111 protein-coding genes, 1 tRNA gene and 2 pseudogenes (1 of these 114 running past the window's edge) are annotated in these 115,343 nt (G+C 43.8%); 52 read left to right on the top strand and 62 right to left on the bottom strand.

Annotation, left to right across the window (positions count from 1 at the left end):
- The 6 genes from H6F44_RS03710 to H6F44_RS03685 all read right to left on the bottom strand — a co-directional run.
- A protein-coding gene (locus tag H6F44_RS03710) for a CHAT domain-containing protein (protein ID WP_190349586.1) crosses the window boundary here: on the bottom strand, nt 1–11,421 show its 5' portion. The gene continues 690 nt to the left of window position 1, outside the view; 11,421 of the gene's 12,111 nt are visible here — the first part of the coding sequence; it begins with the start codon at nt 11,419–11,421; its stop codon lies off the left edge, out of view.
- Nucleotides 11,422–11,545: 124 nt separating this feature from the next.
- Entirely contained in the window at nt 11,546–12,586 is a 1,041-nt protein-coding gene (gene ruvB, locus H6F44_RS03705; protein WP_456154050.1) for a Holliday junction branch migration DNA helicase RuvB, read from the bottom strand.
- A gap of 169 nt (nt 12,587–12,755) precedes the next feature.
- On the bottom strand, nt 12,756–13,571 hold the full coding sequence (locus H6F44_RS03700; protein WP_190349584.1) for a creatininase family protein: 816 nt from the start codon (nt 13,569–13,571) through the stop codon (nt 12,756–12,758).
- Nucleotides 13,572–13,625: 54 nt separating this feature from the next.
- A complete protein-coding gene (locus tag H6F44_RS03695; protein WP_190349583.1) occupies nt 13,626–13,988 on the bottom strand; it encodes a hypothetical protein in 363 nt (120 codons plus the stop codon).
- 177 nt (nt 13,989–14,165) lie between these two features.
- Nucleotides 14,166–15,554, bottom strand: a complete 1,389-nt coding sequence (locus tag H6F44_RS03690; protein WP_190349605.1) for an aromatic ring-hydroxylating dioxygenase subunit alpha — start codon at nt 15,552–15,554, stop codon at nt 14,166–14,168.
- A 322-nt stretch (nt 15,555–15,876) separates the two neighbouring features.
- Nucleotides 15,877–18,072 (bottom strand): EAL domain-containing protein, encoded by a 2,196-nt coding sequence (locus H6F44_RS03685; protein WP_190349581.1) that lies wholly within the window; start codon nt 18,070–18,072, stop codon nt 15,877–15,879.
- 243 nt (nt 18,073–18,315) lie between these two features.
- On the opposite strand from H6F44_RS03685, the gene H6F44_RS03680 reads away from it, so the two are divergent.
- From H6F44_RS03680 to H6F44_RS03670, 3 genes are all read left to right on the top strand, one after another.
- The gene (locus H6F44_RS03680; protein ID WP_242016424.1) at nt 18,316–19,899 is read left to right on the top strand and encodes a RecQ family ATP-dependent DNA helicase; all 1,584 of its coding nucleotides are present in this window, start codon (nt 18,316–18,318) and stop codon (nt 19,897–19,899) included.
- A 31-nt stretch (nt 19,900–19,930) separates the two neighbouring features.
- Nucleotides 19,931–21,007 carry a fatty acid desaturase gene (locus H6F44_RS03675; protein WP_190349579.1) on the top strand — a complete coding sequence of 359 codons (1,077 nt, stop codon included), beginning with the start codon at nt 19,931–19,933 and terminating at the stop codon, nt 21,005–21,007.
- Nucleotides 21,008–21,237: 230 nt separating this feature from the next.
- Nucleotides 21,238–22,602 (top strand): DUF3084 domain-containing protein, encoded by a 1,365-nt coding sequence (locus H6F44_RS03670; protein WP_190349578.1) that lies wholly within the window; start codon nt 21,238–21,240, stop codon nt 22,600–22,602.
- 118 nt (nt 22,603–22,720) lie between these two features.
- Here H6F44_RS03670 and H6F44_RS03665 read toward each other — a convergent pair whose 3' ends face one another.
- Nucleotides 22,721–22,918, bottom strand: a complete 198-nt coding sequence (locus tag H6F44_RS03665) for a hypothetical protein (RefSeq protein WP_190349577.1) — start codon at nt 22,916–22,918, stop codon at nt 22,721–22,723.
- A gap of 254 nt (nt 22,919–23,172) precedes the next feature.
- On the opposite strand from H6F44_RS03665, the gene H6F44_RS03660 reads away from it, so the two are divergent.
- Together H6F44_RS03660 and H6F44_RS03655 are read left to right on the top strand one after the other, a co-directional pair.
- Complete coding sequence (locus tag H6F44_RS03660) at nt 23,173–23,430, top strand: hypothetical protein (RefSeq protein ID WP_190349576.1); 258 nt, start codon at nt 23,173–23,175, stop codon at nt 23,428–23,430.
- A gap of 193 nt (nt 23,431–23,623) precedes the next feature.
- Nucleotides 23,624–24,316 carry an ABC transporter ATP-binding protein gene (locus H6F44_RS03655; RefSeq protein ID WP_190349575.1) on the top strand — a complete coding sequence of 231 codons (693 nt, stop codon included), beginning with the start codon at nt 23,624–23,626 and terminating at the stop codon, nt 24,314–24,316.
- A gap of 62 nt (nt 24,317–24,378) precedes the next feature.
- Here H6F44_RS03655 and H6F44_RS03650 read toward each other — a convergent pair whose 3' ends face one another.
- Nucleotides 24,379–24,699, bottom strand: a complete 321-nt coding sequence (locus H6F44_RS03650) for a slr1957 family protein (RefSeq protein ID WP_190349574.1) — start codon at nt 24,697–24,699, stop codon at nt 24,379–24,381.
- A gap of 293 nt (nt 24,700–24,992) precedes the next feature.
- On the opposite strand from H6F44_RS03650, the gene H6F44_RS03645 reads away from it, so the two are divergent.
- The 6 genes from H6F44_RS03645 (at nt 24,993) to H6F44_RS03620 (ending at nt 29,891) form a co-directional block, all read left to right on the top strand.
- The gene (locus H6F44_RS03645; protein ID WP_190349573.1) at nt 24,993–25,430 is read left to right on the top strand and encodes an RrF2 family transcriptional regulator; all 438 of its coding nucleotides are present in this window, start codon (nt 24,993–24,995) and stop codon (nt 25,428–25,430) included.
- Between the two features lie 105 nt (nt 25,431–25,535).
- The gene (locus H6F44_RS03640) at nt 25,536–25,817 is read left to right on the top strand and encodes a hypothetical protein (protein WP_190349572.1); all 282 of its coding nucleotides are present in this window, start codon (nt 25,536–25,538) and stop codon (nt 25,815–25,817) included.
- Between the two features lie 311 nt (nt 25,818–26,128).
- Nucleotides 26,129–27,214 carry an ATP-dependent 6-phosphofructokinase gene (locus tag H6F44_RS03635; RefSeq protein WP_190349571.1) on the top strand — a complete coding sequence of 362 codons (1,086 nt, stop codon included), beginning with the start codon at nt 26,129–26,131 and terminating at the stop codon, nt 27,212–27,214.
- A gap of 67 nt (nt 27,215–27,281) precedes the next feature.
- A complete protein-coding gene (gene bioD, locus H6F44_RS03630) occupies nt 27,282–27,998 on the top strand; it encodes a dethiobiotin synthase (RefSeq protein ID WP_190349602.1) in 717 nt (238 codons plus the stop codon).
- A 13-nt stretch (nt 27,999–28,011) separates the two neighbouring features.
- Nucleotides 28,012–29,385: a PrsW family glutamic-type intramembrane protease gene (locus H6F44_RS03625; RefSeq protein WP_190349570.1), complete on the top strand. Its 1,374-nt coding sequence runs from the start codon at nt 28,012–28,014 to the stop codon at nt 29,383–29,385.
- Nucleotides 29,386–29,495: 110 nt separating this feature from the next.
- Nucleotides 29,496–29,891: an allophanate hydrolase-related protein gene (locus H6F44_RS03620; RefSeq protein WP_190349568.1), complete on the top strand. Its 396-nt coding sequence runs from the start codon at nt 29,496–29,498 to the stop codon at nt 29,889–29,891.
- 233 nt (nt 29,892–30,124) lie between these two features.
- Here the strand turns inward: H6F44_RS03620 and H6F44_RS03615 are convergent, their stop codons facing one another.
- Genes H6F44_RS03615 through H6F44_RS03605 form a run of 3 tightly spaced genes read right to left on the bottom strand, consistent with a single transcriptional unit; the run spans nt 30,125 to nt 31,875 of the window.
- Complete coding sequence (locus tag H6F44_RS03615) at nt 30,125–30,769, bottom strand: Spy/CpxP family protein refolding chaperone (protein WP_190349566.1); 645 nt, start codon at nt 30,767–30,769, stop codon at nt 30,125–30,127.
- Nucleotides 30,770–30,781: 12 nt separating this feature from the next.
- Nucleotides 30,782–31,255, bottom strand: coding sequence for a hypothetical protein (locus H6F44_RS03610; RefSeq protein WP_190349564.1), 474 nt, complete (start codon nt 31,253–31,255; stop codon nt 30,782–30,784).
- Nucleotides 31,252–31,875: a sigma-70 family RNA polymerase sigma factor gene (locus tag H6F44_RS03605; RefSeq protein ID WP_190349600.1), complete on the bottom strand. Its 624-nt coding sequence runs from the start codon at nt 31,873–31,875 to the stop codon at nt 31,252–31,254. Before H6F44_RS03605 ends, H6F44_RS03610 begins: the two co-directional genes overlap by 4 nt.
- Before the next feature lie 250 nt (nt 31,876–32,125).
- Between H6F44_RS03605 and H6F44_RS03600 the strand changes: the two genes are divergently transcribed.
- From H6F44_RS03600 to H6F44_RS03590, 3 genes are all read left to right on the top strand, one after another.
- Nucleotides 32,126–32,199: transfer RNA gene (locus H6F44_RS03600), tRNA-Arg, on the top strand.
- 176 nt (nt 32,200–32,375) lie between these two features.
- The gene (locus H6F44_RS03595; RefSeq protein WP_190349562.1) at nt 32,376–32,801 is read left to right on the top strand and encodes a hypothetical protein; all 426 of its coding nucleotides are present in this window, start codon (nt 32,376–32,378) and stop codon (nt 32,799–32,801) included.
- 95 nt (nt 32,802–32,896) lie between these two features.
- Complete coding sequence (locus H6F44_RS03590; RefSeq protein ID WP_190349560.1) at nt 32,897–33,421, top strand: sterol desaturase; 525 nt, start codon at nt 32,897–32,899, stop codon at nt 33,419–33,421.
- Between the two features lie 133 nt (nt 33,422–33,554).
- On the opposite strand, the gene hemW is transcribed toward H6F44_RS03590, so the two are convergent.
- From hemW to H6F44_RS23065, 3 genes are all read right to left on the bottom strand, one after another.
- Entirely contained in the window at nt 33,555–34,835 is a 1,281-nt protein-coding gene (gene hemW / locus H6F44_RS03585) for a radical SAM family heme chaperone HemW (RefSeq protein ID WP_242016422.1), read from the bottom strand.
- A gap of 52 nt (nt 34,836–34,887) precedes the next feature.
- Nucleotides 34,888–35,850 carry a protochlorophyllide reductase gene (locus H6F44_RS03580; RefSeq protein ID WP_190349559.1) on the bottom strand — a complete coding sequence of 321 codons (963 nt, stop codon included), beginning with the start codon at nt 35,848–35,850 and terminating at the stop codon, nt 34,888–34,890.
- 79 nt (nt 35,851–35,929) lie between these two features.
- Nucleotides 35,930–36,073, bottom strand: a complete 144-nt coding sequence (locus H6F44_RS23065; protein WP_242016421.1) for a hypothetical protein — start codon at nt 36,071–36,073, stop codon at nt 35,930–35,932.
- 218 nt (nt 36,074–36,291) lie between these two features.
- Here H6F44_RS23065 and H6F44_RS03570 point away from each other — a divergent pair, with 218 nt between their 5' ends.
- Complete coding sequence (locus H6F44_RS03570) at nt 36,292–36,447, top strand: hypothetical protein (RefSeq protein ID WP_190349557.1); 156 nt, start codon at nt 36,292–36,294, stop codon at nt 36,445–36,447.
- Nucleotides 36,448–36,648: 201 nt separating this feature from the next.
- On the opposite strand, the gene H6F44_RS03565 is transcribed toward H6F44_RS03570, so the two are convergent.
- The 3 genes from H6F44_RS03565 to H6F44_RS03555 form a co-directional block, all read right to left on the bottom strand.
- Nucleotides 36,649–37,038 (bottom strand): type II toxin-antitoxin system VapC family toxin, encoded by a 390-nt coding sequence (locus tag H6F44_RS03565; protein ID WP_190349555.1) that lies wholly within the window; start codon nt 37,036–37,038, stop codon nt 36,649–36,651.
- Complete coding sequence (locus H6F44_RS03560; RefSeq protein ID WP_190349553.1) at nt 37,013–37,261, bottom strand: type II toxin-antitoxin system Phd/YefM family antitoxin; 249 nt, start codon at nt 37,259–37,261, stop codon at nt 37,013–37,015. The genes H6F44_RS03565 and H6F44_RS03560 overlap by 26 nt, the downstream gene beginning before the upstream one ends.
- 92 nt (nt 37,262–37,353) lie before the next feature.
- Nucleotides 37,354–37,521 (bottom strand): hypothetical protein, encoded by a 168-nt coding sequence (locus tag H6F44_RS03555; RefSeq protein ID WP_199301969.1) that lies wholly within the window; start codon nt 37,519–37,521, stop codon nt 37,354–37,356.
- A 202-nt stretch (nt 37,522–37,723) separates the two neighbouring features.
- Between H6F44_RS03555 and H6F44_RS03550 the strand changes: the two genes are divergently transcribed.
- From H6F44_RS03550 to H6F44_RS03520, 7 genes are all read left to right on the top strand, one after another.
- The gene (locus tag H6F44_RS03550) at nt 37,724–37,942 is read left to right on the top strand and encodes a DUF433 domain-containing protein (RefSeq protein ID WP_190349551.1); all 219 of its coding nucleotides are present in this window, start codon (nt 37,724–37,726) and stop codon (nt 37,940–37,942) included.
- A gap of 1 nt (nt 37,943) precedes the next feature.
- Nucleotides 37,944–38,264, top strand: coding sequence for a DUF5615 family PIN-like protein (locus H6F44_RS03545; RefSeq protein WP_190349549.1), 321 nt, complete (start codon nt 37,944–37,946; stop codon nt 38,262–38,264).
- Between the two features lie 27 nt (nt 38,265–38,291).
- Complete coding sequence (locus tag H6F44_RS03540) at nt 38,292–41,987, top strand: UvrD-helicase domain-containing protein (RefSeq protein ID WP_190349547.1); 3,696 nt, start codon at nt 38,292–38,294, stop codon at nt 41,985–41,987.
- 97 nt (nt 41,988–42,084) lie between these two features.
- Nucleotides 42,085–42,342, top strand: coding sequence for a hypothetical protein (locus H6F44_RS03535; protein WP_190349545.1), 258 nt, complete (start codon nt 42,085–42,087; stop codon nt 42,340–42,342).
- Between the two features lie 4 nt (nt 42,343–42,346).
- On the top strand, nt 42,347–42,673 hold the full coding sequence (locus H6F44_RS03530) for a type II toxin-antitoxin system RelE family toxin (RefSeq protein WP_190349543.1): 327 nt from the start codon (nt 42,347–42,349) through the stop codon (nt 42,671–42,673).
- A 402-nt stretch (nt 42,674–43,075) separates the two neighbouring features.
- Nucleotides 43,076–43,498: a type II toxin-antitoxin system VapC family toxin gene (locus tag H6F44_RS03525; RefSeq protein WP_190349596.1), complete on the top strand. Its 423-nt coding sequence runs from the start codon at nt 43,076–43,078 to the stop codon at nt 43,496–43,498.
- A 216-nt stretch (nt 43,499–43,714) separates the two neighbouring features.
- Nucleotides 43,715–45,529: an ABC transporter ATP-binding protein gene (locus H6F44_RS03520; RefSeq protein ID WP_190349541.1), complete on the top strand. Its 1,815-nt coding sequence runs from the start codon at nt 43,715–43,717 to the stop codon at nt 45,527–45,529.
- An 86-nt stretch (nt 45,530–45,615) separates the two neighbouring features.
- Here H6F44_RS03520 and H6F44_RS03515 read toward each other — a convergent pair whose 3' ends face one another.
- Both H6F44_RS03515 and H6F44_RS03510 read right to left on the bottom strand, forming a co-directional pair.
- Nucleotides 45,616–46,584 (bottom strand): aspartate carbamoyltransferase catalytic subunit, encoded by a 969-nt coding sequence (locus H6F44_RS03515; protein ID WP_190349539.1) that lies wholly within the window; start codon nt 46,582–46,584, stop codon nt 45,616–45,618.
- Nucleotides 46,585–46,598: 14 nt separating this feature from the next.
- The gene (locus H6F44_RS03510; protein WP_190349538.1) at nt 46,599–46,739 is read right to left on the bottom strand and encodes a hypothetical protein; all 141 of its coding nucleotides are present in this window, start codon (nt 46,737–46,739) and stop codon (nt 46,599–46,601) included.
- Nucleotides 46,740–46,967: 228 nt separating this feature from the next.
- Here H6F44_RS03510 and H6F44_RS03505 point away from each other — a divergent pair, with 228 nt between their 5' ends.
- The 12 genes and pseudogenes from H6F44_RS03505 to H6F44_RS03450 all read left to right on the top strand — a co-directional run bounded on the left by H6F44_RS03505 (nt 46,968) and on the right by H6F44_RS03450 (nt 56,184).
- The gene (locus tag H6F44_RS03505) at nt 46,968–47,669 is read left to right on the top strand and encodes an ABC transporter ATP-binding protein (protein ID WP_190349537.1); all 702 of its coding nucleotides are present in this window, start codon (nt 46,968–46,970) and stop codon (nt 47,667–47,669) included.
- A gap of 568 nt (nt 47,670–48,237) precedes the next feature.
- Nucleotides 48,238–49,329: an AI-2E family transporter gene (locus tag H6F44_RS03500; RefSeq protein WP_190349535.1), complete on the top strand. Its 1,092-nt coding sequence runs from the start codon at nt 48,238–48,240 to the stop codon at nt 49,327–49,329.
- Nucleotides 49,330–49,485: 156 nt separating this feature from the next.
- Nucleotides 49,486–49,716: an ISAzo13-like element transposase-related protein gene (locus H6F44_RS23895; RefSeq protein ID WP_190349533.1), complete on the top strand. Its 231-nt coding sequence runs from the start codon at nt 49,486–49,488 to the stop codon at nt 49,714–49,716.
- A 137-nt stretch (nt 49,717–49,853) separates the two neighbouring features.
- The gene (locus H6F44_RS03490; RefSeq protein ID WP_190349532.1) at nt 49,854–50,057 is read left to right on the top strand and encodes a hypothetical protein; all 204 of its coding nucleotides are present in this window, start codon (nt 49,854–49,856) and stop codon (nt 50,055–50,057) included.
- A gap of 8 nt (nt 50,058–50,065) precedes the next feature.
- Nucleotides 50,066–50,515 carry a DUF29 domain-containing protein gene (locus H6F44_RS03485; protein WP_190349531.1) on the top strand — a complete coding sequence of 150 codons (450 nt, stop codon included), beginning with the start codon at nt 50,066–50,068 and terminating at the stop codon, nt 50,513–50,515.
- A 20-nt stretch (nt 50,516–50,535) separates the two neighbouring features.
- Nucleotides 50,536–50,874 (top strand): annotated as a pseudogene (locus H6F44_RS03480) (DUF1016 N-terminal domain-containing protein); the annotation flags it as partial.
- 253 nt (nt 50,875–51,127) lie between these two features.
- Entirely contained in the window at nt 51,128–51,412 is a 285-nt protein-coding gene (locus tag H6F44_RS03475) for a hypothetical protein (protein WP_190349529.1), read from the top strand.
- 79 nt (nt 51,413–51,491) lie between these two features.
- A complete protein-coding gene (locus H6F44_RS03470; protein WP_190349528.1) occupies nt 51,492–51,746 on the top strand; it encodes a type II toxin-antitoxin system RelN family antitoxin in 255 nt (84 codons plus the stop codon).
- A 31-nt stretch (nt 51,747–51,777) separates the two neighbouring features.
- Nucleotides 51,778–52,794, top strand: coding sequence for a PDDEXK nuclease domain-containing protein (locus H6F44_RS03465; RefSeq protein ID WP_190349527.1), 1,017 nt, complete (start codon nt 51,778–51,780; stop codon nt 52,792–52,794).
- Nucleotides 52,795–52,960: 166 nt separating this feature from the next.
- A complete protein-coding gene (locus H6F44_RS03460) occupies nt 52,961–55,369 on the top strand; it encodes a DEAD/DEAH box helicase family protein (protein WP_190349526.1) in 2,409 nt (802 codons plus the stop codon).
- A 42-nt stretch (nt 55,370–55,411) separates the two neighbouring features.
- Nucleotides 55,412–55,807: a nucleotidyltransferase substrate binding protein gene (locus H6F44_RS03455; protein ID WP_190349525.1), complete on the top strand. Its 396-nt coding sequence runs from the start codon at nt 55,412–55,414 to the stop codon at nt 55,805–55,807.
- Nucleotides 55,804–56,184 carry a nucleotidyltransferase domain-containing protein gene (locus tag H6F44_RS03450; protein WP_190349523.1) on the top strand — a complete coding sequence of 127 codons (381 nt, stop codon included), beginning with the start codon at nt 55,804–55,806 and terminating at the stop codon, nt 56,182–56,184. The genes H6F44_RS03455 and H6F44_RS03450 overlap by 4 nt, the downstream gene beginning before the upstream one ends.
- 191 nt (nt 56,185–56,375) lie before the next feature.
- Here the strand turns inward: H6F44_RS03450 and H6F44_RS03445 are convergent, their stop codons facing one another.
- From H6F44_RS03445 to H6F44_RS03430, 4 genes and pseudogenes are all read right to left on the bottom strand, one after another.
- Nucleotides 56,376–57,158 carry a PP2C family serine/threonine-protein phosphatase gene (locus H6F44_RS03445; protein ID WP_190349521.1) on the bottom strand — a complete coding sequence of 261 codons (783 nt, stop codon included), beginning with the start codon at nt 57,156–57,158 and terminating at the stop codon, nt 56,376–56,378.
- Nucleotides 57,158–57,817 carry a vWA domain-containing protein gene (locus tag H6F44_RS03440; protein WP_190349519.1) on the bottom strand — a complete coding sequence of 220 codons (660 nt, stop codon included), beginning with the start codon at nt 57,815–57,817 and terminating at the stop codon, nt 57,158–57,160. The genes H6F44_RS03445 and H6F44_RS03440 overlap by 1 nt, the downstream gene beginning before the upstream one ends.
- Nucleotides 57,818–57,998: 181 nt before the next feature.
- A pseudogene (locus H6F44_RS03435) lies at nt 57,999–58,178 on the bottom strand (PIN domain-containing protein); the annotation flags it as partial.
- 42 nt (nt 58,179–58,220) lie between these two features.
- Entirely contained in the window at nt 58,221–58,853 is a 633-nt protein-coding gene (locus H6F44_RS03430; RefSeq protein ID WP_190349516.1) for a response regulator, read from the bottom strand.
- Between the two features lie 202 nt (nt 58,854–59,055).
- On the opposite strand from H6F44_RS03430, the gene H6F44_RS03425 reads away from it, so the two are divergent.
- From H6F44_RS03425 to H6F44_RS03400, 6 genes are all read left to right on the top strand, one after another.
- Nucleotides 59,056–59,421 (top strand): response regulator transcription factor, encoded by a 366-nt coding sequence (locus H6F44_RS03425; protein WP_190349515.1) that lies wholly within the window; start codon nt 59,056–59,058, stop codon nt 59,419–59,421.
- 226 nt (nt 59,422–59,647) lie between these two features.
- A complete protein-coding gene (locus tag H6F44_RS03420; RefSeq protein ID WP_242016419.1) occupies nt 59,648–61,396 on the top strand; it encodes an ATP-binding protein in 1,749 nt (582 codons plus the stop codon).
- 157 nt (nt 61,397–61,553) lie between these two features.
- Nucleotides 61,554–62,888 carry a glutamate-5-semialdehyde dehydrogenase gene (locus H6F44_RS03415; protein ID WP_190349514.1) on the top strand — a complete coding sequence of 445 codons (1,335 nt, stop codon included), beginning with the start codon at nt 61,554–61,556 and terminating at the stop codon, nt 62,886–62,888.
- Between the two features lie 406 nt (nt 62,889–63,294).
- Entirely contained in the window at nt 63,295–64,566 is a 1,272-nt protein-coding gene (locus H6F44_RS23735) for an RNA polymerase sigma factor SigF (RefSeq protein WP_322096157.1), read from the top strand.
- Nucleotides 64,567–64,742: 176 nt separating this feature from the next.
- Entirely contained in the window at nt 64,743–65,942 is a 1,200-nt protein-coding gene (locus H6F44_RS03405) for a DUF3095 domain-containing protein (protein ID WP_190349513.1), read from the top strand.
- A 138-nt stretch (nt 65,943–66,080) separates the two neighbouring features.
- On the top strand, nt 66,081–66,440 hold the full coding sequence (locus H6F44_RS03400; protein ID WP_190349512.1) for a response regulator transcription factor: 360 nt from the start codon (nt 66,081–66,083) through the stop codon (nt 66,438–66,440).
- Between the two features lie 211 nt (nt 66,441–66,651).
- Here the strand turns inward: H6F44_RS03400 and H6F44_RS03395 are convergent, their stop codons facing one another.
- Nucleotides 66,652–71,100 (bottom strand): pentapeptide repeat-containing protein, encoded by a 4,449-nt coding sequence (locus H6F44_RS03395; RefSeq protein WP_190349511.1) that lies wholly within the window; start codon nt 71,098–71,100, stop codon nt 66,652–66,654.
- Nucleotides 71,101–71,375: 275 nt separating this feature from the next.
- The gene (locus H6F44_RS03390) at nt 71,376–72,575 is read right to left on the bottom strand and encodes an LL-diaminopimelate aminotransferase (protein ID WP_190349510.1); all 1,200 of its coding nucleotides are present in this window, start codon (nt 72,573–72,575) and stop codon (nt 71,376–71,378) included.
- Between the two features lie 262 nt (nt 72,576–72,837).
- Here H6F44_RS03390 and H6F44_RS03385 point away from each other — a divergent pair, with 262 nt between their 5' ends.
- Together H6F44_RS03385 and H6F44_RS03380 are read left to right on the top strand one after the other, a co-directional pair.
- Complete coding sequence (locus H6F44_RS03385; RefSeq protein WP_190349509.1) at nt 72,838–74,040, top strand: phosphoglycerate kinase; 1,203 nt, start codon at nt 72,838–72,840, stop codon at nt 74,038–74,040.
- A gap of 181 nt (nt 74,041–74,221) precedes the next feature.
- Nucleotides 74,222–75,064, top strand: coding sequence for an energy-coupling factor transporter transmembrane component T family protein (locus H6F44_RS03380; protein ID WP_190349508.1), 843 nt, complete (start codon nt 74,222–74,224; stop codon nt 75,062–75,064).
- A 115-nt stretch (nt 75,065–75,179) separates the two neighbouring features.
- Here H6F44_RS03380 and H6F44_RS03375 read toward each other — a convergent pair whose 3' ends face one another.
- Nucleotides 75,180–76,163, bottom strand: a complete 984-nt coding sequence (locus H6F44_RS03375) for a permease (protein ID WP_190349507.1) — start codon at nt 76,161–76,163, stop codon at nt 75,180–75,182.
- A 161-nt stretch (nt 76,164–76,324) separates the two neighbouring features.
- Between H6F44_RS03375 and H6F44_RS03370 the strand changes: the two genes are divergently transcribed.
- Nucleotides 76,325–77,527: a HEAT repeat domain-containing protein gene (locus H6F44_RS03370; RefSeq protein ID WP_190349506.1), complete on the top strand. Its 1,203-nt coding sequence runs from the start codon at nt 76,325–76,327 to the stop codon at nt 77,525–77,527.
- Between the two features lie 15 nt (nt 77,528–77,542).
- Here H6F44_RS03370 and H6F44_RS03365 read toward each other — a convergent pair whose 3' ends face one another.
- The 5 genes from H6F44_RS03365 to ureE all read right to left on the bottom strand — a co-directional run bounded on the left by H6F44_RS03365 (nt 77,543) and on the right by ureE (nt 83,037).
- Nucleotides 77,543–79,249 carry a low-complexity tail membrane protein gene (locus tag H6F44_RS03365; RefSeq protein ID WP_190349505.1) on the bottom strand — a complete coding sequence of 569 codons (1,707 nt, stop codon included), beginning with the start codon at nt 79,247–79,249 and terminating at the stop codon, nt 77,543–77,545.
- A 67-nt stretch (nt 79,250–79,316) separates the two neighbouring features.
- Nucleotides 79,317–80,477, bottom strand: a complete 1,161-nt coding sequence (locus H6F44_RS03360) for an ABC transporter substrate-binding protein (RefSeq protein WP_190349504.1) — start codon at nt 80,475–80,477, stop codon at nt 79,317–79,319.
- Nucleotides 80,474–81,628, bottom strand: a complete 1,155-nt coding sequence (locus tag H6F44_RS03355; protein ID WP_190349503.1) for an ABC transporter ATP-binding protein — start codon at nt 81,626–81,628, stop codon at nt 80,474–80,476. Before H6F44_RS03355 ends, H6F44_RS03360 begins: the two co-directional genes overlap by 4 nt.
- Nucleotides 81,629–81,803: 175 nt before the next feature.
- Nucleotides 81,804–82,610, bottom strand: a complete 807-nt coding sequence (locus tag H6F44_RS03350; protein ID WP_322096156.1) for an urease accessory protein UreF — start codon at nt 82,608–82,610, stop codon at nt 81,804–81,806.
- Nucleotides 82,564–83,037 carry an urease accessory protein UreE gene (ureE, locus tag H6F44_RS03345; RefSeq protein ID WP_190349502.1) on the bottom strand — a complete coding sequence of 158 codons (474 nt, stop codon included), beginning with the start codon at nt 83,035–83,037 and terminating at the stop codon, nt 82,564–82,566. The genes H6F44_RS03350 and ureE overlap by 47 nt, the downstream gene beginning before the upstream one ends.
- 159 nt (nt 83,038–83,196) lie before the next feature.
- Between ureE and ureG the strand changes: the two genes are divergently transcribed.
- Nucleotides 83,197–83,790, top strand: a complete 594-nt coding sequence (gene ureG / locus H6F44_RS03340) for an urease accessory protein UreG (protein ID WP_190349501.1) — start codon at nt 83,197–83,199, stop codon at nt 83,788–83,790.
- 119 nt (nt 83,791–83,909) lie between these two features.
- Here the strand turns inward: ureG and H6F44_RS03335 are convergent, their stop codons facing one another.
- A complete protein-coding gene (locus H6F44_RS03335) occupies nt 83,910–84,902 on the bottom strand; it encodes a transaldolase (protein WP_190349500.1) in 993 nt (330 codons plus the stop codon).
- Between the two features lie 165 nt (nt 84,903–85,067).
- Between H6F44_RS03335 and fabG the strand changes: the two genes are divergently transcribed.
- Together fabG and H6F44_RS03325 are read left to right on the top strand one after the other, a co-directional pair.
- Nucleotides 85,068–85,814 (top strand): 3-oxoacyl-[acyl-carrier-protein] reductase, encoded by a 747-nt coding sequence (gene fabG / locus H6F44_RS03330; protein WP_190349499.1) that lies wholly within the window; start codon nt 85,068–85,070, stop codon nt 85,812–85,814.
- Nucleotides 85,815–85,875: 61 nt separating this feature from the next.
- Entirely contained in the window at nt 85,876–86,997 is a 1,122-nt protein-coding gene (locus H6F44_RS03325; RefSeq protein ID WP_190349498.1) for a hypothetical protein, read from the top strand.
- A 40-nt stretch (nt 86,998–87,037) separates the two neighbouring features.
- On the opposite strand, the gene H6F44_RS03320 is transcribed toward H6F44_RS03325, so the two are convergent.
- The 19 genes from H6F44_RS03320 to H6F44_RS03235 all read right to left on the bottom strand — a co-directional run bounded on the left by H6F44_RS03320 (nt 87,038) and on the right by H6F44_RS03235 (nt 96,047).
- Nucleotides 87,038–87,181 carry a type II toxin-antitoxin system HicB family antitoxin gene (locus H6F44_RS03320; RefSeq protein WP_199301968.1) on the bottom strand — a complete coding sequence of 48 codons (144 nt, stop codon included), beginning with the start codon at nt 87,179–87,181 and terminating at the stop codon, nt 87,038–87,040.
- Nucleotides 87,181–87,345: a type II toxin-antitoxin system PemK/MazF family toxin gene (locus tag H6F44_RS03315; protein ID WP_190349497.1), complete on the bottom strand. Its 165-nt coding sequence runs from the start codon at nt 87,343–87,345 to the stop codon at nt 87,181–87,183. The genes H6F44_RS03320 and H6F44_RS03315 overlap by 1 nt, the downstream gene beginning before the upstream one ends.
- Nucleotides 87,320–87,571, bottom strand: coding sequence for a hypothetical protein (locus tag H6F44_RS03310; protein WP_190349496.1), 252 nt, complete (start codon nt 87,569–87,571; stop codon nt 87,320–87,322). Before H6F44_RS03310 ends, H6F44_RS03315 begins: the two co-directional genes overlap by 26 nt.
- Before the next feature lie 121 nt (nt 87,572–87,692).
- Complete coding sequence (locus H6F44_RS03305) at nt 87,693–88,100, bottom strand: putative toxin-antitoxin system toxin component, PIN family (protein ID WP_190349495.1); 408 nt, start codon at nt 88,098–88,100, stop codon at nt 87,693–87,695.
- On the bottom strand, nt 88,100–88,339 hold the full coding sequence (locus H6F44_RS03300) for a hypothetical protein (RefSeq protein WP_190349494.1): 240 nt from the start codon (nt 88,337–88,339) through the stop codon (nt 88,100–88,102). Before H6F44_RS03300 ends, H6F44_RS03305 begins: the two co-directional genes overlap by 1 nt.
- Before the next feature lie 144 nt (nt 88,340–88,483).
- Nucleotides 88,484–88,765 carry a hypothetical protein gene (locus tag H6F44_RS03295; RefSeq protein ID WP_190349493.1) on the bottom strand — a complete coding sequence of 94 codons (282 nt, stop codon included), beginning with the start codon at nt 88,763–88,765 and terminating at the stop codon, nt 88,484–88,486.
- A 238-nt stretch (nt 88,766–89,003) separates the two neighbouring features.
- Nucleotides 89,004–89,375, bottom strand: a complete 372-nt coding sequence (locus H6F44_RS03290) for a hypothetical protein (RefSeq protein ID WP_190349492.1) — start codon at nt 89,373–89,375, stop codon at nt 89,004–89,006.
- A 9-nt stretch (nt 89,376–89,384) separates the two neighbouring features.
- A complete protein-coding gene (locus H6F44_RS03285; protein WP_190349491.1) occupies nt 89,385–90,281 on the bottom strand; it encodes a ParA family protein in 897 nt (298 codons plus the stop codon).
- A gap of 92 nt (nt 90,282–90,373) precedes the next feature.
- Complete coding sequence (locus tag H6F44_RS03280) at nt 90,374–90,721, bottom strand: type II toxin-antitoxin system PemK/MazF family toxin (protein WP_190349490.1); 348 nt, start codon at nt 90,719–90,721, stop codon at nt 90,374–90,376.
- Nucleotides 90,722–90,724: 3 nt separating this feature from the next.
- Complete coding sequence (locus H6F44_RS03275; protein ID WP_199301967.1) at nt 90,725–90,970, bottom strand: hypothetical protein; 246 nt, start codon at nt 90,968–90,970, stop codon at nt 90,725–90,727.
- A 78-nt stretch (nt 90,971–91,048) separates the two neighbouring features.
- Complete coding sequence (locus H6F44_RS03270) at nt 91,049–91,267, bottom strand: DUF2283 domain-containing protein (protein ID WP_190349489.1); 219 nt, start codon at nt 91,265–91,267, stop codon at nt 91,049–91,051.
- Nucleotides 91,264–91,506, bottom strand: a complete 243-nt coding sequence (locus H6F44_RS03265; RefSeq protein ID WP_190349488.1) for a hypothetical protein — start codon at nt 91,504–91,506, stop codon at nt 91,264–91,266. The genes H6F44_RS03270 and H6F44_RS03265 overlap by 4 nt, the downstream gene beginning before the upstream one ends.
- Nucleotides 91,499–91,759 (bottom strand): hypothetical protein, encoded by a 261-nt coding sequence (locus H6F44_RS03260; RefSeq protein ID WP_190349487.1) that lies wholly within the window; start codon nt 91,757–91,759, stop codon nt 91,499–91,501. Before H6F44_RS03260 ends, H6F44_RS03265 begins: the two co-directional genes overlap by 8 nt.
- A gap of 41 nt (nt 91,760–91,800) precedes the next feature.
- Nucleotides 91,801–91,932 carry a hypothetical protein gene (locus H6F44_RS23480; protein WP_277874102.1) on the bottom strand — a complete coding sequence of 44 codons (132 nt, stop codon included), beginning with the start codon at nt 91,930–91,932 and terminating at the stop codon, nt 91,801–91,803.
- 155 nt (nt 91,933–92,087) lie between these two features.
- Entirely contained in the window at nt 92,088–93,269 is a 1,182-nt protein-coding gene (locus tag H6F44_RS03255) for a DNA double-strand break repair nuclease NurA (protein WP_190349486.1), read from the bottom strand.
- Nucleotides 93,270–93,364: 95 nt separating this feature from the next.
- Nucleotides 93,365–94,090, bottom strand: coding sequence for a hypothetical protein (locus H6F44_RS03250; protein ID WP_190349485.1), 726 nt, complete (start codon nt 94,088–94,090; stop codon nt 93,365–93,367).
- 18 nt (nt 94,091–94,108) lie between these two features.
- A complete protein-coding gene (locus H6F44_RS03245; RefSeq protein ID WP_190349484.1) occupies nt 94,109–95,035 on the bottom strand; it encodes a M15 family metallopeptidase in 927 nt (308 codons plus the stop codon).
- Nucleotides 95,036–95,084: 49 nt separating this feature from the next.
- Nucleotides 95,085–95,492, bottom strand: coding sequence for a VOC family protein (locus H6F44_RS03240; protein WP_190349483.1), 408 nt, complete (start codon nt 95,490–95,492; stop codon nt 95,085–95,087).
- Nucleotides 95,493–95,525: 33 nt separating this feature from the next.
- Nucleotides 95,526–96,047, bottom strand: coding sequence for a chemotaxis protein CheW (locus H6F44_RS03235; RefSeq protein ID WP_190349482.1), 522 nt, complete (start codon nt 96,045–96,047; stop codon nt 95,526–95,528).
- A 54-nt stretch (nt 96,048–96,101) separates the two neighbouring features.
- On the opposite strand from H6F44_RS03235, the gene H6F44_RS03230 reads away from it, so the two are divergent.
- Genes H6F44_RS03230 through H6F44_RS03220 form a run of 3 tightly spaced genes read left to right on the top strand, consistent with a single transcriptional unit; the run spans nt 96,102 to nt 97,948 of the window.
- On the top strand, nt 96,102–96,260 hold the full coding sequence (locus tag H6F44_RS03230; protein WP_190349481.1) for a hypothetical protein: 159 nt from the start codon (nt 96,102–96,104) through the stop codon (nt 96,258–96,260).
- Between the two features lie 26 nt (nt 96,261–96,286).
- Nucleotides 96,287–97,117 (top strand): sulfurtransferase, encoded by an 831-nt coding sequence (locus tag H6F44_RS03225; protein WP_190349480.1) that lies wholly within the window; start codon nt 96,287–96,289, stop codon nt 97,115–97,117.
- Between the two features lie 9 nt (nt 97,118–97,126).
- Complete coding sequence (locus H6F44_RS03220; RefSeq protein ID WP_190349479.1) at nt 97,127–97,948, top strand: hypothetical protein; 822 nt, start codon at nt 97,127–97,129, stop codon at nt 97,946–97,948.
- Between the two features lie 48 nt (nt 97,949–97,996).
- Here H6F44_RS03220 and H6F44_RS03215 read toward each other — a convergent pair whose 3' ends face one another.
- Together H6F44_RS03215 and H6F44_RS03210 are read right to left on the bottom strand one after the other, a co-directional pair.
- Nucleotides 97,997–98,830, bottom strand: a complete 834-nt coding sequence (locus tag H6F44_RS03215; protein ID WP_190349478.1) for a TPM domain-containing protein — start codon at nt 98,828–98,830, stop codon at nt 97,997–97,999.
- Nucleotides 98,831–99,128: 298 nt separating this feature from the next.
- Nucleotides 99,129–100,151: a sulfate/molybdate ABC transporter ATP-binding protein gene (locus tag H6F44_RS03210; protein ID WP_190349477.1), complete on the bottom strand. Its 1,023-nt coding sequence runs from the start codon at nt 100,149–100,151 to the stop codon at nt 99,129–99,131.
- A gap of 206 nt (nt 100,152–100,357) precedes the next feature.
- Here H6F44_RS03210 and H6F44_RS03205 point away from each other — a divergent pair, with 206 nt between their 5' ends.
- Nucleotides 100,358–101,395, top strand: coding sequence for an aromatic ring-hydroxylating dioxygenase subunit alpha (locus H6F44_RS03205; RefSeq protein WP_242016418.1), 1,038 nt, complete (start codon nt 100,358–100,360; stop codon nt 101,393–101,395).
- A 92-nt stretch (nt 101,396–101,487) separates the two neighbouring features.
- Nucleotides 101,488–102,837 (top strand): cytosine deaminase, encoded by a 1,350-nt coding sequence (locus H6F44_RS03200; protein ID WP_190349475.1) that lies wholly within the window; start codon nt 101,488–101,490, stop codon nt 102,835–102,837.
- Nucleotides 102,838–102,886: 49 nt separating this feature from the next.
- Here H6F44_RS03200 and H6F44_RS03195 read toward each other — a convergent pair whose 3' ends face one another.
- From H6F44_RS03195 to H6F44_RS03180, 4 genes are all read right to left on the bottom strand, one after another.
- A complete protein-coding gene (locus tag H6F44_RS03195; protein WP_190349474.1) occupies nt 102,887–104,299 on the bottom strand; it encodes a CHAT domain-containing protein in 1,413 nt (470 codons plus the stop codon).
- A gap of 242 nt (nt 104,300–104,541) precedes the next feature.
- Nucleotides 104,542–105,786 carry a tetratricopeptide repeat protein gene (locus H6F44_RS03190; RefSeq protein ID WP_190349473.1) on the bottom strand — a complete coding sequence of 415 codons (1,245 nt, stop codon included), beginning with the start codon at nt 105,784–105,786 and terminating at the stop codon, nt 104,542–104,544.
- A 4-nt stretch (nt 105,787–105,790) separates the two neighbouring features.
- Nucleotides 105,791–108,694: a CHAT domain-containing protein gene (locus H6F44_RS03185; RefSeq protein ID WP_190349472.1), complete on the bottom strand. Its 2,904-nt coding sequence runs from the start codon at nt 108,692–108,694 to the stop codon at nt 105,791–105,793.
- 59 nt (nt 108,695–108,753) lie between these two features.
- On the bottom strand, nt 108,754–110,019 hold the full coding sequence (locus H6F44_RS03180; RefSeq protein WP_190349471.1) for a response regulator: 1,266 nt from the start codon (nt 110,017–110,019) through the stop codon (nt 108,754–108,756).
- Between the two features lie 294 nt (nt 110,020–110,313).
- Between H6F44_RS03180 and H6F44_RS03175 the strand changes: the two genes are divergently transcribed.
- Nucleotides 110,314–112,035 (top strand): DUF3352 domain-containing protein, encoded by a 1,722-nt coding sequence (locus H6F44_RS03175; RefSeq protein ID WP_242016417.1) that lies wholly within the window; start codon nt 110,314–110,316, stop codon nt 112,033–112,035.
- Nucleotides 112,036–112,151: 116 nt separating this feature from the next.
- Here the strand turns inward: H6F44_RS03175 and H6F44_RS03170 are convergent, their stop codons facing one another.
- The 5 genes from H6F44_RS03170 to H6F44_RS03150 form a co-directional block, all read right to left on the bottom strand.
- The gene (locus H6F44_RS03170; RefSeq protein ID WP_190349470.1) at nt 112,152–112,325 is read right to left on the bottom strand and encodes a hypothetical protein; all 174 of its coding nucleotides are present in this window, start codon (nt 112,323–112,325) and stop codon (nt 112,152–112,154) included.
- The gene (locus H6F44_RS03165; RefSeq protein ID WP_190349469.1) at nt 112,300–113,157 is read right to left on the bottom strand and encodes a hypothetical protein; all 858 of its coding nucleotides are present in this window, start codon (nt 113,155–113,157) and stop codon (nt 112,300–112,302) included. Before H6F44_RS03165 ends, H6F44_RS03170 begins: the two co-directional genes overlap by 26 nt.
- Entirely contained in the window at nt 113,154–114,593 is a 1,440-nt protein-coding gene (locus tag H6F44_RS03160) for a hypothetical protein (RefSeq protein WP_190349468.1), read from the bottom strand. The genes H6F44_RS03165 and H6F44_RS03160 overlap by 4 nt, the downstream gene beginning before the upstream one ends.
- Before the next feature lie 101 nt (nt 114,594–114,694).
- The gene (locus H6F44_RS03155; protein WP_190349467.1) at nt 114,695–114,895 is read right to left on the bottom strand and encodes a hypothetical protein; all 201 of its coding nucleotides are present in this window, start codon (nt 114,893–114,895) and stop codon (nt 114,695–114,697) included.
- A 10-nt stretch (nt 114,896–114,905) separates the two neighbouring features.
- The gene (locus tag H6F44_RS03150) at nt 114,906–115,232 is read right to left on the bottom strand and encodes a hypothetical protein (RefSeq protein WP_190349466.1); all 327 of its coding nucleotides are present in this window, start codon (nt 115,230–115,232) and stop codon (nt 114,906–114,908) included.
- Nucleotides 115,233–115,343: the final 111 nt, after the last annotated feature.

The raw sequence follows: 115,343 nt of genomic DNA, 5'->3' as shown, positions 1-115,343 counted from the left end.
GCGAATTGCAGGAATATTAGCGATCGCATAGCGTTGAATGAGAAACTGCTTGCCATCATGGAGTGCCGCAGGGGGCGTTACCCGCAAACCACTATCCATTGCAAATACGAGGGTATCCACCTTGAGATCGCTGAGTTGCTTCTCAATGGGGCGAATGATCCAATCATAAAGCTGTTGAGATTGTTCTAAGAAGTCATTGGAGCCAACATCGCGCAGGTTATTCCGATAGTCGCTAATCACTTCTTGAATCGTTTGTTGATTAGCAGCAACTGTAGATTGGCTGAAGGGCTTGCCCCTATCTTTTGGTGGAACTACTAAGATTTCAATGCGATCGTCTAGAAGTACAGGATAGATCAAAGCGGCAACATCGCCTGTTTGTTGGGCTACTGTTGATAGCAAATCTTGCGTATTTTCAATATTAATGGCTTCTTTACCTAGAGACTGCCCTGTAAAAGTCTCCAATTCAGCGACATAGGCGCGTTCGATCGCATCAAATGCTTTAGCCAGATTGCCCTCACGGAAATAGCGATCGGCTTCCTTTTTTAAAACATCGCGGATGGCTAAAATCCTTTCATCTTCAGGGTTCAGAATTAATGTATCGTCATCTTTGGGATCAATAGGTGGGTCAACGGGAGGAACTCTTAAAAATCCGCCAGGGGTGATAGATATGCCGCCCTGCGTAAAGGTACTTCCTAACAGCACAGGAATTATTGTCCCCACCTCAAGCCTTATCAACCCTGTGGTAAAGAATCCTGCTGAGCCATTGAGCGTGGGATCACCTACAAAAAAGCTGCCCAATCCGCCCGTTTGCAAAGCAATTTGACCACCCGTACCGCCCAGTGTGCAAATACTCGCGCCCACACAGGCAGAATTATTGCTGCTGAGAATGGTGTCCATAATTCGCAGGTTGCCGCCCGTACTCACTAGGGTGACACTTCCGCCCTGTGTTGGGCTGGACGCATCAATCGATCGCACCACCACATCCCCCACAGGGTCAAGGGTGACATTGCCGCCATTGCCAATTCGTCCTGAAGAATTAATCACGCCTGCATTAATGGCGGTACTAGCGTCATAGAAAACCTCGCCGCCAGTACTGCCAGATGTATTGACATCGCCTGTACTAATACGGCCATTGCTGCTGGTCAGTTGCACATTACCACCCGTAGCCGCGATCGCACTGGCATTAATATTGCCCGTGGTGAGATTTTGCAAAGCGTTGACGGTGACGTTGCCAGCATTGCCTATGGTTGCTGCCGTAGTGATATTACCGATGGTAACTGCGCCTTGACCGCTAATCAAAACCTCGCTATCTCGGTCATTAATTACATTGCCAAGGGAAATATCACCAGTGACATTGATGCTAACATTGTCTTTATCGAAAGATGATTCAGAGAAGACGGAATAGGGAGCGAGCGTTGTATTCGGTGCAATGGTGAAACTGCTTAGGGGCGTAATATTTCCCAATTGGGACATGGAAATTTGATTGCCATTGGCATCTAGTTTGAGCGCAAATTCGCCGTTAATGCTGCCAAAGAAACGCATGGCATTAGTGCTGACAATATTTGTATCACCGACGAGATTAACAGGGCGGTTGAAAAATATGGATTTTGCGCTGATATTGCCAGCGATCGCATTGTTGCCAGTGCCAGAATCAAAAAATTCCCCTGCAACATTAATATTAGAAGTAGGGCTAATCTGAAAAGTACCGCTACTATTAACTCCGAGTGAGACACCCAAAAAGCTGCTGTCTGTGGTGGTGAAGTTGCGGGCGATCGTAATATTGTCGCCCCTTAAACTCGCGGAGGTCGCTGAGATATCCTGATCAATTACGATATCTCGCCCCGTCAGTTCTAATTTACCTGTCAGCGATGTATTAGATAGATTGATAGTGCTGTTTTCTAGAGTCAAGATCAAGTTACGGAAGTTAGTCGGTAAGTCTGTAATTGATGAGTTGTCGGCAGCATTATTTAGTTCTAAGTCTCGCATTTTTAAGCTCTGACTACCTGCAAAACTTGCGCCGCCATTAAGAAGATTACCTCGTCTGAGGATAATGTCAGTATCGGGATTATTAATTAGGAACTTAGTAAGTCCATTGACAGTCAGCCTACCCGTACTCTGTCCTACAGTAGTAGGATTTGTGAAGGTTAGGTCGCCGCCAACGGTGGTATTGCCTAATTGAATATTACTAGCGGCAAGACTGAGGTTGCGATCGACATTCAAATTTAGAGTGAAATTGGGAACTGCAATAATGGAACTAGCGGGAGAAGTCGCAGTACCTATTTCTAAGCTCATACCCACAGGGAATGCGCCACTGGCAGAACCGATGCTGACCGCCCCCCCATTGGCGGCGATCGCCACCGTATCGGCTTTGAGAAATTCAAAAGCAAAATCCTCGATTTTAAAGTCTCCTGAAGCAACAGAGCCGATCGCAATACTCCTATTTGCCACAGATGGCGCAAGGGCAATCCGCGCAGCATTAATCTCATTGCGGATATCTGGTATAGCGGCGGTGATATTAACCGAGCGAGTACGCGCCGTATCCGTAATGATGCCGCGATTTAAGAATGTGCCATTGCCATCAATATTGGTGTCGGCATTGAGGTCGAATGTACCTGCTCCTGATGTGGAGAATGTGGAACTCACAGCTATGGTAATGCCATTAGCGGCTTGAACATTAACATTGCCGCCGACATTGAGAGTACCCGCTTCAGCGATTGAGAACTGATTACTGGTGACATTAAAATTACCTGTCAGGTCATGGGTCGCCGCACTGCTAAGCCTTGTTTCGCCTGTGCCTGCGATTTGGGTAAAGGAATTAGCAAAAAGTCCGCTAATAATTGCATCGTTGGCATTGGTAATCGTTATATTGCCGAGGCGATCGGCTAATGAACCTGCGGCATTGAGATTTAGGTTGCCCGTTCCTGTATTGAAGGTAACGTTGCTGGGTGTACCGATCGCAGCATTTTGTAGCCTAGCAAAACTAATTGTGCTGTTGCTGCTATTAAAACTGCTATTGGCTCCCACCAGTACCGCATCTTGGTAGTTCTGGATGCCCGATGTGGTGACATTGCCGAGAATCACGGTTGTACCATTAACATCAGTGGTAAAAGTTGTGGTGTTAATATCTTGGGCAAAGCGCGACTCTGCAAGGGTATTCACGGTCAAGTTACCCACATTCACTAGACCATTGAAAGCGATATTCCCCACATTGGTATTGAGGGTGAGGTTTTGTCCGCCAGTCACATTGCCATTAAAGGTAATTGGCGCACTGGTGGTTTGCAACTGCACAGCCGCAGTAAGGCTAACAGGATCGTTATAGATTTGGGAAACTGTGGTGGTGATGTTGCCATTGAGTTCGGTTGTACCCACAGCATCAGTAAATACGCTCGCGGCATTGACCCCATTAAAACGGGTGATGCCCCCACTTTCAGCAATTAGATTATCTGCATTGACCGTACCCCGAAAATTAATATCTGCTGTACCACTGACTACCCGCAGCGCTTGGTTGCCTGTAATATTGCCATTGAAGGTGATCGTGGCATCCGTAGCTGTGAAAATGGTAGCAGCACTAAGATTTACAGTGTCGCCGTAGGTTTGGGTGGCGGTGGTGTTGATATTGGCATTAACGTTTGTTGTACCTCCTGCATTGGTCTCAACTGTGGTGGCATTGACCACACCGTTAAAGGTGGTTAAGGAGGAGCTATTGGCGATGAGGTTGCCTAAACGGGCGGTATTGCCCATTGTACCAAGGGTAATATTGCCTGAACCTGCATTGAGGGTAAGGGCTTGATTACCGTTGACCGTTCCATTAAAAGTAATATTGCTGTTGAAGGTGCTGAGAATGGTACTTGGTTGGGTGTTGGAAGCAAGAGTAACGGCATCATTATAAACTTGAGCGCCAGTGGTACTGATATCGCCATTGATCGTGGTAGTACCACCTGCATTAGTAGTTAGATTATTAGCGCGTACTGTACTGCTGAAGTTAGTTGCGCCAGTGGTATTAATGGATAGATTGCCAAGGGGAACTGTATTACCGATCGCCCCATTAAAAGACACATCAGCATTCCCCGCGTTGAGGGTGAGGTTATTGGTATTAGCGATCGCGCCATTGAGGGGACTGCCCAAGGTAATCGCGCCACTGTTGCCAGAACTGCTTGCAGTATTGATCGTTAAATTATTACTAGAGATCACCACAGGATTGGGTAAATTGATAATTCCTGCATTGCCTGTCACGCTCAAAAGATTAATTTGCGAACCTGCAAAAGTAACCAGACCACTTGTGCCAAAGGTTAAAGCCCCTGCACTACCTGTAAGCGTACTGGATGTATTGATATTACCCACTGTAATCGGCGCATTGCCCACCGTGGAAAGCAAGTCAATCGCACCACCATTGCCAAAGCTACTGGTATTCAAAGTGCCATTGCTAGTATTGATTGTGCCTGTGTTACTGGTGAGATTAATGGAACTGGCGGTAATGTTGCCAGTGGTGATGTTTTGATTGGCAAGAAGGGTAAGAGAACCACCTGTATTGGTTAAGTCAAAGCCAGAAGTATTGATTGTACCAGAGTTAAGAGGGGATTGAATGATCGTTGGTTGTGCGAAACTAGCATTTCCTGCGAAGCTGATAGAATTTTCGCCAACAGTGTTGCCAATCGTCAGCGAGCTAAATGTACCTCCCGCAAAAGCAGCCAGATCAGTTGCGGTTAGGTTGAGCGTGTTAGTTGTGTCCGTACCACCAAGTGCGATCGCAATAGTAGAACTAAATGGAGCAATAACTACGTTGCCATTCCCACTACCATTCCCTAAGAAGTCAAGTTCATTGGCGGTCAGAGTTACATTACTATTAATGACAAAATCACCAAGAGAAATTCCATTGATGGCACTAATATTATCGTTAACTATAGTAGTTCCAGCGCTAGTGGTAAAAGTTCTTGCAAAAACCTTGTTAGATATTGTCTTAATACCAGAGGAATTGAGGATTAAATCACCAATAGATTGAGTGCTATTGCCGACTACTCCTAAAGAAATATTTCCCGTACCAGCCGTTAAAGTTAAATTTTGATTGCCATTAATGCTGCTATTGAAAGCAATATTACTATTAGTTGTTCTTGCTATTACTGCATTAGTTAAGGTAACAGCATCGTTGTAGGTTTGAGTGCCAGATGTAGTTACATTGCCATTGAGTTCAGTTGTGCCACTAGCATCTGTTGTCAAATTTGCAGCATTGATACTATTCAATTGGGTCGTACCACCACTATTTACAACTAGATTGCCTAAAGCTGTAGTACCACCGACTGTACCAGCAAAAGTGATATTCGCTATGCCACTGTTCAAAGTTAGGTTTTGAGTTCCATTAACTGTGCTGCCAAAGGCGATCGCGCTATTAGTCGTGTCTAGTTGAACCGCATTGGTTAAAGTAACTGCATCATTAAAGGTTTGGGTTCCCGATGTGGTGACATTGCCATTTAGTTCTGTTGCGCCGCCAGCATTAGTTGTCAAGTTCGTTGCGTTGACAATACTATTAAATCTGGTGATACCTGTGGAATTTGCTGTGAGATCACCTAAAGGACTAACGCTAGAGCCAACATTACCCCCAAAAGTGATGTTGCCAGTACCGCTATTTAAGGTTAAAGCTTGATTACCATTCAACGAGCTATTAAAAATAATGTCACTATTCGTGCTAGTCAGTTGTATCGCATTTGTAAAATTAACAGCACCGTTATAAATTTGACTGGTTGTGGTTGTGACATTGCCGCTTAGTTGGGTAGTACCACTAGCATTGGTATTCAAGCTTGCTGCATTGACGGTGCTGTTAAATCTAGTTGCATCAGTACTATTGACAAAAAGTGATCCTAATGGTGTTGTACTAGAGCCAACGGAATTATTAAAGGCGATACTGCCAGAACCACTATTTATTGTCAGGTTATTGACTCCCGCAGTAGTTCCATTAACTGTATTGGAGAATGTTACTGTGCCACTAGTGCCGCTACTGCTGACCGTATTAATCGTTAAGTTGGGGCTACTTAGGGTAACGGGAAATCCAAAGGTTAAGTTTTGGGCATTTCCACTATTGCTAGATACATCTATGCTCGAACCTGCGAACGTAATGTTGCCATTACTAAAGGTGATCGCCCCAGCATTACCAATGATCTTTGATGCAGTATTGAGACTACCAACGGTCAGACCTGTAGCAGAACTAAAACTAATATTGCCGCCATTTCCATCAGCGCTGGTGTCAATAGTGCTTGATGAAGTGTTGATCGCGCCTGTAGTACTTGTGAGCGAAGTGGTATTACCTGATGCGATGATATTACCTGCGGTGATATTCTGATTGGCGAGGAAGGTGACATTGCCTGTAATATTACGGAAGTTAAAGCCTGAAGTATTAATTGCGCCATTTGTAAGCGGCGATCGCAAGGTCACAGGATTATTAAACACAACATTATTCCCAAGGGAAATTAAACCACTGCTGTCACTACGTCCAATGAAAACTTGAGCGAAGCCATTTTGAAGATTATTAATAAACGCATCGCTTAATTCGAGACTGCCATTATTGGCATTAGCGGTTCCGCCAAGGGTAATGTTGCGGGTGGCTGTGAGTGGATGCACAAATAATGATCCCGTACCGCGAATGGTGGTTAATCCCGTTGATTCCATTTCATCGGCATTCAAGGTCAGATTACCACTGGTGTTAGTGGGTTTGATATTAGCGTTGTTAAAGATGATGCCAAAGCTATTGGCGGGAGCCGATCCTGTCATCGTAATATTGCCAGCCGCCGCGATCGCATCGACCACGCCCGAATTAACGGCGATGCCATGATTGGTAATTCCTGAACCATTACCAGTACCCGTGAGATTGAGCGCCCCGCTAGTAACAATCAAGTTAGAAGTTGGTAACTCTATTAAAATCCCCTGATTACTATTAACCCCATTCCCCCCCGTTCCTGTAAGCGTAATATTGCCAGTACTATTGGCTCTCACAGTGGCATTACCGCCCAACAAAATGCCCTGATTATTATCGCCGCCAGTAGCACGGCTAGTTCCTTGAAGAGTGATTGCGCCACTAGTGGTTGAAATCAAGCCCAAATTTGCGCCCAAACCAGTAATACTAATGCCCACATTGCCCGTACTGCCTGTGCCACTTGTGCCATTGAGCAGAATATTTCCCGTTCCCAAAGCCGCAAGAGTGCCGCGATTAATCACAATACCAGAGCCAGTACTGCCAGTGGAGTTGCTTGTGCCTGTCAAATTTAAGCTGCCAGAACCCGTAGTACGAATAACAGCATCATTGGCGATGAAAATGCCATTATTGGCGCTAGTCGTACCATTGCCCGTACCCGTAATGTTGATGTTGCCATTGGCAGTTTCCACCACAGTCCCTATGGTCAAAATTTCTACACCATGATTATTAGAACCGCCGATCCCCCCTGAGCCATTGATTGTAATATTGCCAGTGCCATTGGTCGTGACCTGAGCGCCGCTACTGATATGCACACCGACATTACTACCACTACTACCAGTAAATACGTTGCTGCCATTGATGGTGATGTTACCGCCAGCAGCATTGAGGGAGCCGTTAATAGTCGCGCCATGATTGGCAAAACTGTTGAATACTGCGGGTGTGGTTAAGGGGTTAGCGCCGCCGCCAAGGACAATATCACCGCCATTTGTGTTAATTAATGCGCCCGTGCCAATGGAAATTTTGCCGCTATTATTGGCATCGCGATCGGAATTCAAAACGACATTTAGTGCGCCGCCTGTGGAAGTGATATTGGTACTATTACCCAGACTAATTGAACTACCAGCTTCAATCGTGAGGCTATTAGTGGCAGTAATATTAGCGTTAATGGCAACAGTACCAACACCGAGGGGCGATCGCACTATTGTTGGTTGGGCAAAGGTGACAGGTGCAATAACGCTAACAGCCCCTGTGCCATCTGCATGACCGATAATTAGAGAACTAAATGTGCCGCCGCTAAAGGCATTGAGATCGGTAGAGGTTAACTCTAGAATGCCAAGCACAAAATCGCTAGTACCCCCGATCTCGATGGGGACATTAGTGCTGATAGGCTTGAGGGTAATATTGCCAGTACCTGTTTGCGTACCTGTAAAGTTAATCTCGTTGGCGACTATGGAGAGATTGCCATTGAGTTGCGTATTGCCTAGGGTGACGTTACCTCCCACACTGTCAAGAGCAACAAGGTCGCCGCCAACGATTGTATTACCACCGATCAACGATATGCTACCAGCGATCGCCCCCAAGTTAAAGCGCTTTGTACCAGTGGAATTAATGGAGAGATCACCTAATGGCTGAGCCAAAGTTCCCGCCACGCCAAAGGAAGTAACATCACCATTGCCAGCATTGATAAAGAGAAGGGTATTACTGTTGCTGACCACTCCTGTGGTAAAGGTGACATTACCGCTATTGGTGATCCCTGTAGTGTCAATACTGAAGGCTGATGTATTGAAGATAACGTTATTGGCAAAGTTAATGGAACTGCCGACCCCAGAAAATGCGGGAGTTCCCTTATTGGCACTAAGGTTAATTGTGTTGCCTGTAAAGGTAATCGTGCCATTGTCTGATGTGAAACTAACTAGCCCTGCATTGCCATTGTTATTAGTGGTCGCAAAGGCAATCAGATTACCAACGGAAATGTTACCTGCGGTACTAAGCGTAATATTTCCGCCATTGCCAGTAACTAGTGCAGCGTTGCTATGGGTATCGATCGCCCCTAAAGTAAGGGAACCATTGGGAGCGATAATTCTGACACCTCCCCCACTCTGATTATTAGAATCAGTACGAATAGAACTATTTGGATTTGAGGTGATGCTACCTTGATTAGTGACAATATCGACATTGCCCCCTGCTGCCACAATATTACCAAGATTGCTAATTCCTTGATTGGCATTGATTACTAAAGATGCTGTAGAAGTATTAATGGCAAACTCTGCGGCATCGAAGGTACTCGCGGTTTGAAGCGTAATCGGCGCGAAGTTTAATGTGCCGAAAATGGGCGTGGTGATATTGAGATTATCAACAAGGGCGATCGCATTATTACCCGTACTATTGCCAATAAAAATATTCTGGAATTGGGAACCTGTTGTCGATGCAGCAGCAGCAAGCGTGGTGAGAAAAGATTCACTCACAAAGGTATTGACACCACCAATTTGCAGATTGGCACTATTACTGAAAGGACGCAGGGTAAGTGTGCCTGAACCTCTCAAACCCACTGTGGGAAATTCACTGCGATCGCTAGTAAATGTGAGATTCCCATTACCGCTATTAATGATCAATATGCCACTTGGATCTGGAGGTCGAATATTTAAACCAACTTGGGCAGGATTAGCCGTATCGCCAGTGATGTTGATATTGCCATTGGTTTGAATTGTGGTAGAACTGCCAATAGAAACGGGTGAGAATTGAATTCCATCACCACCTAATACGTTTGTGCTATTGCCAGAAAGATTGATCGTGCCGTTAGTAGAAGTAATGGCAACAGAGTCACCACCTCCTGATACAAATATGCCATTGCCATTAACAGCGCTGCTAGTACCATTGATTGTGATCGCTCCCGAACTGCTAGTAATCTGCGTGAATGTGCCAGAAAGGTTGATGCCATTCGCAGAAGTACTGTTGCCAGTTAACGTAATACTGCCCGTGCCAGAGTCGAGATTTCCACTAACAGATAACGAGCCTGCACCAATAATTTGCAGATTGATCGCGCCGCCATTGGTGGTAATGGGCGCATTGATGGTGAGAGTGCCTGAATTGGTTTGAGCGCCAGAAGCAGGATCGTTGGCAGTAAGTCGGACATCGCCGCCTTGGGTGGTAATATCAGAACTGACGAAGATAGTATTGCCTGCTTGGGCAGTCAGACTAATGCCATTGTTGACGATATTAACGGAAGTGCCGAAAGAAATATTATTCGTGGCTTGGAGAACTACATTGGTCGTAGCGTTGTTAATCAGTAAATTGCTGATCGTGGCATTGGCAGGTGCATTGGCAAAGGCAGAAACACTAGCAAGGGTATCACCACCCGTAACAGCAATGCTAATATTTGTGGGGTCGAGTAATAATGTGCCTGTGTTGCCCTTGGGGGCGCGGGTATCCGTATCACCGCGATAGTCAAGGTTCTCTTTGCCCGATACTTCCACAAAGCCGCCATTGCCTGAAATCTCACCACCCCTTGCGGCGATCGCGCCTAAAAACTGCGTGGAACGATCCGCCCAAACAATGACTTTGCCCCCATCGCCCGTTAGCAATCCATTTGCCAGAATTTGGGAACTAGCATCAACATAGGTCTGCTGAGCGTTAGGTGCAGTTCCCTTGCCCTGCAAATCGCCACCCACTAATACCGTGCCGCCCCCTGTTGCCCCTGACGCATCAATTTTGGCATTCACCAAACCGACTTGAGCGCCAAATATGCCGACATTGCCGCCTTTAACGCTACTAGATGCGACATTAATCTTGCCAGAGGCGATCGCCATACCATCTTTGACCGCAATATCAGAAGCGCTAGGACTTTCTACGAGGGCGATCGTGCCATCGGCTTTGACCACCACCTGATTGGCTTCGGCGGCTTTGCCTGTGAGGGATTCTGCTAGTTTTGGTAAGGCGGTAATTGTGCCATTCCAATTGTCTGGAATAATATCTCGCGTCACCGCCAAGCCTAGTACAGAATCAGGCGATCGCAGTTGCACTTGGGAATTCCCCTTGACGGCGGCAATATCGACATTGCCACTGGGTGCAGCTAGACTGCCCGTATTAATTACAGTGCCTGCGGTGAGGGATATGCTTTTGCCGTCCTTTACCGCGAGGTTGCCTTGATTGATAATGGCGGCAGGTTGGGCAACCGCAAATTGAATAGTTTTGGGGTCGCCATTGGGAAATACAACGGAATTTTTATCAACGCTAAATTTTTGATTGTGGTCAAAGCCTAAGCCAGTGCCAGTGGTGACATGGAAGGAACCGCCGATATCTAAGCGGGCATTTTCACTAAAGACAACACCATTGGCATTGAGTAAGTATAAATTGGCATTGGGAAAAGCTTGGCGGCTTTCAATGGTTCCCAAAATACTGGAAGGGCTATCACCCGTAACCCGATTAATGATGTTATTAACGCTGCTGCCATTAACGGAAGAGTTACCCGTATTAAAAACTACGCCCGATTCGGGAACGTTGAACTTATCGAAACTGTGATAAAGGTTGCCACCATTGACTGTACCTGCTCCAGTGGGGGCGATCGCATTGCCTTTAATTTCCGTTGCCGTTGTACCATCGGGGGCAATTTGCGCTTGGGCGCTGAGGGGGATGACCACATTGGCAGTAATAGCCAGAATTGAGAGGATGCCAAACTGCCTAGTTTTGATCAAAAAGCTAGAATCGCTAAACTTGCGGACACCACGACTTGCTAGAAACATAATATCTGCCTCTGAAGATGACGGATCTTGGCTATTACAGTGACATAGTACAGCATTACCGATTCAGCCCAAGATGCTTAATTAGACATTTGTAACAATTCATTGCTAAACTCGGTCAAAATGCCTATAGCAAACCCGCGATCGCAGTTTGTACAGAATATCCTAAGTGCTTCCAAGCGGCGGCTGTGGCAACTCGACCCCTTGGGGTGCGATTGATGTAACCAATCTGCAATAAATAGGGTTCGTAAACCTCTTCAATGGTGTGGGCATCTTCGCCCGTGGCGGCGGCAAGGGTATCCAGTCCCGCAGGTCCACCGTTGAAATTCTCAATTAAGACCGTTAATAATTTGCGATCGATCCAATCTAAGCCTTTGGGGTCAACATTAAATAATTCCAAAGCTGACTCAGCGATCGCCCCTGTAATCGGTTCGCCCTTTGCCTTGACCTCGGCATAGTCCCGCACCCGCTTAAGCAAACGATTGGCAATGCGGGGCGTACCCCTCGATCTCGCGGCGATCGCCACTGCCCCAGCTTCATCAATGGGAGTCGTGAGAATTTTGGCACTGCGGGAGACAATCTGCGTCAGTTCATCCTGTTCATAAAAGCGGAAATGCTGCACAAATCCAAAGCGATCGCGCAATGGCGAAGAGAGGGAACCGATGCGGGTAGTTGCGCCAATCAAGGTAAATTTATTGAGCTGCACACTGCGAATCCTTGCCCCCTGCCCCTTGCCAATGGTGATATCCAAGCGATAATCTTCCATCGCAGGATAGAGAATTTCTTCCGTCACATTGGGTAAGCGATGGATTTCATCGATAAAGAGAATATCGCCCTGTTGCAGCGAAACTAGTAAACCTGCCACATCACGGGGACGCTCTAGGGCAGGGGCAGAGGTGATTTTGCACTGTACGCCCATTTCTTGAGCAATAATTAATGCCAATGAGGTTTTCCCTAACCCTGGGGGACCATAGAGCAGTAAATGATCTAGTGCTGAAGATCGGGATTTGGCGGCGGCGATCGCAATATTTAACAGTTCCTTTAAATCCTTCTGTCCAATATAGTCCTCTAAACTCTTAGGGCGAATATTCACATCGGCGCTAACCACGGGGCTATCCTTTGCCAACTGCTCCGCTAATTTCTCCTCTGGGGTGGCTGCCGCTTGCAATAGATCTAAAGCAACTTGAGTGGAGTCCTGCGAAGATTTGGCGGCGGATTTTGGAGCAGATTTACGGCGTGATTTTTTTTGTTCCTGCGGCTGTTCTTGATTTTGGTCGCTATGTTCACCAGTTTGGGGCTTTGCCTGACCATCATCAGAGGGAATATTAGAACTGGGTTTAGAGGAGATGATCGCCATATGCCTTGGGTTGCTCAAACTTATAAATATCGGTAATTAACGCTGTCCAGCCGTCAACGAGGGAAGCCAATAGGCGATCGCCCTTCTCTTTGGTGGCGGCTTTGGCATCACCTAACACGCCACTGCGACTCAGATCGCGCATTACCCACGCAAAAGGGTTTGCCCCTTCCATACTCAACATACTATCTTTTGGCAATCCATAGGGATATTCGGTGACAGCTTGAGCCATATCCACCTGTTCGGGTAACAGCGCCAACATCAAGCTAGTTTCCGCATCACCGCCATGAATGCCAAATTCCAATTCCTTCGCAGTTAGCAAATCTTTGGCAACATTGGGAACGCGCCAAGTGAATAGAGGAAACAGACAAAAGTCTGGATACTTCTCATGCAGATCCCTTGCCACAATTTCCAAAATTTGCGGCTGTCCACCATGGGAATTCATCAATACCAATTTGCGAAAACCAGCACGATAAACGCTCTCCGCAATATCCGTCAACAGCGCCAGCATAGTCTCCGTGCGTAATGTAACTGTCCCCGCGAAGGTACTATGCTCATTGGATTTGCCATAGTACAGGGGCGGCAGGGCATAGGCAGCGATCGCTGGATCGAGTTGTGCCAATGCCTTTGCCAACACCCCAATACTAATAGCAGCATCCACAATCAAGGGCAGATGTGCGCCATGCTGTTCGATCGCCCCCATGGGCTGAATAATCACCGCGTTCTGTTTATCACCCATCGCCGCGATCGCGGGTGAGTTGAGGTATGCAAAGTAGCGATCGGCAGGAAAATAATTCATTGGACGTGTTACAAGTTGGATTTTATAGATTTTGTTTTTAGATTTTGCGGTAAATCAGAAAAACTCATCACCCAAAACACGCTGTAAAATCCTACGGTTTTCGACTTGTAAGCCTTTTACCTCTGATTGCATCTCTCTAATATCAGACTGCATCTCTCTAATATCAGATTGCATTTGCCTGATATCAGACTGCATTTGCCTGATATTAGATTGTGTGATTGCCATAGCTTCACCCAATTGCCCCATGAATTGAGTTAAATCACTAATTGCTCTAGTATTGACTTCTTGCTGACTTGTCACGCGATCAACTGTGCGATCTATGCGTTCGTATTGCCTCGCAAGAGTAAACATAATCGTTTTAACTGCATCGAGATCATCCGCTACCCCTTCAAGAGTTAACCCGTTTTGCTCGGTCATTTATTTAGCTCCTTTACTTTCACCCTGTTGAATTATGGTAAGTAGGTTGTTGGAATTAAACATAGGATGTGTTAGCGATAGCGTAACGCATCTTCTTTAAGCAGTAGGATGCGTTACGTTGCACTAACGCATCCTACTGCTTACATTGTAGTAATTTATTGCAATTTATAAACAGTGTTACAAATTGCGTGGTGGGACTTCTTGACCATAGATAAACTTTCGCTCTAGATTATGGCAAACTAACCATGTGATAGAAGCGATCGCCGCAGGTAATATACATAATAAAATTAATGGAATTAAACCTAATCCATTGCTGCTCAACAGCCCTAAAACGATTAGCGGGTTAATTGTCCAAGCGATCGCGGCGATCGCAATACTAATTTTCTTGATCTGCCGAATATTATGCAGCGCCTGCCGACAACTAGCACAGTTGATCGTATGGGAATGATAGCGGTCTAAAAGTGCATTTTTAGGAAGGGGGGCTGTTAATTTCTGCCCCGCAAAGGGATTTGCTTGGTAGCGATCGACCCATTTCCGCAGTTCTGAAACATAATTGTCAGCAGCAGTTGCTAAATAGAAAGCCTTGGCATAGTTAGTATTCGCCTCTTCTAGATAGCGCTCTTGATAGTGCAGAAAGATTTGATCATCTTCGAGAATACTATTCTGTCCTAAATGGGAATACCAACGGGGCGTGATGCTGATAAAGAAGCGGGGGATAGCAGAATTAAATTGAAAGGGAAAACGGGCAAACATACGACATTCCCCTTTGCGGGTGGGCGTGGCATAGACCACCGTCATAGTGCGTCCAAATTGCTTAGAGGTCAGGTCATGCCACATTAGCGCTGGTGCAATAAAAGTGGTATTTTGCCTTCCCAATTTGCCCCGTCTAGGCCCTTCTGCCCAAGTCCCTGTAAATCCATTTTTATGGGCTTCGAGAATTTCTAAATCCATTGGCGCAGCATTGGCACGATTCCCCACCGATTTATGATGGGTAAATGGCAAATGACTGGCATCAAGGACATTTTCTAGCAGGGTAATGGCATCATAGGGTAGATCCCGAAATGTGCCGAAGACTGTCCATTTATCAGTATCAGTTTCGAGGGGTTCAATGATGGGAATTTTGACACTATTGGCATTTTCAGGCTTGCCCGCATAGATAAATAACATTCCCTGCCGTTCGGCGGTGGGCAAAGTGCTGACACAGGCGCGTTTTGACCTGTGGGCATTGCCATCAATGGGCTGTTGGGGAATGCGATCGCAACTACCATCTCCCTTAAAAGCCCAACCGTGATAGGGACATTCCAATAGTCCATCTTCGGCAATGCGCCCTTCCGATAATGGGACAAGTCGATGGGGGCAGCGATCGGCAAAGGCTTTCCATGCGTTGCTTTGACGATCCCACCAAATTACTAAATCTCTTTCTAAAAGGGTAAATTTATGGAGTTGCGTCTTATCTAAATCTTCTAAATAAAATACGGGATACCATACCTCTTGCCAATCAAATCGCTCAGGATCAGCGCCCCCCGCAGGTAAACTATAGTCTTGAGCATTAACTTGAGACTTCATAGTACTCTCCAAGCTAGAAATATCACTAGATAAACCACTAGGATCGATAACTGCTGAGCTACTGGCGATGCTATTGGCAATTTGATTATTCATAACAATGGCAAATATTAGGTTTTAAACGATTAATTTTCATGTTTATCTATCATATTGTATCTTATTGTTAAGTAAAATTGTTTTGAATACCAAAAATAACCTGCTGAATGTAGGGTAAATGCCCAGATCCCCGACCTTTTCTAGGCAGGCAAAGACAATTTGCAAATTTACTAAAAAGTCGGAGTCCTTAATCTTTGATTTTTAAGTTTTCTTATGCCTAATTACTTAATTATTGCGGCTTAGTCACATTTTGCGCCCTCAGTAAATCCTCAATCTCTTCAGCAGGTAAAGCCTTATGGAAAAAATAACCCTGTATCAGATCACAACCCAGCGATCGCAGTAGATCCACCTGCTCCCGACTTTCAGCACCTTCAGCAATTACCACCAAATTCAGACTATGAGAAAGATTGATTAACAATGAAACGATCGCCCGATCTTGATCGTTATGGGTAATACATTCAATAAAAGTGCGATCGATTTTAATTGTGTCAATGGGCAGATTTTTGAGATAACTGAGCGATGAATAGCCCGTCCCAAAATCGTCAATTGATAACTTCACCCCCAATTCGCGAATTTGATTAAGCAAAGCAATTTTCTCCGAAACATGATTCATCATAATCCCTTCAGTAATTTCCAACTCTAGAAAATGGGGATTGAAATTAGTCTCTTGCAGAATCTCTTGAAGATTACTTAAAAAATCTCGCTGCTCCAATTGCTTAATAGATAGATTCACCCCAATCTGGATTGGTGGTAAACCCATATTTTGCCAAGCGATCGCCTGTAAACAAGCCTGACGTAATACCCAACTGCCAATATTCACAATTAAGCCTGTTTCTTCCGCAAGGGGAATAAACTTAGCGGGGGAGATCGAGCCGAGCGCTACGTGCTTCCAACGCAATAACGCCTCTAGTCCAACTATTTTGCCAGATTCTAAATCCACCTGCGGTTGGTAATATGTATCAAGTTCATCATTTTCCAACGCCCTTCTGAGATTATTTTCCATCACGAGACGTTGAAAACTCTGCTCCTGCATATTGGGAATATAAAACTGAAAACTATTACGCCCTTCAGCCTTAGCACGATACATAGCCATATCCGCATTGTGAACTAGTTCTTGGACATCATTATTGTGATCGGGATAGATACTAACGCCAATACTGGTGGTGATGTGCAGCTCGTGACCACCACAGAGAAAGGGCAATGTAAGTTTTTGAATCATTGACTCAGCTATCTGCACCACCTGATCAAGACTATCAATGTTACGCGCCACGATCGCAAATTCATCACCACCCCAACGTATGAGCAGGTCATCAGGTCGCAGCAACTCTTTAATGCGACTACTAACTGCCTGTAATAAGAGATCGCCCGTACCATGCCCTAGAGAATCGTTAATTAGTTTAAAGCGGTCAATATCTAAGAAAAGAATTGCAAATTTATCAATGGTATTGTTGCTTGGGCTGTTAGTTGGTCTATTAGCTAGCCCATTAACTTGAGCGTCATCATCTAATTTTTTGGCTAGTTTAACTAAATATTCACTCAGGAATTTGCGATTTGGCAACCCTGTGAGAGCATCGTAGTGAATCTGATAGGAAATAATTGCTTCCGCTTGTTTTTGTTTAGTAACATCAGCAATATGAATGCGAATCACCTCACTCCAAGGCATAAAATGGATGACTTCGGAAAAGTTCTTGCCATTAATCGTGACTTCTCGAATGAAAACATTCTGCACTGGATTGACTAAAGGAATTAGCTGTGACAACAATTCTTGCAGTAATGGATGTCCTAGACCTAGATCATCAAGATCGGGAAATTGATAAAGCGCCGCAGGGTTGAGATAAAGAATTTTGCCCACTAGGTTCATTTCAACAATGGGCTGCGGGTTAATCTCTGGGGAGGAAATAAACTGGTTAAGGGTCTCCCGCACATAGACCGAGAGATCCCGTTCAGCGATCGCTTGCAAAGGCGAGAACTGTACAAAATTGAATGAGCTTAGGCGTTGATCGCCTGCCTGGATGCTGGCGGACTTATCTAACTTAGGCTTGGAGGCACTGGCGATCGCGCTAATGACCTGATAGACAGCTCTTGTGTCTTTACTAAATAGGATCTCATCCCCATGCCCCAGAACATGAGAAAGCCTTTTTTTGCCATTAATCAAAATGCCATTGGTGCTGCGCTTACCTTCGAGGGTGCCATCCATGACCCTGAAAAAATAAGCGGATCGGTTAGGATGGGCGATCGCCAAGATGACAGCGTGCTGACGCGATACTAGATTAGACCGCAATATAATCGAATTTTCGAGGCTTCTACCGAGGGAGTAGGTGGTGTTATGCAAAAGAAAATTACGAAACCCCTTTGGATCTTCAACCGTCAGTACGTGATGAAGTGCGTCTCTAGTGCGAAGAGTTGATGACTCTCTGGGTTCCACCTAAATAATTTCCTTTGCAGTAAGGACTAGAATCTGGATAATCGCTGAATAATTGCCATCTACTTTACATAGCATAGGACAATAAGTGCTAAGCATTTAAACCTGTGTCATCAAATTCAGTCACTAATTGCCTCACTACAACCTATTGAGTCAGGCTTTAAGCGATACAAAGAATTTTCGGCAAAGGGTGCGGAGCAGCTCTTACAAACAACTCTAAGTATTTTAAGCCATTGCAAAAGCTTTATGCTGTCAGCCTTGTCAATATACTACGATCGCTTCAACCGTACCATGACAAATCAACCTTCAGAAATATCTCAGGAACTAGCCCATGTTGAGGCGACTTTGCAAAGGGTTTGGGGTTATAGCTCATTGCGTCCTGCCCAGCATCAGGTTGTGAGTAGCTTGTTGCAAGGGCGCGACTGTTTGGCAATTATGGCAACGGGGGGCGGTAAATCCATTTGTTTTCAGTTGCCCGCTTTATTAAATGATGGACTGACCATAGTCGTATCGCCTCTGTTGGCATTGATGGAGGATCAAGTACAGGACTTGCGATCGCGTAATTTAGCTGCCGCCTGTCTGCATAGTAACCTGTCGCAACCAGAGCGCCGTCATATTCTTCAAAATTTAACCAGCCTGCGTTTGTTGTATGTGTCACCAGAAACGCTATTGAGTACGCCTATATGGGAACGTTTGCGCGATCGCCGCCTGCATATTCGCGGTTTGATGATTGATGAGGCGCATTGTTTGGTGCAGTGGGGCGATTCTTTTCGACCTAGCTATCGGCGTTTGGGGGCGGTGCGCTCGGCTTTAATGCGCGAACATGATGATCGGGCGATCTCCCTTGCAGCATTTACCGCCACCGCCGATCACCACACTGCCACCGAATTGCAAAAATGCCTAGAGATGCGAAATCCTGAACTGGTGAGGACTAGCCCTTACCGCCCCCATCTGCGCCTCGATGTGGCGATCGCTTGGACTCCCGCAGGGCGCAAAGCCAAAGCTTTAAAATTTATTCGCGATCGCCCTAGGCAATCGGGCTTAATCTATGTCCGCAGTCGCCGTGATGCCGAAGAAATTAGTCAATGGCTACAGGCTCTCAATTTGCCAACGGCGGCATATCATGCAGGTTTGCCACCCCAAGAGCGCCGCTATATTGAGCAAGCTTGGTTAAATAACCAATATCCCTTTGTGATCTGCACAAGCGCCTTCGGGCTGGGTATTAATAAGCCAGACACCCGATGGGTACTGCATTTCCATCCGCCCCTGACCCTATCGGAATATATCCAAGAGATCGGACGGGCAGGACGGGATGATCTGCCTGCGGAGGCGCTGATGTTGGTCAGTGAGCCGACGGGCTGGTTGGATGATAGCGATCGCCAGAGGATTAATTTCTTCTTACAACAGCAACAAAAAACACAGCAGCAAGCTTTGGCAATGCTAGAGCGATTACCGCGCCAAGGCACAGCGACAGGACTAAAACCTGATGCAGCGATCGCCCTTGGGCTACTGCACCGTGCAGGATATTTGCAATGGCATAGCCCCTTTGAGTATGAAATATTGGGAAATATGCAAACGCGCAAACGGGAATTAGTCAAAAAACTGCAACTAAATGACGCGGAGCAGGCGATCTCGCAAATGCAGGAATATATTAATTTGCGTGGATTTCCTGATCAAGATCATCAAAAATTAAAGTGTAATCTCAAAAATCATCTTAAAAAATATCTAAAACCTAACCTAAACGATCTCAGTCGCGATCGCTGGGCATTTTTGTTAAATAGCTTTGGTTTTGAACAAGAATCCAAGTTACTGCTAGAATCTAAAAGCTAACTTAACCTTTCTTAACAACAGGTCACTATCAGTGTCGACAACGACTGTGCATCGGATTAACCTTGACAATCCACTTTCAGATAATTCTTCAGTATCACAAACAGAACTTCCATTTACCTTTCAACAGGTAAAAGCGGCAATTCCTAGTGAATGTTTTGCTCCTAATGTATGGCGATCGCTCGCCTATTTTTTTGCAGATGCAGCGATTATTGCTGGGCTTTATGCGGCAGCGATCGCGATTGACGCATGGTGGTTCTATCCTATTTTTTGGTTTGCCACAGGCACAATGTTCTGGGCATTTTTTGTGGTTGGACATGATTGCGGTCATGGTTCCTTCTCCCGCAGCAAATGGTTAAATAACCTGATTGGACATTTAACCCATATCCCGATTCTGGTTCCCTATCATGGCTGGCGCATCAGCCATCGTACTCATCACCAAAATACTGGCAACATCGACACTGATGAAAGTTGGTATCCAGTCACGGCAAGTGAATATAAAGGAATGGACTGGATCGGTAAACTGATTCGTTTTGATGCGCTTTTATTTGCCTATCCTTTTTATCTTTTCAAGCGATCGCCCGCCCGCACCACCGCTTCCCATTTCATGCCCAACAATGACCTATTTCGCGAATCAGAAACCAATGACATCATCACCAGTACAGCTTGTTGGCTAATGATGGTGGGCTTTTTGGGCTGGTTAGGATTTACCTATGGTTTTCTATTCCTATTTAAATTCTATATTGTACCTTACTTGATTTTTGTCGTATGGCTGGACTTGGTTACTTACCTACACCACACTGAAGCCGATATTCCTTGGTATCGTGGTAAAGACTGGTTCTTCTTTAAGGGAGCGCTGTCGACCATTGATCGCGACTATGGCATTTTCAACGATATTCATCACAATATTGGTACTCATGTTGCCCATCACCTATTTATTGGCATTCCCCATTACTATCTCAAGACTGCCACTGAAGCCATTAAACCTGTCCTAGGCGATTACTATCGGGTTTCTAGTGAACCAATTTGGAAGTCATTTTTCACTTCCCAAAAGGCTTGCAAAGTTGTTCCCGATGAAGGCACTACTGTTTATTATCACAATCAAGTTTAGCAGCTTGCTATCGCAGTTTGCAAGTTGTCAAGGACAACTTGCAAACCGTCAAATCCATATTTTTCTATTTTCTATTTTCATAATTCTTTCAGGAATTCACTGAATTTATGATCTGAGCTTCAAGTAGTTGCCAAGTTTTGTATTTGGTATGATTCCAAAAATCTTTGTGGGTTTCAAGTAAAGCGCTATATAGTTTAAGATCTACAGCGTGAGGACTTATTAGGAGTTACATGGCTGGATACACGCTGATTTTAGCGATTTTAATCTTAGGTGGCATCATTGCGACATTAGGCGATCGCATAGGTACTAAGGTCGGTAAAGCGCGGCTTAGTGTGTTTAACCTCAGACCTCGCGACACTGCCACTGTCGTGACCATCGCCACTGGCGGTCTAATTTCGGCCTCCACATTGGGCATATTGCTATTGTTAAGTGGGCAGTTGCGCGATGGACTATTTCGGTTAGAAAGCATTCGTTCAGAATTGGCTAATAGTCAAGAACAGAAGCGGCAGGTTGAAACAGAATTAAATGCGGCTAAGGATGAGCAGCAAAAAGCGCGAGCAAGCCTACAAGAAATTAATCAATCTTTAGTGCAGGCGGTACGCAAACAAGCCGAAACGCAGGCTCTATTACAAACAGTCGAAAATAAGTTTCAACAGGCGGATGCGGAATTGCAAAAGGCTTCACAGCAGGAGGCAGATCTGCGCGATCGCATTCAAAGCCTAAATGCTGAGCAGGAGAATTTGCAAAATGAAAGTGAGCAATTACGCAATGAGAAAGAACGCATTGCTACAGAATTAGATAGCATTTCCCGCGATCGCGAAATTTTGAAGCAGAGGGTGGGCGAGTCAGAACAGCGTCTTGCGGAAATTGAAAAACAAAGGACGGCATTGAGTACCGAAATCGCCTCTTTGGAATCAGTCAGGGAACAACTATTAATCAGTCTAGAAGCATTGCGTAAGGGGAATGTGGCGATTTTTGCTGATCAGATCCTCTCGATTGGGGTGGTGCGTCCAGACCTCAGTGCGTCAGAATTGCGCCAAGCCAGCACTCAGCTATTGCAACAGGCGGAGCGTAATGCCCGTGAATTGCTAGATTTCTTACCCGAACAAGCCCCCAAAGAGCCAGTGGTGCAAATTACAGATGCCCAATTTGAGGGTTTGTTAAATCGATTGCGTGATGGCAAAAGCTATGTGGTCAGAATTTTGTCGGCAGGCAATTTTTTGAAGCGGGAAACCAAGATTGCGATCGCCGCAGATGTCACCCTCAATCGCCAAATTTTTGCCGCAGGCACTGAAATTGCTACCCTTAAGTTTACCCCCGATCTTTCACCACAGGCTCTCGCCGCCAAAATTGAGCAGCTATTTCTCTTGGTCAGCTTTCGGGCGCGACAGGAAGGCGTGTTGGCAAATCCCATCACGGGCAAGGTGGGCAATTTTCCTCCTGAAGCTTTGAATGATTTATTTAAGTTGGTAAGCACGCTGACGGCTCCCTATGAGATTCGGGCGATCGCCAAGGAGGATATTTTTCCTGCAAGCTCTTTGAGCGTGGAATTAGTAATTCGTCAAAATGGTGTGGAGATCGGACGGTTTGGCTAATGGCATTATTTTATAAATCACTTTTATGAATTACATTGCTTGGCACTAACTTAAAACCCAGAGAAAAATTTAAAAGTCTCATTAAAAGTCTCAATAGACTGCACTTTATTTTCAATCCTTAGCTAGCGATTTTGGAAACAGGTGAGTGATAGGGAATTAGGTTATTGCTGAGGGCATAGGACTTGTATTGCTGATGATTTTCCATCAGTTCATCTAGCAAATGCTGTACCAGATCCCAATCAGTCATTGGCTGGCTAGTTTCAAACTTAATTTGTTCGGTTAAAATCTTAACTCGTTGTAGGTTGACTTGTGACATACATCTCGTTGGTTTTAGCGCTCAACAGGTATCAGCTTACGTGGGAAGATTGAGAATAATATGTATCGTACTACTCAAAAAACGATATAAGTCTTGGGATCATGATATTTTAACTAGACATTGCCAGACAAATTGGCGCAAGGAGTAAACCTTAACCTTTACAAACATGAAGGGCTTTGATAATGGCATACTTAGATCAAGGATGCGATAAGCCTAAACTTAGATCATAAATCAAGGAAATTTTATTAATGCTGATGTACACAGTTGAAGTTACACTCAAAAACAACCCGATCGCTTTGTCTGTGCAACGCCTAGAACAGGAAGGCGCAGAGGCGCTCTATCAAGATATCTGCAAAGCGATCGCCGAAGGGCATCCCCAATTGATTGAGCTAACTTGTCAAAAGCAAGAAGGCAAAAGGATTTCAGTTCTAGCCAGTGAAATTTCGGCTGTACAAGTTTCTGAGAAGTCGGGAGCGTCGTCTGGGCTAGGGGCTGGCTTCGTGCGCGGCTAAATACTGACACTATATATAGCGCTTACTGCTAACCTCAAAAACAAGTTTTAAAAGCACGGCTACACCGCACCTCCAAACAACTTAGGACTTACGCAAACTAGCCTCAAAACAGCCAAAAGCTGGGTTTCAAGTCTTTTTGCATAAGTCCTACAACATACGAAGCATTTACCCCACGCCCGAATCAATAAATATAATGCCCACCGACCAATCCATTCAACCGATTATTAAGACGGCTATTGCGGTTTCCGATCTTTGTTTTGCATGGGACTCTGGCGCAACTGTTCTTGATCGCTGCACCCTGTCTGTACCTCAAGGCGAGTTTTGGATGCTGCTCGGTACTAATGGCAGTGGCAAATCAACCTTGCTAAGACTATTGGCTGGGTTGCTCAAACCTCAGTCAGGCGCGATGCAAATAAGCGATCGAATTGGTTTTGTGTTTCAAAATCCTGATCACCAATTAGTACTGCCGACCGTTGGCGCTGATGTTGCCTTTGGCTTGGTATCAGAAAACCTAAGTTACAGACAGACACAGCAAAGGGTAGAGGAGTCGCTGCAAGCAGTAAATCTCATCCAAATGATCCGCCGTCCGATCTATGCCCTCAGTGGGGGGCAGAAGCAACGGGTGGCGATCGCAGGGGCGATCGCTCGTCATGCCGAAGTATTGCTACTAGATGAACCTACCGCCTTATTAGATGGAGAAAATCAGAATGATCTTGTGGCTTCGGTAAGAGATTTGGTAAAACAAAAAAATCTTACGGCGCTATGGGTCACGCACCGCTTAAATGAATTGAACTATGCCGATGGTGCTTTTTTATTGGAGCAGGGCAAAGTGATCGACCATGGCGATCCTATGCGTTTAAAGCAAGTATTGCTAGAACGCGGTTGATACAGCCTTATAACTTTTGCAAGCGCGGCTGAGCTGCATTTGTAAAAGTCGCTCCAGCATTGCTAAAACTCCTCAATCTCTAATTGACCAACAATAAAAGCAACAACTCCAAAGGCACAGGTTATGGGCAGAGGATTTTTGAGGATAAAGCAACAGATTGAGGCTAAGCAGGAAATGGCGACCGCAGCTAGTGACCAAAGTTTTTCATCATCACTCATGCCTTTTGCAGCCTTGATCTCGCGCAATATTTTATTGGGGATCGGCAATGGCATAACTGAGCTTGGGGGAAACGCCCAGTAATTACAACAACGCTCAATGAATAGATCTGTCCAACCATTCTCCCGACACCATTCATCAATCCATTCATCTCGAAATCGCTTCATAGGTAAAACAAATATCTACTGGTATATCTCTAAATAGAAGTTAAGCAACAGCTAATCAAAAATTAATCGAAAGTCAAGAAAAAGACAAGAAAAAGCTTAAGAAGAGCCAATAAAGTACGATTGTCTCAACCTTCTCTTGCTGGCTTCTTTTTCTGGCTTTTATGTTATTTAGGCTAACAGCTAATTTAGAGATCGCGAGATATCTTACAAAAACGTAACTATACAAATCCATAATTTACAGCGCCATACCGTAGTATAATCATGAAATATCTTTAAATTATGACTAAAGGCTTGTGGAACTTTCCTTAAAGAGTGAATATGCGGTTTTAGCGATGGTGGAATTAGCTAATCATTTCGCGATCGACCAGCCCTTGCAAATTCGTCAGATCGCCGCTCAGCAAAATATCCCTGATCGCTATCTAGAGCAGCTTTTAGCGACTCTCAAGCGTCAAGGGCTAGTCAAGAGTCAGCGTGGTTCTAAAGGGGGATACACTCTTTCTCGCGAACCTTGGGAGATTAGTTTGCTAGAAATTATTCAGGGCATAGAAGGCTATGACTTAATCAACAACAAAGATAAGGTGGGGCAAGAAAATACATCTCTGGCAGTGATTCGTGAAGTATGGGAATCAGCCCAAAAAGCTGCCGCCGATGTATTAGACAGTTGCACCCTCAAAGATCTCTGCGATCGCCAGCGTCAGCGTCAGATTGCCACAACCATGTATTACATTTAGTCTTATGATAACATTGCAAGACCTGACCTACCATCAGCCAGCGTGTGATTGGCAAGCAATCGCCATGCAATTAGCATACAGAGAGAAGTGCCGCAGCGCTAACTCTTGAATGGGGAGCGAGTATCCTGTCTTCTCGAAATCATCCTCTTCTCACCCAACACTGTCCCCATCAGCCGTACTGTCAAAATCTCTCAAAAAGAACTAGCAACCCTAGTGACTGATTTTAGAGCGGGACTCCTTAATCATAATATTATTCACCTTGCCACCCATGCAGAAACAGAATTGCAAAAGGGTAATGTCACTGTAACTGAAGCATTGCGCCGCGCTCAAATATCACTGAGTGACATACCCGACACTCATTTTTTTTGTAAACAAAAAATAGAGTAAGGGCTTCCTCTTTCACTGGGAGAGCCTTGTTAGAGCCGTCTCTAAGCTGGACTTATCATCCCTCCGCAGGTTTTACTCACTTCGTAGTGGTACTAACTGGCAAGATAGTTGCCTATCTTCGAGCCAGACTCCCTGTGTCCCAAGGAGTTGTCCTGCTTAGCTAACAGCAAGAGATTCATCATCCGCATTCTGCATAACATGAATTATTCAATAAAGCTTAAGTGAATAGATTGACCATACGCAAAGGGCTATAAAGATTGAAGCGGAATTGAATTATCTTTTAACAATTTGCGGAATATGGCGGAACATATATGAGTAAGGCTAAGCGTGTTGGCATCTTGACTAGCGGCGGCGACTGTGGCGGCTTGAATGCGGTAATTAGGGCGGTGGTGCGCCGCGCCCGTGAGTGGGACATGGAGGTTTATGGCATTAAAGGCGCAACCCAAGGATTAATGAGCCGTCCTGTGGAATCGGAACTTTTAGATATGAAGCGGGTATCAGGAATTTTGCGCTATGGCGGTACGATTTTAGGTACGGTGAATAAGGGCAATCCCTTTGCCTATCCGCTATCAGATGGTGAGACTATTGATCGCTCTCAAGAGGTGATCGATGGCTATCATCAGCTAGGGCTAGATGCGCTGATTGGCATTGGTGGTGATGGCAGCTTGGCGATATTGCGCCGCCTCGCACAGCAGGGCAATATGAATTTGGTGGCAGTGCCTAAGACCATTGATAACGACCTAGGGGCTACAGAAAATTCCATTGGTTTTAATACGGCGGTAAGTGTGGCAGTGGAAGCACTGGATCGGCTGACCTATACCGCGATTAGCCATAGCCGCGTGATGATCTTGGAGGTGATGGGGCGGGATGCAGGGCATATTGCCGTCAGTGCTGGCATTGCAGGGGGCGCTCATGTAATTTTGATTCCTGAGATTCCCTATGACCTAGATAAGGTCTGCGATCGCCTCATGAATCGGGCATTGCGTGGCTTTAATTTCAGTACGATGGTGGTGGCAGAGGCGGTAAAAACCCCCTCAGGTGAACCAGTACGCTATACCAATAGCCTTGGACAGACGCTCTATGGTGGCATTGGACAGTACCTTGGCGATCAAATCAGTACCCGCACCAATATGGAGAGTCGGGTGACGATTTTGGGGCATGTGCAGAGGGGCAGTACCCCATCACCACTTGATCGCATTCTCGGTGCGGCGTTTGGGGTGGCGGCGGTGGATCTCGTGGCACACAAACAGTACGATCGCATGGTGGCTTGGATTAACCGTGAAGTAATCAGTGTGCCAATTTCTGAGGCGATCGCTCAATATCGTGCGGTGGATGTGCAAGGGACATTAATTCGTACTGCCCTTGGTTTAGGGACATACATCGGTGAAATTGATTAAATTAGATAGTGGCGATGCTCTGCACCGCTACTATCTAGATAGATACAAACCTGATTTAGGAGCAAGCATGGCGCAGGGTCAATCAAAACAAATATCCAAACAAATATCCAAACAAATATTAATCACAGGCAGTGATACGGGCATTGGCAAAACGGTAGTAACGGCGGCATTGGCGGCTTATTGGTTGACCTATAGCGATCGCCCCAGTGACTCCCTTGGCATTTACAAGCCTGTGCAGTCTGGCATTGGCGATCGCGAATTTTATGATCAAACCTTTGCCTTGACCCAAACCCTCGCCGAAATCACCCCTATTTATTTAGAAACCCCTGTTGCCCCTGCGATCGCGGCAGCAAAGGAGGGCAAAGCGATCGATTTAGGCTTAATTTGGCAGCAGTTTCAAAAACTAGCGCAAACGAAGGAGCGTCTGTTGGTGGAAGCTTTGGGAGGATTGGGTTCGCCAATTACCGATGAATATTTGGTGGCAGACTTGGCAAGGGATTGGGCTTTGCCGACCTTGCTGGTTGTGCCTGTGCGTTTGGGCGCAATCTCGCAGGCGATCGCCAATGTTGCCCTTGCGAGGGCGCAAAAGGTTAAACTCAAAGGCATTGTCCTCAGTTGTTCTCAACCCTACAGCCCCGCAGAAATTGCTGAACTCGCGCCGCCAGAAATGATAGCCCGTCTAGCCAATATACCTGTTTTGGGTATTCTGCCCTATATCGACAACCTCAGTGATATTTCCCAATTAGCCAGAGCCGCTTCCGCATTAGACATTGACCGCATATAGCAGTTCCCCCAATATGAACGATCGCCCCGAAAATATGGCTTTTCTGAAACAGGTCACGCAAGATCCATCACTAAATCTGCGTGGGGGCGATCGCCATCGAGAATTATTAACTTCCATTAGCCTCAGCGATCACCCCATTACCATTGGGCGCGATCCTCATTGCGAAGTGGCGATTGATTTAGACCTCTATGGGTCTGTTTCTCGCCGCCATGCGGAAATTCGCCCAATTATGAGTGCGCCTAACCCCATCAGTGCCATTTGTTATGGTTGGGAAATTTGCGATCTTCAGAGTGCCAATGGTACTTTTGTCAATGAGCAGCGCCTCTATGGTTGCCAGATTTTACGCCATGGCGATCGCATTGCTTTAAGCAAAGATGGTCCCAATTTTATCTTTGAACTGGCGCGACATCCCGCCCATGATCCCGCCCATGATAGCGATACTGAAATCGACACAGGCACATTCAATGCACCGCGATCGCAAATCACCAAAATTACCTTAACCCAGCTTTTACCAATTTTTTCTACCCACAATAAGCCTTGGCAAAAGAGTTATTTTTTAACAGGACTCGCCACTGTTGGTTTTGTGGTGATGATGTTTGCTTTTTTAGGACAACCGAAATTATTTAACCTCACGGTTTCCATCTATATCAGCCTCGCCGCCTATTATTTTATCTATCAACTTTGTCGCAAGTCCAAGCCTTGGTGGATTATTCTTGGCACAGCCCTATTTACTGCCGCGATTCTCCGCACGCCTGTACTCAATCTATTTATCTGGTTCTTTTACAAAGTCTTACCAGGCAACGCTCCAACAGGACAGACTAATTTGCTTAGCATTTTAGTATCGACATTTTTTGGGGCAGGACTAATGGAGGAACTGCTCAAGGCTTTACCCCTATTTCTACTCTGGTTCATGGGTTTAAGGTTTAGCAAACAATGGCGATCGCTTGTTGGCATTAGCGAACCCCTCGATGGCATCCTGTTGGGAGCAGCCTCGGCGGTAGGCTTCACCCTCACCGAAACCCTGGGGCTATATGTACCGAATATCATTCAAAGCGTGGCAAGTCAGGCGGGAATGACAGGTACTGCCGAACTCACAGGCTTACAATTACTAATTCCCCGCATTTTAGGCTCGGTGGCAGGGCATATGGCCTATAGCGGTTATTTTGGCTATTTCATTGGTCTAAGTGTACTCAAACCCTCCCGCCGATGGCAAATCCTCACCATCGGCTACCTAAGTGCCGCCCTGCTCCATGCTCTCTGGAATACTAGCGCCCTAATCAACTTTTGGTTATTAGCGATCGTTGGTTGCATTTCCTATGCTTTTCTGATTGCTTCGATTAGCAAAGCACAAAGTTTGTCACAGCGAGAAAATACTCAAAGGCTTTGATTCGTAAGAATTTTCACACACTTTCGTCGGTCAATTAGGTATTGTAGAGTTGCAGACCTATTGGTTAAATGTAATATATAAAAGTTTATCGCTTTACTAAGCATCACTATATGACAGCATCTAACGGGACGAGACGAGTATTTATCTGTGGTTCAGCATTGCGTGGTCAGCCCGATCATGGCAACCTCCAAGGTGCAAAGTTTATTCGCCCTGCAAACACTCAGCCCCGCTATCGCCTCCATGCCGCAGGAGATGGTTGGCATCCTGCGATTTATGAGATTGAGACTGGTGGTATTTCTATTCCTGGGGAAGTGTATGAAATGACCAGTGATGAGTTTGATTATCTTGCTGGCAATGAGCCGCCCAATATGTATCCTGCTGATGTCTATTTGGAAGATGGCGAAGTGTTAACGGCTTTTCTCTATCCTCAAGAATTAATTGAGAAGTTTAATTGGAAGGATATTTCCGATTTAGGCGGCTGGGCTGCTTATAAAAAGAGTTTATAGAATCACTGATGGGGACTTAGAGATTGTTTGAAAAGTCTTGACTTTCGTTAAAAACACTAATTGATTTCCCCTAACCCAGCTTACGAAAGGCAGATTAAAAAATCCCCCCTAAAAAAGGGGGGCTTGGATAGATTAAAACTTTTCAAACATCTTCTTACTAGTACTGCTTGGCTACCTTCATCTTCTTACTAGTACTGCTTGGCAACCTTTGTAGGTCTTTTCTCGATTTGGTACTACGAATTAATCTGATCTCGTCGATCAAGACGTTTTTCTAAACGCTCCCTTATGCCATCGCGCCGAGGGTGTTTTTTTTGAATGAGCTGATTTAGCTGCGATCGCTGCTCAGGTGTAAGAATTTCGCGCATGGATAGCATTCTTTCAAAGTGTTTTTGACGAAGCTCTTTTTGAAGGTTTAGCAACTGACCATGCTTAGCCCGAATCGCATCACTACCCTCACTACTCGCCAACAACTCCCTCAGTTCTCGATGCCCTTGTTTCACTTTTTGACCCATTTCCCGCAAACTATCGCGATCGCGATCGCTAATTTGCTTAAGCTTTTGCAACTGAGTATCAGAGAGATTTAATTGCTTAAGCAGCCTACCCGAAGGCAATAGGTTAGGACTTTCAGCTAAACCTTCAGGGGGCAAGTCCGCAAATTGATTTGATTCGGCGAGATTAGGTTGTGGAATGTCTGGCTTAGGGTTTGGATTAGCATTTGCTTCTGCAATTAGTTGATTTTTTAGATCAGTACTAGCACTAACATTTGCATTAATATTCGTATTAATGGCAAAGACTGCGCCACTGGTCGCGATCGCCAAACCTGCAACCGCGCCATGAAAGAATTTAGATTGAAAGATTTTAAACATAATTTTAAACATAATTTTGTTACCTTACTCATATTCTAATGGTGATAGATCCTGCAAAATCTGTACATCCTTTGCACTTGCATTAGAGATACTCGCAGTGAGCAATGTGTTATCTTCGGTCATATTCCAACTATTAATTAGAGACTGCTCGATCGCTAATTTCTCCGCATCACTGATTTGATTAGTTGCCATTTGATATTGATTGCGCCCGTTAATCCAATTCCAGCTAACCAATGCGGCGATCGCTGTGGGAATTATGAGCATCATCGGCAACCAACGTTTAAGCGGTTGAGGGGCAGTCTGCTGTGGCGATCGCTGGGGATATTTATTGATTTCTGCAAATAATCTCTGCTCAAAGTCTGCATCCGCCGATGGGGCGAGCGGCTTGTTTTGTTTCATAAAAGCCAATAGACTTTGATGACTAGGATCATCAAAGCTTTCATCAAAGTTCTTATCAAAATCTTTATCAAAACACTCATCAGAATTTCGATCTTTCATAGTTCAACTCCTTGGGCTGCTAAAAACTTTTTGATGGCACTACGGGCATGAAATAACCGTGATTTTACGGTTCCCACAGGAATCGCCAAAATTTCGGCAATTTCCTTTTGGGGCAGTTCCTCTAGATCGTGGAGTACCAAGACAGCGCGATGATCGTCGCTAAGATGGGCCAAGCCACGCTGCATCAGATCTTGATAGTGCATTTGGGTGAGGGCAGGCTGATAGTCGGAATTGCGTCCAAGGTCGACATCAGCGAGGTTTGCCAACTGCTCATCTTCAACGGATATACTTTGCGATCGCATTTTTGCTAGTACTTTGCGGCGATCGCTTGCCACGTTAAAGGCAATCCGATAAAGCCATGTGGCAAATTGGGCAGTCTGGCGAAATTTGGGCAACCCTTTCCATGCCCGCAAAAACACATCCTGCACCAAATCATCTAAGCCATCGGAGCCGCACAATTGAAAGAGGGTTGATCGCACTTTTTGATGGTGGCGTTGATATAGCTTTTTAAAAGCATAGGAGTCACCCTGCAAGCAAGCTTGCACTAAGCTCAGATCTGGATCAACGCCCAGATTAGGAGGGTTATGGTGTTTGATATGAGTAGTGACTGTATTAAACATCAGCAACCCAATTATGGGACTTTGTATGGATATTTTGACTGTTAATTTTGCCAATAGGTTCAAAAATCCTAAGTCCAGAGGGCAAGTGGGTGCGTTTTTTGACCTCTGAAGAACCAAAAAATTTGTAAAATGATGCTTGAGAACGCTTGACAAATCTCTGAGGGTCAGGTTTGAGCGCTAAGCGTTGTTGTTGCTGTTATAAATTTTTTGATTGGTTGCTGTGAAAAGTGCTATACTATGAAAAAATTTTGGGTATGTAGCTCAGTTGGATAGAGCATCAGATTCCGGTTCTGAGGGTCGGGGGTTCGAGTCCCTCCATACTCGTTATATTTAGTAACGTTATATTCAGTAAATAGAGCATAGCCATTTATTTATCAATCTGCTGCTGTAGGTATTTTGTTTGTTTCTTACCGTAGTTGTATAGAGCTTTATTGGCGCAAAGTTGGCGCAAAGTTGGCGCAAAACCGCTATAAGTAAAATAGAAACATATTGCAAATTTTATGGAACGTGGATTATTGTGGTTGCCTTTGTTAGTGGCATTTTTTGGGCTGGCTTGGTCTGGCTGGAATGAATACCAGAAAATTGAATTTTATAAACAATGGGCAGAAAAATTTGAACGGCATAAATATGACATCTATGCCGTATTAGGACAGCAGGGCGATCGCCTCACATGGGGACAGCCCACCCGTAAAGGTCTCAAAAATACGCAAACCGTAACTTTTCAAGATATTGCGAGAATCAGGTTTCGCATCGATAATCAGTTTTATGACGCAAAAGATGCCGAATTTCCTTTAAATGCTAAACAAATTAGCATCGAACTTGTGCTGAAGTCGGGAGAGATGCCCAGCATTCGATTTACAGATATAGATATAGCTTCGGGCTGGTATCGTTTTTTGAGCGATCGCCTTGCTTCTAGTATTTCTTAACCATCCTATAATTTATCTATAAGTTTAAAATAATCCCACCATAAATCTATCTTTAACTTGATCTTCTAAGCTCTAGCAAGTTGTGAGGATCTAATTTGGAATTTACTTTAGAGCTTGGCAAGGCGATCGCGGCAACCTTGCTACTATTGCTATTGGGTGACTTCTTCTCCACGTTTTTCTATCATGTGCCTGAACACGTATTTGGAAAGTTTCATTCAATTGTGCATCATGGTAAAAACCGTAGCTTTCTGCACTATGCAGTTCTGACTAGAAATCCGTTGGTATTGTTAGATGGGATTTTAGGTGCATTACCATATTTTATATTTATTCCTTGGCTATGGCAGTTGTCGCCAATTGGCTCTGTGATTGGGTTGGCTTTGGGTGAGTTTCATGTGGTGTGGCGGCACGTTTCTATTCTCGATTGGCAGACCCCACCCTTGATCAAAAATTGCTGCGATTCTCTATTTATCACCACCCCTGAGCGTCACTGGCTGCACCATCAAAATGCCTTTGCCGCCTATGGTGACATCTTCTCATTTTACGATTATCCTGCTCAAAAGTGGCTGACCTTTTTGCGCTATGTGCGCCGCAGGTTTAAGTCAAAGCCATTAAATGCTTAAATGCTTAGCCATTAGGCAATTCACCGAAGCCGCGCTATTGCTGCAATAAAGCTTGAGCTTCGGTGAGTTGTTTGCTCGTTTTGCCTACTGCTCAAATTTTCTGCCCTGTCTAGTCCTATTTTTAGCGATGACCTTAAAGCAAAATATTATACAAATCTTCAATAATCACATTGGAAAATAGCCAGCCTGTGGGAATGGTGAGTTTAATCTGCATATCGTCAGCATTCTCAATCAAATTCACCCATTGTTGCGATTGGTATTTTTCTAGACAGTCCAAAACGCGATCGCCTAATTCTAATCCGTAGCGTTCTTGCAAAGCCTTTAAACTCAAACCTTCAGCCAACCGCAACCCCTGCATCAAGGTATCCATTAAGGCTTCGGCATCCGTCACCCTTGGCGAGGTAAATCCTGTACCACCATCAGACCAGGCAGCGATCGCTTCTAAATATGCACGCATCTTGCGCGGACGGTCAATGCGTTGGCGATCAATATAACTAGTCGCGCCCATGCCCACACCGTAGAACTCTTGATTGTGCCAATAGACCAAATTATGTTTTGCTTGATAACCCGCTTGCCCATAGTTGGAAATCTCATAATGTTCATATCCCAACCCCGTCAATAGTTCATGGGCAGCTAGATACATCTCCACCGTATGGGATTCCTTGGGTAAAGGCTGACTTCCTGCTTCATAACGCTTGCCAAAGGCAGTTCCCTCCTCAATGGTGAGATCGTAAACAGATAGATGCTTAGGTTGTAAGGCGATCGCCTCTTGCAGTGAAAATTGCCAATCCGCCAAGGTTTGATCGGGCAGTCCTGAAATTAAATCTAAGCTGAAGTTCACAAATCCCGCCTGTTTAATTAAATCCACCGCGCTATAAATTTGCTGTACGCCATGCCCCCTGCCGCATATCGCCAATAGATTCTCCTGAAAAGCCTGTGCGCCTAAGCTAATGCGATTAATCCCCAAAGATCGATATCCCTGTAAACTCGCAAGGCTGACCGTATCAGGATTTGCCTCAAGGGAAATTTCGGCATCAGGGGCGATCGCCCAATATTGAGTAATTGCCTCAAAGATTTGCGCCATCTGCTCCACGTTCAGCAAAGACGGCGTACCTCCCCCAAAAAAGATCGTTTGTAAGGGTGCTGGCGGCGGCTGGATTGCGGCTGTGAGTGCCAGTTCTTGACAGAGTGCCTTGACATATTCTTCTTTTAGGCGATCGCCGCCTGTGGTGATCGCAAAGTCGCAATAGAAACAGCGCCGCTTGCAAAAGGGAATATGCAGGTATAGGGAACTGGGCGATCGCATAGCCTGCTTTTCAAGGTTACGATCCCCCCCAGCCCCCCTTGTGAAGGGGGGAGAAGAAAATTCTTTTCCCTTGGTAAGGGAGATTGAGGGGGATCTTTGGTCAATCATGATATATCCATAGAAATTTTGAGGGTGACGCTTTGCGTCCATCCTCGCAACCTTAAGCCAAGCGTACTAACCTCATACTGAGATCCCACATTTTAGCGGCTCTCTCATCGTCACGGGCTTGAGGCGATACGGTCTGCACAAAGGACTTACCATCTTGCTTCTGACGGTTGCCCCAACTCCAATATGCTCCAGACTGCCTATATTCAGGATCAGCCACCACTGCTGCCACCCTCTGACCCGATAGTTCTTGCGTAACATAGCCCTTGGTGATGTTCTTTTGGAAGAGGGGAAATAGCTTTTGGAACAGGGGATAATGGTTGCGGAATAGGGGTGTATCGGCAACACAGCCAGGATAGAGGGAAGTGAAGGTAATCCCTGTGGTGGCGTGATAGCGGCGGTGCAATTCGCGCATAGTGAGAATATTACAGACCTTGCTCTCTTTGTAGGCGCGGACTGGCTCAAACTTTTTGCCATTTGCCATGGAGATGGGCGCGGTGAAGCCCTTGGCAAAGCCTTCCAAATTACCCAAATCGGGCTGCGGTGGAATTTTGCCGCCCAGCTCATCGGGGTTATGGGTGACAGTACCCAAGATCACCATGCGGCGATCGCCATAGCTAGATTGCTTCATATCCTCAAGGAGCAAATTGCACAGCAGAAAATGCCCAAGGTGATTGGTTGCCATCGTTAGCTCGAAACCTTCGGGCGATCGCAATGGTTCTTTGATCAAAGGCAAATAGATCGCGGCATTGACCACTAGTGCATCTAGCGATCGCCCCGTTGCCCGAAACTTAGCCACAAAATCACGAACGCTCACCAAAGAGCCAAGATCGATGGGCAGCACCATGTAATTGTTTTTAGAAATACCTACAGACTCAGCCGCCTTCTCAGTTTTTGGAATATTGCGACAAGCCATGACCACATACCAACCTTTGTCGGCGAGGGCTTTGGCAGACCAGAGACCCACCCCAGAGGATGTGCCTGTGATAATTACTGTTGGTTTAGATGGATATGACATTTTGGCAAATAACTTTAAAAATAAATTTACTAACTTTGTTTAGAATTTTATCTTAATCGTAGCGTTACTATACCTCTAGCTAGAGGACTATGGAAACATTGGAACGCAGCATATTTTGAGCAATGTGATTAGCGGTTTCAGATTTACCTTCAGCCTTGCCTTTAGCTTTTCCTTTAGCCTCACCTTCTAGCAAGATATCTTGATAAATTACTGATTCCTTCATTATTTCGCTCCTCAATAATCTTTGAATGATTTCTTTATTTAGGGCTATGCCAGATATTATAGCGGTCGAAGCAGCTACGGTACTTTGAACTTGCTTGTCCTTAATATTTTCGATTTGGTTGGCAACTTGTCTTAAGATTGCTTCGGGATTATTCGTTTTGGTTAATACAGCTAGGGGTAACAGTCATAGATACTTTTGAAATATTTCAGTTGCAACAAATGTCTCGTTTTATGGATACCCATGCCCAAAATCAAGGCTATCATCCCAGCAAAGAAGAGTTGAATGGAAGTATTATGATCACTGATATTCTCAATATTAGCGATCGCACGGCATCTTTTGCAAATAAAGTACGTTGTGAAGGAACTACTTTGTGACAAATATCAGTTCTTAGCTAACTGCAAATTCTGTAAACTGTCGCATATAGCTGGAATGGAAGCCATTACTTTGTGAGTTAACAGCTAGGATTTAGGATAGCATCATTATTATTTTACATTTACCTGCATATAGGCGATCGCATAGAAAATCAAAGTGTTATGATCAGGTTAATTGGCTCAGGATATTTGCTATGAACATTCCTACCATCTCGCATGGGTGTAATTTTCAAGGATTTTATGGTCTTTGCTTAGTAGGATATTTTCGTTAACCATTGCGTTTGCGACGATGAGGCGATCAAAAACATCACGAATCCATGTAATCGATAGGGCGCAGTTAATAATTTCAATAAAACTTTTATCGCATAGGCGCAAGCCAATACGATTAGCAAGATCTGTCAAAATTAGGTTTGGCGAATCTGTAATTCTGCCTATTTCGTATAGGTACTGTAGCTCTAGTTTCACTAATGGGGAACAGATGAGATCGTAGTTTTGGGAAATAATGGACTGGGCAAAGTTGCTCAGTTTGTTTCGCTCGTCAACATAGAGCCAAATAATGACATGGGTATCAAGGTAGATCGAGGTTGAGTTCATGTTCCCAAGAAATGCTTACTAGGTCTTCTGGGTCGCCAATGATAACATTTGGTCGTCTTACTAAATTGTCTAGCCTATTTGTGGCTATATTTTTGGGTGTTACTGGTGATATTTGGAAGCGTTTGCCTTGCCAGTCAAGTTCGATGGGGTCTCCTGTGGTGGCGATTTCTTCCAGTAGGTTGATAAAATTGGTGGTGAGTCTATCTACAGGTATGGTTTTCATATATTCAATTACGAATTATCAATTATGAATATTCCTCAAACTCTGGCAAGGGGGCATCAAAGTCATCGGACATGAATATTTTACCTTTGTCGCTACCAAATAGCGATCGCTTGGGGGCAATGGATACTAGTCGAGCTACGGGCTGATCGCCTTGGGTAATAACTATTTCGGGTAGCTGCGATCGCTAGATCGAGTAAGTGAAGTAGTTGCAATTGGGCTTCGGAAATGTCGATTATTAAGGAGGGTTCGGAGGCTAACATAACTTTGTGAGTTAACAGCTAGGATTTAGGATAGCATCATTATTATTTTACATTTACCTGCACACAGGCGATCGCATAGAAAATCAAAGTGTTATCATCAGGTTAATTGGCTCAGGATATTTGTTATGAACATATCGGACAAATTGCGATCGCAAGATCGATAGTTGCTAGAATATTAAATATATCTAAATATCACAAATTTATGTTTAGAGACTCAAGGTTTATTAGCAGATATCCCGATGTGATGGGTGGTACGACTGTATTTACAAATACTAGGGTTCCTGTGCAGACGCTTTTGGATTATCTCAAGGATGGGGAATCCATTGATGATTTTTTGGATGGTTTTCCAACTGTAAAGAGAGAACAGGTTATTTATTTTTTAGAAGAGTTAGGAAGAAGTTTGGTGAGTGTGGCGGCGTAATATGAGGATTCTTTTAGATGAATGTATTGATCGCCGATTTGCTAGAGAGATTATTGGCTATGAAGTAAAAACAGTTCCGCAGATGGGATGGGCAGGAGTCAAAAACGGTAAGCTTTTAGCGCTTGCTGTAGAGGAATTTGATGTCTTTGTGACGGTTGATCGCAATTTATCTTTTCAGCAAAACTTTCCTCAGTTTGATATTGCGGTAGTGGTTTTGCAAGCACCATCAAATAGTTTGGCGGCGCTAAAGCCTTTAGCTGCAAAACTTTTAACTGTTTTAGGCTCTGCAAGTAAAGGTCAAATTACGATTGTTACAGAATGAGATTGTTTTTTACTTGCTGATGGGTTTATGAGTGGGGCGATTTCTAAAAACACTAAAATATTAGACAAATCTAACTATGCCTTAGCATTCTATTCGTTGCAATGCAAATACCACAGAATCATGAGTCAAATCAATCAAGAAACTAACGATATAAATTTATTTGCAAATATCGCTGATGACATAAAAAAAGTATGGTCTCTACTTGTAGGCAAGAGAGTAATTGGCAATAACAAAATTAAGGCTAGAGTTGTCAGCGTAAGTGGAAAATCTTATGGCAAAGTATTTATCAACGTTACAGGTAGTACTTATACTTACGATGGAGCATTCTCAAATTTTGAAGAAATCGAAACTAAATTTGATCAACAGTACACTATATATGGATTTATATCAAATTTTAAACACTTTTACCCTCCAATATCATTGCAACAAATTCATGACATTGCAAATATTGAAAGAAATAAGAAAATAATATATCTGGAAAATGCAAAGTGTTTAAACAATAAGTTATATGAACTTCTTTCCGAATCAAAAATTGTCGAGGCTGACAACTTCTATTTTTCTGAATGTCAAGAGTATATTTCCGAATTAGATTATCAATCAAAAAAAGAACCTTTTTTACAGAAAATCAGATTGCCATTAGAGAACAAGCTTACTAGTCTTTTAGAAAGTAATATGTTTGATGAAGCTATTGATTTTTATGATTTAGAATGTTCTAGTTATATAACAACTCAAGTATTTCAATCAATTTATCAACGATACATAAAAAGATTTGAGAATATACTGACTGAACAGTTAATTAATCTTTTAGAGCAAGAGCTTTTTGATGAGGCTACTGACTTTTATGTGTCTAAATGTCAAAAATATATTTCAACTAATCAATATGATTTCTTGAGAAAAAAGTATGTAAAACTGAGCTTATCCAATCAAATAAATAATATTTTAGAGAATAATTTATTTGATGAAGCTCATAGATTTTATCGAAAAGAGTGTAGTAACTACATAACATATGAAGAGTATCAAACAATATGCAAGCCATATCTAAGCAAATTTAGAGATGAATTATCAACAAAACTAAAAAAATTATTAAGTGAATTCTTGTTTGATGAAGCTAGTGCCTTTTATAATCTAGAATGTCAAGGCTACATATCATATAATGAATATCTAGAACTCAAGAGATATTCAGTAGATAAACAGATTGATATATATCTCAGTTCTTGTTTTTGTAAGGCAAACAAATATTACAATGAAAATGGATTGATTGATTATTTATCGTTGGAAGATTATAAGGATAAAAAGAGGGGATTTGTTCAGTCGTGGATACGTATCAACTTAATTAGCAAAGTAGATATCGAACAATCTTTAGCCATTGGCTCGGTTAATAGTCATGTCCAACTTATCGCAAGGGCTGGCAGTGGCAAAACATCCACATTAGTTAATCGTGCCATATTTTTACAAAAACACTGCGGTATTAAATCATCTGAAATCTTACTATTAGCATTTAATAGAAAAGCTGCTCAAGAAATCAGAGAAAGATTACAAAAACATTTACAGAATGATCTGCCCTATGCCATGACATTTCACTCACTGGCTTATCACTTAGTACATCCTGATGAAACTCTAATTTTTGACGAGCCAGAAGGTCAACAAACAAGAAGCCGTAGCTTGCAAAGCGTAATTGATGAATACGTCAGAAATCCAGATTATTCTGAACAGATTAAATCTCTAATGATTGCTAAATTCAGAAAGGTTTGGATAAGAATTTCTGAGGGTGGATATGATTTAACACCAGAAGAAATGATCGAATATAGACGCTCGTTACCGCAAGTCGGTATTGATGGCTATAACTATAAATCTGGAGGGGAAAAAATCATAGCAGATTTCCTATTTGAGCATGACATTCCATTTAAATATGAAAAAAACTTTTGGTGGAGAGGTGTAAATTATCACCCTGACTTTACGATCTTAAAAGAAGTCAATGGTAAAAAAGGGATTGTAATTGAATACTTTGGACTGCAAGGCGATCCCAACTATGATGAGCAATCAGAACAAAAGCGACATTATTGGGAAAAAGAACAGTCTGATTATTTGTTTATTGAATTAAACCCAGCAATTCTAAGATCACACGGACGAGAAGGAATGGAAAAACATTTGCGCGAACTTCTCATAGGTTTAGGTCTTGAATTGAATCGTCTCAGCACTCCAAAAATCTGGGAAAGGATTAAAGACCGTGCCATAGATGAATTTACTCAATCCATGATCCAATTTATCGGGCGTTGTCGCAAGCAATGCCTGACTCCTAACCAACTGAGCGAAAAAATTGAGCGTTATTTTGCCACTAATCCTCAAACAAGCGAACCAGAGTTTCAATTTTTGGATTTAGCCCAGAATTTTTATATCTCCTATTTAGATCGCCTCCAACAAACAGGCGAAGAAGACTTTGATGGGCTGATGCAAAGAGCCGCAAAAGTTGTAGACGAAGGCAATACCGTATTTTTGAGTAGTAAATTTCGTGGAGACTTGAAAGATCTTAAATACATCATGATTGATGAGTACCAAGACTTTTCCTTGCTCTTTCATAACCTCATTACAGCCATCAGAAAACAAAATCCTGAAGCCCTATTTTTCTGTGTTGGTGACGATTGGCAAGCCATCAATGGCTTTGCTGGTGCAGACTTGTACTACTACAAAAACTTTACCCAAATATTCAAGCCATCTCACACCTTACCGATCACGACCAATTACCGATCAGGTTCGCAGATTGTGGAAATCGGTAATCAGTTGATGACGGGTAAAGGCATACCCGCCAAACCATCTACGCAATTACAAGGCAAAATTCGGCTTGTGAACATCGCTAAATTTCAAATGACGGCGATTGAAGAGAAAGAATATGGCTATGATGACCTGACCGCCGCAATTATTCGCCTCACGGGTAAACTCATCCAAGATGGCAAACAAATTGCTCTACTCAGCAAGACAAATACTTTGCAAGGCGTAGATCGTAAAATCAAAAAACTAGATGAATTTCGTAAATATATTCTCAAAAAACTTAATTTAGTCGGAGATTTAGAACAATTAATCGAAATTTCCACAACCCATAAATACAAAGGCAAAGAACAGCAAGCAGTAATCATTCTCGATGCTTATAACTATCCCACTATTCATCCTAGTTCAATCTTTTTCCGTATTTTTGGCGATGATGAAAACAAATTACTCGAAGACGATCGCCGCCTATTTTATGTTGCCCTCACCCGTGCCAAGGAAGAGTTATACATAGTCGTAGATAGTTTCAAAATGTCGCCATTCATTGCAGGATTAACCAGTAAAATGCAACTGCAAGAACTTGACTGGAAAAACTATCCAGTTCCCACAACTGAAACTCGCTTTATCACGATCAAAGTCACTAACCAACAAGGACGCGGGACAAATGGAACATTCAATCTCAGAGAGTTACTAAGGTCAGACGGTTTTAGATGGAATGGCACTTCAAGATCTTGGAATAAAGTTGAGCCAGTTCAGAAATTCCTAGCCGATGGCTCACGTTTGCCATATTTAAGCGATCGCAATTGGAGTTCACAAGCTAACGGAATCGAAGTAAATTTTTGCAATGAACAAGAACAATCTCTAGCTTCCTATGTAGCAAATAATGGCAATTGGTCTTGTAACTTTGATAATTTCGATCAATCAAATCCAAATGAATATGACGATGATGATATTCCATTTTGATAAATTTTCACTACATGACATGGGGCGATCGCCAACATTTTGACCGTGGGCGATCGCTGTCAGGCTAAAATAACAACAAGATAGAAGGATTAAAACTATGCCGATCGCCCAAATTGAAAACCTTATTCGTTACGTCACCAATTCAGAAGGCAAAACAACCGATGTACTTGTCCCCTTAGAACTTTGGCAACAGCTAATCCATTCCTTAAACACCGATAATATTAGTGGATTAGCTTGGATTGACGAACAAGAACCCAAAGAACAAATACTAGCTGACTTACAAGAATCTGTAAGACTTGCAGCAGCAGGACAAACTTTCCCAATATCACAACTTTGGGAAGACGCTACAACATAAACCTATGATTGAAGTTCGCTTTACATTACCATTCATTCGCCGCCTAAAACCACTAACCAAACGTTACCGAAAAATCCAATCTGATATCCAGCCAATTATCGAACAGCTACAAAATGGAAACCTTATCGGTGATCAAATCTCTGGTCTAGACTTCACCATTTTTAAAGTTCGTGCCAAAAATAGCGATATTCCCACAGGAAAAAGCGGCGGTTATCGCGTTATCTATCAAGTGTTTTCACCTGAACTAATCTTGCTCCTACTTATCTATGCAAAATCAGATCAAGCAGACGTGAGTCTAGAAGAGATTGAAGACGCTATTTCTAAGATTTAGCTAATATTGAACACTCACGCGCTAGTCATACGAGAATGTTAATGGAGCAAGAGGCGATCGCCAACATTTTGAACATAGGCGATCGCCAACTTCTACACTCGTAATTTATAACTTTGCTACACTAGAAAAAAATATATAGCTCAATTGCCATGTCTCCCAACAATCAGAGCCAACTCCTAGAAGCGATCAGACAACTTGACGATCAGCAAATTCCTCTCGTACTACAATTCATCTCATCTATCAAGAAAAATTCTACTAGTAGACAAACTGCGTCTCAAACAGTATTAGAACGTATGGGCGGTTATCCTAAGCATTTCCTAGAAGGATCAGGAGATCTATCAGATCGAAGCGTTCGTAAAAAAATAATTGCCGAAAAGATTAGAGCAAAGCATCAGGCAAGACATGAATAGCGATCGCCTAATCTTAATTGACACTGGAATAATCGTTGCATTTTACGATCGCAAGGACAAACATCACCAACAAGCGCTTAACTTTTTCAGTACCTGCACCAGTCAACTTATTACCACAGTCGCCTGTGTGACAGAAGTTCTGTGGCTACTGGCTCCAAACATCAAAGTTCAAAACGAATTTCTATCTGCGTTATTCAAGCAAGCCATTATATGCGAACACTTGCAGCCATCAGACTATCAAAGAATTCAAGAACTTAACACAACCTATCAAGATCTACCCGCAGACTTTACCGATTTATCACTAGTTGCGATCTCTGAAAGACTGAATATTGCGGCGATCGCCACATTAGACAGTGACTTTGATATTTATCGCCGCTATCGCAAACAACCCTTTGAACGAATATTTTTGCCATAGTCTAGAATAAAAACAAGATAGAAGAAACAGAGATATGCCGATATTCTAGACTATACGCCACTAATTCAGAGGGAAAAGCAACCGATGCGCTTGTCCCCTTAGAACTTCTATGATCGAAATTTTCCTTGATTTGGGTCTGAGCGCTTCGCACCGATTTTAATTTTTTCGAGAATTGCTATAACTGAAAGGGCGCATTACATTCATAGGACAAGAACAATGACCGCAAATGTTTGGGATATTGTGCGATATTTTCGCCATTATCGGGTAATGGCATTTTGGAGTTTGCTAGGGGCGATCGCCTTTGAATTGATTGACCTACTTGTGCCATACGCAGTTGGTCAAATCATTAATGTGCTGTCGGGGCGATCGCTCGACTCCGAAACCGCTCACATAGTCACATTGCTATCGAGCATCGTGGGGCAACCCATCAATCCTATTTTTAGCCTGATCGTCCTCAGTATTCTCATTTTTGTGGTCACAGTTATTCGCGCCCCTTTGCAGGTCTGGATTGCCAATAACTTCCATTGGCAGATTGCCCTCAATACGCGCCGCGATCAAACCCAAAAGTCCGTAGCCAAAATCCTAAGCTTACCCCTTGATTTTTATGATGAGAATAATCCTGGACGTATAGCAGGAAGGGTGGCGCGGGGTCTAGATAATCATATGTGGTCTTATCCTGAAATCGCGGGACAGTTTATCCCCAAAATAGCCAGAATTATCGGCATTTTTATGATTATCCTTGCGATTACTTGGTGGATCTCTGCCTTCTTTTTAATTTCATTCCTATTAGTTTTGTTGATGAGTTTGCAGAAGCTCAAAGAACTTACGGAAATAGAAGCAAGGTTAGAAATTTATCAAGAGAATACGGAAAGTCGCACTTCCGAAATTATCACCAATATTAAAACCGTTAAAGCCTTTGCCAATGAAGCGAAGGAATATAAACGCCAAAGCGATCGCCTAGATCGAGAGGCAAAAGTATCCCTATGGGGCATCCACATTGGCTATGTGCGTTTAGGCATGGCAAGGGATACAGTCCTAGAGGCTTGTCAGTTTCTTGTGTTTGGGGCGGCATTATTTGCTACCTTTGGCGGCAAAATGTCGATCGGACATTTCATTACAATTGTCACCCTAGCGAGTATGGCTTACTCCGAGGTCAAACCAATCTGCCTGCTTGCCGAAATATTTGCGCGGCGCTATGCGTCAATGATCCGCTTCCATGAATTTATGAAGCAGCCCATCGGTCAAGATGCCGCCTTAGCTATCACCCATAATCAATATCCCCAATATCATTTCGATGGCAAAGTGGAATTTCGCCATCTCACCTTTGGCTACGATCGCGATCGCCCCGTTCTAGCAGATGTCCAGTTTACAATCAATCCCTATGAAACCGTTGCCCTAGTCGGACGCTCTGGCTCTGGCAAATCCACCCTAGTGAAATTACTATTTCGCTATTTTGAGCCAACTGGCGGTCAGATTCTCATTGATGGGGAAGATATTGCCAGTTTAGACATTACGGGCTATCGCAAGAGGCTGGCGATCGTGCATCAAGAAGTGGATATTTTCAACGGCACATTAATGGACAACCTCACCTATGGCAACCCTAATGCCACCCTTGCCGAGGTCAAAGAGGCTTGTGCGATCGCCAGTGTGGATGATTTTTTGCATCTGCTGCCCAATGGTTACAGCACTATTGTCGGTGAGCGCGGGATGCGGCTATCGGGCGGACAGCGCCAACGCTTGGGCATTGCCAGAGCCTTACTGGTCAATCCTGATATTTTAGTATTTGATGAGGCAACCTCTAGCCTTGATTATGAATCCGAGCGCTCCATTCAATTGGCAATGCGCCGCATTCAAGGCACGCGCACCACGATTATCATCGCCCACCGCCTCAGCACTGTCCGCGAGGCTGACAAAATTGTGGTCATCGATCAGGGCAAAATTGTGGAAATTGGTTCGCATCAACAGTTACTCAATCAAGGCGGCATTTATCAGCGTCTCCACTCTTTGCAAGAATCAGGAGAGCTAATGTAGTCACAGCCTATTCTATTTCCCTAACCATCTTCATATTGGAAAAAGTTATTGGCAAAAGTGGGCTAACTGTGGGTTGTAATCAGCAATTAAATGGCTGTGCCTAACAAATACAATAGGCTCATGCGAATGGCGACACCATTAGTTACTTGCTTATCGATTAGGCTTAGGCGTGGATCATCCATAAGATCTGAGCTAATTTCTACACCACGATTGACAGGTCCAGGATGCAAGACTTGGACATTGGGCGCACATTTACGGAGGCGATCGCGAGTGATGCCGTATTGAGTATGATATTCGCGCAGACTAGGAATGAGAAACTGCCCCATTCTTTCCATTTGCAATCGCAGAGTCATTACAAAGTCGGCATCCTCAAGGGCTGGCTCAAGCTGATGATGCAGATGGACACCATAGGCGGCAAAATCAGCAGGTAGCAAGGTTGGCGGCGCTGCCAAATGCACTTCTGCACCATTGGTAATTAAACTCCAAAGATTCGACCGCGCCACCCTAGAATGCAGAATATCTCCCACGATCGCCACCTTCTTGCCCTTTAAATCGTTGGGCTTCGGATCTTGAGGGTTGAGATACATACATAGGGTCAATAGATCAAGCAATGCTTGCGAAGGATGCTCATGCTTACCATCCCCAGCATTGAGAATCGCTACTTTGCCACTCAAGGCATCCATATCACGGGCGATCGCCAAAGGCACACCTGCCGATTGATGGCGGATCACCATAATATCTGTTCCCATCGCTAAAAACGTTCTTGCCGTATCCAAAATTGTCTCACCTTTGGAAAGGGAAGAAGTCCCTGGGGCAAAGTTGAGGGTGTCAGCAGATAGACGCTTTGCCGCAAGCTCAAAGCTATTGCGGGTACGGGTTGAAGACTCAAAGAACAAATTAGCAACTACCTTACTTTGTAAGGTTGGCACTTTTTTATTCCGCCGTGATAACACCTCCAAAAAACTAAGCGCCGTCTGGATGACTGTTGCATAGTCGTGGGGCTTAAAGTCAGCTAAAGAGATGATATGCCTTCTTTGCCAAGTGATATCAGTCATAGGTGATGTGATAACTAGGCGATAAAGATGATGCCAACTGGTGCAGGTGCAACCATATCATCAGGTAAAAATGCACGAGAACTGACTAAAATTAGCGTAAATAGAAATATTGCGAAGATGATTAGGGGAGCGATATATTGACGAAAAAATGCCACGATGTCCAAACCTATAGACTTTCAATATAATATACCAAAATAAGAAATGACTATGCTATTTCTCGTTTTACAGCACTTTGTGATAAAAAGTGATAAGAAGTGATAAAAGATAACAAAAAGTGATAAAAGCCTTGCTAGACTTGGCTTTCAATGCGCGAAAGTATGGCAACATCTTTGTGCATTGCTACTAGATTGCTACTAGGATGAAACCTTGGGAGATGTGGATCGGTGTTAGAAATTAATAATCTCAGTGTTAACTATGGTGGCATTCAGGCTTTACAGGATCTTAATCTACATATAGATGCAGGAGAAATTGTCACCCTCATTGGTGCAAATGGGGCAGGGAAAACAACGACCTTACGAGCAATTTCCCGATTAGTATCGTCACGATCGGGGCAGATTATTTATAAAGGCAAAAATATTACGGATCTTAGACCTGATCAAGTAGTACGGGTTGGGGTTGCCCATAGTCCAGAGGGGCGCAGGGTATTGGCTCGACAAACCGTATTAGATAATCTAGAACTGGGTGCTTTTTTACGCAGCGATCGCTGGGCAGTGAAAGCCGACATTGAAAAGCAATTTCAGATTTTTCCGCGTCTGGGCGATCGGCGCAATCAGTTAGCAGGCACTCTAAGCGGCGGAGAACAACAAATGTTAGCGATCGCCCGTGCGGTCATGAGCCGTCCCCAACTATTGTTGCTGGATGAGCCAAGTTTAGGATTAGCACCGCAAATTGTCCGCGAAATATTGAAAACGATTGTGGCACTCAATCAAAGTGGGGTCACTATTTTATTGGTAGAGCAGAATGCGACCCTTGCGCTGCAAAATGCGGATCGGGGCTATGTGATGGAATCAGGGACGATTACGATTGAGGGCAAGGCATCAGATTTGCTAAGTAATGAGAGAGTGAGACAAGCATACTTGGGATAAACTGGGATAAATTGGGATAAATCACTTAAAAAATTGACACTCTCAGCACTGAAGCGACTGAGATTCCTGAATAGCCTATCACTAAGCTTCAGAGGCATAGTCAAAGTGCCTCTACACATTCAAAACAACTACCTAAAAGGTGCTGCAATCATGCTTACTTTTATTTGTTTTTCGCTTTCGGAGTCCATCACTAAGTCAGTACGATACGCTCTGCAATCTGCCATTATTAGCTCTTTTTGTGTTGCCTCTCTATAGGCGTACTAAGTAGCAGGGATCTCTCCTTAACTAGAATGCTTCACCGCGTAGATAGTTATTCTTACTCACTCTTTGATTATACCAGAAAAAGGCTAAAGGCAATAAATTGCCTCGCTCGTTTCCCTCTCAGCGCTAAAGCACTGAGTTTCCCACTTACCGTATTATTTTTATGATAGTGCAAATGACAATGCAGTCATACTTTTTTAGTATCCGTGTTTGTACCATAAGGAAGAAATTTTTATAAATTTGTGGTTAATCTAACACTTTTAACGCACAATTTTAGATGGATACCTAGCGCACCATATTGTTTCGTATGATTGAGACTCTTAATAAGCTGCCTCGTTGGTTTTCTCTGGGGCTGACTTTCCCATTAATTTTTCTCAATGGCTGGTTGCTACTGTTACTATGCCGAGAATTACAGCCTTTGATCAGTATCCTAATTACGGCAACGGTGATTTCCTTCCTGCTCGACTATCCCATTCGTTTTTTAACAAAACTGGGACTAAAACGGGGTATTGCCGCAGGTTTGGTAATTCTCGTGTTTTTTATGCTACTCAGCACCTTGGCAATTTTCCTTGTGCCATTAATTTTATCGCAGGCAAATGAACTGCTAGTGCGTTTACCTGAATGGATCAAGTCAGGACAGCAACAACTACAAACCTTGCAGACTTGGGCGATCGCTGAGCAGTTACCGATCGACTTTAGCGGTACTTTCAACCAGCTAATCGAAAAATTGACTGGAGTTTTGCGAACAGTCACCAGTCAGCTATTTGGTTTTGTATTTGGTGCGATCGGTAGCATTGTTAATGTATTCCTGACCTTTGTATTTTCAATTTTCTTGGTTTTGCGTGGTAGTTTTCTTTGGAATGGTTTATTAAGTTGGTTGCCACCAAAATGGAATGATCAAGTTAGGAGGCTATTACCGCGCAATTTCGAGAGATTTATTGTAGGACAAGTCACTCTCGCAACAATTTTAGGTGTGGCACAAACTACTGCCATGCTAATTTTGGGTATTCCCCTAGCACAGCTTTTTGGATTTGGTATTGGTTTAGCCAGCTTGATCCCCCTTGGTGGCGCAACTACAATTATCACAGTTAGCTTATTATTGGCTTTACAAAATTTTTGGCTAGGAGTGAAGGTTCTTTTAGTGGCTGTTGCCGTGATTCAGGTTGTCGAGAATGTTTTGGGTCCACGCATTGTTGGTGAGTTGACAGGTCTGAATCCAGTGTGGATGTTAGTTTCTTTGGATATTGGCTTTAAACTCAATGGCGTTTTGGGTTTGTTGGTCGCTGTACCAATCTCAGGATTTATCAAGGGTACTGTTGACACGATGCGAGGCGTAAATCTTGCTCCCGATTCCCCAACTCCTGCAATGCCGCCCACTGAGCCACCTCAAGAAGTATAAGTTGTAATGTTCGCGTTATCAAACTGCGAGCGCCTTTCAACACCTCAACATCGCGATCGTACAGAGGGCTCTTCTGGGTTCATGGGGATAAGCACAACTGATAGTAGCCAGAAGTCTCTCCGAGCAATAGTTAGAGACTAATAACGCCGCCAAATATTGTATCGTCTCTATACAGTTTACACCTCAAACCCAGAAGACCCTCATCAATCACAATCAGTTGAATTTGCTTGCGACAGTATCAGGGAATGGTGGCAACAATTAGGGCAGTTTTATTATGGCTTTGCTATATCTATCTTGCTTTTATGTGATGGCGGAGGAAGCAATAGCTCAAACTACTACATTTTTAAGGAGGATCTACAGAAATTGGCGGGTTTGTCCATCGCATAGGAAGCATACTTAAATGTGGGTATAGGCGATCGCTCATCACACCACTTTTTAGTCAAATATTAGATTGGTGCTTGCTACTTATTAAATTGAGTGATTTCGTTGGCGGCGATCGCTGAGTATTATGGAAGTTTGCAGTAATGGTTAAGAAGGTCAAGCAGCCCAAACAGGCTAGAGAAGTTCCATCACCCAGTAAGCAACCTCGAATAGCAGTAGATCCTAATAGTTATTATCAGAAAAGCCCTAGTTGGCGAGTTGCGAAGATGGAGTTTGTCGATCCTTTTGGTTGGCATATTCTAGATAAAAGTTGTAGTATAGTATTTGGGTTAGTATTTAGTATGTAGAGGCGAAAATGACAGAGTTACTTACACCTCAATCTCTCTATGACCAAGATATTTTGCTTTGGGTCGAAGATACCATCGCTAAGCTGAAAGCCCATGATTTTGCAAATTTGGATTTAGAAAATTTAATTGAGGAGATAGATACTTTGGGTAAAAGTCAGCGTAATGCGATCAGAAGTCTGTTAAGAAGATTGATTGAGCATTTACTGAAACGCTGTTATGTTCCATTACCCGAATGTTATGTTGGCTGGCAAAAAGAAATAAGAGCTTTTCGTAACGACATTAAAGATATTTTGGAAGATGCACCAAGCTTAAAAAATCAAATTGTAGAGATCTTGCCTAAGGTCTTTGAGACGGCTCTTGCTTCGATGAGGGAAGAATATCCCCAAGTAAATTTTCCTAGTTCTTGGCTTGAAAATTGCGATGTTAACGACATCCTAAATCGTAACTTTTGGGCGTAACTTTTGGGAAGTCTAAAGATATGGCAATTGAAGTTACAGAAGATTATCGAAGTTTGTTAGTGGCGGTGAAGCATCGGATTCGTGCTGCTCAGTATGAGGCTTTAAAGGCGGTTAATCGAGAGTTAATGGCGCTTTATTGGGATATTGGTGAGTTAATCTTTACTCGTCAAGAGATCGCTGGTTGGGGTAAGTCAGTGGTGGAACAATTAGCTCAGGATTTGCAGGTTGAGTTTCATGGTATGGCTGGGTTTTCGGCGCGAAATATTTGGAATATGCGAAATTTTTATGTCACTTACCGCACGAATGAAAAACTGCAACCAATGGTTGCAGAAATTGGCTGGACTCATAATCTGGTGATCGGGGTTGCCACTTATCAAATTGTGTCGTCTTTGCCGTTGGAGTTGCAGGGACAGTTGCCTGCTCCTGAGCAGGTGGCTAGGTTGTTGGGGGGAATGTAGGGTGATATTTCTGGATGCGAAGAAACAAAATCACAATGTTTCGGTGGGTGATTTAGTCAAAGAGGCTCAAGATCGTCTTTTTGAGATTTTTTCGGAGCAGTTGGATGGTGTAGTATTATGAAAGCTTGTAGTAGTAATAGATGAGGAAATAACTATGACTCTCACTCTTGACCTTCCACCAAATTTAGAAAGCTCGTTATTTCAAGCAGCTAATCAGCAAAGTCTTACTGTTGAAGAGTTTGTGATTCAAATGTTGACATCTGCTTTTATGCAGAAAGAGAGGCAAAAGAAAGCTGTAAGTTTATTAGAGTCTTGGTTAAGTGATGCTGATATTGAAGAACAAAAAACAACAGGTGCGTACTTGATTGAGGCTTTGGATCAAGATAGGTTATCCGATCGCTTGTTATTTCCTGATGAAATGAAAGGTAAGTCTTGGTGAAAAGGTCTGTATCTAACTGACTAGGCTATATTAGATTTACAGTATATTTTTATTTCTCATTATTAGTGAGGTTATCTAAATGAGAGCAGTGGAAGCTACAGGGACAATTGATCGCCAAGGGCATTTATTGTTGGATCATCCTTTTGACGTGGATATATCTGGGCGTGTCCGTGTGATTGTGTTGTTTTCTGAACCAGTTCAGGAGTTGGAAGATGATCCTGATGATACGCCTATTGAAGAGGTGAAGGCGAGTTTGAAACGGGCTTTTCAGCAAGCTAAGGCAGGTCAAACTAGACCAATTTCTGAAATGTGGGACGGAATCGATGCTGAGTGATAATCCTTTAGTGTTGTAACAATCTAAAGATATGGCAATTGAAGTTACAGAAGATTATCGAAGTTTGTTAGTGGCGGTGAAGCATCGGATTCGTGCTGCTCAGTATGAGGCTTTAAAGGCGGTTAATCGAGAGTTAATGGCGTTTTATTGGGATATTGGTGAGTTAATCGTTACTCGTCAAGAGATCGCTGGTTGGGGTAAGGCAGTAGTGGAACAATTAGCTCAGGATTTGCAGGTTGAGTTTCATGGTATGGCTGGGTTTTCGGCGCGGAATATTTGGAATATGCGAAATTTTTATGTCACTTACCGCACGAATGAAAAACTGCAACCATTGGTTGCAGAAATTGGCTGGACTCATAATCTGGTGATCTTGGAGAAGTGTAAAGACGATTTGCAGAGAGAGTTTTACATTCGCATGACTCAAAAATTTGGCTGGACAAAAAATGTGTTAATTCACCAAATCGAGAACAAAATTTACGAAAAGACTTTGCTAAATCAAACAAATTTTGATCGCACTTTGTCAGAGGAGATGCGCGATCGCGCTAAGCTTGCGATTAAGGATGCATATACATTTGATTTTCTGGAATTAGCGGATGAACATAGCGAACGCGAACTTGAGAAAGCGATTTTGACAAGGGTGGAACCATTTTTGCGAGAGATGGGTGGGATGTTTACTTTTGTGGGTAGTCAATATCGTCTGGAGATTAGTGATGAGGAGTATTTTATTGATTTGTTGTTGTATCACCGTGGGCTGAAGTGTTTGGTGGCGGTTGAGTTAAAGATTGGGAAGTTTTTGCCTGAATATGTGGGGAAGATGCAGTTCTATTTGGCGGCTCTGGACGATCGCGTGAGGTTGGAGGGTGAGAATGCGGCGATTGGAATTATTCTTTGTAAGTCAAAGGATCGGACGATTGTGGAGTATGCGCTACGGCAGTCGAATCAGGCGATCGGGATTGCCACTTATCAAATTGTGTCGTCTTTGCCGTTGGAGTTGCAGGGACAGTTGCCTGCTCCAGAGCAGGTGGCTAGGTTGTTGGGGGGAATGTAGGAGTTTTATTTTGATGAGAATATTGGGTATGCGATGACATTAGCGCTGCCGAGATTTTAAATATTTTATCTCCTATTGCTGATGAATGTATGACACTAAGGATAGTAGTGTGATACTATTGCAAGAATCCAAGGCAAGTTAAAAAATAACTAAGTTTAACTAAAAGATGCAAACTTCACAAGTTGAAAAATCGGGAACGATAAGAGTCAGTAGAGGTGAGAATCCACGAGACTTATACGAGCATCAAAACCAAGCTATTCAAGCGCTTGACAAAAAAAATTCAGCGCCATTCAAGGGGTTGTTGGTTTTGCCTACGGGTGGCGGTAAGACTTTGACCGCAGTTCACTGGATGCTTAAAAATTTTATCGATAAGGGACAAAAAGTTCTGTGGATTGCTCATCGTCACGAATTACTCAATCAAGCTCTTGATACTGTAAAAAACAGTGCCTACTCCTCAACAGTTCAGAATGTCAAACAGTTTAGGTATCGTATTATCTCTGGACATCCTAAACACGATATTCCAGCCAATATTAAATCTACTGATGACATCATTATTGCGAGTAAAGATAGTCTGAACAGTGGCTTAATTTATCTGTTAGAAAATTGGGTTAATCATGCTGAGTCAATTCTATTAGTGATCGATGAAGCTCACCACGCATCTGCGAAGACCTATCGCAAATTAATTGAGAGTATTGAAAAAAACTTTACAGATCGGAAAAAAAGTAAGAATTTTAAGATGTTGGGTTTAACCGCTACTCCTTTCCGAACTGAAGAAGGCGAGGCGGGGCTTTTAAAAAAGGTGTTTCCAGATGACATCATATTTGCTGAACATTTAAGAACGCTAATCAATAGAGGTATTCTTGCTGAGCCAATCTTTGAAAGCTTAGAAACACAATTGAATTTTTATCATGAGTTATCTGATAACGATATCAAATCAATTGAGGGATTCGATAAAATCCCAAGGGATGTTGCTGAAAAAATTGCGATGTCAAATGTTCGTAATAGACAAATTGTCGATCATTACATCAACAATAGAGATAAATACAAACCTCTGCTAGTTTTTGCAATTGATGTAGTTCACGCAGTTACGCTAGACGGAGTTTTTAGAAGTAGAGGGATTAAATCTGATTTTGTAGTCTCTAGTATTCAAAGTGCAGGAACTGGTGCTACTATTTCTCCTCAAGAAAATGGCAAAAAAATACAGCAATTTAAGGATGGTAAACTTGAAGTATTGATTAATGTTGAAATGTTGACGGAGGGGACAGATTTACCAAATGTCCAAACAGTCTTCTTGACTCGCCCCACTACTTCCACGATTTTAATGACTCAAATGATCGGCAGGGCTTTGCGTGGGACTAAGGCGGGAGGTACTGACAAAGCTTATGTTGTAACATTTATCGATGATTGGGAAAATAAAATCAATTGGGTAAATCCTGAAAAACTGCATATTGAAGAAGATGCCGAATTTATTGATCGAGACAAAGAGACAGCTAAGAAAATAGCTCGATTGATATCGATTGACAAAATCGAAGAATTTGCCAAAATCATGGATAGTTCAATAGATACAACTGACCTAGAAAAATTAGATTTTCTCAAGCGTATTCCTATTGGTATTTATAGATTTTCAATTCTTGAACCTTGTGAATCAGGAGAATCTGTCCCTCGAAATTATGACGTGCTTCTATACGATGAAACAGAAGAAGCTTACGATAATTTTATCAACGATTTAGAGGCTATATTCAAACTGATTGATGCAGATGATCGGGAAGTATTATCAGAGGGTGAACTTGAATATTTATTAAATATTATTAAAGATAAATATCTCCCAAATGCTCAATCACTTCTTGCATACAGGGATGACGATGTAATTAATATTCTCCGATTTTATGCTCAAAAGCAAATTAGACCAGAATTTTTAGCTTTTAGTGAAAGAAGAAAATGTAATTTAGCGATCGTTGCTAAACATATTTATGACAACGATTTGGGAGATAGAGCTACAGATGCTTATATTGATTCACTTTGGAATGATGAGAAATTATTTTGGCAAGTTCTTTTTGGTTCCAAGCTAAACTTTGTAAAGCAGTTAGATATTGAAAGATATAAATTTAAAGGATATTATGGCAACCAAATCTCAGTACTTCCAGTATTAGTTCCCGATGATGTACCACTCGAAGATCTTACTTTAAATGAAATTAAAGAAAGAGATCCTTTCGAGTACAGAAAAATCAAAGATGCTGTATTTGCCAAAGCTACAAAAAATGGATTCATTTCATGTGCTGTAAGTAAATTCAAAAGCAAAATCCGTAATGACTTTCAGATTGACCACATTAAACCGATGTCTCAAGGTGGTAAAACAGTGCTAAACAATCTTCAAGTTCTGTCACGAAAAGCTCATGTAGAGAAAACAACACTGGAGAATAAGAACAAATTGCTCAAAACTATGACAAGTAGCATTTCTTGCCCAAGATGTAATCATATCAATGCTATTGATAGTTCTACAAAGTCTACTACGTGTAACAGATGTGGATGCTTCATCAACGTTACTGCGAGACAAAGTGAAATTAAATTTAATTGATCAAACAGAATTAAATATTAAAGAACTCATCAAAGACTTTATATGCAAAATGACATTCGTTGGAAGCAACGCTTTTATAACTATCAAAAAGCAATCGTTCAGCTTACCAAATTTATCGAAAAAGGTGAACTAAACGAACTAGAAGAACAAGGAATAATTAAAGCCTTCGAGTACACCTACGAACTTGCATGGAATGTGATTAAAGACTACTACGAAGAACAAGGAGAAGTTAGCATCCAAGGCAGTCGAGATGCCTTACGGTTAGCCTTTCAACGTGGCTTAATTACCGATGGCGACAACTGGATGAAGATGATCAAAAGTAGAATTGCCTCAGTACATACCTATAATCTCGAAGTAGCCCAACAAATCAATCAAGACATTCATGATATCTACTTTCAGCTATTTATCGAACTAAAAGAAAAAATGGAAACCCTATGAATCAGTTTGGACTAAAACCCGAAGTAATTATCCAGATCAATCAGATTTTTGCTGAATATCCCGAAATTAGCAAAGTAATTCTCTATGGTTCTCGCGCCAAGGGTAATTATAAAAATGGATCTGACATTGATTTAACCTTGATTAGCGATCGCCTCAACCATCGGCAACTACTCCAAATCCAAAACCAAATCGATGACCTACTTTTACCCTATTCCATAGATCTATCAATCTTTAGCTCCATCGATAATTTACACCTAATCGAACATATTAATAGAGTAGGAATTACTTTCTATGAGAGAACAATCCCAGAGTCAACTATATCTCCCAAAATTTCGCCACTTCCTTTCATAACACCAAACGCAGGACGTTTGTTTTGAATTGGTTGAGGTTCAACATCAATAGACAAATCGCGTGATTTTTGCAAAGACTGAGCGATCGCACTAATTAATTCAAGGCGATCGCTTGTCGATAGTTTATAAGACTGTTCTTTGAGTTCTTGCAACAGCATGAGAGTAACCTCGATCATTCATTATGAATATTTTAGTACAAGTGCTTAGGTAGAATCACTCTAAGCCAATGCAGCCAGCAGCAAAGTCAAATCGTCATCAGTGCGATCGCAAACCCTAGGCGATCGCAAAAATCCAGTTAACTCCTGATGCGCCGCATCTAAATCCTTCGCCTCAGCAATGAACTTAAATAGCGGTGCAAAAAATGGCGCATGAGCTACACCTTGAGGCATTTGCAGAGCCAGCATTTGCAACCCATCGGAAAACATCGCTAACTGAGCAGGTTTCCCTTCCCATAGACAAATTTGAGCAGAATCAATGCCATTAGGTGAAGTTAAAAAGGTAGCTAAATCTAGGGATTCTTCAATCGGAGGACTTGTCAAGGCGATCGCCGTTCCTTTCTGATTAGCAACCACAATCGCTCCATCGCCCACCTGAATCGCCGCCACAAGATCAGGAGTCGCTACCGCAAGTAACAAAGTCGTTGATAGCTCCCGCACATTCACTTGACGCGATTCTGCCTCTTCTTGAATAGCCACTAAAGCATCTTCTAAACCACCGTTAAGCAGCACTTTCCATCCTTCATCACGATCAGGAACTGATGAATCCGCAATTTTAGAAGCAATTCCCTTCACCGCCGTTTGCACCGCCAGCAAAGATCCCACTTCCGAAAGCGAGACAGATCCCGCCCCATCCGCAACAGCCGCAACTAAGATGCGATCGCCTACGACTTGCCAAAAATGAGCATCCTGACAGGGCAAATCTCGCTTTTGATGACTAGTTCCTTCCAGAGAAACCGCTACCACTGACCATTGAGAAGAATCTAGACTATGATCGATACTCATTAGACTGTCCCCCAACCTGGCGGCGCTAATGGAACCTGCTCATCGGGTTTAGAATGGGAAACTCGCTGCATACTTGCCGACAGCCACACAAACATCTCGCGGAAACTTAATCCTTTTAATTTGATAGGCGATCGCACAGACATCGTTTGCAACTGATTCATATCCGCACCTTCCACACCCACCGCAAAAAAGGCAACCCGTTTATTAGTCTCCTCCTCCTTCACCCGTTGCGCTGCCTGAGTCAACAGATAGGCATCCTCGCCATAGGGCGCACCATCAGTAATCAAAAACACCCAAGGGCGATAGTAAGTAATGCCATTATCCTTATACTCACGCTTACGCGCTTGCAACAAATCAAGGGCTTTATTAATACCCGCAGCCGTATAAGTCAAACCCTGCGCTGTCAAAGTTGGTGCTTGAAAATGTTCAGCCGTAGCAAACTCATGCTCCACGCGCACCGTCGTATCAAAAGCAATGATCGCCACTTCCACCCGCTTACTAGCCAAATTATCCTGCAACAGATCATCTCGAAAAGTCTGTAACCCTGCATTCAGAGCCGCAATCTTTTCCCCACCCATCGATCCAGAAGTGTCTAAAAGCAACACACAAGGGCAACGCGGCTCTGGATTTTCCGCAAACTCGATCGCATCAAGAGTCATAGCAATGAAATCAACCTAAAGTATTTATAATTAAACCATATTTAGTTACCGATCACCATCGGATCAAATAAGAGTGCGATCAATAATTCAGACGATTTAAAGGATCAAATAACCGTAAAAAACTGCTCAACAGTTACTATTGGATAGGCAAAATTATCAACAAGACAGAGCAAATCGCGATTGTTAATTTGAACTTTGGATAAGCAAGCCCCCTGATTAGTTCCATAATCGTTGACTTAGAAGCCAATGGAACAAAGCGATCGCTCTGCCATGCTAAATGTAATCTTGCTGTACTACCACCAAACACCAAAGCTGACAACACCAAATTAGTATCAATTACCACTCTCAAGCGATCGCTCATGAGTTACGCGCCCAAGCTACAGCATCCGCAATATCCTGTTCGCTACTTGATTTGAGCGACTAAAATAGCAATCTGAGTCCTATTTCGCAGATTTAGCTGACTGAGAATACTTGTAATATGATTTTTTACTGTTCTTTGTGAAATATATAATCGATTTGCAATTTCTTCGTTATTTGCTCCAGTAGCAATCAATTGCACTATTTCCTGTTCTCTTGGAGTAAGTTTGCCCCAATCAGCACTTAAGACCTCTGTTGTTTCTGGTATCCGCGCAATTACTCTTCTTCCTAAGTTTAAGTCTAAATGCATATAGCCTCGGTATACGGCTTGAATTGCAAAGGCAAGTTCTTCAGGAAGCGTATTTTTTAAGATATATCCCGAAGCACCATATTTCAAAGCTTGCGAAATATTTTCGTCAGTATCATCTACTGTCAAAATGAGAACTTTCGTTTCTGGAGCGCGATCGCAAATGTGACGGGTTGTCTCTACTCCGTCCATAATTGGCATTTGAATATCCATCAAAACGACATCAGGCTTGAGATGATCCACCTGCGCGATCGCTACTTCCCCATTTTCCGCCTCGCCAACTATTTCTAGAGAAGCCTCATCTCCGAGAGAAATTTTGAGGGCGCGACGAATAAAGGAATGATCATCTACTAGTAAAACACGAATTTTCATAGAATTTTCCATCTTAGTTTCATAGAGGCTCTCATTGTGCTTGGGGCAAAATCAAAGCTACACCATTGCAAATTAATCTAACAAGTAGCCTTAGTCCTAATTAAGCATAGGACTAAAGTACTATTGCAATTCAGTACTTAATCTTCATGTGTAATCAAATTCTCCAGACTAGGATTGAGGCATGGAATTGAGAATTAAAGTGATGTCTAAGATTTTAGTTGTTGAAGATAGCTCTACCCAGAGAGAAATGATTGCCAATTTACTCAAAAACAATCAATTTGAAATTTCCACAGCGAGTAATGGGTTAGAAGCGATCGCTCAAGCGCAATCCTTTCGACCAGATTTAATAATTACGGATATCATTATGCCCCAAATGCATGGCTATGAGCTATGCCGCAGATTAAGAGAAAATCCTGAAACTTGGCATATTAATATTGTGATGTGTTCTGCCAAATCCACTAAGGTCGATCGCTATTGGGGATTCAGACAAGGTGCTAATGCCTATGTTGCAAAGCCTTTTCATCCTGCCGATCTACTAGATACAATAAAAGAACTGCTCTGCAAATAGAGACTGAAATAAATCCAAAGTATTCGCAATTAAAGCATATCTAGAGTGCGATTTTCTTGAGATTTTCTCAATGTCGATAAATCCCACAGTAAAATAAAAACATCTTTTAAGTAAAATCACGTTTCCCCTGATTTCCTCCATGAATGTAAAGGTTGCATCTAAGATTTAAAACAGTATTTAAAAGTATTTAAAAAAGCATTTAGAACATCAAGCGTCTATAAAGTCTATGTCTAAGACAATGAATGAACCAATTGGCTATATTTTAGGCACTAAGGATGCTACCCCCCTTGAGTTTTGGGTGGCAGTGTGCGATCGCCAAGTTTTGCGCCTTGATGATGTGGTGCAGGTCAAAACCACGCGCCCCGACAACAAAGGCATCGTGGACTTTTATGGCGTGGTGGATCATGTCCGCACGATCCATGAGGGAACCCAATTTGATACGGATACCTTTTTGGTGACAAGTGGCAGTATGCCCGTGAATGTATCCTATGCAGCGCATATTCAAGTTACGCGCATTGAGCCTGAAGAATATTTGCCGCCCCAACCAGGGGATGCTGTCTATCTAGCGGAAGATGAGAATCTGCGGTTTGCCCTGAATTTTGATGGCATGGAACAGCGCATTGCCGCAGGAATTATGCGAAATGGCAGCACCGCCTATTTAAACTATGAATTTATTGATGGCACAAAGGGCGCTCATGTCAATATTTCTGGCATTTCTGGGGTGGCAACTAAGACTTCCTTTGCATTATTTTTATTGCATTCTATTTTTAATTCCCAAGCATTGGAAACTAAGCGAGCTAATACTAAGGCTTTGATTTTTAATGTGAAGGGGGAAGATTTATTTTTTCTAGATAAAGAGAATAGTAAAATCCGTCCAGACGATCGCGCTAGTTATCAAATTCTCGATTTACCCGTGCAGCCTTTCCGTGATGTGCGCTTTTGTGCGGCTCCTAAGAAAAACACCCAAGAGATAGAACCTCACCTCGATCAACGTTCCGATAATATTTCTGCCTATGTGTGGGGAATGCGCGAATTTTGTCGCGATCGCCTGTTTCGATTTCTCTTTGCAGGGGAGGATCTTGAACGGGGCAATATTGGCTTTTTGGCAAGTATTGTCGAAGAGAGATTGGCAAAATTGGCGATCGACAATGATAAACACGATCGCAAGTTAGGATTTGCCCCTAGAGCGAGTCTAGATCTTGATGATATCTATGGCGAAGATGGTAAGGACAAAGTGGAAACCTTTCGCGATTTGATCGAATTTCTCGAATATAAGTTGGTGGAGAATACCGATCAAAAATGGCTAGGTCGCAATGCTCCTGCTACGGCGGAAGCGCTGACCCGCAGGCTTTGGGGGATTGCCGATGAAATGTCCCACCTGATTCGCGGTGATTTGCCCATAGAAGAATTACAGAAGCATCATCTCGATCCCCTTGCGGCAGAATATCAATTAACGATCGCGGATATCAATAAACTCGGCAGTAAAGCCCAAAAATTTGTGGTGGGGGTACTGCTCCATAAGTTATTTATGGAAAAGGAAAAACGCGGTCAATATCCTGTTGTTTTTATTGTCCTAGATGAGTTGAATAAATATGCACCAAAAGAAGGTCGCAGCCCCATCAAGGATCTATTGGTAGAAATTGCCGAACGGGGGCGATCGCTAGGAATTATTCTCATTGGCGCACAGCAAACCGCTTCAGAAGTGGAACGGCGGGTGGTCGGTCAGGCGGCGGTGCGGGTGGTCGGGCGGTTGGACTCCGCCGAGGTGGAGCGTCCTGAATATAACTTCTTGACAGGGGCTTGCCGCAAGCGATCGCTGTTACTCAAATCAGGCAGTATGTTTATCCATCAGCCCGAAGTACCGTCACCTTTGCTAGTGGGTTTCCCATTTCCCGCCTATGCCACAAGGCTGCGCGAGGTCAAGGTCAGCGATGCGGATGTCCAAGATCTCAAAAAGAAAATGAAACGCTTGTAGAAAAAATTTAGGACTTCCGCCCAACAGACAAAAGTAGGGATAGTTCCTGAATTGCCCCACACGAAAATCACCTAGCATGACTTTCGCTTGTGATCTAAAATAGATAAGGATAGAAAATTACAATGCTTTGCGTTTAAACCCCAACCAAGAAAGAAACTTGACTGAACTAACAACATTAATTCAGCGCACTCGCGCCGCCGCGATCAGCCTTGCAAAATTGCCATCGGCTGTCAAAAATAATGCCCTAGAGGCGATCGCCTCTGCCCTAGAGCAGCAATCTGCCAAAATCTTGGCGGCAAACCAAGAGGATGTTGCGGCAGCGATCGCCAATCAATTGCCAAATTCCCTAATCGCAAGGCTCAAATTAGATGCGAATAAACTAAAAGGAATGATCGCAGGGGTGCGGGATGTGATGCGCTTGGATGATCCCATTGGCGATCGGCAAATCCATCGTGAACTTGATCATGGTTTAGTGTTAGAGCGTCTATCCTGCCCTTTAGGAGTGATCGGCGTGATTTTTGAGGCGCGTCCTGATGCTGTGACCCAAATTGCTGCCCTCGGCATCAAGTCGGGCAATGGTGTAGTTCTCAAGGGTGGCAGTGAAGCTGTACATTCCTGTGAGGCGATCGCGGCTGTGATGCGCGAAGCTCTCGCCAGTTGCCCCAATTTGGATGCAGATCTAGATGTAGATCGGGGCGCACAGGTTTCGCCCGATGTTGTGCAGTTATTGACCACCCGTGCCGAAACGATCGCCATTTTACAAATGGACAAATTGATCGACCTCATTATTCCTAGGGGTTCTAACCAGTTTGTCCGCTATATCCAAGCCAATACCAATATTCCTGTGTTGGGTCATGCCGATGGCGTATGTCATCTCTATGTCGATCAAGCTGCTGACTTGGAGCAAGCAGTAGCGATCGCTGTCGATAGCAAAACCCAATATCCCGCCGCATGCAATACCATTGAGACCTTATTAGTGCATCAGGCGATCGCCCCCGAATTTCTGCCCCTAGTTGCCCAAGCCTTACAGTCAAAGGCAGTGGCATTGCGTGGCTGCGATCTCACCTGTAAAATCCTTAACAAAACTATTGATATTGCGGCCGCCACCGAGTCCGACTGGTCAACAGAATATTGCGATCTAATTTTAGCCATCAAAATTGTGGACTCCGCCGCCTCAGCGATCGCCCATATCACCACCTACGGCTCCAAGCATACTGAGGCGATCGTCACCCAAAATCAAGCGATCGCCGATCTATTTATGAGCGATATTGATGCCGCAGGGGTATATCACAATTGCTCAACCCGCTTTGCCGACGGCTTCCGCTACGGTTTTGGTGCAGAGGTGGGCATCAGCACCAACAAAATGCCCCCAAGAGGTCCCGTTGGGCTAGAAGGTCTAGTCACTTATAAATATCGCCTTGTGGGCAATGGTCACATTGTCGCTGACTACACAGGTGCAAATGCCAAAGCCTTTACCCATCAAGACCTATAGCAGTTCAGATTTTGCCTACAGCAAAAAGCAAGCAAAGACTCCCAACTTTTTCTGATTTAGGTTAAAGGACAAAGTGCTGTAAATAGCAAATACGCAGAACACTGTATAATGGCGCTTGTGCTTGACGATGTATTTGCCCTTATAATTGCTTTCGTAAGGGCATCATATATGCGATTCCTCAGCTTACTAGCTGTTGGTAATGCACCATAGGGTTCCCTGGGCTTCGGAACAAATAGATTAATCCAACTTACAGCAATTGCCGATCAAGCAAACTACAACATAAAAATTAAAATTGTCCTAAAGCCACGATTTCATATTTTTTAGTTTAGATTTGACCACAATAGATTGTAAGAGACGATCTTAAGTATCTATGTGCAGTTGACAACTATCTGTATCAAGCTCATGTATGCAAAAATCTCATTTCATGTGTTGGGCATACTTATTAACGGCTTGCATCGTTGAGGATGTCTGGAGTATGCCATCGGATTCAAGCAGTCCCCAAGATAAAAATAATCTTACTCTTTTAAGAGCATATCAGGTTTCGCCATCCGTAATCTTAGAAGATCGTCTTGTCGAAATATATATGGGATTAATTAGGGAAACGATCGCCTCGCTGCCCCTTGCCCTAATTAACCAAATTAGCGCCCTTCAACGCCCTGTCACAGAAGAGCGCCGCACTACCAACCGTCATGCTGGCGAAAGGAGAGCGATAGATCGGGAATTGCTTCAGATTGGTAAACAAGCTTTCAAAAAAGCATTGACCCAGTTTGCACCTACAACAGATTATGATTGCTGCGAAGATTTTGATAAATCAGCGCGATCGCTAATTTACCAACAATTGGAGAGCTTTTTACATAGGCAAATTCTCGATAGTCGCAACGAACCTAGCGAACCCGAAGATATTGATCCACAAATGACTGTTTCGCGTAAGCGGGAAACCCTCGAAATTTTGCAAGCCTATCGCGCCAATCCATCAATCAAGCTACGAAATCAGTTAGTCAATCTTAATATTGGACTGGTAAGACGTGAGGCATACCATTGGAAAAACCAATGTCAAGAAAGCTTTGAGGATCTCATGCAGGTTGGCTCGATTGGGTTGATCAATGCGATCGAGCGTTTTGATGTGAGCAAGGGCAATGCCTTTAGCTCCTTTGCCGTTCCCTACATCAAAGGCGAAATCCAACATTATCTCCGCGACAAAAGCCCTACTGTCAAGATGCCTCGCGCTTGGCTAACAATCTATAACCAAGGCTGTAAGATCATCCGCGCTAGATGCGCTGAAACAGGACGCGAGCCTTCTAGCCAAGATATTGCCAATGAATTGGGGATCACTGTTAATGAATGGTATGACATCAAACTTGCCTGTCAAAACCGATCGCCCATTAGTCTTGATACACCCATCGATCAAAGCGAAGAGAACTCCACATCCCTCGGCGATCTCGTCACCGATCATAAATATCAAAGCTTTCAACTTGCCCAAGAAGATAGTATTCGGCTGCAACAAGCATTAGATCTATTGGAAGATCGCACCCGTGAAGTTGTAGAGTTTGTGTTTTTAAAAGAATTTACCCACCGCGAAGTTGCCGAAACCTTGGGTATCAGTGCAGTGACAGTTTCGAGGCAACTCAAAAAAGGATTAATCGCCCTTAAAAAGATTTTAGCAACGCCAATTGACTAACCAAACACAGTCTATTGAGACTTAAAACATTGCTCCGCAATGCCTTCAAAAAATTATCTAGGTCTTTAGCTAGCGTAAAGTGCTGTATGTTTGGCGGATGTACGATTAAGCAATTATTGCTAGGATTTTAGGAGCAGTGCTTCGCGCTGTTTAATCTATTGCCATTGAGCAGCACCATGATAACTCAGGATTTTCTGGATAAAAATTTTGCATCTGAAACCTTTTATGCTGACCTAGAGACTATTTCAGACTTTGCTGATATTACTGATATCTCTAACTTTCAGGACTTTCCTAAAGAATGGGTGGTAGTTATTACTGATGTTGCTCAATCAACCGCCGCGATCGCGGCAGGAAGATATAAAGACGTTAATTTATTAGGTGCTTGCTCAATTGTTGCCATTCTCAATATTGTGGGTGAACTGGAAATTCCTTTTGTTTTCGGCGGAGATGGGGCTTCATTATTGATTCCACCAAGATTTATTCAGGAAGTGGAAATAGCTCTGGTTGCGTTACAAAACATGGCAAAGGAAGAGTTTAAATTGGAACTCAGGGCGGGAATCATACCCCTAGAACACATTACCGATAACCATAGCCTCAAAGTGGCAAAGCTACGAGTCTCCCCAAATTATAGCCAAGCTATTCTCAGGGGGGGCGGCATTACCTACGCAACGCGCTTGATTAAAGAACGTGCCACCAGTCATTTATATAGTCCTCAAATCAATATTGATCAGGCGATCGCCGATTACACAGGTCTAGAATGTCGATGGCAAGATATCCCGACAAGACATGAGGAGATCATGAGTTTGATCGTTTATGTAACAGCCCCTAGCCAGAGTCAAATAGATGCTATTTATTGTGAAGTAATTCAGCAAATCGAACATATTTACGGCAAAGATATTGATTGTAATCCTGTAGTAGTTGATAATTTGCAGCTTTCATTTTTAAAGAAAAATTTAGCTTTAGAAGCAAGGGTATTTACTGCTTATCAAAAGCCTTGGCAAAAGGTACTTTACATCTGGAAATTACGTGTTATTAATTTTCTAGGATTAATTTTCATGAATTTAAAGATTAAAATTGCAGGATTCAATTGGGGCAATTACAAACAAATTGTCAATGAGACTACGGATTTTAAAAAATTTGATGATTGCCTCCGTATGGTTATTTCAGGCAAGATCAAACAGAGACAAAGGTTAATTAGCTATTTAGATAAGCAGTTTTTGAAAGGACGTTTAGTTTACGGTATTCATATTTCCGATCGCGCCCTCATGACTTGCCTCGTATTTGAGCGCGATGGTAGACAGGTGCATTTCATTGATGGAGCCGATGGTGGCTATGCTCTAGCTGCGTTGTCAATGAAAGAACGAATGAAGAGTTGAACATAGCAATCGCGCAGGAGCAACCGACTACCTTACCAAGCCTTTTATAGCCTTTTATACAGTCTGATTTATTCTGATTTATTAAAAATGATGATGCGTCATTTGATATGATTTGATAGAAATAGAAATGAGGAAATTATGACGACAATACTTGTGGTTGAAGATACACCTTCAGAGCAGGACTTAATTGTTAGCTATCTAGTTGAGAGTGGATACAACGTAATTATTGCTAATAACGGTCAAGAAGCCCTCAAAAAAATCGCAGGCAAAAAAGCCGATGTTGTTGTAACAGATTTAGTGATGCCTGGTATGAGTGGTTTAGAGTTATGTCGTAGTCTAAAGAAAACCATTGAGACTAAGGATATACCTATAATTGCTTGTACTTCTAAAAATCAAGAATTAGATAAGCTTTGGGGTATGAAACAGGGTATAAATGTCTATGTTACCAAACCCTTTACCCGCGAAGATATCTTACGCGCCGTGCGTTCCGTTGTTTAGCTATCGCGGTTTTCATCTTGGTACGGACGAGGTAAAAACCAAAGACAAATTTAGCATTATGACTTACGCAAAAATATTTGCAACCGTTATTGCCGCATAGGGGCAACTCATGAACTGCCCCTACTTCTGGCTGATTTGCGTAAGTCCTAAACATCTCTCAGGGCTTGGTCTTGAGCGCAAGTCGCCATAGCGCCACCATAAAATTGCTCCCTCAAAACTTACAAGGACCTGGACGATTATTAGGGCAAATTGTTTGTTCATCGGTTCGAGGAAGTTTGGTCTTATCAAACTTCACATCGGTAAGATTGATCCCATTTAGCTTCGCCCCATTCCAATTTGCACCGTTGACCTGAGCGCCACTAAGATTCGCACCACTGAGATCTGTTTCAGTCATATCGGTAAAGTTTAACTTAGCATTCGTTAAGTTTGCCCTCTTGAGCATACTGTGACTGAGATTAAGTGCCGACAAGTCCTGTCCATTGAGATTACGCCCTTCCCTTGGCTCATTGACAATTTGCCAAGCCAATAAAACCGTGGGACTTAACCTCGTTGCTTTATCTGTTCCCTGTGCGCCAATCTTTGTGCCTTTGAGACTGGCTCCATTCATTTTTGTGCCAGTAAAGTTAGAGCGCGTAATATCGGCTCCTGAAAAGTCAACTAAATTCATTTGAGCATTGGAAAAATTTGCCCAAACCACACTAGCATTAATTAACCTTGCGCCATTCATGTTGGCATTTTTGAAGTCCGTACCATCCAGTTTTGCATTTTGCAAATTGGCTCCCGCAAGGTTTGCATCGTGAAACTTGGCGTTAGTCAGGTTGGCTTCGCTAAAGTCAACATTTTCTAGTTTTGCACCTGTAAAGTCTGCCTTGGTAAAATCCATACCTTTTGCATCTTTAAAAACGCCCAATCGTAATCCAAAATCAAATATGGGTCGGTTGACCAAGCCATACAACAAAAATGCACCGCCGATCGCCCCTAGCCCAATTACAGGATATTTGAGATAGTCATTCCACAGAGACTCTAGGCTGATGCTAGGCATCGCCATTTTGGGCTTTTGGGGTGCTGCGGGAGGAGCCGTTACAGGTTGGTAAGCATCATAGTTATCTTCAGTAAAACGGTTAAAATCCATAGGATCGGCGGGGATGCCCATTCTTGCCTGTGTCGAATCATTAAATTTAGGTGTCGATGGACGGCGATCGCGGGGAATTTCCCTTGTTTCTCCACCAATGGTCATGTCTGACCGTGGGGGCATTGGTCGTGATGATTTGGGCGTATTTGCATTGCTAATCGTGGTGATGTTATCAGATAGCTCACCACTGTCTAATAGTCCAGACCAGTCTGTATTGTCATCATGTATTTCTAAACCCATCTCATCAAAGTTAGGTAATCCTGTTGAAGGTTTCTTGCCTTGACTTCGTCCTCGCTCTTGCGGCTGACGTTGGGGCTGGCGTGGGGAAGGCGAACGAGCAGCACCTGTATCTGGATTTGGTCTGGGGGTTGAGCGCGAAGACTGACCGCCAGTGGTGTCGCCACAGATCGGCGATCGCAACACGCCCGATAGTACCGTATCTGCATCTAATAATTCTGACCAGCCTTGCTCCACAGAGTCAATGTCTTTGGCACTTCTAGGGTTAGCCGATCGCCCTGATGACTCATGAAAACTATCAAAACTATCAGGTGCGGGTGCATTTCTTGCCTTAGGCTGGTGTGACTGGGTAGGCAATGACATCCTTGATGGATTGCTTGCAGTATTGCGTCTAGGGGGCAGAGGTGGGAGTGATGGCGGTGTTAGGGGCGTTGCTGAAGTATGGGATAACGATGGCTCTTCGTAAAAGTTGGGTGGATTGGCGGCAATGGGGGGCGGGGTGGGCATTGACGCGGTAGCGGCAGGAGGCATCAATGGGGGCGGGGTGGGAGCATTTAAGCCCGTAGAAATGGCAGGCGGGGTGAAGCCATAGTCTGCGGATAGTTGGGTATCGAGATTATCTAGTTCAAAGTTATCAAGATATTCGTGATTCATACCACCTGCCAATAGATCATCACCTAATAAATCATCACCTAATAAATCTTTATTCAAAGCATCTTGAATAAAACTCGCCTCTGAGTTTTGGCGATCGCGTAGGAGATTGTTAGCGATTTCTTCTTCAATAGGATCAAAGCTATCTATCACGGGTGGAATAGGTGGAGGAGGGACAAAAGCTGGTGACGGCTCAGGAACAGATATATCAATTATATCGATTGGATCTAGGGTCTTGGCATCTAGATTGACATTACGGCTAAATTCAACATCCTCGATGGGTTCAATTTTTGTTTGGATATCGCGATCAAGCTCATTGGCAATAAGTTCAACATCATCCGCAGGAAGCGGGGTATTAAGTTCCTTGTGAATAGGTGTTAAAGTAGTCGCAACACTTGACGTATAAGCACTAGGTGCTTTGGTCAAACTATCTTCATCAAAGGTTGCTAAATCAAAATCTTCATCAAGAATATTTTCAAAATTGCTTTCAAAATTGCCTTCTAAGCCTATTTCTAAATTACGATCAATTTCTTGCTCAAAATTGGCTTCTAAGTTCAAATCCTGTGAGGGCAAATAATCATGTTGATAGTCGTCAACTGGTTCTTGCAGTTCTGGTTCAGCAGCATCGCTAAGAGTGCTTACATTTGGGGCGATCGCCTCAAGTGGCATATCTTCTGGTATTGGCGGATATGACCAGTCATTCAGTTCCTGTTTGAACTCGTCTTTGAACTCATCTTGAGGTTGCCAATCTTGTGCTAACTCCTGTCCTAGATTTTGCTCCAGATCTTGTTCTAACTCTGTAATATTTTGCCAATCAATACTTTCCACCTCAAGATTCTCTTGCCAATAGTCTTGATCTTCTAGAGGCTCTGAACTGCCCAAATTGTCTTGCCAATCTGCATCTGCACCTAAGTTAGCATCAGCTTCCAAATTATCTTGCCAATTGTTCCCCCAATCTGCATCTGCACCTAAATTAGCATCAGCTTCCAAATTATCTTGCCAGTCTAGATTGAGACCTAAATCAGTTGCTGGCTCTAACTTTTCATCGTAATATTCAAAACTATCCGCCTCAAGCATCGGTTGAATAATCTCTTGTTCAAGATCTATCTCAAAATTCGCATTCTCAAAGTCTGGGCGATCGCTAAACTCCGCCGCTTCGCTAGTTTCAACAAGATCATTGACAGTGCTTGAAGTTTCTACTGCAAAATCAGCATCATTCAAATTGTCAGTAGATAAATTTTCAGTAGAGCTATCGTTTGGGCTATTAGCCAAACTGTCTTGAAAATCAAAATTAGCAAACGCGATCGCCTCATCATCAGATCCACTTTCCATCTCAAAGGGATTATCAAGCGACTCATCAAAGGAACTATTAAAGGGATTATCAAAGGCATTATTAATCACTGTATCTGATAGAGCCGCATCACTGGCGCTTTCAGAACTATGCCAAACCCCATCATCAAGGGGAACATTGTCACTAAGAGGTTGCCAGTCATCAGCAAATACATCTGCGTAGTCAGTAGACGAACCAACTTCAGCTAACAGACTGTTGCTATCTGACCAAATGGCATCATCTACATCTGGATTTACTTCTAATGGAACAGCAAAGTCATTTTCAGACACCATAGGATCAACTTGCCAATCATCGATTAAATCAGGGCTAGCAAGAGCCTGTTCAGATTGAGCGAAACTTCCGTCAATAGAACTATCAATAAAACTATTAGGTTGTAGGTCTAACTGCTCATCGACCAGATTATCGGTTAAACTATCGACAGAATTATCGATCTCAAGCAAGTCGTCACTAATTTCGCTGTTGTCTGAGGTTCCTTCATTTTCGTAGGTAAAACTACGCCCAATTGTGTCTAGTTCTTCGATATCTCTAAGATCATTGAGTATATCGTTTGATAGATCATCAGTCGCACCACTACTTTCTTGTAGCAGATCCCCCAAAAACTCCATGTCACTTAAGTCGGCACTTTGGCTAAATTCATCACTAGGAAATTCATTGGCAAAGTCACCAGAGGTTTTCTCATTATCATCCTTCGCTATATCAAAGCCAAGACTATCGAAATCTGTTAACTCTGGCTCGTCTAAAAAGCTAAAGTCGTCTGCGGCAGAATTTGTGAAAGTATCTAAAGATTGTGAAATTGAATCCGAACGGTTAAATTCAGTTTTGGGTACAGAGTCTTCGATGCGATTTGTGAGATCAGAAACAATGAGCCAATCAATATTTTCAATGTTATTCGCTTCAGCGTTGGCATTTGACTGATTAAACTGACTAAATTGTGTTGACGCAGCAGAGAGATTATTACCAGTAACTGATTTACTAGGTTTGTTGTAGCTCTCAACTGGCTCATCTAGCCCAAGTGACTGCAACCATTCGATGTCTTCCAAATCCTCTTCTAAGTCATCAGTGGCGCGTGGTGGCACTATGGGTTTTGCTGTTGTCGCGGCGGCTGTCGCTTTAGGGGGAGATTGATTTGAGGATAGTTGTGTGGGCGCACCAATTTTGGTACTAAAATCAGACATAATCATCCAGTCAACATTCATAGCATCAGAATCATCTGCATTATCCTTACGACCCACGAGATCCTTGTCTAGATCGTTTGCGTCAATGCCTTTGTTGTTCATGTTGGATGCCATCAATCAATCCTCACCATTATTTCTGGATTTGCAGTACTAGCTATTACTGCTATGAAGCCACTACTTGCTAATTGCTCAATAATGTTTGAGTCTATAGCTTAGCAATCACCTTGAGTGGATATCAATATCGATCAATTATAGCCATAGCCAAGCGAGTTGAGACACAAAAACTCAAAAACAAGCGGTAATGCATATTAAACGAACCACAATGACATTTTGAGCCTTAGTGTTTTGAGGCTACGACTTAAAAAACAATCCCAATAAGTGGGTTGCCATTAATCAACCTGTGCGAAAAAAGCCCCAATTTGGGTGGCGGCTGCCTGCAATATGTCAGGTGGATATACTAGGGCAAAACGAACATAGCCTTCACCATATTTGCCGAAACCTGAGCCAGGAGCGAGGGCTATGCCTGTGGATTTTAGGAGGTCAAGACAAAATTTAACAGAATCATGGGCGTAGCGATCGGGTAGCTTTGCCCAAAGATACATGGTGGCGGTGGGTGTGGGGATTTGCCAGCCGATCGCGGCGAGGGCGGTCAGCATGGCATCACGGCGGCTCTCGAAGGTTTGCAAGACTTGAGCAATGGGGTGGCGATCGCCTTGAAAATCATCATTCAAATCGCAATTAAGGGCAGTAATCGCGCCGCGCATGATCCCTTGATACTGATTAAAATCAACTACGGCTTTAATCTGGCGCAATGCCTGAATTAATTGGCGGTTGCCCACAGCAAAGCCCACCCGAAAGCCGCCCATGTTGTAGGACTTGGATAGGGTGAAAAATTCGATAGATAGTTGGCGATCGCGATCGGCTTGCAAAACTGAGGGCTGGGGCTTGCCATTAAATACCAAATCCACGTAGGGGAAATCATGGACTAGCGCCAGATTATGCTGCTGACAAAACTGTAAGGCGGATTTAAAAAAATCTAGGGAGGCGATCGCGGTGGTGGGATTATGGGGATAGCTCAGCACCATCATTTTTGCCCTTGCCAAAGTTGCGGGAGGAATATCTGCAAAAACTGGTAAAAAATCATTTTCTGCTAATAGTGGCATTCCGTAAGCCTGACCACCTGCAAGGGCGATGCCGCCATAGTGAGAGGGATAGCCAGGATCTTGCAATAGGGCGACATCATCGGAGTTGAGCAGGGCTAAAGGCATATGGGCAGTGCCTTCCTGTGAGCCGATCAAGGGTAATATTTCCGACTCAGGGTCAAGGGTGACTCCAAAGCGCTTGTGCATCCAAGCGGCAACCGTCTCCCGAAAGTCACGGGTATTGCTAAAGAGGCAATAGCCATGGGTGCTGGTATCTGCTAAGGATTGGGCGATCGCCTCCAAAATAAATGGGGCAGTGGGCAAATCCGATGAGCCAAGGGAGAGATCGATCACAGACATTCCTGTTGACTTGACCTGTTCCTTTGCCCGATCCATATCGGCAAAAACATTAGACTGCAAACCCTGAAGGCGATCGGCAAACTGCATAGCGAGCGTTAGATAGTTGGTACTGGAGAGTAAAACCCCACTCTACCAATTATTCGCCTTCAAACGCATAAACAAAGCATAAGTATTTATACTTAAAAAGAATTAATTTTGTTGCTCATCAATGTCCCTAATTCGGTAAGATTGTTAAGACAATCTAAAAATGCATTTTTGTATACTGCAATCCTTAATTGCAAGTGTCACTCGGCAACTATTAAATTTATTTCTAAATTTATTTAAGAATTACTAACAGGAAAATTTAATCATGGCAAAAAAGAATCTCACCAGCTTGACCTCTGCGGACTTAGCGGGCAAAAAAGTTTTAGTAAGGGTTGATTTCAACGTTCCCCAAGATGAAAATGGCAAGATCACAGACGACACTCGTATTCGTGCGGCTCTACCAACCATTCAGTATCTAGCCGAAGCAGGCGCTCGTGTCATCCTCACCAGTCACTTCGGTCGTCCTAAGGGTGTGACCGAAGGTTTGCGCCTCACTGCCGTAGCTGCCCGTTTGTCTGAGTTGCTAGGTAAGCCTGTGGTCAAAACCGATGATTGTATTGGTGATGTGGTGGCGGCACAGGTGGATGCTTTGAGCAATGGCGATGTGGCTTTGCTAGAAAATGTGCGCTTCTATGCTGAAGAAGAAAAGAATGATCCTGAATTTGCCAAAAAGTTGGCATCCTTGGCAGATATCTATGTAAATGATGCGTTTGGCACTGCCCACCGCGCCCATGCTTCCACTGAAGGTGTTACCAAGTATATTGATACCGCCGTTGCTGGTTTCTTGCTTGATAAGGAATTGCAATATCTAAGCGGTGCGATCGACAATCCGCAGCGTCCTCTAGCGGCGATCATTGGTGGTTCTAAGGTTTCCAGCAAAATTGGTGTGATCGAGACTCTATTGGATAAGGTGGATGTACTGCTTATTGGCGGCGGCATGATCTTCACCTTCTACAAGGCGCGTGGTTTGAGCGTTGGTAAGTCCCTTGTGGAAGAGGATAAGCTGGACTTGGCAAAAGCTTTGGAAGCCAAAGCCAAAGAGCGCGGCGTAAAGCTATTGTTGCCCACTGATGTGGTGGTTGCCGACAACTTTAAGCCTGATGCTGAGTCTCAAACCGTCAGCATTGAGAATATTCCCGATGGTTGGATGGGCTTAGATATTGGTCCTGACTCCGTAAAGTTATTCCAAGATGCTCTAGCAGATTGCAAGTCCGTAATTTGGAATGGCCCGATGGGTGTGTTTGAGTTTGATAAGTTTGCGGTGGGTACTGAGGCGATCGCCCATACGCTCGCAGGTTTGACCGAAACTGGCACAATTACGATTATCGGCGGTGGCGACTCAGTGGCTGCGGTTGAGAAGGTGGGCGTTGCTGAAAAGATGAGCCACATTTCGACAGGTGGCGGCGCAAGTTTGGAACTACTCGAAGGTAAGGTATTGCCTGGTATTGCGGCTTTGAATGAAGCGTAATGTAAGCTTTTAGATTTTGCCTATGGTAAAGTCTGTAGGACTTACGCAAAACGACCAAAATAGGGGCAGTTCGTGAATTGCCCCTATTTTGCTATGCAGATTTCAAATCATTTTTGGGAAATAAATCACTCAAGTAAAGAGATAGAATATCTTTAGCCATCTTAATTCCTGTGCCTGAGCCATGAAATTGCAAACCGTTAACCGTAATTCTATTTTTACTAATTTAGACTTCCGTTCTAAACTGGTGATGGTTTTGGCGATTACAGCGATCGCTTTTTTATGGGAAAGCCCGATCGCAGGGGGGACACTGATGTTGGGCGTAATCATTACCTGTATTGGCGCTGGGGTTAGACTCAATTATTTGGGCAAGATTTTAAAAATCATGATTCCCTTTTATTTGTTTCTAATTTTGAGCATGGGATTCTTTAATGTGGAACAGGTCAAGATTTTGCTTAATCGTGGTGAACTTACGACATTACTGACATTACCGCGATCGTGGTGGTTGATTGGCGGCGCAAGTCTGAGTTTAGAAGGAATGCTCTATGGTTTAAATATTGTATTCAAGACCCTGACCATGATTTTAGTTATTCCATTAGCCATTTTTACAACCGATGTCAATGCGATGACGGTGGGCATGGTACGCGCTAAGATTCCCTATCGAATTGTGTTTATTTTCTCTTCAACTTTGCGCTTTGTGCCACTGCTGCTAGAAGAAGTAAGCTCAATTATTGAGTCGCAACGCCTACGAGGACTAAATTTGGAAAAGATGTCATGGATCAAGCGATCGCAGGTTTATGCAAGGGTTGCTATTCCCTTAATTCTCAATTCCCTTTCTAAATCGCAAAAACTAGAAATCGTGCTGCAATCTAAGGCTTTTTCGGGTAGTTCGCAACGAACCTATCTCCATGAATCACAGCTTACTAATGCCGATTATAGTTTGATGATTGCTTCAGCTTTACTTTTGATCGGCGCGATCGCTCTGTATAGCATTTCAGGCGTGGGCAAATTTGCTTGGCTGTTATAGTTGTAGGGCAACTGCTTGCAGCTTTAAGTTGGTACAAAGAGAATTTCAAAAACGGCGCTTTGCTAAGCTTTCAAAGTTTTCTGTGGGTTTAAGTCAGCGAAAGACGCTGTAGTTTCTAACGAATTTGGAAATTGATAAATAAGCAACTTAGAAAAGTTAGTTGGGCAACTAACAAAAATAAATAAACTACAGTACGTCTTTGGAAAATCGTCAAAATTAACCCGATCGCTTTGAGATCAATAGTTGGACCAAATACTAAAAACGCTAGTAATGAGCCGCCCGTAAAGGTGGCAGCAAAGGATAGGGCAAAAAAAGCATCCACTGTCGAGCAGATAGAGACGATCGCCGCTAATAGCATCATCGCAATAATCGAACTAACCGAGCCTTGCCCCAGCCCTAAAATAATGTCACGAGGAACCCATACTTGAATGATCGCCGCGATCGCACTGCCCATCACCAAAATCGCCCCCAATTCCCGCATTTCCGCAAGGGTATTGTCCAACAGTAGATTGAGGCGATCGGCTAAGGACTTCGGCTTTGACATAGCATAGCTATAGGCTCCTAAATCTAGGGGCTGGCTGCGATCTTCACCCAAAAAGAAAGTCCCGACTGGCACTCCTCCCACATTCACCTTCGGCAATGGCAAAGCGAGTGCAATATTCGGTTGTAAAATTACTCGCAAATCTTTTTGGGTACTAAAAACCATCGACACAATTATGGCGATTCCCAAAGATAACAGCACCCTTAAAATCACAATTTCAGGTTGATCCCGAAAAGCTGTCCAAGTTGCCCAAATTACCACAGGATTAATCGTTGGAGCCGCCAATAAGAAGCTAACAGCCACGGAAATAGGCGCACCTTGCGAAATTAGTCTTCTAGCCACAGGGACATTGCCACATTCACAAACAGGGAACATAAACCCCAATAAGCTGCCTGCTAACGCCCCTAAAAGTGGGTTTTTTGGTAAAATCGCAATTAATTTGCGTTCATCCACAAAAATCAACAAAGCGCCAGAGAGCAGCACTCCCATTAGCAAAAAGGGAATTGCTTCAACGAGTAAACTTAGAAATAAGGTAAAAGCACTATTTAGCTGATTCATGGACTAACAAATTTATGTAGCAGACTTAATACAAACACATGATTAACAAAAAACTTTGGGAATTATGCCCCTAGAATGGTAACAATACATCTAAAATCTGACTTGTTGCAATGGGTATCGAGACTCGCTAACATCACCAATGATCGCTCAGGACAGTCGCCATGAATCTCGAAGAGTCGCAATTTCCCCCTAGCCAGAAATTGCCTAACATTTCTAAGATCACGCCACCTCGACCAGAAGACTATCGCATTCCCACGGCTCCTGGATATGCATTGTCAGAAGATCGGCATATAAAGTCGGCTCCTGAACTTGGTGGCGGGTCAGCAATCTTAGCAGAGTTTGATGCGGCGGCAAGATCGGATCAGTTTTCGATCGCCTTGCAAAAGTTAATTCGATGTCGCGAAAATGTATTACCAGCTTTACTAGAACGCCTTGCTAGCGAGGAGGTGGCAATTTCTAAAAAAGCGGCGATCGCCCTCGGCTATTTGCGATCGCCATTAGCAATCAACCCCTTAATCGAAGCAACCTGTAACCCACAACGTCAAATTTATTGGCAAGCGGCATCAGCCTTGAGTTGGATTGGCAGTGCCGAAGCCATTCATGCCCTAGTCAAGTTATTACGTCACCCCTCCATCCAAGTCCAATGCGCGGCGGCAAAAGCGCTAGGGCGTGCAAGTCTACCTGCGGTATCGCCCCTAGTTGAGGCACTCAAGCATAGTGACAATCTTGTCAAAATCCATGCTGCCCATTCCCTTGGTCAAATAAGCTCACCGCTAGCTGTAACGACACTCATCGAAGCACTCAATAATGGCAGTAAGTCAGTTCGGGTTGAAGCTGCATGGGCTTTGGGGCAGATTAAGTCACCACTTTCAGCGCAGCCTTTAGCAAATTTGCTGACCGATAATGACATCAGTGTACAGTCTCAAGCGGTGCAATCTCTCAAAAATATCGGTGTGCCATCAATATCACCCGTGGCAAAAATGCTAGAAAATCCATCTAGCCATACTCGCAGTGTTGCAGCCCGTACTCTTGGACAGATTGGCATGGAGGAGGTAGTGCCATTGTTGGCAAGGTTACTCAAGGATGATGAATATGCTTATGTGCGTTGTGATGCCGCGCTTGCTTTGGGGGAGATTGGTTCTCACGATGCGGTGTTTTATCTGTCTCAGGCAGTTAAGGATCGCGATCGCTCAGTTCGCAGTGCTGTGTTAAGGGCTTTGGCACAGGTTAGCTCTCCAGAGGCACAGGAGGTCTTGCAGGCTATCAAAAACACTATTGCAATCCCTAATTACTCTGTGTCTAACCTGCGGGACTTTGGCGATGATTCCGATTACACCACCATTCAAAGCTATACAGATGAATAAATTGGTAAGGTGAGGTTATTCGTTATTATTTTCTGGTTGCAGGTTTTCTGGGTTTAAATTTTCTGGGTTTAATTTCTCAGTTCTGCCCAATTCCTCTAGCTTGGCTAAATATTTGTCCACAAGAAATTCTTCAATTAGTATTTGATAAGGTTTAGCTTTAGCTTCGTTCTGGTCTGTTGTGGCTATGTATGTTTTGTTGTCTGGGTTTTCACTAATAGCCTCTTCATCAATAGGCTCATCAGTGAGGTAGTTGTGTAAAATTTGTTCGGTATAAGCATTAAATGCAACTAGCTCTTCCAGTTCTTCATCAATTTCTGCATCAATTTCTGTTGCTATCAATGCACTTTCATTTTCGGCATTAATTTCAGGCTGCCAGTCTGTCATATTTGCTAGTTTTGCCGCTTCTTCTTCGGCAATCATTTTCGCGATTTCAGCATCAATATCAAAGTCTGATTCAAAGTTTATTACTGTTTCTGTTAAGTAGTTTGTCTCAGGCTCTAACTCAGTTGCAACAACTAAATCATCAGCGATCGCCTCTGGTTGAATAATTTCTACAATCTCCTCAACTTTAGGCTCTAGCTCAGTTAGATCTCCTAAGTCTTCAGCGATCGCCTCTGGTTCTGCAACTTCTGCTATCTCTTCAATTTTAGGCTCTAGCTCAGTTAGATCTCCTAAGTCTTCAGCGATCGCCTCTGGTTGAATAATTTCTGCAATCTCCTCAACTTCAGGCTCTAGCTCAGTTAAATCACCCAAGTCTTCAGCGATCACCTCTGGTTCTGCAACTTCTACAGTCTCCTCAAGCTCAGGTTCTAACTCAGTTGTAATTTCTGCGATCGCCTCTGGTTGAATAATTTCTGCAATCTCCTCAACTTCAGGCTCTAGCTCAGTTACATCACCCAAATCATCAGCGATCGCCTCTGGTTGAATAATTTCTACAATCTCCTCAACTTTAGGCTCTAACTCAGCGATCGCTTCTGGTACTGTAATCTCTTCAACTTCAGGCTCAGGTTTAGTTAAATCATCAGACTTGGGTTCTAAAACTAGAGTAGGCTTTATAGGCAAATCTAACTTAGGTTGGGAGATAGGGTTATTAACAGGCTTACCGAGATTTGTAAAACTATTCTTGACTTTATCGATCGCGATCGGTGGCAATGACGCTAAATCTGAACTCGCTGCTAGCTTAATCCTTAGCGCCGATATCCCCGCCTGTGCGATCGCATTGCTAACTAAAAAAAATATTTCTGCCCAAATAATGCCAAAAAACCTTAGTCCCGCAGGAAAAGGTGCAATTACCTCAGCTAAAGGAGCCGCAACATAAAGCTTACAAAAAATAAATGACATGACTATAGCCACCGCGATCGCTGTCCAGCCTGTGCTGTACCAACCATTGCGGTGCTGTTTGAGCAGAGCTAGTACTTGGCGATCGCGATCGCTTAGGCTATTAAATGACTGCTTAACTAGCCAGAGACTGAAAGGAGAAAAAGGCTGCTGCCACTGCCACCATGCCACCACCGCGATCGCTGGTAAACTCAGCAAACTAATCTCAAACCAAGATGCAAATACAGGATCGCCCACTGCCAAACCCGCCATCGTCATCGCCAATAACCAAGGCAAACTCGTTAGAAGTGCGATGTTACCCCATAAAAATGGGTTGACACTATAATTTTCAGCATGGGAAGAATTCGCGCCATCCATCAATTGATCCGATGTTTGAGAGTTCATATAGCACCAAAGGGAAAATTTATAGTTTGGGGATTGGGGATTGGGGATTGGGGATTGGGGTGATTTTTTAGCCTAGTCCTGTGATTAGTCTTGTCCAATAGCCTTCATATATTTGTAATACCTCAGGGTCTAATTTGCTGATGCGTCCGCTTTTGGCGATGATGTTTTCTGATGGCTCTAGGGCGCTGATTGCTTTTAAATCATCGGGAATCATGGTCTTGGCTAACTTGTTGGTTGTGCCGAAGCTATTGGCATCGCTAATTTTGGCAGCAATATCAGGGCGCATTACATAGTTAATCCAAGCGTGAGCACCTTCTATATTTGCCGCACCTCTAGGAATAGCAACGGTGTCAGTCCAAATCGATGTGCCGCTATTGGGCAAGATATAGCGAATATTCGGATCTTGCCGCGCTAAACTAATGGCATCCCCCGAAAAAGTCATACACATCATCAGATCCCCTGAAGCGAGGGGGTCGCGCCAAGCATCGGTGGTGAAGTTGGCGATCGCGGGCATTAGTTCCCTTAATTTTTGGAAGGCTGCCTCAATTTTGCCCGTCTCAGTGGTGTTGTAGGAATTGCCGAGAATGTGTAGCGCCATGCCAATTACTTCACGGGGATCATTCACCAGCGTGATTCTCAGCTTATCCTTATGCTCCCAGAGATAACTCCAATCCGTTGGTTCAGTGCCAACAATAGAGTTGATCGCTTTAACATTATAGGCAAGTCCTGTAGTGCCAAGGCTGATAGGTACGCTAAAAACTGCGCCGCGATCGTGGGGCAGATCAAGATAGTTAGGGGCGATATTACTAAGGTTGGGCAGGAGTTTTTTGTCGAGGGGCGCTAATAATTTCAATTCGCGCATCTGCGTCACCATGTAGTCGCTGGGGTAGATGATGCTATAACCTGATCGCCCACCGCTTGCCTCTAGTTTTGCTAACATCACCTCATTGGAGTCGTAGGAATCTCCAGCCACCTTGATCCCCGTCTCTTTGGTAAAGCCTTCAAATACCTCTTGATTATCGACATAGGTTGCCCAGCCGTAAATATACAAGGTTTTCTTATCGGCAGTGATAGGACGCTCAACATTATTCTCATCTGTGGCTTCAGGATTTTCGCCTTTGTCAAAAATGCCGCAGCCCGAAAGACTATACGCACCAGCGATCGCCGAGGTCGCACCAACTGCCTGTTTTAAAAATTTGCGGCGAGAAATATCCCTAGAAGTACTCATGATGCGATCGCGGTTTTAGGAAGGGCAATACAGTCTTCGGGCATCCAAGACACATAGACTTGACTGTTGAATGGTGGATTTCTATCGCCTTGGTGATTGGAGCGCACTAAGATTACGCGCACAGGGGGGACATTTTCGCTGGCATGGAGATCAACGACAAACTGCGAGTGATCACCCAAGTACAAGATATTATTCAGAATGCCGCGATAGGTATTGTAGGGCTGGTTGGGGTATTCGGTGGAGAGGCGAATTTTTTCGGGACGCACACTCACCACAGCTTCGGGGATCGGTTGCCAATGCTTGGGTTTTGCCGCCACGATCGCTAAGCCTGTGGATGAACGCAATTCCACAAATGCGCCATCCTGCTCAATGACACGACATTCAAATAAATTAGTCTCGCCCACAAAATCAGCCACAAACGCCGAAGCGGGGCGATCGTAAACCTCCGCAGGTGTGCCAATCTGCTCAATGCGTCCTTGATTCATCACCGCAATTCTAGAGGAAATCGCCAGCGCCTCTTCTTGGTCGTGCGTGACCATGATAAATGAAATATTGAGGTCATATTGCAAATTGGATAATTCAACCTGCATCTCCTTTCGCAGCTTAAAGTCTAGGGCGGCAAGGGGTTCATCCAACAAAATTACTTTGGGGCGATTGACTAGGGCGCGGGCGAGGGCGACCCTCTGTTGCTGACCACCCGAAATCTGACTGGGATAGCGATCGCTGAGGTGATCTAGTCTGACCTGCTTGAGGGCATCCTTAACCCGTTGCTGAATTTCGGGCTTGGCGACACCTTTCACCGACAGCCCAAAGGCAACATTATCAAAAATGCTCATATGTCCAAATAGAGCATAGCTTTGAAATACAGTATTAACGGGGCGTTGGTAGGGTGGCACATAGGTCATTAGTTTGCCTTGGATCAGCACTTCACCTGCCGATGGTTCTTCAAAACCTGCCACTAGTCTTAATAACGTGGTTTTGCCACAACCCGAAGGACCAAGAATACTAAATAGTTCGCCTCTTTGCACTTGCAGATCCACGCCCTGCACGACCGTACTTGAGCCAAACATTTTAAAAACTCGCTGAAGCTCGACATCAGGTACTAGTCCTGTTGACGCGGCGTAGGGCTTTGTGGTGGTTGACTGTGCCATATTGTGATGCTCAAGCCTTGTATATTCTTAGTTTTGGTGCAAACGCACTGTAAATTTTAGGTGGTAACTTGAATCTAAAATAATGCGTCTTACTTTAACCCAAATCGCCATAGTTTTGCTATTAATTTCAAGGTTTGATGGCAATTGTCATGGTGTTATTTGGCTTGTTTGTGGCTTAGCTTCTAAACAGTCGGGAATACTGCACTTCGTGGTTGGCTGAGGCAATGCTTACACCCCATCCACACCACTCTAGCTGTGGCTGATGGTGTGGATAATCCTGTTTTTTAGTTAAATTTGCTGAAAGTAGAAGCGCCGCTTCTGCTGATCGCATTACATCATTGCCTAGGCTAAAATTTACCTGCTGTCCCACGGTTTGCCCAAGGGCAACCGATCGCACCGCCGCACTAATTAGATTGGCAACCCAGCTATGAATATAACCAATGGCAATTTGTTCGGGCGCGATCGCAAAACTTGCGGCAACTAACCCAAAGGCGATCGCATAGTTGCAACCCTGTCCTTGAGCATTATCCTTAGCCATTGGCAAAAGCTGCATGATTTGAGCTTGCCGACCTGCATCCGCACTTTCCAACTGCTCCCACAGCTTGATGAGTGACTGCCCCATTTGCCAACTAGCAAGGCGTATTTCTTCGGTTTCTCTTGTTGCTGATAGCCAATTATTCCAATAGATAATATTCGATAAATCATTATCTGACCATGCTTGAGCGGCAACTAGCGTGATCGCCGTTTCCGTTTTGATAAATCCCGTTTGCAGTTCTCCCCGCAGCCAATGGATTAAATTTTGGGCATTGGCGATCGTGCCGCGATGACATAGATATTCAATGCCGTCAGAATAGCTATAAGCGCCCACGGGTAAAGCGGGGCTAGTTAGCTGCAAGAGCCGAGATAAAGCTAGGGAAAAAGGGGCAGAAATAACGCTAGTCATGGTGGTGATGGGCATGGGCAGAGTGATGTTGATAAGCACCAGTTTCTGGCTGAAATGGCTGCACTTCTTGTGTAAGTGTCAAGCCCATTTGTTTAACCATATCTTCTAAAACTGAGTCAGGGGAAAATCGCAAATAACCTTCTGTCACTTCTAGGGCAATATGGCGATTACCAAGGTGATAGGCAGCTCGCAACAGGTCTAGGGCATGGTGAGCAGTGACCGTAACCACTGGCTCAGGTTTTGCTAATACCTTTACTAACGGTTGATGTTGATCATCACCAAGAATATCCCCATCCCGTAGCACCGTTCCCCTTGGTAGTTGCAAACTGATCTCTTCACCTTGATCGGTGACAAAGCGGTGACGACTACGGGTGCGATCTTCTGCTACCAGTGATAGGGTTAGCAAAATGCTTGTGTCCGTGATTGGGGAGGTAGCCGATGCAAGTCGATGGGTAATAATTTGCATAGGTTTGTGCTAAAGATGCGCCTAAGATAAATTTACTTGAGTATTATTTAATTGTTACAGCGCTCGACGCTGACATCAAACCAAGAAATATTTTTGAGTAGCGCTCAGCGCTTTTCAAAAATCTTCCTTTTACAAAATATCAATAAGCTGTACTTAATTATGTCACCATTTCGTGTTGGGGTTGCGGGTCCTGTCGGTTCTGGCAAAACTGCGCTCGTTGATGCTCTTTGTAAATCTATGCGATCGCATTTGCAAATTGCCGTTGTCACCAATGATATTTATACCCAAGAGGATGCTCAGTTTTTGGTGCGTAGCGAAGCCTTGGATCGCGATCGCATTGTTGGTGTGGAGACGGGGGGCTGCCCCCATACCGCCATTCGTGAAGATGCCTCAATGAATTTGGCGGCGATCGAGCAGTTAGAACTAAAGTTTGGCGATCTCAATTTAATCTTTGTGGAAAGCGGCGGCGACAATCTTGCCTCCACCTTCAGCCCTGAACTAGTCGACCTTACCCTCTATGTGATTGATGTTGCCGCAGGTGACAAGATCCCGCGCAAGGGTGGACCTGGAATCACGAAATCGGATTTGTTAGTCATCAATAAAATTGACCTTGCGCCCTATGTGGGAGCCGACCTAGGAATCATGGAACGCGATGCCCTGAAAATGCGCGGCGATCGCCCCTTTGTATTTACCAATCTCAAAAATCACGATGGGCTAGATAAGGTGGTCAAGTTTATCGTAAATAAGATGTAATTTGCGGTTTACCGCCCATTGAGGCAATGGTTTCGCTAAATGGGGAGCAGCAATTTCCACTACCCAAGGATTGTAATTATCTCTTATCTAAATAACGGAACCATTGCCACCAAACTAGACTATCCTTCCAGCTTTGCTAGTCTCGCGGTTAGCAGCTCTTCTAAAGTTACTAGGGCTTTCGAGAAGCCTTTAATGCCTTCATCCAGCTTTTCTGATGCCATGCGATCGCTGGCGTGCATTTGCTCAAAGGTGGCTTTGTCCATCGCGATCGCCTCAATATCCGATTGGGCAGCGATCGCGGGATCGAGTTTGCGGACGAGTTCGCCCTGCGTATGTTGCAACTCATCGAGCAGCGCTGGCGAAATCGTCAAAAGATCGCATCCTGCCAACTCCACAATCTCGCCCATACTCCGAAAACTTGCGCCCATGATTTCGGTTTTGTAGCCAAACTTTTTGTAGTAGTTATAAATCTTGGCTACAGACAATACGCCTGGGTCTTCGGCGGCGGGGTAACTATCGCGTCCTGTATCTTTTTTGTACCAGTCGAGAATGCGCCCCACAAAGGGAGAGATTAACTTTACCCCTGCTTCAGCACAGGCGATCGCTTGGTGCAAGCCAAATAATAGGGTGAGATTGCAATGAATGCCCTCTTTTTCCAAGGCTTCAGCCGCCTTGATCCCTTCCCATGTGGCGGCAATTTTGATCAATACGCGATCGCGGGAAATGCCATGGGCTTCGTATTGCGAGATTAAATAATGGGCTTTGGCAATCGTGGCGGCGGTATCAAAGGATAATCGGGCATCAACCTCTGTCGATACGCGCCCAGGGATAATTTCCAGAATTTTCATACCAAAAGCCACTGCCAAGCGATCGAAGGCTAGGGAAACCACTTGACTGGCTGGCTCATCTGTACCGAGATCTTGGCGTGCCTCTAGCAAAGTGCCATCGACAATTTCCTGATAGTCTGGCATTTGGGCGGCGGCGGTAATCAGAGAAGGGTTGGTGGTTGCGTCTTGGGGTTTGACTAATTCGATCGCATGGATGTCACCTGTATCGGCAACCACTACGGTCATCTCCCGCAGTTGATCTAAAAAACTCTTGGGGGTAGGCATAAGATCCTCCATAGCCAGCGATCGCTGGTGAGGTTTGCCCCTTTATTCTAGTGCTAACAAATTTTTCGCTTTCTAAATTTCATAGTTATTACAAGATCGCTGCTCTAAATCAACCCTAAACGCGATATAGTCAAGAGTTACAAATTTAGAGTTTGAGATATCAGCATGGGATTTTTAGAAGGGCAGGTGGCGATCGTAACAGGAGCATCACGAGGCATCGGTAGGGCGATCGCGATCGCCCTTGCTGGTGAAGGGGCAAAGGTAGTCATTAATTATGCCAGTTCTGCGAATGCCGCCGAAGCAGTGGTGCAGGAAATTGTCAATAATGGCGGTGAAGCGATCGCTCTCCATGCCGACGTTTCCCAAGAAGTACAGGTGGATAGCCTGATCAAAACGGCGATCGATAAATGGGGTCGGGTTGATATTTTGGTGAATAATGCTGGGATCACTCGCGATACTTTACTGCTCCGCATGAAGCTGGAGGATTGGCAGTCAGTTATCAATCTCAACCTCACGGGCGTATTTTTAGCAACCCGTGCTGTATCTAAGATTATGCTCAAACAAAAGTCAGGGCGGATTATTAATATTGCGTCTGTGGCGGGACAAATGGGCAACCCTGGTCAAGCCAACTATAGCGCCGCCAAGGCAGGTGTGATCGGCTTTACCAAAACCGTAGCTAAGGAACTAGCCAGTCGTGGCATTACTGTTAATGCGGTTGCCCCAGGATTCATTGCCACAGATATGACCGCCAATTTGGGCAATACCGATGAGATTCTCAAGTTTATCCCCTTGGGGCGCTATGGTCAGCCCGAAGAGATTGCAGGGATGGTGAAATTTTTGGCAGCAGATCCTGCGGCGGCGTACATCACGGGGCAGGTGTTTAATGTCGATGGCGGCATGGTGATGGCTTAAAATGAACTTAGGGAAATTGGCTGCGTCAATTTCCCCAAATTAATAGCGCCGAGATTAGTTGATGCAACTGGTTAGGAAATTTTTAAACAAGATCACAAGCAGGATCGTGCGATCGCTGAAATTGCCGATGGTAATTCTGGTAATTATCGTAGGTGTCAATGTTTTCGCAGGCGTTTTAGTAAGCTGCTCCAGTGACAATTCTAAAACCTCAGAAAAAACACCCCCGTCAGTACCTGTATTTTTGTTCTTGCAAGCTTCCCCCGATGGTCAAACCCTCGATGGGGTGATCCCCTCAGATTTGCTAGAACGCTTGGGCGGTATTAATCAAGTAATTCAGTCTATTCCTGCGGGAAGCCAATTGAGTTTGTCGCAGTTTGGTAAGGCTTTGGTAACTTTAAAAATTAGTGAAGTGCGTGGCTCCGATGCCTTTGGTGCGATCGCTAGTTTTAAAGTGGCGATCGCTGATGGCAAACCTAACTTTGACCCTGCGATTTTGCGCCAATCAGGGCTAACCATGGTAGCACATAAGGTTCCGTCAACAGGCGAAGCTAATAGTGATGCTAAAGGTGAAAATAAAGGCGAAAATAAAGGTAAAAGCGATCGCCGTTATTTCTTTAACTGTCCTCAACGCATCCAACCCTTAGTGCTGTCTAAATCTCAACAGGTTTTTACACAACTAGGAGCAGCCTCAACCGATCTGCCAAGGGTGGCGATCGCGTCATTGGTCTGTGTGGATATGAATAATGATAATCAACCAGAAATCATTGCGGGGTTGCGGCTAGACAATGCCATTAGACCCGTGGGATTTGACACCCAAGCTTGGCAATCTTTCCTATCTTTGCCAGTTACCAAACGGCAGGAATTTAGTGTTTTAGTTCTCTTAGAAAGGAAGAGTGATGCTCAGAATAATTCCCCAAGTAACAATAAAAATGAGGCAGACTGGAGTGCTGTGCCAATTTTTACCCACACAAGGGCATTGGCATATATCAATGACAGTGTGAGCAGCTATGCCATATTTGGTATCGAAGATCTCAATGGCGATCGCTATCCCGAAATCATGATCAAAGAAATCGGTTTAAATTCCATTGATGTCAAGGTTTTGAGTAGCAGTTTAGATGCTCAGGGCAATTGGACATGGCAAAACTATTATCAAAATCAGCGATCGCTCAATATATTGCAGTGAAAACACCGCCTTATTGTTTTTTCAATGTTTTACGCTGAATCTACGCTGTTTGTAAGAGTTGCATAGAGTTTTTCGGCTGGGGCAAAAATTTTCCTTGTTCGCGATAAATCTCCAGATAGCTATCAATTACTTCTTGTCCATGTTTGGCAGCTTCTTCATCAGTAGCTTTGGCAATCTCTTTCACTATTTTTCGTGGACTACTAAATCAATAAGTAAAGGTAGTCCTGTTTGCAGATTGTCTGATTGCACAATGATCGCGGGGCGAGTTTTGGCGGTTGTCAAGTCAGAGTTGGGGAATAGTACCAAAACTATATCGCCTCGTTTAAAGTTTGGCTTTGGCTGCGTCATAGTCATCATAAATGCTCATTTCAGGGCTATTCCAATCTTCGGCAAAGGTGGCTAGACTTGTTCGCAAAATTTCTGCTTGGGCTTTGTCGATGCCCTGAGAGGCTAGGTCAATTGTTTTCGTTTCTAAGAAAGTAACAATTACTCGTGTTCCTTCAAGTAGATTGTTTGGGCTTTCAATAAGTTCTACTTGTCCATTGCGATAGATTCCTTCAACAGTAGTTAACATTTTTCACCTCTTTATAAATTTAATTTTTTAACATTCTAGCGATCGCATCATATCGGTGAGCGATTCAAAAGGTAGAGATAAATTTTCGATTACTTGGTTTGTCTGCATAGCCGATCGCTACCTAAGAGAATAAATTAATAAAATCCGTAGCTTTGGCGATCGCAATGTTTTGATATTTAACAAGTGATAAAAGATGTTTGTCTCCTGTGACTATATGGTTTGCTTTACCCATTACGGCGCATTCGATAACCATGTCATCATCTGCATCGTTGAGAACTGCTTTGAGCGTTCCAGAAATTTCGACAATGCGGGAAAAGCTCAAAATTTCGTTTACAGCAGATTGGGTTTTGTCTTCAGAGAACTTAAATTTTAGCAGTAGCTTTTCTGCAAATTCGTCTATGATTTCTTGGCAGGTAACGGATTCTATTTGTCCAATTTTAGCTAGGGCTAAAGCTCGAAATGGTCTGCCAGTTTGTGAAAACAATGCAGAAATCAAAATGTTTGTGTCAAAAACAACTATGTATTTCACTATTTTTCGTGGACTACTAAATCAATAAATTCTTCTCTTTCTTCTTCTGTCATCTTTTCCCAGTCATAGCCACGCTCTTTTGCGGCAAGTTTAACTTTATCTGCACCATAGCTAGACAAATCTTGCCATTGCTGCCATTGAGAAAGCAGTAGGAACCTAAAAATTTCTACTTTTTGCTCTTGTGGCAATTGTTTCACAAGTTCTACAACTTGCTCGTTACTTAGTGTTAGGCTTGGCATTTTTGTATTCTCCAGTTATTGGTTCTAAAGAAGAATGAGTCACTTACTTTAGTTTTTAGGTAGGGAACAATTACGAGCGTTCCTTCGAGTAGATTGTTTAGGCTTTCTATAAGCTGTACTTGCCCATTGCAAAGGAAGTTCAAATTACTCTAAACTATAACTCACAAGTAGCCAGCCAGTTATCATACCGACCCAGAAAATGATCATATCTCCAATAACCCAACCCCATCCTGCCCAAAAACGCTTTGAGCTAAATATAGTAACGCGCAAAAGCCAAGGCGTTTCAGTAAGAGGACGACCAAATCCATCAAATATCTCTTTGGTAACAGGATTGACTACAACAACAAAATACGCAATACAAGTTGCAGCTAAAACTGATAATATAACTATCCAGCCCAACAATCCTACAAATTTTCTTGTGTACATTGGTTTTCTAATTTTGAATTTAGGTGATTATTATAGTGACCTCAGGGTAGTCGCATCGCATCATGTCGATAATCGATTCAAAAGGTAGAGATAAATTTACGGTTACTTGGTTTGTTTGCATAGTAGTAAGGCTTAATCAGCCAACAAATCGAAATATCACACCTTTTAAAGTAAGGTAGACTGGCTGGTCTGCAAAATTTCTGTCTATACTTTGCTTACGCCTTCAATCTATCACAACTTAAGATTCTTGCGAATAAGATGCTATATGATCTAAATCAACTTTTGCATCAAAGCAACTCCAAAGAATTTGCTTCACTAAGCTGGATTTAGTTTGTTTAGACCCAACCTTTATTTTACTTTTTTTGCAAAACTCTAAAAGTTTCTTATTAGTTAATTTGTTTAGTTTAGACTCAGCTTCAGACCTGCTCAAGCTTGATATGCTCTCTACTGAGTCATCTAAACCCACATCTGACCGAATTGTTTCATTTTGACCTAAACCTTGATAAAGGTCTTTAAGCTTAGTTAAAGAAAGGTCTGGAAAGTCTCGAAGCAAAGCAGCTACTTCTTCTAGTAAATCTGCTAACTCATGAGTGGTTTTTCTTGAAGCCATAATTGAGTATTACTGTCTCTTGTTTTTTTCGCTAAATTTGATCGCACACTTTTTCAATTGTTCTTCATATACTTTATCAGCAGCATAACCAGAGATTGATATAGGAGACTTTGAAGGTTCTGCACTGCCAGCAACTTTTATACTTTGCGAGACAAATTCTTGAAATACAATATCTCCCCATTTGTCTTTTACTCTTTTCATGATTTCTTGTTCAGGCTCTGTTCCTCCAGATTGTGTGCTAACCCGATTAAATATGATTCCTTTGATTTTAGGTTCTTCAACAGCCCCAAATCCTTGTAAGCTTTGATTAACCTCCTTGACAAGTTTTTTGATAGCAGTTTCAATCTCTCCAATACCTAATGTTGATAAAAACTCTGGCATTGCAACAACAGTAATACCATCACTTGCAAGTATGGCATTTTGTGTAATGAGATTTAAATTTGGTGGACAATCACAAATGATATAGTCATAATCATCCTTAATATTTTTAAAAGCACTTCTCAAAATCCCTCGTGCTTTTAGAAATTCCTTAGCTCCAAACTTCATAGCCAAATCCATATCAGTACTCATGAGTTCTATGTGCGATGGAAGAAGATCTAAAGAAATTTTTTCCTCAGTTCTCGGATGCCGTAAAATATCTTGATGGATTACCTTACAAATATCTAATTCTTTTTGAGGTTCAGCCATTGCTGCTGTAAAAACACTCTTTAATGTTTCTCCTGCCGTAGCCCACTCTTTCCATGTTGAAAAATCTACTAGATAGAAAGTTGCATTTGTTTGGGGATCTAGATCTACTAATAAAACTCTCTTTTTCTGATGGTAAGCTAAACTTGCAGATATTTCCACCGCCAAAGTAGTTTTCCCAACTCCACCTTTGTAGTTAATAAAACTGACTATAGTTGCCATTAAGTTTCACCAGCAAAAAGTTTGTTTTTCGATCTTACCATGTGCTTATTCCCTCATGTGAGGTGATTTTCCTCGAAATTATGCCTAAACCCTCATAATCCCAGACAATATTTAACCGTTGTCTCGATCTCCTCCATTTTTTCTGGAGATAGCATTCCTACTGGCTGATCTAGAAACCTTGAAGCATCAAGCGATCGCAGTTGAAAGCACAAAAACACAGTTTCCATTGGCAAACCGCTTTCTGATGAAGAAACTCTAACATTGGTAGGATAGTCTCTCGCAATATTTGCCCCTTTCGTTCCTACAACTACAGTCACGACAAGAGGAAGACGATTAATATCATCAATAGAAAGAACTAAAACAGGTCTTGTGCCACTTTGCTTTCTGCCAGCAGTTGGATTGAGGTTTACAAAGTAAATTTGCGATCGCAATATAGCCATATTTCAAAGACCATCAAAATCTGTAATGGTAAACTCTTGCTGAATCTGAGAAAGCTCAGCTTGAATTTGCGGATCTTGTGCCATTGCCACGAGTTCATTTCTAACCCGAATTTGATGCGCTATATGTTCCAAAAGCCATAACTGCTCAGTTAGATTGAGAGCATCTATAGACTTAGCAATTACATTAAGATTGCTTAGACAAATTTCACCATCTCTTTCTACAGTTTGCTGTAACCGAATTGCTTGCATAGCTTTATACTTGCTGCTTATGTATATATTCTAAACTAAATCTAACAACCTAGCTCCGCCAAAGTAATTTAGGTGAGACTATGCAGCAACTTTGAGAATATTTGTAGATGGCTTAACGAGAATGAGATCCTTAAGATCGACCTTACGACTGGCATTATCAATATCAAACCCCACCAAATTTCCGCTAGAGTCATAATCTGCAACTACGCCCTCAGAAATCTCAGAACTTTCTGCACTAGGTTTATCTGATAAGTGTATATATAAGGAATCAGTTTCAGGGTAATAGCTTATCTTCATAGTTTAAATCCTCGATCTGGAAAAGCATTGTGAATCGTTACTTTATCTTCTAGCGTAATTACACGCAAAACCCGATTATCTATCTCTTCAATAGCTCCAAAAAATCGAAATCTATTGTTTTCTTGTTCCTCAACTCGAATCGGGTTCTCAATTACGCGAATACACCACTCCTTTTGCAAGTACGGTCGTTTTTGCAACACTTCATTCTCAAAATAATCAGTGAATTTATATTCAACCATTTTTACATTTAGCTTGAGAGTGATCGCGTGACTGCCGAGCGTAGGTCAAACCATCCTTAATATCAATACGATTTTCCCATACACCAATTAACCCAGAATTCAGTAATTGACGCGCAGTAAAAGTTTTTTTAGTCTCAGGCAAAGGAGAAATTAAAACTATTACTTCAACCTCTTGACCTTGAAAAACAGGCAAATCACTTAGATGAATTTCACTGTCTTTTTCTATAGTTTGTTGTAACCGAATTGCTTGCATAGCTTTATATTTGCTGCTTGTGTATACATTCTAAACTAAATCTAACAAACTAGCTCCGCCAAAATAGTTTGGGCGATCGCCTTGCTAATTTGTGATGATGGTAAGGTGCGATCGCTGTTTGGTTGTTTTTTTTGAGGGGCGATCGCTGTTTGTAGGGCTGGATAGGCGATCATTGGTTGTGGGGGAAGGATAAACTGTTGCAGGTAATAACGAACTAACTATACTTTACAGAATTTTTTAGATGGGTGATCGCTCTACAAATCAAGACTCACAGTGATATTGTTTGGCAATTATGTCATCGTATATGAACGTAGCCAATCTGCTTACTTTAAGCAATGCTGCTGCGTTTGCGTGATTCTTTGTAAGAGGTGGTGATATTGCGTAAGCCCGACTTCACCATTTGCTGCTCAAGGATTGCAAAAAAACGGCGGCGATCGCTGCCTGTGACAACGGCTTGATTATGAGCTTCCGCTAGAGCCACAGGATAGCCATAGCCCTTCTGCACTTGGGCAAGAATGATTTGCAAAGCTTGCGATCGCAGGTTCGGATTGAGGGCAGTCCATGCAGGCATTTCCACTCTGGCGATTTCTGTGCCGACATGGAGATAACAGAAATAGATTTGATGTTCGCCATATTCCTGCAAAATCCGCGCCTGACTGCGCCATAGGGGGCTGCATTCTCCAACCTTGAGCAGACGGTTCCATAATGTACCATCACGAAGGGGTTGAATTTGACTACAGGGGGCATGATCGAGGGGTTTCTGGTTGCAATGGCTTTGGCAGTCGGGTTGCTCAAAGGGACAGATGGCTAGGCGCAAGAAGTTCGTAATTTCGGCGGCGCGGGGGGCGCTGATGTAACCTGCGAGGGGAATATCTTGCGATCGCAGTCGATCCCAAGCACTCAGGATATCGGTCAGTAATAAAGAACGGGCTTCCGCAGGAATTTCATCAAATTCCCAATGGATTAAAGCACCATCACTAAAGGCAAGGGTGGGTAAATGTGGCGATCGCATCTCCAGCGCGAGGTCAGCAAGGGCTACGGTTTCCGCAACTGTGCGTTTGAGGGTCATCCATTGTTCCGTTTGAATGCCCCATTGCCGCGATTTGTAAAGATCTTCCGTTTTATAAAAGACTTCAGGGCGATTGTCCAGTAATGGATAGATACCCGCATTATAGGTAATGGCAACCCTGCCAATATTAATGAGATAGCAATAGGCAATCTCATGGCGGCTAGGCGCAATTTGGGAACCGTCGGTGGCTAAAACCAAATGGGAATGGGAAATGGGGGCGATCGCTTGTACTTGCTCCATCCTTTCCACAGGGACGGCAGCGTTAAAACTGAAGCGATCGCGCCATTGATAACTAGCTTGACAAAGTAGATCCTGTTGTAAACTTGCCTGCTGCCATAGCAACTGGGCGCGATCAAGTTTGGCAGTTAGTTGTTGCGCCTCACGCTGCAACTGCTCCGACATTCCCTGCATTTGTCCCATTAGTTTTTGCAGATCGAGCATTGGCTATCTCCGCAAAACCCAGAAATTTTTAAAAGCGTTGCAAAGCAACGCTTTTAAAAATTTCTGGATTGTAATCATAAAGTACTGTAATCGCATTATGCCTTTAACTCCGTTGCTTGCTCAATGGCTTGATCGATCGCTTGACAACAATCGCTGACACTTGCCCCTGTTTGCATCTTGGCTGCCAATTCAACCAAAATAGCACGGCGATCGCTGAGTAAATTTTTGGCATTGAGCAACGCCCAGCGCTCCTGAGTCATGGGGTTTGGCAAATGAGCGATCGCTTTGCGTAATTTCTGCAAATCATCCATGCCCCCTTCGGTTTCCCCTTCGCACATAACCTGTTCCGCCGCAATTCCTGCCATCGCCACTGTGCAGAATCGATCTAACCAATGGACAGACTGCTTGATTAGTGAAGAAATTGATTGCTCTTGATTCTCGGAGGGGATTACCATCTCCACGCCGCCCTCCATACCCTGAAAATTATCATCGGCAAGCACTTCACCCAAGGATTTAACCACCACCCCCGCGATCGCATAGCTAGTTACCTGAAAGCCCAATAAATGCGCCGCCAAGAAATGTCCTGCCTCATGGTAAGTCACCCGCTCTCGATATTTGGGCGATCGCGCCCTTAGCCATACCTGAAAATAAGCGCCGAGCTTGCCCTGCCATATGCCTAGATCGATCCCCCATAGGGTCAGTAAACTAATAGCGATCGCCGCAGGCACAGTGGGCGGTAAGCCAATCATCGTGCCAACTAAAGACATCATCGTGATCGTAAATATGGCGATCGCCAGCAAGTCAGTCGCAGTTAAATTCATGGAAGCATCTAGTCAACTTTAGGGTTTTTGAATGAAAGAACTGCTGCGATTTGTTTTTTTATAAAAAGTTGCTAAACTCTGCTCATCGCCAACAAAACGCCAATGCCAAGGCTCATACATTACGCCCTGTGGGTTATTAGGCGGGAATGATATTTCAAAACCATACTTAGCCGCATTATTTTGTAACCATTGAAAAGCAGGGGTCTTTTCAAAGTTTTGCGATAAATTGGCGCTAGGCACATCGGCATCACCAAGGTCAACAGCGTAGCCCGTGTGATGTTCGCTATAGCCAGGAGGTGCGCTTACCTTAGCACGTTGGGCTGGGGTTTGGTTGCGCTGCTTACTAATCTCAAAGAAAAGCTCCTGCTGATCCGATATGGAGCGAAATCCCGAAATCACAGTAAACTCAATACCATCCGCCTTAGCTGCCGCCGCCATTTGCAAATAACTTTTCGCCGCCGCCGCCCTTAAACGGATCTCATAGCCATCACTAGCGCGGCTGATTGGCATTAATTCCTTAGCAGGCGCTTCGGTATAAGGATAATGTCCAAACAGGTCAGCAGGTGCATTCAGTTCTTTATTCGGTTCAGCTTTGGTTGGGGCGGGAGGATTAGCACTATTGCCAGAGCTAACTAAGGCATCTTTAGAAGCTGTGTCCGATGATGTATTTACGAAAGGTATCACTTCAGTTGCCTGCGACGGGGAAGCCACCGCAGCAGCAGGGAGGGTTTGCGCCTGACTTTCAACCGATGGATTATTGGTGTTGAGGGCAATCCAGAGGCGAGTGCTAATCAATGGCGAAACAAAGGCTAAAAATGCTAAACCATATGCCCACCAAGGAACAGACCGCAGCGATCGCCCAATGGATTTACTAGCTTGCTTGGGGGATGCGGGTTTGGACTCATCAAGTCTTTGGGCAACGGGAATATCATTTTGTATGGACATGAGTATACAAATGTTAGAAGTTTTTCCAAGGATAAATATAGCGCTATATCTAGCGTTGCACGATCTCAATTAAGTTACCGTCAGGATCAGCAAGAAACAGAATTTTTTGTCCCCAAGGCATGATCTGCGGCGGTGCAATGATATCAATAGTTGACTTAGAAATATCCTGCGTAGTCTGTTGATGGTCGGTAACACTTAAATGTTGATACACAAGCTCCAAATCGTCAACTGTCATAGAGAGTAAAAAAGGATGACCACTAATAATCGCTTGTCCGCGATCGCCAAATAATTTTGGCAACCATGCGCGATCGTACAGCCCGATTTTGAGCTTACCGCTATAGCCTTCCACGCCATCAGGTTTAGCAGGCTTGTCAAATTGAAAACCCAACACATCCCGATAAAATATCAGCGATCGCGCCAGATCCGACACAAATAAAGCGATATAGTCTATTTCCATAATTATTACAGCGCTTTGCCCTATCTTTGCTCTCTATTTACATTGAGGAATGCTACTGATTAGGCGATCGCTGTCGATCATAAACAGAGAGGGACGATCCTGTGATGGCAAGGTCATCAAGTTAATAAAATCTACTTTCCACTGCTGACTGTAGGTTGGTGGCAATGGCACCATTTGATTGTCGGTGATTTTTTGTAAAGCTGGTTGTGAATTGCTCAATATACCCACCAAACCCTCAGTATCAGTTAAATGAGATTGACCACGCACAACTAGCAGCGAAGGTTTAGAAGCGACAACCGCACCATTGACCGTTAACCGAGGAAAATTTGCACTTTGGACTTTGCCAAATAGAATCTTGCCTAAATCTAAGATTGGCACATTACTACCCGATAGGGTCAATTGCGGAATATGCTTGTCTAAGGGCAGTACTCGATAAATACTCTTAATGGGCAGCATAAACCATGCTAAACGCAGTCGAAAAGCCACATACTGATGTGCAGTATCATGATCCAGAGACGATAACCTTTGCGATCGCAGCGAAGAGGTGACTGGCATAACTTAGTAAAGGCTAAACTGTTAGTACAAAATCAACCTTCATAATTTTAACGTATGAGTGAGCTAATCCCTATCCTAGAAGCGCAATCTAAACCCGACTCGCAAACTGTAAATAAAGAGAAACAGGAAAAGATCCTATGTAACCATTGTTTGCGTACTGACACCAATGGCATCAAATGCCAAGGCATCTGTGTTGCCGATAGCGGCTATTGATTAGCCTAAACTTTTTGGTATAGTTCATGACCCAAAACATTATAAATTCAGATCAGCACGATATCGTTACCGCCGATTGGCTACATAGCCATTTACGCGATCCCCAGCTTGTAATTGTCGATTGTCGATTTTCTCTAGCCGATCGCGATTTGGGTAAACAGCAATATGCTGATCGCCACATTGAGGGCGCTTATTACCTAGATCTCAATCAGGATCTTTCTAGCCCTGTGCAATCTCACGGTGGTCGCCATCCTTTACCCGATATTGATGAGTTGGCAACTAAGCTATCTGATATTGGCATTGTCTCAGGGGAAACGATGGTGGTAGCTTACGATGATTCTCGCTTTGCCTTTGCCTCGCGGCTATGGTGGTTGCTGCATTACATGGGTCATGGGAATGTGGCTGTCTTAGATGGTGGTTTTGCGGCTTGGCGATCGCATGACTACCCCACAACAAACATTACGCCACCAATGCGGATAGGCAAATTTACACCGCAACTGCAAACAGAGTCGGTAGTGGATATAGAAATGGTCAAAGCCCGTAAAGATCTGCCAGAGGTGGTCTTGGTGGATGCGCGGGAGGGCGATCGCTATCGTGGTGAGCGGGAGCCGATTGATCCAATCGCGGGTCATATTGAGGGGGCGGTTAATTATCCTTGGATGGAACTCACGGATGCTCAAGGCTTTGTGGTCAAGGATCAAGGTGATCGCTGGCAATCTATCGCCAATGCTGAAGAAATTATTGTGTACTGCGGCTCGGGCGTGACTGCTTGCGTAAATTTGCTGGCACTTAAGTTAGTGGGCATTGAAGCAAAGCTCTATGCAGGCAGTTGGAGCGATTGGTGTTCTTGGCTTTAGGGTAAATTTATGAGATCGGACTTAGAAAGATTATTAATCGCTGAGGCGGAGTTGCAGCAAATAACAGGATTTGATCGCCATCAATTTCAGCATTCTGCCGCAGCCCGATTAAAACAGGTCAAGCTGCAATGGTTGATCGCTTGTGGGAGTAGTACGATCGCTTTTATCACCTTTGCGAGTATTGTCTTGCCCCCGTTGCGATTTTCGGGAATTATCCTTGTTGTGAGTTTGAGTCTTGGAGCCTTGGGCATAGCGATCGAGTTTGCGGAAGTAGCATTTTTGTTCTTGATCCTGTCTTTAGCCGCCCTGCTTTATTCGATCTATATTCTTACGACTGCCACCATCGGCATGATTTTGTTATGCCTTGCCCTCGCGATCGCTGTTGGGATTGCTGCCCTATTTCTATCAGGCTGGATCATGAGCGATCGCCATCACAACAAGACTGCTCCTGTTACGAGTCCTGTTAAAAGGCAAATTCCAGAGGTGATTTTGCGGCTATTTGCAGAAGTGGATAAGTACAACCGTGCCATTCTGGATATAGATGTGGTTGATCAATTGCAGGATGCTGGTAATCCGATTAAGTTAGAGTCTAGGGAATCAGCGATCTCTGCCTTGAGAATGACCCGTAATGATCTAGTTAGGGCTTTAAAAACTGAGCGCATTCTTCGCGAAAACCTACACTTCCATCCCGATCGCTTTGAGGTGGACATTACTGCCTTTGAATCTCTACAAATGGGCGATCGCGCCAAGGAATATGTGCGTGTTTTTGATACTACCTTGCAAATCGCGATTGATGTACAGTCAGTAATGCATGACTTACAAAATCCTTAGGTCAAGATCATGAGGTGGTGCAATGCCGCGCACTGCACCAATGATGATTTAGGGGATTTCGGGAGAAGGTACTGCCCTTTTTGGGGAAGGGATTAAGTAGGCGATCACTGCGCCGCCAACAAAACCCGCCACATTTCGCACGATTGGCATCCATTCACTGGTGCGCGTCAATACGGGTCCTAAACCAAAGGAGATAAACAACATTCCCCATAGGGGCGTAAAAATTAGCGCCCATTTCCATGCAAAGATTTCACCATCCTTGCGGGGATGCCCTGCAAAACCGAATACGACACCGCCCACAATTGAGGTAATCAAGGTCAAAATCCATTGCTCTTGGGGAATGCCAGGCACAACGGCGCAGCCATCTTTGGCGAGACAAATGGTAATGGCATCGATCGCTGACAGAATTGATTGGTCATAGCCCTGCTCACGTACATAAAATTGATTGCCATAACGAGATTGCAATTCAATCCAAAAGGTGCGCGATAGCAATGGATAAACAGCATCACCAACACTAAAGTTTAATAAATTGCGACCTCTAGCATCGGCAACTAACATAACGCTGCGATCATTTAGTCCCCAAAAGTCTTTGACAGCACGTCCAGGGGTGCGATCGACTTGGGTTAATACCCGCAACTTCCAGCCTGTTTGTTGTTCAAATTGACTGAGCTTTTGATCCAAGACCGTCTCTTCTGACTCATTCAGAAATCTACCTAAATCAATGACATTGGAATAGACTTCGGGGAGAAGCTCTGGCGAGTCAAAGGCATAGGCGGCAGGTACGTCGCTAAGGGCGATCGCTAGGGGCAGAAATATAGCGATCGCGATCGCGCCAAGTCTCTGCATAAATTTCTGATAGTTGGGGCTGTCAAGCTTGATCATGGTTGTAGAAATAGCTTTGGGTAGAGGTGGAATGAGAATCTTAGTAAAAATGAATCTTAATATTTCTTAATATCCTAATAGTATATATCATTGATTGAGGCTGATTGAGATCTCAAATTTCTGGGATTGAGGCAAAGATGTTTTTAAACTCGCGCAGCACTTTAAGGGCAATTCATGAGTTGCCCTTACGGTAAATTCTTTTGCATAGTTTCTAACTTGTTGGTTTTGATGGCACAAGTTATTTGGTTTTCGTTTTCACAAAAAAACCATGTGTTTTAGCATTTGCGTGCTTTCCGCGCTAAATCGAATAGTCTAAAGGAAAAGATTTGGCATCTTTAGGCTCAATATGCACATATTGCTGGGGTTGCAGCTTTAACTCTTCAAAACGCTCGCGGGACAAATGAGCATTTAGCACCTGTCCATCACCTAAGATCAACTCAGCCTGTACTTCCCAACCAAGATTAATCACGCGGCTAACCCTTGCGGCGATCGAGGTGCTGGTTGCCTCTGTTGCCACCATGATGTCCCTAGGGCGAATATACACATCCTCACTGGAGGGGCGATCGCTGCTTTGAAACCTGCCAATCTGATCATGACTAGCAGGTAGCACATTCACAGGGCCGATAAAGCTCATTACAAAAGGGGTGGCAGGGTTGTCATAGACCTGAGCAGGCGTACCGATCTGCTCGATGCGCCCTTTATTCATCACCACGATCTCATCGGCTACTTCCATTGCTTCTTCTTGATCGTGGGTGACAAAGACGCTAGTGACATGGACTTCATCATGGAGCCGCCGTAACCAAGCCCGTAATTCTTTACGCACCTTGGCATCGAGTGCGCCGAAGGGTTCATCTAGTAACAAAACCGTCGGCTCAACGGCGAGGGCGCGGGCAAGGGCAACCCTCTGGCGCTGACCGCCCGATAGCTGAGAGGGGTAGCGGTTGCCTAGCCCCTTAAGTTGGATTAATTCTAAGAGTTCTTCAACGCGATCAGCGATTTTCGCTTTGGGCTGTTTGCGAATTTCTAGACCAAAACCAATATTTTGGCGCACCGTCATATGTTTAAAGAGGGCGTAGTGCTGAAAGACAAAACCAATATTGCGATCGCGTACATCTTGATCGGTGGCATCCTTGCCCGTCAAAAATACCTTGCCGCCGTCAGGAGACTCTAACCCAGCAATGAGCCGCAGTAAGGTTGATTTACCAGATCCCGAAGGTCCGAGCAGCGCCACTAACGAGCCAGTTTTGACCTCCAGATTAATGTTGTCTAGGGCGACAAAATCCCCAAACCTTTTATTCACATTTTCTACAACAATGCCCACGCAACTATTTCCTCAAAAAGTTTTCCTCAGAGGTATCTTCGGAGTTGAATTCTATAAATCTATCGAATACACGGTAAATCCATAGAATAACCGTATATTTTGCAATTAATTATAGTATGTTCGTGCATGATGATACAAAACTAATATGGAGATTATTGTATGGTCGCAATCATTGACTTGATTGATTTGTGATAGGAATGACGTTTATGGTAACGACCAAAGAAGTATCATTGCCGCGTGATTGCACCTTCAGCCCCACCGATTGGCAGGCATTGGCTCCTTTCTGGTATCCCGTTGCCTTTTCCCATGAAGTCACTGCCACAAAGCCCTATGGCGCGAGACTCCTTGACGAACGTCTCGTAATCTATCGAGTTGCCGATGGCTCTCTTGTGGTGGCAAAGGATCTCTGTCTGCATCGTGGCGCACCTCTCAGCCTGGGCTGGGTTGAGGGCGATCGCTTAGTTTGTCCCTATCACGGTGTGCAGTACGATCGCCAAGGCAAATGCGTCTGTATTCCTGCCCAACCTGAGGCAACGATTCCAGCAAGATTGAAACTTAAGACCTTTCCAGTAATAGAGCGCTATGGACTAGTCTGGACTAGATTGATCGACAATGGTGAAGTACATTTACCAGAAATGAGTGAGTGGGATGATCCTGATTACCTTCAAGTATTACCCAATGCGGTAGAACTGAATGCGGCGGCAGGGCGACAGGTGGAGGGCTTTCTGGATGTTAGTCATTTCGCCTTTATCCATGCCAAGTCCTTTGGAGAACAGGATAATCCTGAAGTGCCAGACTATGCAATCGAGCAAACTGCCAATGGTTTTCGGGCAGACTATATCAGCACAGTAAGCAACTATGCTCACGGTATGAAGCATTTAGCTCCTCCCGATTTTTTATGGCGCAGATTATTTGAATTGTATCTGCCCTTCACTGCAAAATTGACGGTTTTCTTCCCCCATGGCAAACTCCATGTGATGAATGCTGCCTCTCCCATCTCCGCCCGCAAAACTAGGGTGTTTGTGCCAATTTGTCGCAACTTCGATAAGGATGCACCTTTGCAAGACACCCTTGATTTTAACCATCAGGTATTTGCGGAAGATAAAGATATTGTCGAAGAGCAATGGCCAGAGGATCTGCCCATGAATCTTGCTGATGAAGTACATATCGCTGGTGACAAGAGTTCGATTACTTTCCGCAAGCGTCTAGCGGCGTTGGGGCTTGGGCGTTCTTATACGGCGTAACCTGAATCTGTAAGTCTTTTAATCAAGAAATGGCTATGCTATTTCTTGATTTGGTATAAAGTAAGGAAGCTAAGCGTTGGCTATTAGATATCATGAATGCTCCGTCTCATTATTGGTTGATAAATATAAGAATTCCTGATTGTTTGGTTAGTAAATCTACCTTTGAGGAGCTATCTAAAAATGTATCCATCCAAAATCCCACCTTACAGCGCGATCGCCTGTTGTCTTGTCATTTAGAGATTAATGGCGACAAAATCACCAAAGTTATTGCTAATACCGAAGATTCTCTTGCGGATGTTGATACTGAGAGTGTGGTGATTATTGATGGCAAGCAGGGCATTCTCGTAACTTGTTTTGCCGATCTGCATACCCATCTAGATAAGGGGCATATTTGGGAACGTAGTCCGAATGTTGATGGCAGTTATCAGGGAGCGCTTAAGGGAATCTATAAAGATTGCACTGAAGATCGTAATTGGAATGCGGAGGATCTCTATCGGCGGGTGGAATTTGGTCTGAAGTGCAGTTATGCCCATGGTACGAGAGCGATTCGCACCCATTTGGATTGCCCCCCTCATCAAATTGCCACCACGTTTGCAGTGTTTCGCGAATTACGCGATCGCTGGAAAGACCGAATTACTTTGCAAGCAGTTTCCCTAGTTCCCATTGCCCATTTTAGTGAGCCTGAAGGGGAGGCTTTTGCCGATGCGATCGCGGATTTGCAGGGGATAATCGGCGGCATTGCCCATTTCAGCCCTGACTTAGATCGGTATATGCAGCGTATTTTTCAACTTGCCAGCGATCGCCATCTTAGTCTTGATTTCCATGCCGATGAGAATAATGATCCTCAGTCTCAGTCATTGCATCATATCGCGGCGGCTCAGGTCAAATATGGGTTTGAGCAGCAAATTGTCTGTGGTCATTGCTGTAGCCTTGCGGTGCAGGATGAAGCGATCGCCCATCAAACCATTGCCCTCGTCAAAGAGGCGAATATTGGCATCGTCAGTTTGCCGATGTGCAATCTCTATTTGCAGGATCGCGCATCTACAAGGACTCCACGTTGGCGCGGTGTCACCCTTGTCCGTGAACTAGCTGCCGCAGGTGTGACGGTGGCTTTGTCTAGCGACAATTGCCGCGACCCTTTCTATGGTTTTGGCGACCATGATTTGCTACAGGTTTTCAGTATGGGAACGAAAATCGCGCATCTGGATACGCCCTATGACAATTGGATTGCTGCCGTTACTTCCCGTCCGATGGAACTGATGGGATTGGGAACTAGTACGATTGAGGCAAATGCCCCTGCCGATTTTGTGCTGTTTCGGGCGCGTAGTTATAGTGAGTTGCTCTCGCGTCCCCAAAGCGATCGCCAAGTATTTCGCAATGGCGCAGCGATCGATACCACTTTACCCGACTATGCGGAACTTGATGATTTGATTTATCAATGAGCCCCAGAAACAGTAATATTTCCGTCTTACTTTCAAATTCTATGATGAGTTAAAGCGCCCCGATTAGCCCGAAGGCTGCCCAATTGCGCGGATGAGGGTAGTTAATCATCGTGGTGAGCATACTGCGCCGCAGAGCATGGGCATAGCTTTGATGCTGGGCTTGACGATTAAGCCTATTATTGAGCATATTTTTATAAAAGTCCACCATCAATTGACTGGTTTCGGCATCAGGCACATACCAAAGAGAAACGATCACGCTCGGTGCGCCTGCAAGGATAAAGGAACGGGCTAAACCAATCACCCCATCCCCTGTAATTTTGCCCTGTGCGGTGTTGCAAGCACTGAGGACAACCAAATTTGCTTGCAGTTTCAGCTTTAAAATCTCTTTGGCAGTTAGTTTTGATTGGGAACTGAAAGCCAAAGCGCTCTCTAATCCGTCAATATCATTAAACACTCCGTGCATCGCCAGATGAATGATATTGGCTTGGCTAATTTGTTGTAGCAGATTAATTTTTGTGGCAGCCTGTCCAATCATTGCCCTAGTTTTGAGTAAACTCGCAATATTTTGCGCTTCCTGCTCTGCATTCAACAAAGCTGGCAGATCTCCCTCAGGATTACCAATGATCAAATTAGTGGAACCTTTAGGCAGTTTGGCTAGTTTTTGGGTGAAGCGCAGGGATTGGATGGAGGGGGCGTAGGAAATTGTGTGCTTCTCAATCAGATATTTGCCAGATTGCTCTCTGAGGGCGGCAAAGGGGACGAGGGCTAGAGCTTTGTGCGGGATAAATACCACTTGGGCATTGGGGTCTTTGGGGAGAAAGGTTTCAATGGGTTGAATGAGAAGTTGGTAGAGATGTTTGAGTTCATCGGGGCTTTGATCTCTTTCGGCAGCAGATAAGGGTTTGCGGGGAAGAGATACGGGGAAATCCCTAATTGTGCCGCTACTGCGAGAGAGCCTTTCTTGCAATTTTTGAATCGTTTCCGTTAGCAATAAGCCATTTTCAGTTTCCCATGATTCGAGATTAAGGTTCTGGAAACTAATCTCGCCCTTGGCAGAGATAACCCAAACGTAAAGGGTGCTACTGCCACGCATTGGTTGATAATCAGCGATCGCCGATCCTGAGATTAGCCCGTAGGAAACGATTGTAAGATTCTGCTCACGGGCGATTTGTTGGAGTTGTTGCACCTTGACGGGCGGTTCTGCATATTGAGGGAGATCATTGCGTGGTAATTTGCTGGCGAGTAATGCCAAAAAGGCTCTGGAGCGTCCCTGTTCGGCAACTTCTAAGGCTTCAGGATATTTCTTGAGGGCAATTCTTACCTGCTGCAATATCTCATAGGTAATATTTTGGGTTTCAAATAATGAGACGCGGTAAGCTTCTCGATCCTCTAACCCCACCCGCAATTTTTCCCAAATGGCGATCGCCTCCATTAAAGCCTGTTCCGCTAGGGCATATTGCATACTGCCTTTATAAAGCAGTCCTAAATTATGTAAAGATTTGCCATAGGCTAAAGGATCACCTGACCGTTTTGTAATTTCTAACTGTTTTTTGACATTTTCAATATTGATCGTATTAGATCTTAATGATGAATTTTTGATTATAAAATCTACATCTTCTATAATAGATCTCTGCTGCTTTATTTTGGAGGTTGATGATTTTAACCTTGGATTAATTGGAATAGATGAGCCAGCAAAAGCACTATCTAATTTTTTTTTAGCTCTTTAGAACGCTTCCCTATTGAGTTTTTGAGGTCGCGAAGTTCTCCTTCTATTTCCTGCAAAACTTTGATGTCTTGGATATTCATTTGCCTGAGCGCAGGAAACCTCTCTGGATAGCGTTTAACCTCCTCCATTAATAGATTTAAATCTTTCATGTTTCGTGAAAGATTGGTCATGCTTTGGTTCACTTTTTGCAGGTATGGATAGGCTGACATTAGATCGCCTTGTCTGAGTTTTGGGGTCAGATTAAATATATTCTGCATCAATTCATCTAAATTGTTAGCAGTTCTACCGACAACTGTAAATCTGGAATCATTAGCAGTTATCCTTTCCATCTTTCTAATACTTAGATTCACCTTTTGCAGGATTGGAGTAAGTCTTTCGAGTAAACCTGCCACAGAAACAAGGTCGCCAACTATTCCCGAAGATCTTGCAGGGGCGTTAGCAATTTCTGGCTCTTGTGGAAAGTTACCTAGAGCCTTTGCTTGAGCATGGAATTGTGATGCTAGGTTAAACTGCCCCAAGTTCATAAAATTGTTGCCGATCGCAGTCAGGGTCATGGCTTCAGCACGGCGATCGCCAATTTGTTGAGCAACGATCCGCGCTTGTTGTAAGGCAGCGATCGCTTCCTGATATTTCTTCTGCTTTTGATATAGCTCCGCTAGTTTAAACCTCGGCTCAAAGTGAATCAACAAACTGGTATTTTTAGCCTCACCATTTGATAGAAGTACGGCTAATTGCAGATTTTCAGAAGCTTTGGTATATTCGCCAATATTTATATAGGCAATACCTAACCCCGAATGGGCAAGTATTTTTAATCGATTTTGTCTAGCTCTTTTATCAATCGAAGTAAATTCTCCAGCTAATTGGGAGAGTATCTGTAAACTCTCTTTGAAAGACTGCTCAGCCTTCAAATATTGTCCACTTAGGTCATAGCTCCTGCCAATTCCTACTAAAATTAATACCTGAGAGTCTAAATCTTGATTCTGTCTAGCAAGCTGTGATGCTTGTTGAAAAATACTAATTGCTTCTTTAAAGTTATTTTGACTGAGTGCGCGATCGCCCCTTTGAATTAGGCGCTCTAACTCATTTTTGGCTGCACTAGACTGAGCCATCAATTGATGAGATTGGGCGATCGCTGTTTCAGGCATGGCGATCGTAAATCCAACATTCAAAGCAAAAATAATTGTAACTGGTAAATAGACTTTCATGATTTTATAGTCAGGCATGACATTAATTAACTGCCCCAATTAGCCCAAAGGCTGCCCAATTGCGGGGATGGGGGTTATGTTTTAGCGTGTAGAGCATACTTTGCCGCAGGGCATGGGCATAACCTTGATTAATAGATTTATTATCAACCATATTCCTATAAAAGTTCATCATTAATTGACTGGTTTCGCCATCGGGGACAGCCCAGAGAGAAACAATGATGCGGGGAGTGCCAGCCAAAATAAATGCTCGTGATAGACCGATCACACCATCGCCCCTGATTGCACCCTTGCCAGTATTACAGGCGCTCAAAATTACGAGATTCGCTCTTAAAGAGAGATTTAAAATCTCCTTGGCGGTGAGGAATACTTGAGAACCAAAATTTAAAGCACTGTCTAAGCCATTGCGATCATCGAAGTTACCATGCATCGCAAGGTGAATGATTTGCGAATCTTCGATCTGAGCCAAAACCTTATTTTTAGTGGCAACCTTGCCAATTAGGGGTTGAGTATTGAGCAGTTTAGCGATCGCTGTGGCTTCTAGAGCCGCATCTGCTAGATCTTCCGATGGATTGCCCACAATGAGATTTCCTGTGGCTTTGGGCAAATTCTCTAATCTTTTCCCTAACCTTTTTGTATAGTCTAAAGATTGAATCGAAGGGCTATAGGAAATTGTGTGATCTTCGATTAAATATTTGCCAGACTTATTTTGGAGGGCGGCAAAAGGTACTAGAAACAAGGCTTGATCTGGCACAAATACAACCTTCGCATCGGGGCTTTGGGGTAATAGGTCGGCGATCGGTTCAATGAGAAGTTCATGTAATTGCTTGAGTTCATTAAGGGCATCGCGATCGCTGGTGACAGCAACGGGGCGGCGGGGCAGTGAAACACGGGACGAATCAGGTATAGTTCTAATAGTTCCACTAGAGCTAGTTAAACGTTCTTGCAAATCTTGAATTACCTCTCGCAATGATTTTTGGTGCTTGACCATTTCCCATTGCTGCAAATTAAGATTGCGCCAGCTAATCTCTCCTTGAGGTGAGATGACCCAAACATATAATTGGGAAGTACCAGAGGCATCTCTCAGAAATTCCACTGATTTGGAGCTAATGAGGGAATAGGAGACAATTGTAATTTGTTGATCTCTGGCAATTTGTTGAAGTTGGGAAATATTTACCTGCGGTTCGCTATATTGCTCAAGGCGATCGCTGCTAAATTTGCTAGATAATAATGCCAAAAAAGCCCTTGCTCTGCCCTGTTCTGCCGATTCTAAGGCTTCAGAATACTTGCCCATTGCCATCCGTACTTTCTGCAAAGACTTGTAAGTATCATTCTGGGTTTCAAATAGAGCCACCCGATATTCCTCTTTATCTTCCAATCCCACCCGCAACTTTTCCCAAATGGCGATCGCTTCGCTCAAAGACTGCTCCGCTTGAGCATAGGCTTTTTGGGATGCGTAAGCATTACCTAGAAAATCTAGCGCCTTGCCATAATCAAGGGGATTGCCTGATGACTTGGCGATCGCTACTTGGTTTTGGGCTATTTCTAGATTAACTTGACCACGCCTTGATGCGGAACGGCGATCGACATCTTCAAGCTGACGGATGATCGTCTCCATATCAAAATTTTGCTTCGATTTCTGCCCCTGTTTGCGCCGCCTGTCATTATAGTTTTCAAGGGATTTAGTAATTTTACAGAGATCGTCAGCAACCTCCACTATGACCGTAACTGCTTCAGGAGAAAGATTACCTCGCTCATAGTTACCCTGCTTGATCACTGCTCTAATCTCGTCCAGATTGCAAGAATTATCTAAACCAACAACTGTAGTTCCATCCCCATCACTTTTTAGTTCTTTCAGGAGCGAAGACATCTCACTGATCGTGGCAACTATAATTTGATAAGAGTCAAAAACATTTTTCTGGCGCAGTTGCGGAATCAGTTGCAGAAACTTAGTATGGGCAGACTCTAGCTTGGCGGCACTGCGACCCACATAGGCAAAACTCGGCAAATTAGCCGTGACTTCTTCGATGCGGCGCAAGCCTCGACTGACGCGCTCCAGCACAGGGAGGAATATGGTGAATGTTTCAGCTATGTCTGCAAGATCGCCCGAAAACACATCAAGGGTATCGATCACCCTCACCAAATCAGGGTTATTTGGGAAGGAACCTAATGCCTTGACTTGTTGAAAATATTGCCGCGCCATGCGGACATTGCCCATAATGACGTAGGTTTGTCCAAGGGCAACGAGGCTAATTGCTTGCTTTTCGCGATCGCTTTCTCGCACCGCGATCGCATGGCATTCTTGAAATAGAGAGATTGCTTGCGGAAATTGACGGGTAGAGCGATAGGTGGTGGCAAGGTGAAAACGCGGCTCAAAATGCGTAAATTCCCAAGGGATAGAGGTGCTGCCCCACAAAGCCTTCGGTAGTTTTTCTGATATGCTCACCGCCTGTTTCAGTTGGGCGATCGCCTGCTCATATTTGCCAATATTGTGATAGGTCATCCCTAAGCCAGTATGCAAATAGATCTGTGACTGACGCATTTCCATTGACGGGTTTCTCGACTCTGTAACCCGCACCATCCCTTCTTTAAAAGTCTTTTCTGCCTTTAAATATTTGCCATTGAGATCGTAAACACGCCCTAATGCGGACAAAATCAAGACCTGATGCTCACGATTTTGACCATGTTCGGCAATGGCTAAAGCTCTTTCATAATGAGCGATCGCCCCTGCGAAATCCTTCATTTCTAGCAAGCGATCGCCTTCCGTTAGCAAGGTTCTAATATTATTGGCAAAGGCTATCTCCGTTGACTTTGATAGCTGTTGGTTGGGCAGATTTACAAATTGGGCATATGCGCCATGGGTAAACAGAATCGAGATTAAGGATAGCCAAGGGATGCTAGACATGAAGGCGATCGTGCTAAATTCCATGATTAAAGTTTTGAACTAATTTCAGTTAAATAAGGATGCCGAAGATTAGTGCGACACTGCTAATCTTTGGGTGGGAAGGGATGAACATGGTTGCTCATAATTTGGGGAGCAATCAGATAACGTTGAATTTTTTCGCCGATCTTTTCGTTACCGACAGTTTTGGAAATAAATGAAGTCGCACCGACAAACTTAGCCCTCACGCGATCAATGATCGTATCGTTACTGGTCAAAATCAAGATAGGGGTATCATGAAATTCGGGAATACGACGAATTTGGCTACATAACTCATATCCGCCCACAATCGGCATGACTAAATCCAAAATGATCATTTCGGGACGATGCTCTACTAACAGGGGTAGAACCTTGATAGAATCCTTGATGCCTAGGAAACCATAGCCAAGCGCTGACACAATTTGCTCAAGGGTGGCACAGACTTGATTGCTATCATCGACACAGGCAATTAGTGGTCTAGAGAAAGAAGTTTCTGATGCAGGTTTTGCGGCAGTCCGATGGTTATTTTCGGCAACCATTTGTGGTTTGACTAGCTCAGGTAAAGGCGATCGCACAGATTCAGTCGCAAAGGGATTGGCAATGGGAGAAGCGATATCGGCAACCTCCGCCAGCCCCACCATGCCGCGATAGTAATATGCCATGAGCGACTGCATTAGGGTTAGCAAGTCTTTTTTGAGCCAGACTGACAACTCTCGCAGCGATCGCCGCCCATCAAGAATTGTAATCAGGGTCTTATAGGTCAGCTCAGAAGCCTCTTCTTGCAACTGTCCAGGACGCTTGACCCAAGGGGCAAGATTGGGCGAAAAATCGGCAATGCCGGCCTTGCGCCAAACTAGCCATTCATTGTGAGCCTGATTAATCGCATTGTCCGCATGGATCAACGCAATCACTGGGGTGACTTCATCCTCAAAGTCACAGTAATAGCTAATTTTGTCCTTAGCTGCCCATTGAATCACATCAAACAAAACCTCATGGATAAAACTTTCAATGACTGGCGAAACTTGATCGCGGGTGATCACCATGCGCCGCATCATGATCACCAGCACATAGTAGTCCCAGAGGGCAAGCTCGGCGGCAGTCCGAAACGAGATTTTGCCCAGATCTACCTGCACCCGATGTTGGAGCAATAAACGATACCATCGGCGATAGTGATGCTCTCCCCCCGCAGCCCACACCAGCCGCCCATGACAGTAATAAATACTCCATTTGTAGTCTCTGACAGCATAGAGTTCTAGCTTGCCAGTAAACTGCTTACGGCTATAACCACGCAATTGCTCTAGCAGGCTATAAACGGCTAAGCTATCTGTATCCATAGGATATGAATCAAAAAAATGATGACTCCATCATATAGTGTACGCCTAGTATTCTTCGGATTTTGTAACAGGGGAACTATGCCGAATCATAAATTCATACATCTATTCTTGTAATTTAAAAGCAAAATTCAGTAAATATTTTTTAAAACTAAAATGGCATAGTCATTTTAGTTTTAGTATTGCTTTTGGTATTGCTCTTGGTATTGCTTTTGGTATTACAATGGGCAATTCTGTAGTACCTTGGTGGAAACTTGGTGCTTAACATCTTGTAAACTTTAGGTATATTGGATTCCCATGGCGAAGCCCTCCAAAGATCACAAACTTTCATCAAAGTCCAATCAACAACGAGCATTGTTGACCTATCTCGGTGTCGGGGCAGCAGTGGTCGGCATTGGCGTGGGTGGGGCTTACTTTTACTTTGCTCAGCGATCGCAGGCGATTAAAGGCATTTTAGGCGCGGCGGCGGTCGTACCACAGGGCGCACAGGTAGTCATGGCATTTAATACTAATCCTGAGCCTTGGAATAAGTTAGCGCAGTTTGGGACACCTGCTTCCCAGAAGTTGATTGGCGAAGGCATTAGCAAATCGCCCCTTAGCTCCTTGTTAGTCCAAAGCAAAACCGACTATAACCGCGATGTCCAACCTTGGTTAGATGGCTATGTGATCACGGCTTTAGTGCCTAATCCTGCTCAGCCCCAAGCCCCCGCCGCCACCCTAGTAATTGCCCCAACCCGCGATCGCGTCAGGTCTGATTTGTTTTTAAATAAATACCGTGAAGCACTGACCCAACAGGGGGCAAGATTTACCGCTAAGCAATATAAAAATTTTACCTACTATGAATCGCCATCCCGCGATCCCAATAACAATTTGGTGACGGCGGATATTGGCGGTCAGTATGTGGCGATCGCCACTAGTGGCAGTTTGATCCAACAGGCGATCGATACTTACCAAAACAACAGCCCCTCCCTTGCCAAGAAGCCTGTTTTTGCCAAAATCTATGGCAATCCTAATACTCAGGTCGTTGATCCATTGATGCAGGTCTATCTTGATGGCGATGTTGCCCTTGAGTTTATTGGCTCACAAACCAATCTCAATCTCAATGAATCGGCGATCGCCCAATCGCGGCGGGAGCTAGATGCCATCACCCTCACAGGTGGCACACAAAAGGAAGGTTTGCGCTTTGAAATTAGTACCTATCTCAAGAATGACAATTCTAGCCCCACTGCCAATATTGATCCCAAGGTATTGGGACTATTACCACAGGAAACTTTCTTATTGATTTCTGGGGTCAACCTCTATCAATCTTGGCAATCTTTAGTTACCCAAGCAAAGGGTAATGCTAGTTCGGCTCAATTGATCGAGCAGTTGCGGAAGGCGGTCAAAGATGGCACGAAGTTGGATCTTGATCGGGATATTTTGCAATGGATGAATGGTGAATTTGCGATCGCTGCGATTCCCAATAATCAAGGCATTCTCGCTAATCCTGGGTTTGGCTTTGTGGCGATCGCCCAAGCGAGCGATCAAAATACAGCAAAATCAGCCCTCGAAAAAATTGAGCGGGTGGCGCAAACCAGCGCAGGTGGTTTGTTGCCAAAGGGAATGGAAATTAAGACCTCACAAATTGGCGATAAATCCGTTACCAACTGGGCGGTCGGCAATACTAATATTGCTATTCGCGGCAATCTCGATCAAAATTTTGTATTTTGGGCAATGGGCGATCTCGCCAATAGTTTTGTACCGAAACCTGCGCGAACCTTAGCTGATAGCCGCCCCTTCCAGATCTTTACCACAGGGATGCCCAAAGCCAATGGTGGTTATTTCTACTTCAATATGACTAATGCCTTAGCGATCGGCGATCGGTTACTGCCTCCTGAGATCAAGTCCAACCCAAGTTATACACAAATTCGCGATGTTCTTGATGCGATCAATGGCATCTCTGTAACCACCACAAATATCGATACTAAAACCAGCCGCCTTGATTTTCTCTTTACCCTCAAACCAACTCCAGGCAACTGAATTGAATCGCCGAACTGGATTTTGATGTGGCGATCGTGACTTTTGGGACTTTATAGAATCCCCAAACAGATAACCTCAAACTTTGATTTGAGCGATCGCCACTGGCAAACCATCAATCAAGCGATCGCCCGAAAGATCGATTTGGGCGCGATTTCTGGAAAATTTTGATCACGTAGCGATCGATAATTTTTTGGTTTTCCAACAAATTTTTGATCAACTGGCTTTACTTGGCGGCGATCGCCACAGCTCCAAGCCGTTGATCGCCTATTCAGGGAATACCCACGCGACACGAAGACCGTGGTTTATTTGGCTTTTGATATAGAGCAAGCGATCAATATTTTGATATCCCATTTCTGGAATTTCAAAATATTGATCGATAAATTCAATGCTTTGCGGCGATCGCCAATAGGGAAACATCTTTGAAGATTCGCTTTTTTGCCTAAATCCAAACCTAATTTCTGGTGTGTGCAAAGTGCTGTATTTAGCTATATCCAAGCTTTGTAAACCAGTTGGCATAATTAGCGAAATGTTTAAACCAGTATCTTGAAAATCGCGCCCGACCCATGCAGGCATCCCAGAGATCTTAGTAATTATGTGAGTTGCATTTTGTGGAATTATAAATATTTTCGATTGCCCAACGCTGTTAAAAGCGCTGATTTCGCAGTTTTTCTCATTTAATTTGCGCTTGATATGCTCCAAAAGCACATCACCGATGATATCGGTAAGCACTCGCAAAATTACTGATAGGGGCGCTTGGAATTCTACGATCGCTTTGATTAATTTGGGCAAAAGCATGATCGGTGATCCAGAGGGAACAGGGACGATCGATAAATCGCTTTTAGTTAAAGTTGCATCGGTGGCTAATCTTTCATCTTTGGCGATGGTGGCGATCGCCAAATTAAGCACCTCATTTATTTCAGTTTGAGCAGCAGTAATAGCAGGGTCATCATCGGTATTTTCCAGAATTAGTTCATTGGGTAGCCATGTTTCAGGGTTGATTACTAATTGATTGGTAATCTGGGTGCTTATCTCGCTTGATGTGGTTTCCAGACCAGCACAAAGAACATCTTTGATGTCTGCAATTTCAGAGTAAATATCTTGGAGTGTTTTTGCTTGGCTCATGGTTGTTCATCTTCAATATCGTCTATTGGTGGGTTGTCTGCTAACCATTCGTTAATTTCATTGGATATGCGATCGCTACAGCATTCAAAAATTAGAGAGTCAACAAAGCGGCTCAAAAAATCTAAGCATTCTTGAAATGTATTAGAGGGTTCTCCGAAGGATCGGGCGTTATTAAGAAGATCAGGGGTCTGGGTGTCAGCCGATACACAATCCACATTGTCGCAAGGATCGGGCGGCGGCGGTGCTGCACATTCTAAAAGCTGCTTAACCTCTAGAATGCGGATCGATGCACAACTAAGTCTCTTGACTACCGCAACATCAATTAGATCGCCATCTGTAACTAATTTCATTTGTTTAGGCGATCTCAAAACACTACACTGGGTAAACCGCCCAACTAGCACCATTTCGGTTTCACACTCATCATCATCATCGTCATCAATACAATCGGGATGATCTGGGTACAAATCGCAAAATTCTTGAGGCGGTGGTGATGGTGGTGGACATATGCAAGGGGGCGGCGCTGGGTATGGATATTGATCTGAATTTCCATAAAATGATTGCCAAGGTCCGCCATTATAGGAAACCTCAAAATCATTCACCAGTGAGTAAGGTGTATTTGCTTGCTCCTGCATTTCTTCGGATGTGAGATTTATCGCCCCTGATATATAATCTGCGTCTGGAATATTTCGCAATAGAGTAAAAGTAAGCTTTCTATTATCCGTCAGCGTTAAGGCAGTGATTGGAATATCTGGATTTATCAGATATTCCAATGGAGCATAGAAAGTGCTTTTATAGGAAATGTCCCCTCTATATAGGTTTCTTTCATCAGTATTAAAGTAGTCCCAGCCAGTCCTAGCCATAAAAGAGTCTGATCCTACGTAATACCCATGACAGCTAAATAATTGACGATCAAAAGGATCGTTAACTTGCCTCATCATCATATTTTTACAAGGCGATCCGCCGCCATTAGCGCGGTAGCACCCATCGGGGCAGGGTGCAAAAGGTGGTGGTGGATCAAATGATGGTGGTGGTGGATCTTCATCGGGCGGATCGGGCGGATCGGGGCATTTCTTGCACTCGCAGTTTTCATACCACTGCTTAAATAGCCAAAAGCCTGTCACCTTGTCAATTAGGCGGGTATTGTCACCCGTCAAAATGTCATTGGTTTTAAAAAATCTGTCCAGAATTGGAACCACTTCAGCCATGAACACAAAGACATCCTGAAATGTGATGTCATCTGGCAATGGCGGCGGTGGGTTGCTGCAAAAACTGTTTAGAGCTATGTCGCCCGTGACCTCATTAATAACGATGTTATAACCCGTCTTTGCAAATTTCCTTACCCATTTAAAGAATATTTCATCAGCATCATCGGGCTTGTTGTTTGCATCAAGGACAGCTTTGATCGTTTCTGGAATTAAGTCTAGAAATTGGCACAAAGCACCCTCTACACCAAAAAGAAAGCACAGGCTACCGATATTAACAGGGTTAATAGTCGATGGTGCTGCGCTTCTTTTTTGACTACCACAAAGGCAACTCATTAAAGGTCTATTCCAGAATTTGGGGAGTAGTAGGTATCTTGGCTGTCGGCTTTGCGCTTAGGTAGCAGGATCTCCAAGCGAGTTAGGCGATCGCCTAACCTATCCAAGCGCTTTTCAATATTACAGTCCAGTTCATCAAGGCGATGAACTACATAGGCTAAAGCGCCCGTGATGACGGTTAGTGCGATCGCTTCAATCATTGGTAAATACTTACGCTGCGGGAACGATAGGGGCGGGGATTACGGGAATGGTTGCATCAATGAATCGGTCAATAGTGATTGTGTAAGTGATGCGTTGCTCTTCGATGTTAAGGTTTTGCACCCGTGAGGAAATGGTGTAATTCTCAGCACCATTAGGATACTTAGCATCATACCGATCTTTGAGTCGAGCAAGGAGAGCCATCAAGGTTCGCGTAGGGTGCAAGTTGACTTGTAATGCACCTTCACTATCTAAAGCATTGTTTAAAGCGAGGGCTTGTTCTGGAGTAAAGCCAAAAATTTCTCGCTCATGTGGGTAAATAGGTGAAAGGAGGGACAAGAAGACGGCGGAGGAAGTCAAAATCAATCCAACGTAAATTGTAAGCCCACTCAAACATGGCTACATAGAGATGCAGATACTTTTTATGGATACCGCGAAATGGACGAACAA

Origin of the sequence: Pseudanabaena cinerea FACHB-1277 (genome assembly GCF_014696345.1) — a bacterium.
GTDB lineage: Bacteria > Cyanobacteriota > Cyanobacteriia > Pseudanabaenales > Pseudanabaenaceae > Pseudanabaena > Pseudanabaena cinerea.
Note: the sequence above shows the minus strand (reverse complement) of the source record. Positions and strands in the feature narration are given on the sequence as shown.

Excerpts from the sequence above, each read along its gene's own strand:
- H6F44_RS03700 (WP_190349584.1), bottom strand. The coding sequence starts at position 13,571 with ATGAATTATTTTCCTGCCGATCGCTACTTTGCATACCTCAACTCACCC.
- H6F44_RS03695 (WP_190349583.1), bottom strand. The coding sequence starts at position 13,988 with ATGACCGAGCAAAACGGGTTAACTCTTGAAGGGGTAGCGGATGATCTC.
- H6F44_RS03690 (WP_190349605.1), bottom strand. The coding sequence starts at position 15,554 with ATGAAGTCTCAAGTTAATGCTCAAGACTATAGTTTACCTGCGGGGGGC.
- H6F44_RS03680 (WP_242016424.1), top strand. The coding sequence starts at position 18,316 with ATGCTGTCAGCCTTGTCAATATACTACGATCGCTTCAACCGTACCATG.
- H6F44_RS03670 (WP_190349578.1), top strand. The coding sequence starts at position 21,238 with ATGGCTGGATACACGCTGATTTTAGCGATTTTAATCTTAGGTGGCATC.
- H6F44_RS03665 (WP_190349577.1), bottom strand. The coding sequence starts at position 22,918 with ATGTCACAAGTCAACCTACAACGAGTTAAGATTTTAACCGAACAAATT.
- H6F44_RS03660 (WP_190349576.1), top strand. The coding sequence starts at position 23,173 with ATGTACACAGTTGAAGTTACACTCAAAAACAACCCGATCGCTTTGTCT.
- H6F44_RS03655 (WP_190349575.1), top strand. The coding sequence starts at position 23,624 with ATGCCCACCGACCAATCCATTCAACCGATTATTAAGACGGCTATTGCG.
- H6F44_RS03650 (WP_190349574.1), bottom strand. The coding sequence starts at position 24,699 with ATGAAGCGATTTCGAGATGAATGGATTGATGAATGGTGTCGGGAGAAT.
- H6F44_RS03635 (WP_190349571.1), top strand. The coding sequence starts at position 26,129 with ATGAGTAAGGCTAAGCGTGTTGGCATCTTGACTAGCGGCGGCGACTGT.
- bioD (WP_190349602.1), top strand. The coding sequence starts at position 27,282 with ATGGCGCAGGGTCAATCAAAACAAATATCCAAACAAATATCCAAACAA.
- H6F44_RS03625 (WP_190349570.1), top strand. The coding sequence starts at position 28,012 with ATGAACGATCGCCCCGAAAATATGGCTTTTCTGAAACAGGTCACGCAA.
- H6F44_RS03620 (WP_190349568.1), top strand. The coding sequence starts at position 29,496 with ATGACAGCATCTAACGGGACGAGACGAGTATTTATCTGTGGTTCAGCA.
- H6F44_RS03615 (WP_190349566.1), bottom strand. The coding sequence starts at position 30,769 with ATGTTTAAAATTATGTTTAAAATCTTTCAATCTAAATTCTTTCATGGC.
- H6F44_RS03610 (WP_190349564.1), bottom strand. The coding sequence starts at position 31,255 with ATGAAAGATCGAAATTCTGATGAGTGTTTTGATAAAGATTTTGATAAG.
- H6F44_RS03605 (WP_190349600.1), bottom strand. The coding sequence starts at position 31,875 with ATGTTTAATACAGTCACTACTCATATCAAACACCATAACCCTCCTAAT.
- H6F44_RS03595 (WP_190349562.1), top strand. The coding sequence starts at position 32,376 with ATGGAACGTGGATTATTGTGGTTGCCTTTGTTAGTGGCATTTTTTGGG.
- hemW (WP_242016422.1), bottom strand. The coding sequence starts at position 34,835 with ATGATTGACCAAAGATCCCCCTCAATCTCCCTTACCAAGGGAAAAGAA.
- H6F44_RS03580 (WP_190349559.1), bottom strand. The coding sequence starts at position 35,850 with ATGTCATATCCATCTAAACCAACAGTAATTATCACAGGCACATCCTCT.
- H6F44_RS23065 (WP_242016421.1), bottom strand. The coding sequence starts at position 36,073 with ATGAAGGAATCAGTAATTTATCAAGATATCTTGCTAGAAGGTGAGGCT.
- H6F44_RS03570 (WP_190349557.1), top strand. The coding sequence starts at position 36,292 with ATGTCTCGTTTTATGGATACCCATGCCCAAAATCAAGGCTATCATCCC.
- H6F44_RS03565 (WP_190349555.1), bottom strand. The coding sequence starts at position 37,038 with ATGAACTCAACCTCGATCTACCTTGATACCCATGTCATTATTTGGCTC.
- H6F44_RS03560 (WP_190349553.1), bottom strand. The coding sequence starts at position 37,261 with ATGAAAACCATACCTGTAGATAGACTCACCACCAATTTTATCAACCTA.
- H6F44_RS03555 (WP_199301969.1), bottom strand. The coding sequence starts at position 37,521 with ATGTTAGCCTCCGAACCCTCCTTAATAATCGACATTTCCGAAGCCCAA.
- H6F44_RS03550 (WP_190349551.1), top strand. The coding sequence starts at position 37,724 with ATGTTTAGAGACTCAAGGTTTATTAGCAGATATCCCGATGTGATGGGT.
- H6F44_RS03545 (WP_190349549.1), top strand. The coding sequence starts at position 37,944 with ATGAGGATTCTTTTAGATGAATGTATTGATCGCCGATTTGCTAGAGAG.
- H6F44_RS03540 (WP_190349547.1), top strand. The coding sequence starts at position 38,292 with ATGAGTGGGGCGATTTCTAAAAACACTAAAATATTAGACAAATCTAAC.
- H6F44_RS03535 (WP_190349545.1), top strand. The coding sequence starts at position 42,085 with ATGCCGATCGCCCAAATTGAAAACCTTATTCGTTACGTCACCAATTCA.
- H6F44_RS03530 (WP_190349543.1), top strand. The coding sequence starts at position 42,347 with ATGATTGAAGTTCGCTTTACATTACCATTCATTCGCCGCCTAAAACCA.
- H6F44_RS03525 (WP_190349596.1), top strand. The coding sequence starts at position 43,076 with ATGAATAGCGATCGCCTAATCTTAATTGACACTGGAATAATCGTTGCA.
- H6F44_RS03520 (WP_190349541.1), top strand. The coding sequence starts at position 43,715 with ATGACCGCAAATGTTTGGGATATTGTGCGATATTTTCGCCATTATCGG.
- H6F44_RS03515 (WP_190349539.1), bottom strand. The coding sequence starts at position 46,584 with ATGACTGATATCACTTGGCAAAGAAGGCATATCATCTCTTTAGCTGAC.
- H6F44_RS03500 (WP_190349535.1), top strand. The coding sequence starts at position 48,238 with ATGATTGAGACTCTTAATAAGCTGCCTCGTTGGTTTTCTCTGGGGCTG.
- H6F44_RS03490 (WP_190349532.1), top strand. The coding sequence starts at position 49,854 with ATGGTTAAGAAGGTCAAGCAGCCCAAACAGGCTAGAGAAGTTCCATCA.
- H6F44_RS03485 (WP_190349531.1), top strand. The coding sequence starts at position 50,066 with ATGACAGAGTTACTTACACCTCAATCTCTCTATGACCAAGATATTTTG.
- H6F44_RS03475 (WP_190349529.1), top strand. The coding sequence starts at position 51,128 with ATGACTCTCACTCTTGACCTTCCACCAAATTTAGAAAGCTCGTTATTT.
- H6F44_RS03470 (WP_190349528.1), top strand. The coding sequence starts at position 51,492 with ATGAGAGCAGTGGAAGCTACAGGGACAATTGATCGCCAAGGGCATTTA.
- H6F44_RS03465 (WP_190349527.1), top strand. The coding sequence starts at position 51,778 with ATGGCAATTGAAGTTACAGAAGATTATCGAAGTTTGTTAGTGGCGGTG.
- H6F44_RS03460 (WP_190349526.1), top strand. The coding sequence starts at position 52,961 with ATGCAAACTTCACAAGTTGAAAAATCGGGAACGATAAGAGTCAGTAGA.
- H6F44_RS03455 (WP_190349525.1), top strand. The coding sequence starts at position 55,412 with ATGCAAAATGACATTCGTTGGAAGCAACGCTTTTATAACTATCAAAAA.
- H6F44_RS03450 (WP_190349523.1), top strand. The coding sequence starts at position 55,804 with ATGAATCAGTTTGGACTAAAACCCGAAGTAATTATCCAGATCAATCAG.
- H6F44_RS03445 (WP_190349521.1), bottom strand. The coding sequence starts at position 57,158 with ATGAGTATCGATCATAGTCTAGATTCTTCTCAATGGTCAGTGGTAGCG.
- H6F44_RS03440 (WP_190349519.1), bottom strand. The coding sequence starts at position 57,817 with ATGACTCTTGATGCGATCGAGTTTGCGGAAAATCCAGAGCCGCGTTGC.
- H6F44_RS03430 (WP_190349516.1), bottom strand. The coding sequence starts at position 58,853 with ATGAAAATTCGTGTTTTACTAGTAGATGATCATTCCTTTATTCGTCGC.
- H6F44_RS03425 (WP_190349515.1), top strand. The coding sequence starts at position 59,056 with ATGTCTAAGATTTTAGTTGTTGAAGATAGCTCTACCCAGAGAGAAATG.
- H6F44_RS03420 (WP_242016419.1), top strand. The coding sequence starts at position 59,648 with ATGTCTAAGACAATGAATGAACCAATTGGCTATATTTTAGGCACTAAG.
- H6F44_RS23735 (WP_322096157.1), top strand. The coding sequence starts at position 63,295 with ATGCAAAAATCTCATTTCATGTGTTGGGCATACTTATTAACGGCTTGC.
- H6F44_RS03405 (WP_190349513.1), top strand. The coding sequence starts at position 64,743 with ATGATAACTCAGGATTTTCTGGATAAAAATTTTGCATCTGAAACCTTT.
- H6F44_RS03400 (WP_190349512.1), top strand. The coding sequence starts at position 66,081 with ATGACGACAATACTTGTGGTTGAAGATACACCTTCAGAGCAGGACTTA.
- H6F44_RS03395 (WP_190349511.1), bottom strand. The coding sequence starts at position 71,100 with ATGGCATCCAACATGAACAACAAAGGCATTGACGCAAACGATCTAGAC.
- H6F44_RS03390 (WP_190349510.1), bottom strand. The coding sequence starts at position 72,575 with ATGCAGTTTGCCGATCGCCTTCAGGGTTTGCAGTCTAATGTTTTTGCC.
- H6F44_RS03385 (WP_190349509.1), top strand. The coding sequence starts at position 72,838 with ATGGCAAAAAAGAATCTCACCAGCTTGACCTCTGCGGACTTAGCGGGC.
- H6F44_RS03380 (WP_190349508.1), top strand. The coding sequence starts at position 74,222 with ATGAAATTGCAAACCGTTAACCGTAATTCTATTTTTACTAATTTAGAC.
- H6F44_RS03375 (WP_190349507.1), bottom strand. The coding sequence starts at position 76,163 with ATGAATCAGCTAAATAGTGCTTTTACCTTATTTCTAAGTTTACTCGTT.
- H6F44_RS03370 (WP_190349506.1), top strand. The coding sequence starts at position 76,325 with ATGAATCTCGAAGAGTCGCAATTTCCCCCTAGCCAGAAATTGCCTAAC.
- H6F44_RS03365 (WP_190349505.1), bottom strand. The coding sequence starts at position 79,249 with ATGAACTCTCAAACATCGGATCAATTGATGGATGGCGCGAATTCTTCC.
- H6F44_RS03360 (WP_190349504.1), bottom strand. The coding sequence starts at position 80,477 with ATGAGTACTTCTAGGGATATTTCTCGCCGCAAATTTTTAAAACAGGCA.
- H6F44_RS03355 (WP_190349503.1), bottom strand. The coding sequence starts at position 81,628 with ATGGCACAGTCAACCACCACAAAGCCCTACGCCGCGTCAACAGGACTA.
- ureE (WP_190349502.1), bottom strand. The coding sequence starts at position 83,037 with ATGCAAATTATTACCCATCGACTTGCATCGGCTACCTCCCCAATCACG.
- ureG (WP_190349501.1), top strand. The coding sequence starts at position 83,197 with ATGTCACCATTTCGTGTTGGGGTTGCGGGTCCTGTCGGTTCTGGCAAA.
- H6F44_RS03335 (WP_190349500.1), bottom strand. The coding sequence starts at position 84,902 with ATGCCTACCCCCAAGAGTTTTTTAGATCAACTGCGGGAGATGACCGTA.
- fabG (WP_190349499.1), top strand. The coding sequence starts at position 85,068 with ATGGGATTTTTAGAAGGGCAGGTGGCGATCGTAACAGGAGCATCACGA.
- H6F44_RS03325 (WP_190349498.1), top strand. The coding sequence starts at position 85,876 with ATGCAACTGGTTAGGAAATTTTTAAACAAGATCACAAGCAGGATCGTG.
- H6F44_RS03315 (WP_190349497.1), bottom strand. The coding sequence starts at position 87,345 with ATGACGCAGCCAAAGCCAAACTTTAAACGAGGCGATATAGTTTTGGTA.
- H6F44_RS03310 (WP_190349496.1), bottom strand. The coding sequence starts at position 87,571 with ATGTTAACTACTGTTGAAGGAATCTATCGCAATGGACAAGTAGAACTT.
- H6F44_RS03300 (WP_190349494.1), bottom strand. The coding sequence starts at position 88,339 with ATGCCAAGCCTAACACTAAGTAACGAGCAAGTTGTAGAACTTGTGAAA.
- H6F44_RS03295 (WP_190349493.1), bottom strand. The coding sequence starts at position 88,765 with ATGTACACAAGAAAATTTGTAGGATTGTTGGGCTGGATAGTTATATTA.
- H6F44_RS03290 (WP_190349492.1), bottom strand. The coding sequence starts at position 89,375 with ATGGCTTCAAGAAAAACCACTCATGAGTTAGCAGATTTACTAGAAGAA.
- H6F44_RS03285 (WP_190349491.1), bottom strand. The coding sequence starts at position 90,281 with ATGGCAACTATAGTCAGTTTTATTAACTACAAAGGTGGAGTTGGGAAA.
- H6F44_RS03280 (WP_190349490.1), bottom strand. The coding sequence starts at position 90,721 with ATGGCTATATTGCGATCGCAAATTTACTTTGTAAACCTCAATCCAACT.
- H6F44_RS03275 (WP_199301967.1), bottom strand. The coding sequence starts at position 90,970 with ATGCAAGCAATTCGGTTACAGCAAACTGTAGAAAGAGATGGTGAAATT.
- H6F44_RS03270 (WP_190349489.1), bottom strand. The coding sequence starts at position 91,267 with ATGAAGATAAGCTATTACCCTGAAACTGATTCCTTATATATACACTTA.
- H6F44_RS03265 (WP_190349488.1), bottom strand. The coding sequence starts at position 91,506 with ATGGTTGAATATAAATTCACTGATTATTTTGAGAATGAAGTGTTGCAA.
- H6F44_RS03260 (WP_190349487.1), bottom strand. The coding sequence starts at position 91,759 with ATGCAAGCAATTCGGTTACAACAAACTATAGAAAAAGACAGTGAAATT.
- H6F44_RS23480 (WP_277874102.1), bottom strand. The coding sequence starts at position 91,932 with ATGATCGCCTATCCAGCCCTACAAACAGCGATCGCCCCTCAAAAAAAA.
- H6F44_RS03255 (WP_190349486.1), bottom strand. The coding sequence starts at position 93,269 with ATGCTCGATCTGCAAAAACTAATGGGACAAATGCAGGGAATGTCGGAG.
- H6F44_RS03250 (WP_190349485.1), bottom strand. The coding sequence starts at position 94,090 with ATGAATTTAACTGCGACTGACTTGCTGGCGATCGCCATATTTACGATC.
- H6F44_RS03245 (WP_190349484.1), bottom strand. The coding sequence starts at position 95,035 with ATGTCCATACAAAATGATATTCCCGTTGCCCAAAGACTTGATGAGTCC.
- H6F44_RS03240 (WP_190349483.1), bottom strand. The coding sequence starts at position 95,492 with ATGGAAATAGACTATATCGCTTTATTTGTGTCGGATCTGGCGCGATCG.
- H6F44_RS03235 (WP_190349482.1), bottom strand. The coding sequence starts at position 96,047 with ATGCCAGTCACCTCTTCGCTGCGATCGCAAAGGTTATCGTCTCTGGAT.
- H6F44_RS03230 (WP_190349481.1), top strand. The coding sequence starts at position 96,102 with ATGAGTGAGCTAATCCCTATCCTAGAAGCGCAATCTAAACCCGACTCG.
- H6F44_RS03225 (WP_190349480.1), top strand. The coding sequence starts at position 96,287 with ATGACCCAAAACATTATAAATTCAGATCAGCACGATATCGTTACCGCC.
- H6F44_RS03220 (WP_190349479.1), top strand. The coding sequence starts at position 97,127 with ATGAGATCGGACTTAGAAAGATTATTAATCGCTGAGGCGGAGTTGCAG.
- H6F44_RS03215 (WP_190349478.1), bottom strand. The coding sequence starts at position 98,830 with ATGATCAAGCTTGACAGCCCCAACTATCAGAAATTTATGCAGAGACTT.
- H6F44_RS03205 (WP_242016418.1), top strand. The coding sequence starts at position 100,358 with ATGGTAACGACCAAAGAAGTATCATTGCCGCGTGATTGCACCTTCAGC.
- H6F44_RS03200 (WP_190349475.1), top strand. The coding sequence starts at position 101,488 with ATGAATGCTCCGTCTCATTATTGGTTGATAAATATAAGAATTCCTGAT.
- H6F44_RS03195 (WP_190349474.1), bottom strand. The coding sequence starts at position 104,299 with ATGCAATATGCCCTAGCGGAACAGGCTTTAATGGAGGCGATCGCCATT.
- H6F44_RS03190 (WP_190349473.1), bottom strand. The coding sequence starts at position 105,786 with ATGCCTGACTATAAAATCATGAAAGTCTATTTACCAGTTACAATTATT.
- H6F44_RS03185 (WP_190349472.1), bottom strand. The coding sequence starts at position 108,694 with ATGGAATTTAGCACGATCGCCTTCATGTCTAGCATCCCTTGGCTATCC.
- H6F44_RS03180 (WP_190349471.1), bottom strand. The coding sequence starts at position 110,019 with ATGGATACAGATAGCTTAGCCGTTTATAGCCTGCTAGAGCAATTGCGT.
- H6F44_RS03175 (WP_242016417.1), top strand. The coding sequence starts at position 110,314 with ATGGCGAAGCCCTCCAAAGATCACAAACTTTCATCAAAGTCCAATCAA.
- H6F44_RS03165 (WP_190349469.1), bottom strand. The coding sequence starts at position 113,157 with ATGAGCCAAGCAAAAACACTCCAAGATATTTACTCTGAAATTGCAGAC.
- H6F44_RS03155 (WP_190349467.1), bottom strand. The coding sequence starts at position 114,895 with ATGATTGAAGCGATCGCACTAACCGTCATCACGGGCGCTTTAGCCTAT.